The sequence below is a fragment of the Haloarcula terrestris genome, assembly GCF_031624315.1.
Classification (GTDB): domain Archaea; phylum Halobacteriota; class Halobacteria; order Halobacteriales; family Haloarculaceae; genus Haloarcula; species Haloarcula terrestris.
On record NZ_JAMQOM010000002.1, the window covers coordinates 331539 to 438484 of the forward strand.

Below are 106946 nucleotides of genomic sequence, written 5' to 3' on the forward strand. Positions count from 1 at the left end.
AAGCGCTTCGGGACCTCCCCGACGCCGTGTTCGCGGACGTGCTCGAATCCGAGGACGAATACCTGCTCGTGCTCGACCTGCCGGGTGTGACCGCGGACACAATCGACGTGACCGTCGAAGGGGGCCGCCTTCGTATCGACGGACAACGGAGCAAAGATGTCCCAGGCGAGTTCACGTTCGTCCGCGAGGACCGCTCCGTGTTCCTCGACGCCGAGCTCCCGCTTCCGCCGGACACGACCGGGCAGGGCGGGGAGGGGACCGTAGAAAACGGCGTCCTCGAACTCCGCCTGCCGAAGGCGACAGCCGCACCGAGCACGACAATTCCAATCGACGGGAACTGACCCAGAGGTGGCAAGCCGGTGAATCTTCGCGCGTACTGGCGGTTCCTCGTCGTCGCTCGCCACTTCCTGCCCCTGTTGGTCGCGTATGCACGAGACCGAAAGCGGTTCTTCGTGATCGGCTCATCGCGCCGTGTCACGCCTGAACAGCGCCGGGAGCGGGCACAGCAGTTGCTTGACTCGTTGCTGACCCTCGGGCCGACGTTCATCAAACTCGGGCAGATCCTCTCGACTCGACCGGATGTCCTGCCACCCGAATACATCGAGGAGTTCTCGAAGCTGCAGGACCGCGTGCCACCCGCGGACTGGGACGAGGCACGGATTGTCATCGAGGACGAACTGGGCTCTGTCGACGACCGCTTCGACGAATTCCAGACAGAGGCGATAAGCGGTGCGTCGCTCGGCCAGGTGTATCTGGCAGAGATCGACGGCGAAAAGGTCGCGGTCAAGATCCGCCGCCCCGGTATCGAAGCACTCGTCGAGGCAGACCTGCGTGTCGTCCGCTGGTCGCTCCCGCTGTTGATGTATTTCATCGACGACTCCCGGTCGTTCTCGCTGGAGACACTGGCCGACGAGTTCTCGAAGACCATCCGCGAGGAGATGGACTACCAGCGGGAGGGTCGGATGCTCACCGAGATCCGGGAGAACTTCAGGGACAACGACCGCATCTGTATCCCCAACGTCAAGGAGTCTCATTCCACGCGGCGCGTCCTCACGATGGAGTACGTCCCCGGCACGAAGATCAACGACATCGACAGCCTTGACGCGGGCGGCATCAATCGAACGGAACTGGCCGAGACGCTCCAGCGGGCGTACCTCAAGATGATTATCGACGATGGCGTGTTCCACGCCGACCCCCATCCCGGAAACCTCGCCGTGCAGGACGACGGGACGCTCGTCTTCTATGACTTCGGGATGTCCGGGCGGGTCGACCCGTTCGTACAGGACAAGATCATCGACTTCTACGCCGCCGTCGCCGAGCAAGACATCGACGCCATCCTCGATGCCCTCATCGAGATGGGGACGCTCTCGCCGGAGGCCGACCGGCAGGTGATGGGCGACGTGATGGAGTTGGCCATCGCCGACGCTCGTGGCGAGGACATCGAGCAGTACCGCGTCCAGCAGATCATCCAGCAGGTCGAGGACACCATCTACGAGTTCCCGCTTCGGCTGCCGGCGAACTTAGCGCTCGTGTTGCGCGTCGCCACGGTCGTCGAAGGTGTCTGTGTCACCCTCGACGAGGACTTCGACTTCATCGGCGTCGCCACTGACTACCTCCGTGAGGAGGGGTACATCGCCGAGGGGGTCCGGAACTTCGTCGAGGACAGAGCGACCGAAGTGTCCGACGCCGCTCGGTCAGCCGTCCGAATCCCGCCGAAACTGGAGTCCGTCCTCGACCGGGTCGAGCGGGAGGACTTCCGCGTCCAGGCCGATATCGAGGATTCGGACGGCCTGCTTGCGACGATGACAAAGCGGCTCATCCTCGGGATGATGCTCGCGAGCACGCTGTTCTCGACGGCGTTCCTGTACACGCAGGCGTCGCTGCCGGCCACCGCTGTCGGCATCGTCGGCACCGTCGGCCTGTCCCTGGCGCTGTGGTGGTCGTTCCGCTCGAAACAGGCCGTCCGCGCCAAGCCGCAGTTCACGCGACAGAGTATGCGCGAACGCGACCGGGAGAGCCCGGGCGGGCTCAACACCTCCTTCGGCGAGGACGGGGACGACGCCTACAGCGGCGACTGAACGCCTCACCACCGACCCCGGAATGGCAGTCAGAGCCGCTTTTCGAAGTGGACGAGTTCGTATTCTCCCTGTCGGGACCGTGCCACCTCGTCGTACCCCTCGTCTTGGTAGAACGCGACTGCGGCCGCCTGACTCTGTGCCGTCGTCGCCAGCAGCAGTTCGTACCCCTGTTCGGCCACCTGCTGTTCGAGTTTGTGCAGCAGTACTCGTCCGTAACCATGCCGCTGCTGAGACGGGGCGACTCGCATCCGGTGGAGTTCAGCCGCGCCCGGAACTGTCCGCTCGTCCTCGTGGCCGACTTCGTTTGGGAGGAACCCGCCCATCGCGGCCAGGCCACCGTCGAACGTCTGCGGAAGGGCATCGTCGGCGTCGGGAACCACACCGACGATGAAATCCCCGCCAGTGGCGAGATACCGCTCCTCGACGTTTTTCAGGTCCGCCAGACCGGGAATGTCACTGGGATCGTTTCCGGTTTCGCGTATCGCCCACTCGTGGAGAGTCCAGACGGCGTCGGCGTCCCGGTCGTCGTAGGGCCGAAACTGGATCGGATCTGTCATCGGGTATGCTCTGTCCATCGTCGAAGAAAGTGCTTAATACTACGACACACGCGTATGCTTCGGTTATACATGGCTGAATTTATCCGGAACGTTCAGTATTCAGTGTCTAGTATAGAGGGTATGAGAGAATCAGGTGGCACTCGCTGGGTGCAAACCCCGGCTCGCGGACGCGATACGTCGATACCATTACCGTCTCGGGGGAGTGTGGGTCGATAATGACAGCCCCCGCGACAGAGAACGTGGTGCTGGTCACGGTGGATTCGCTGCGTGCGGACGCACTGGGTGGGGATGACAGTGTTTCGCCGGTCATGGACTCGCTTGCCGATTCGGGCGTCGTCTTCGAGAACGCCGTCGCACAGGGGAACTGGACGCCGTTTTCCTTCCCCAGCATCCACGGGTCACGGCCGGTGTTCGCGGAGAGCGACGACATCGGCCTGGCGTCGACGCCGACGCTGGCCGAACAGGTATCGGACGCGGGTCTCGAAACGGCGGGATTCAACGCTGCCAACGGCTTCCTCACGGACCACTGGGGCTATGACCGCGGATTCGACGAGTTCGAACCGTTCGTCGACAGCGGCGGCTACAGTAAGTACTTGGCCGCCCACCCGACGATCCAGGCGTGGGTCCAGTTGGGGACCTCACCGTTCCGGCGCGCCGCGACAGTCCTCAGCGGCGGCTCCGACGAGCGACCCTTCGCTGATGTCTCGCGGATGGGCGACCTCGAAGACCGCGCCACCGAGTTTCTGGAGACGACTGACGGGCCGTTCTTCCTGTGGGTCCACTACATGGACACGCACACGCCGTACGTGCCGGCCCCGCGCTACATCCGCGAGGTGTCGGACAACCACTTCGGCGTCCTGCGGATGCTTGGCTCTCACCTCCGCACCGGGCTGGGCTGGGAAGTCGACGACCGGACGCTTGAGACGCTCCGGACGCTGTACGAGGCGACGGTCCGGCAGGTCGACGCCAGTATCGGTCGGCTGCTGGACACGCTCGAAACCGAAGGCCACCGCGACGAGACGGCCGTCGTCGTCGCCGGCGACCACGGCGAGGAGTTCCTCGAACACGGCCACCTCGCCCACTATCCCAAGCTCTACCGGGAACTCATCGACGTGCCCTACATCGTCTCGACACCGGGGGGCGAGAGCCAGTCGGTCGAGACGCCAGTCGGCCTCGAAACCATCGCGCCGACGGTGTGTGACCTGCTGTCGCTCACGCCGGCGTCCGAGTGGGACGGGGCGTCCGTCGCCCCGGCGGTCCACGGGGAGACCATCGAGGACCGCGGTCCCGTCGTTTCCGCGGCGGTTCGCGGCGAGAGCGTGACCAGCCAGCCGATTCCGCGGAGCCGCGCGGACGGCGAGCTCCTCCTCAGCGCGCGCGACGAGCGCTACACCTACATCGAGTTCATGGAGTCCGGCAAACGGGAGCTGTACGACCGGAGGAGCGACCCCGAGGAGCAGGTGGACCTCTGTGCGGACTCGACAGATGCCGACCCGCCGGCGACGGTGCTGGACCGGCTGTCGGAGGCCGTCGCCGACCACCTCGCTGCCCTCGACAGCGACGGAACCGGCACCGGCGACACCGAGGCGTCCGAGGAGATAACAGCACGACTAAAAGCGCTCGGTTACCAGTAAGACTGTATGGCGTCCGCTGTCGTCACACCGGCCCGGCGACAGCAACTCATCCGGTTTTTCCTCGTCGGCGCGTTCGCGGCCTCGGTACAGCAAGCGCTGCTGTGGTTGTTCACCGATGTCAACGGTCTGAATTATATCCTTGCGGCCGCAATCGCCATCGAATGTACGATCCTGCTCCAGTACGTTCTCAACAACGCCTGGACGTTTCACCGGTCACAACATTCGACCCTGCGGGAGTACATGCTGGGGCTTGGGAAGACAAATCTCGTCCGCGGGACGGCGATCCCGCTTCAGTTAGGCCTCCTCTACGCCTTTGTCACCTGGGGTGGCGTCGTGCCGCTGGTCGGTAACGGCGCGGCTATCGTCATCACGGGCGTGTACCGGTACGCGCTGGACGCCCGCTGGACCTGGGGTTAGACAGTCGGGACGGGGACCTCGTCGAGCACGCTCTGGATGACCGTTCTCTTGTCGACTTGCTCGACGCGTGCGTCGGGAGTCAACACGAGTCTGTGGGCCAGCACCGGCTGTGCGACCCGCTTGATGTCGTCCGGGGCGACGTAGTCGCGGCCGGCGATAGTCGCCATCGCCCGCGTCGCTTCGAACAGCCGCTGGGTCCCGCGCGGCGAGACGCCGACATCCACGCGGTAGTCGTCTCTGGTCGCCCGCACGAGGTCGGCCATGTACTGCAGCAAGTCGTCGTCGACGGTGACCGTCTCCGGGACGCTCCGGAGGTCCTCGACCGACGCCGCATCGAGTACCGGCTCGACGGTCGGGCTCTGCGTGTCCCGACCGGCGCGCCGCCGGAGCAGTTCGACCTCGCCCTCACCGTCGGGATAGCCAAGCGAGGTCTTGGCGAGGAACCGGTCGACCTGCGCCTCCGGCAGCTCGAAGGTCCCCTCCATGTCGACGGGGTTCTGCGTAGCGATGACGAAAAACGGCGACGGCAAGTCGTAGGTGTCGCCGTCGACGGTGACCTGTCCCTCTTCCATCGCTTCGAGCAGGGCGGACTGGGTCTTTGGTGGCGCGCGGTTGATCTCGTCGGCCAGCACGACGTTGGCAAATATCGGTCCCTCGGAGAACTCGAAGCTCCGGGACTGCTCGTTGAAGATGTGTGTCCCCGTGATATCAGCCGGTAGGAGGTCCGGCGTGAACTGGATGCGGGAGAAGGACAATCCAAGGGCGGTCGCGAACGATTGGGCGGTCAGCGTCTTGCCTGTGCCGGGAACGTCTTCGAGCAGGACGTGGCCTTTTGCGACGACTCCCAGCAATACGGTCTCGAAGAATCCGCGGTCGGCGATGACGGCGCTTCCGATCTCATCGAGTATCTGACTCGACGCGTCACTTGCCTCAGTAGCGTCCATAGCCTGTCATGTTACGGGTCCGGTAAAGGAATGTCGAGACCGAAATCGAAACCCCTAAAGAGCAAACAGCGGAACTATCGGGTGAGCCGAGGTAGCCTAGCCTGGCCAAGGCGGTTGCTTCGAGAGCAACTGTCCTCACGGACTCAGGAGTTCAAATCTCCTCCTCGGCGTTCTCTGCACCGTCACCGACGAGCGACAGCGACCGATTCCAGACGGCTGCGCTCAGGTCAACAGGAAAATCAGGACGCTGACAGTCATCACGACGAGGATGAACGCCGCGGCCAGCGCGCCGCCCATCGAGACCATGGCATTGGCGGTCGAGGCCAGCGTCTCGGTCCGGTCGTTGCCAAACACCGTCACGGTCGCCTGCTCGCTCGCCATTCCGGCCTCGACGGGTTCGAGGTCGGCGACGGCTCGGTCGACGAGGTCCCCGATGAGGGCGATGACTTCCTTCTCGGGGATGGCCTGTCCCACCTGATTCTCGGCCTCGACGGTGTTGACGATGTGCGTGTCGCTGGTCATCACTTCCATCGTGTCGACGCCCTCGACGGCGTCGATGATTTCCTCCCTGAGTCCAGGTTCCATGTTGTTGCCGTCGATGAGGACGTACGCCGTCCGGTGGCCGTCAACCTCGAAGACACAGACCCGAATCCCTAGCGGGCCGACGCCATCTTCGGGCTCCCAGGGGGTCTTGTCCCAGGCGACCCCACAGCGAAGCTGATCGGTCTTCGCGTCGGTAAGCAGACCGCCGAGTTTGCCAGCCCCGTGAAGCATGTCGAACGAGCGCTCGCTCCCCGGGACGACGTGGCCGAGATCATCCCCTTCCAGCCCGTCGTTGCAGTTGTGGGCGTCGACCAGCAACACGTCGTCGAGTCCGTCGACCCGCGCTTCAGACATGGCCGAGAGGCCCACAGCGTACTCAACGTCGTCTGCACAGCCCGGCGCGTACGTGTTCACGACGAGCGCGTCGTCGCCGAAGGCCTGGCCGGTCAGGGTGGCTTCCCCCTCGGTGACGCGATGGCCCGGCGTCGCCTGGTCGTCGTATTCAAGGTTCTGGTAGGCTGTCTCGGCCGTCGACAGGATAGTGTCGACCTCCCGCTCGGTGACGAGGTTGAAGTCGTGGCCGGCGGTCGCATGCGGCGGGAAGGCCAGGCCGTCGGCGGACTCGGCGACGCGTTTGGGGAGGTTGCCGCCGCCGATTTCACCCATCGGACCGGGATGGATCATCGGCAGGACGAACCGGGCTTTCTCCTCGCCGCCCGGCCGGCGGACCGACAGCACGGTGACTGGGACGACGGCTTGCTCGCCGATGTCCTCGAAGAACTCCTCCAGTTCGCGCGTGCCCTCGGCGATGTGGCCGATGAACCCCCGGAGGAAATCGAGCGCGGAGACGCCCAGCGAGGAGCGCCACGGCTGGTCGATAACGACCAGAAACAGCCAGACCGCCAGCGCATAGATGACACAGATGACCGCGAGAATGATGAAGTCCTGTGGGATGAACCCCTGTACCTGCGGCGGGACCTCTTCCGGGCGAGAGAGGTACTCCCGCAGCATCGGGTCTTCGAGGATGAACGCGGTCGCCCCGCTGTATATCGCCAGGAGGACGGCGGCGGCGACCGTCTGGATACTCGCCGGGATCGCCGCTTTCGGCAGCGAATGGCGCGAGACGGCCATCAGTATCAGCAGTCGGAAGGCGAATATCGACGCCAGCGCGACCAGCAGCACGTCGAAGACGAAGTTCTGCCCGAGCCGAACGGTAACGAGGGCGATAACGCCGGCGACGGTCAGCATCGCTATCGTGATGAGCTCACAGATGACCGCGAGCAGGGTGGCCCGGTTCGGGGTTAGCTGGCCGCCCAACCGCCGGTCGACCCACGGCGTCACGGCACTGGCGATTGATGTCGGCAGGCCGATGAGGAACACGCCCTGCCAGGCATCGTCGAGGATGAACCGCGAATCGAAGGCAGCGATGCCCGTCATTGCGGCGATGATCAGCGCGAACGCTAGGCTCGTGTACCAGGTCGGCGCCCGGAATATAAACCGCGAAAGGCTAGCGAGATTGCCCTGTGTCGCCGTCATTTATCTATCACACCCCACGAGCGAATATAAAACCAGTCACATCCGCCCTGTGGCGGTTTACTGGCGGGCGACGGACTGGCGGTCACAGACGGACAGGAAGTTCTCGAACACTGCCTCGCCCTCTTCGGTGTGGGCGACTTCCGGATGCCACTGGACGCCGAATATCGCCTCGTCCGTGTTGCTCATCGCCTCGACGCCACAGACATCGGAGGTCGCGGTTCGCTCGAATCCGGGCGGGACCTCCTTCACTTCGTCGGCGTGACTGGCCCACACGCGCGTCTCGGGGTACAGCGATCCGAGGAGCGGGTCCTCGTCGTCAAGGATCTCGACTGTCACGTCGGCGTAGCCGCCGTACTCGCCGCCGCCGACCCGGCCGCCGAGCTCGGCGGCGATGAGTTGCATCCCCAGACAGATGCCCAGCACCGGAACGTCGAGGTCGAGATACGCGGCGGAGTTGCCGATGTCGTCCATGTCCGGGCCGCCGGAGAGAACGATACCGTCGGCGTCGATCTCGTCCGGCGGCGTCGTGTTGTCCCTGAGCGAGACATCGACGCCCATGTCCCGGAGCGCGCGCTGCTCCAGGTGGGTGAACTGGCCGTGATTGTCGATAACGTCGATTCGGGTCATTATCGGCGAAAGGCTACGAAGGCGTATATATCTCCTGATGCGGCCGGACAGTCCCGCACGCGTCCGGGTTCAGGGCCACTCTCGGAGGGTCTCGCGGATCTCGTCGAGGACTGTCGGCCCGCGAAACTCCAGGGTCACGGTGTTGCCGTCGTCTGTCGTCGTGAGGTGTACCGCCCCGCCGTAACTCTCGACAATCCACGTCGTCAGCCACAGCCCGACGCCCTTGGAGTGCTTGAGCGGCGTTTCAGTTCCACTGCCGAGAACGTCCCGCTCGTGCTGTGGAATCGACGGGCAATTGTCGCCGACGTGGACGAACACCGACCTGTCGTGTTCCTCAACGGTGATATACAGCGTCGGGCTCTCCTCGCAGTGAATGACCGCGTTCTCGATGACGTTCTGTAACACGGTGTCGAGCATCCAGTCGGCGTACACCCGCGACTGCTCCGGCAGGTCGAGTTCGACGGTCGTCTCCGGGTGCGCCTCCGTGATCGTCCGCACGTGGTCCCTGACGTACGGGACGAGATCGATGGGCTGCTGTGCGCGTCGGTCCGCGTCGAAGGCGAACTCTATCTGTCTCGCTTTCTCCGTCGTGGTGATGATATCGTCGATGCTGTCGTTGAGGCGCTCGACGCGTGCCTTCGATTCTGGGCTCATCTCGCCCCGTTCCGCAGCCGACCGCTGTAGTTCGCCGATGTGTCCGAGCGCGACGTTGAGGTCGTTCCGGAGGTCGTGGCGCAACACCCGAAACAGCACTTCGTTGCTCTGGGTGAGCCGGCGTCGAGACCGCCGGAGTTCAAGCAGCCACCCGAACAGGATGCCGCCGAAGCCGCCGACTGCAACCCCGCTTGCGAGTATCGACGGGACCATTGAGGACTGCGGGACCGGAACCAGCAACACGAGGAGTTTGATAACAGTAAACAGTGCGACGCCGAACCCGCACCACTCCGCGGCGGTCCAGATCTGGTCACCCGAGAGCCCGCTTATCGGGATCCAGTAGTTCGCCGCTACCAGGGCTAACGCCGGTGTCAACCCGACGCTGAGGATGACCACATCAATCGGGGACGGCTGGACGATAGACAGACCGTGCGCAAGCAACGCCACGGAAAGCACGACGCCGGTTGCGACGACATATCCCGTCCCCAACGACTGTTTCGTGATCGCCGGAGAGGTCACTATAATAATTGATTACTGTGAGCCTACTTATCGACCGACCATTGATTCTCAAATTTGATAGTAGAGATGGTTACGAATCGTCGTATCGGTCGGCGGCTGACTCGAAGCCGAGTTCAGACTGCTCTCTGGAGCGGCGCTGTTCGCGTTGAGCGATGGCCTCGGGGTCCGGGTTCGCGTCGTCGTCGAGTCTCGCCCACGACTGGTGGATCTTCGCGTGACACCATCGACAGAGAAACACCGTGATCTCGTGTGACAGCTCGTCGCCGCCCTCGCGGTACGAGAGGTGGTGTTCCTCCAGTAGCGGTCGTTCCTCGGAGTGGGCCATCCGCCGCTCTTCGAGTCCGCAGCGAACGCACTCCCGGTCGTGGTTCCGGGAGCGGAAATGCGGACAGTCGGCCCAGTCCCACTCCGGCGACGCGTCTGCGTCCGCGTCTTCCGGCGCGATTGCCGCCGGACAGCGGAAGTCCTCGGCGCTCCGGGCGTTTGCGAACTCGGGGTCGTGACGGCCGTGTTCGCGGGCCCAGCGGCACTTCCCCTCATCGGTGACGAAGTCACACCGCGTCACGTGGTCGTACGGGTCATCGACGCCGACGGACGTGCCCCCGGGAGCCTTCTCCATACATCTCGGTGTGGGCCTGTGACCTCTCAAACCCTCCGTTTCGACAGAACGCTTTTCCCTACCCCTGACTTCCGCGGTGGTATGCACCTCGTCCACGACCCTGACGGCGCGGCTCGCCCCCTCGCGACGGAGGTAGAGTACGCTGAGTCGATACTCGAACAGGGCCGGGGGCTGATGTTCCGGTCGTCGATTCCGGACGACTACGCGCTCGTGTTCCCATTTGATCGCGCCAGCCGACAGTTCATTCACATGCTGTTTGTCCGGTTTCCGCTCGATGTACTCTGGCTCGTTGACGAGGAGGTCCAGAAGATCAAAACCTTACAGCCTTGGCGGTCGGTCGGCTACGCGAACGCGGACACCGTTGTCGAACTCCCCGGCGGCGCGGCTTCAGGTGTTTCAGCGGGTGATACGGTCCGTCTTGAACGCTGAGGGCGACCAGTCGGGGGCCGTCGTGGTCGGTTTCGTCACCTTTTAGACCATGAGGGTTAGAGTACTCACCACTATGTCGGAACACCCGACGGAGGATAGAGGAAGTCGCCACGAGGCGGCTGGCCGCGAAATTCGTGGCGCGTGATGGAGCATCTTCTGTGAGTCAGAACACACTATTTGGGGGGCACCCAGCCATGCGTGCCCTCTCAGATGTCGGTGAAGTACAGTTTCTCGACACGACGCTGCGTGACGGCGAGCAGGCCCCCGGCGTCTCGCTGACGCCGGACGACAAGGCCGACATCGCCCGTTCGCTCGATGCGGCGGGTATCGATGTTATCGAGGCCGGGAGCGCCTGTACCGGTCCCGGCGAGCGCGAAACGATTTCCCGCGTCGCGGGACTGGACCTCGACGGCACGGTCACCAGCTTCTGTCGCGGTATCCGGAACGACATCGACCTCGCACTGGAGTGTGACGTTGACGGGGTCAACCTCGTCGTCCCGGCAAGCGACAAGCACGTCGAGCAGAAGGTCGGCACGTCGAAAGCCGACAACGTCGACACCACAGTCGAACTGGTGGAGTACGCCACCGACCACGGGCTGTGGGTCGAGGTCATCGGCGAGGACGGCTCGCGGGCCGACCTCGACTATCTCGAAGAGTTACTCGGGGCCGCAGTCGAGGCCGGCGCGGACCGCATTTGCTGGGCCGACACCGTCGGCCACGCGACGCCGGACCGCGCGCTCGAATGCGTCTCCCGGCTCTCGGACCTGGGGCCGGTCAGCACCCATACCCACGACGACCTGGGGCTCGCGGTGACGAATGCCCTGGTCTCTATCGCGGCGGGCGCGGACCTCGTCCACGGGACGATAAACGGCATCGGCGAACGCGCCGGCAACGTCGCCCTCGAAGAGGTCGCCATCGCGCTCGATCACGGCTACGGCGTCGAGTCAATGGATCTCACCGAGGTGTACGACCTCGCACAGCTTATCGCCAACCGGACCGGGATCCCGCTGGCCCCCAACAAGGCGGTGGTCGGCGAGAACGCCTTCACCCACGAGTCCGGGATCCACACCGACGGCACGCTCAAGGACGATTCGATGTACGAGCCGTACCCGCCGGAGAAGGTGGGGCGCGAGCGGCGGCTCGCGCTCGGCAAGCACGCGGGTCGGGCCGGCGTGCAGGCCGCGCTCGACGAGCACGATGTCGAGGTCACCGAAGACCAGCTTTCGGCCATCGTCAGCCGCGTCAAGGAGATCGGCGACCGCGGCAAGCGCGTCACGGACGCCGACCTGCTGACAATCGCCGACGAGGTGACCGGCGACGCACGGGACCGCCGGGTTGAACTGCTCGGGCTGACTGCCGTCTCCGGATCGGATACGCCGACGGCGAGTGTTCGGCTCACCGTCGACGGCGAGGAGCGCAAAGAAGCGGCAGTCGGCTCCGGGCCGGTCGATGCCGCAATGAACGCCGCCGAGGCGGCGCTGTCTCACACTGCCGACGCGACGCTCGAAGACTACCACGTCGACGCCATTACGGGCGGAACGGATGCGCTCGTGACCGTCGAAATCGAGATGTCACGCGGCGATGACCACGTCGTTGTCTCCGCCAGCGACTCCGATATCACTCGGGCGTCCGTGCGTGCGATGGTCGACGCGATGGACCGCCTCGTCGCCGACGACGACGATCCGCTCGTCGCCGACGACTGACGACACAGCGGCTACCCGTTTTAATTTATATTCCGTAGAAGTAGATGTCAGCGCTGCCCGTGGACCACGTGGGTCGATCCCCTAACGTTACTTGTAGCCGCGGCTGGCTTCGTGGTACTGGAACACCGTCTCCATCCCCCGCACCAGCGCGTCGAGGTCGACGCTCTCTGTGTCGAACTCGCGGTCGCGGACGGACTGGTAGATCTCGGCCCACCGGTCCCGGAACTTCGCCTCGAACTGTTCGGCTTTGATCTTGTCGATGAGTTCGTCCTTCCCGTCGGGGTTTTCCAGTTCCTCGGGGGTAACGAACCCTTCCTGGAGCGCCAGCACGACGATGCCCGCGGTGTAATCCCCTTCTTTGACCTCCCGCTCCCAGGTCGTGAGCCAGTTACCGATGCGGGCCATCTCCTGGAGATCCCAGATGAGGTCCCGAACCGTGCCGTAGTCGGCGAGGTCGAATTCCGGCGAGTACATCAGGTCTACCGCCGCGTAGGGGAACATTACCATGTTGTGTGCCCCGTAGGTTTCGGCCCCGCTGAGGTTCGCGATCCGTGGGTTCTCGTTGACGACCGCGCTGTAGTCCATTGCGTTCAGCGTCTGTCGCATATCGTAGGTGAACACGTCATAGAACTCGTCGACCCGCGGCGCGTCAGTCAGGCCGCTCTCGAACTCCCGCCAGACACGCTGGATGAAGGAGAAGTATTCCTCACTTACCGCCGCACGGCTCGGGTCCACGCCCGACGGGTTCTGGACGAGCCGCCGGGCCTCTGCGAAGGTATCACGGTCTCCGTCGTTCTCGACGATGTCGTCCAGGATCGTGACGTACATCGTGAGAATCGTCTTCTGTGTCCGGACGTGGTCGGCGTGGTCCGTGTCGACCGACGAGAGCGTGAACTCGGGGAACAGCGAGTAGATCCACTGCCAGAGGAACCGGTCGCGCTCGCCACAGACGAGCTCGTACTCGTCTGCCAGTTCTTCGACACGGTCCGGGAGAGTCGTCGTCCGAACCTCTTCGAGGAGGTCCTGTGCCTCCGCGGGGGACTCAACGCTCATTGTTTCAGTCCTCCGATGCTTGCACCCTGAATCCCGGCACAGCCGGTGGAATAATGTCCGGCTAACTGAATTTTGGCGGTCTCTACTGTTTCCGGTCGGTCGGTCATCCGCTCGGAGATCGTGTCGGTTTCGGTCGGTCGGTGTCCGCGGTCCATACAATCGAGAGGTGAAGTTGCGCTTATAGTGGTACTGACGCGTAGGATGTTAGTAAGATCTTATTAACAGCATGTTTTGACCGGTTTTATTCTGAGTTACGTACCAGTTCTTCAGTTCTCACCGTGGAATAAATATTGGCTTACTGAAATCTCCGAACCATACCCTCGAAAGAAGAGAAAATAAGGGAACAATACTACTGCTGCTATCTGATCTACGCTTGTTAAATAAGGTCACCGCTGGGGGCAGTGAGAGTCAGAACAACCGCGAACCGCTACGCTTCTAATCTAGCAGCCGTCGAACCGTCGCGTGACGGCGTCACCAGCACCGACCGGTTCCCTTCGACTTCGATGCGACAGCCGGCCATGCTGAACACGACGAGCCCGTTGGGACTCGGCGTGTCGCCCCTGTTGGGGTGGAACAGTCGGTCCAGCGCGTCGGGGTCGATGCAATCACTGATTCGGTCGTCGAGGTCGACGGGATTGACACCCAGCGTGTCGGCCACTGCGTGGACGATCGTTTCGCTCAGCGGTTCGTTGGGTGACGGTCTGTAGACCAGTTTTGCTTGGGACATGCTTCGTCGCTGTTTCTCCCTACCCCAGTAGTACAAAAGGTGATTGTGGCTATACAGATACGACCGGCCAAACTGGGCCACTAACAGTATAGCACCGGCTCAGCTATCGCCGAACACGAGTTCGAGGAGTTTCCGCTCGCTGACGCGGAGATGCCGGTTGACCGTCGGCTGTGATACGTCCAGGCTGGACGCGACCTCTTGCCCGGTCGTCTCACGGGGCCAATCGAAAAAGCCGCTCAGATACGCCGTCTGGAGCACTTCGAGCTGTCTGTCGGTGAGTTGCTCTTCAAGTGCCGACCGGACCGTTCCGTCGCGTTGCCCGTCGGACTGCGAGCCGTCACGGCGCGCGATCAGCGTGACGCCCGCGTACCGCTCGCCGAGTTGCTCGACGAACTGTCGGACATCGGTCTCTCCCGAGACGACGACCGTCACCGTGAGTCCGTCCGGAGCGGTTCGTAGCGATTTCAACCGCCCGCCCTGTTCAAGCAGCGTTTCCGCGACAGTCTGGCCGGTCACGACGACTTCGTAGAGCCCATCCAGCTGGTCAGTCGAGATCGCCCGCATCGCGTCGACGCGAGCCATCGATGTCACCTGCTCCTCGACGACGGCCGGGTCACAGTCCGAGATAGCGAGGAAAAGACGGATCGCCCCGTCGCTGCGCTGGACGGCGCCCTCACAGACGACCTGCACGCCGATCTGATCAGCGAGTTGCGTCAGGAACGACTGGGGGGCCGACAGCGACAGTTCGAGTTCGACGGTGCCGTCGCCGGCCCGCCGCTGTCTGGACTCGACCTCCCGTATCGCGTTCGCGATAGTCTCGCCGAGTTCGGCAAACACTGCCTGGAGCATCTCGTCGAACCCGTCTTCCTGCTCGGCGTACACCGTCAGGACGCCGTAGACGAAATCGTCGTATTCCAGCGGGATGCTGAGCGCCGACTGGAACTCGCGGGAGAGTGCCTCTGTCCGCCAGTGATCGCCACGGAGGTTGTCAGCGACAGACGGAACAACAGTCATCGCTTCGGACTGTGCAGTCTGGACCGCCGGTGGCCCGCCCTCGCGTTCCAGCGACAGCGAGACGGCGTCCAGATAGCTGGCGGTGTCGCCGGCCCACGCTCTGGGGACGAGTTCCGTCGCGTCCTGCCGGCCGAGCCAGGCGAAGGAGAACCACTGGGAGTCGGCCAACTGGTCACACACCGCCTGCTCGATCTCCTCGGTGGTGTCCGCGTCGACGAGCACCTGATCGATCCGCCGGATGATCGCGTTGACCTGCTTGAGCCGCCGCAGTTCGCGGTTCTGCTCGCGGCGCTCGGCCTCCCGTTCGCGGAGCGTCGTCTCGCGGTCGACGCGCGCGAGCGCGGCTTCCGCGCTGGCGGCAAGCAGGTCCACCATCTCGCGGGTCCTGGCGTCAGCGTGTTGTTCGCCCAGTTCGATGTAGAATACGCCGTGGTCTTCCAGTGGGAGACAGAGCCGCTTCGCGTCCGCCGTAATCGGCCCTTTTCCGAGGTCGATGCTCTCGCCGGGGCCGACTTCGACGGCGCTGTCCCGCACGAACACGTCCCACACTGTGCTTTCGCCCGGTCCAATCGAGTCGCTCCGATCCGCTTCGGTGTCGCCGACGCTGCGGAGGGTGTTGTCGCTTCGGTCGAACAAGTAAATCTCCACGTCGGGTAACGCCAGCACGTCGACAGCCGTCTCGAGTATTTGCTCGGCCACGGCCGTCTTGGTTTCCGTGTGGAGTAGCTTTCTGGTTGACTCGTGTAGCGCCGCGAGCGTTTCCTCGAAGCGCTTCCGGTCTGAAATGTCCCGAACGACACCGACCTGTCGGTAACTTCCGTCTTTGCGGTCGTACGTCGTGAACTTGGTCTCGATCGGGAGCGTGTCCCCGTCAGCGGTTCTGAGGTCCGTCGTCAGCGTCCCCACGTCGCGCTCGCCCTCGATGAACTGCCGCGACATCTCCGCGGCCTCCTCGATGACGGATTCGTCCGCCAGCAGCGTCGCGTTCGACCCGACCAGCGTGTCCTTGCCGTAGCCGGTCATCGACTCGACGGCGCTGTTGACCGTCTGCATCGTGAACGACTCATCGAGCGTGTAAATGCCGTCCTCGATGGTTTCGACGATGCGCTCGTACTGTTCGAGCATCTCCGTCCGCTCGTGACGCTCGGTGATATCGTGGACGATACCCAGGTACAACTCCTCGTCGTCCCACTGCTGGGGTTCGAAGGCGATCTCGACCCACCGCTCTGTGTCCCCGACGGAACACGACGATGTCAGCGGCGAGCCCGGCGACTGATTACAGTGGGTTCCGAGGTCGACATCAGTTAAGTCCGGGAAGAAATCAGCTATCTGACGCCCGAAAACATCCGACGGGTCCGAGTCGAGGAGGTCACAGAGGTGGTCGTTCCCGATCTGGATCTCCCCGTCCGCAGCAGTGACGACCACTGGCTCTGGCATTCGCGCGGCGAGTGTCTCCAACAGCACAGGCGGGGACTGCTGTGCCGGTGTGTCACGTGCCGCTTGTTCGTTCTCGTCCGTTCCACCGACCGGCTTCTCCATACCGTTTTACGGCACTTGCCATGGGAAAGGTTGCTTTCAGTATACGTACCAGAACGACATGACTGCGTGCCCTTTAGCGACGGGTACGGCCCAACCCACGCGTGACTCAGCCGGCGATCCGGACCACGTCTTCGAGCCCGCTCACGTCGTAGTCCGGGGTCACGTCGAGTCGGGTGTCGACCCGGTGTGGCCGCCGGATGAACGCCGAGTCGATTCCGGCCCGGTGTGCCGCCTCGATGTCGGACTCGTTGTCGCCGACGAACAGGGCGTCACTGACGCCGAGGTCCGCCATCGCCCGCTCGATGTAGTACGGCCGTGGCTTCTTCCGTCGGAGGCTCTCGACCGTCGGTTCCCGAGCCCAGACGCTGTCGAAGTAGTGGCCGATGTCGAAATGCTCGAACGCGAAGGCGACGGTGTCCCGCTGGTTCGATGAGACCACGCCCAGCGGACAGTTCAGTCGGTCGAGTACGGAGATGTCGGCGTAGGGCTGTTTCTCGCCGGCCCGGATAAGCGCCCGCTGTACCGCGGTCAGTGCCTCGTCGCGGGCTCTGAAGAACCGATCGGGGTCGATACCGTACTGGGTACAGATCTCGGTGAGTTCGGGCACTGTCACGCCGATACTCATCGCCTCGACGTGAGCCGTCGACGGCGACACCACGCCGAGTTCCTCGAAGGCCCGGCGCGCACCGACGTAGTGTGCGTCCATGTCTGTCAGCGTCAGCAACACGCCGTCGTTGTCGAAGATGACCGATTCGTACCCCATCAACACCAGCAAGGGCGGACAGACGCAGAAAGGTTTCGCGTTCTCACAGCCCCAGGTCCTCACCGCTGCCTCCTTCCTGGTCGAACTGCTCCGGTGGTCGTCCGGCCTCGTCGATGACCTCGTCGGTGACGATGACCGGACAGTCCACCCGGAGGGCGATTGCAATAGCATCCGAGGGGCGGGCGTCGAACACCATGTCCTTGCGCCGGTCCTCGGTGTACTGCTCCGCGTCGATCTTTCCGTAAAAGGTCCCGTCGGCAAGGTCGTCGATGCGGACTCGGTCGATGGCGCCCCCGAACTCCGTCACCATCTCGACCAGCAGGTCGTGTGTGAGCGGGCGCTCGAACGGTTCGCCGGCGATTGCCAACTGCATCGACTGGGCCTGGTCCTTGCTGACGAAGATCGGGACGATCTCCTCGCGCGCACGGAGCAGAACGACTGGTGTGCCGCCACCCTCCTCGCTGACGCCCACGCCGACCCCTTCGACCGTGGCATCGTGTTCCATGGGACAGTGTTGGGTTCGCGGGTATGAAAAGCTACCCCGCCGGTGGTTTCAGGGGTCTGTTCCGTGCGCTGTCGTGTGCCCGATCCCGACGATGTTCTTGTCGACCGGACTGGCCGTGCGACGCGCCCGCCAGCCGTCCCACCCACCAGCCCAGTCTGGGCGCGACGGCGTGACGAGTGTACGCTGAAGCGGAATTAAACCGAATTAAAACGGACGATATGAGCGCTAATTCGAATGAATTCGGCTTAATTCGCGTTTTCGGCTTGCCCCCTTCATATGCCACTGGACCAGAGAGTCAAGCGGAGGCAACGACCACAATGCAACTCACAAAGATTGCCGGCGCGCTGCTGGCCGTGCTCGTCATCACGGGCTCGGCGGCGGCGCTGCCCGGCGCAGCAGGCGCACAGGTCGACGACCACGCGGACAACGCACAGGCAGGCAACGCAGCCGAGCAGGCAGCGAACGACACAGCGGACACTGAGAACGAGTCGGGCGGCGCTGCCGAGGCGGCCGACCGCCGCGGTCCGCCCGCTGACGCCGGTAACGCAGGCGACCAGCGCGGCCCGCCGTCGGCTCTCCCCGGACAGGTTCCTGACTTCGTCAGCGAGATTCACACCCTCATCGGACAGAAGCAGGCCGGCGACCTCACTGGCGACCTGGGCGCACAGATCAGCGAACTGACGCCGGGCGACGAGAGCGACGAGGCCGAGAACGAAACCGAATCAGTGTCTGAGGACGCTGACGACGAACAATCGACCGATGACGCGGCCACAGATGACGACGCGGCCACTGACGACGCCACTGCGGACGACGACGCCGACGGCGACGCGTAACCCCTGACCTGACGGCTCTCCCCAGACCGACTGACCAAGCGCGGTTTTTTTGCTTGCTGAACCCCGAGAGGGTTGTATGGAAGACACCGCCGAGTCCAGCGTCCACGCTGACGACGGAACCGGGGACCGCACGACGGCGGACTTACTCGCGGGCGACGAGGACTCGTCGGGAGCGGAGTCGTCGGACGGAATGAACCGGAAGCGCGCCCTCCTGTTCGTCTCGCCGTTTCTCGCTATCGGCCTGCTCGACCTGGCGCTGTTACTTGGCTGGGGACTGGACCCGCTGTGGGGGTTCATGATTCTCCCGCCGATCCTGTTCGTCTCAGTGCTGGGCTGGATTGCGTTCCGAACCGGATTCGCCAGCGACCGGACCGGCGACCCGGCCGTCGACAGCCACGACTGACGGTCCAGTCGCGGCAGCCGTAAAATACCGAGTGATTGCCCGTGCCGGTACGGGTCCCTATTCTTCGAACAGGTCGTCGACGGCGGCCCGTGCGGCGAGGGCGGCGTCGTCCGCGACCCGTGCTTCGTCCTGCCGGCTGTCGGGCGCGTTGACGTACACGTCGACATCTAGGACGCCGTCTTCGAAGGTGACAGTCACGTCGAGGTCCTCGACCGCACCGACATCGTATCGAGAGAACACAACGTCTTCGGCCGCGGTCGAGGCTGTCTCGACGACCTCATCGTCTGTCGGCATCGCCTTATGCGCCGCCAGCGCCGGGACCGCCGGCCGGACCCGCGCCGCCCGCGCCGCCGAGCATCTGCTGGAGCTCGCTCTGGAGCTCTTCGAACTGCTCCTGGACACGCTCTTCCTGCTTTTCGAGCGTCTCGACGCGGACTTCGAGGCTGTTGACCTTCTCTTCGAGGTCGTCCTTGGCCTCGGCGAACTCGGTCTTCACGAGTAGTTCACCGACCTCGCGGTACATGGTCGAGTCCTCGTCGATGTCGTCGAGCTCGTCCAGAGCCGTCTGGGACTCCTGGAGCTCTGTCTCGGCCTGCTGTTTCTGTGCGGCGACCTGCTGTGCTGTCTGCTGAAGGTCCTGCAGTTCCTCGAGCTTCTCCTGTGCTTCAGGCGGAAGATTACCCTGCATATCTCCAGAGTTGGGGGCCGCACTGTTAAACCCACGCTTTCAACCTCAGCAGCGGGACGGGCGGCGGCTGGTGCATGCGCTGTTCTGCCGAAACCTCGACGATGAAATCCGTTACCGTATTATCTACGACAGAGCTACGCGACCTCGCCGACTGCCCGCTCTCGCAATTCCCCGGTCAGATGCATCCCATGCTGATCGATGCGCCTGACGATTCGCTTTGCCTGGGTCGGTTTGAGGTACTTGTCCTCGATGGCGGCCCGGACCACGACGCCGAAGCTGCTCGTCACTTCGGCCCCGAGTCCTTGCGCCATCCGGCGGACGGTGCGGTCCTCGGAGACGACAGCCACGGCGGCGCGGTCGTCGCTGTCGCGGTGGGCCAGCACGCCGGCGAGCACCGTCACTGCGGCACCGAGGTCAGCGTCGCCGAGCAGGGACTCGGCCTGGTCGATGCGGTCCTCGTCGACGGCGGTGTCGATGTCGTTTTCGCGGTACTCTGCCAGATTGGTCGCAGTCGGTTCGACCTGGACCTCGTCGATGACGGGCTCGGGAATGACGATGTCGCCGTCGAACGAGTCCAGCAGCGATAGCTCACCCACCTGGCCCAGCGAGTACAATGCTGTCGGCCCGACGTAGATGCGGGTCATAGCTCCGCGGCCGTGTCGGCGTCGAGCTCCAGGTCGGACAGTTCGAGCTGTGTTGTCAGGTTTCGCTCGCGGGCCACGTCGAGCCACTCCGCGATGGAGAGGTCCGCGAGCTGTGCGGCTTCGGCCGCCGATACGTCGCCAGACTGGTACTGCTCGACGGCGACGCGGAGCCGGAGCGTCTCCAGTCCCTCCCGGAGGGCCTTCCGAATCGTCGTCGACCGGTCCTCGGAAAGCAACTCGGCAACGTCGTCCAGTTCGTCTTTCTCTTCGCTCGGGAGCCGCGCGCTGATTGTCGGCATGTTTGCACAGTCATCCGCCGTAAACGCACATCAAACTACGGGTCGGAGAACTGCCTGTCGGTCTTTTGAAACTCTGAGCGGAGAGAGCGTCTGCCAGTCACGGGAGACGAAAGCACAAGGCGACCACCAATCCTTAACGCCACTGAGTCCCACGGGGAGGCAATGAGCGACGAAGCACACGCGTTCGTGCCCGGCCACGTCACGGGCTTTTTTACCGTCGACCGGGGCGATGACCCGGTCGAGACCGGCTCTCGCGGGGGCGGACTGGCCCTGTCCGACGGCGTTTCCGTCACCGTTAGCCGCGGGACTGAGACCGAGATCACACTGAACGGCGAGGAAATCGAGATGGAGGCTGTCGAGCGCGTGCTGGATGGGTTGCGGACGCCGGCGACCGTTACCGCCGAGACGCCGCTCCCACTCGGGTCGGGCTTTGGCGTCTCCGGCGGGCTGGCGCTGGGCACCGCGCTGGCGGCAAACGCCGTCTTCGGCCACGGGCTCTCGTACAACGAACTGGTGACCATTGCCCACGGCGCGGAAGTCCAGGCCGGCTCGGGCCTCGGCGATGTTGTCGCGCAGGCACGCGGCGGTGTCCCGCTCCGACTCGAACCCGGCGGGCCGCAGTTCAACTACCTCGATGCCATCCCGGCCCGCAGCCGCGTCGAGTACGTGACGCTCGGCGAACTGTCGACCGCGGACGTGGTCAGCGGCGACACGGAGACCTTGACGGCTGCCGGCGAGCGCGCGCTCTCGACTGTCGTGAAGGAGCCGACGCTGTCGACGTTCGTGCAAGCCTCGCGGCAGTTCTCCCGCGAGGCGGAGCTGCTGACACCGGATGTCAAAGGCGTCATCGACGACGTGGCCGAAGCTGGCGGGGACGCGGCGATGGCGATGCTCGGCGAGACGGTGTTCGCGCTTGGGACTGGCCTCACCGATGCGGGCTACGATGCCAACGTATGTGCCATCTACCCGCCCGGCGCAACCATCGAGGACGAGGGCTGATCCTGTTGCTGAGGTCGGAGTTGGGGTAGTTAGTCGAAGATTGGCGGCTACGACAAGCTCTCTCAAGCAGGTCAGACATTCCAGGCTGGGCGGGACTGAAAGGGGCGGCTTGCTGGCCGTTCGAATTGGTGTCCTTCCGATTGACCACGACTAGTCGACGAACCGGCTTCCTTATCAGCGCGGACCCGTAGCCACTGCTATGGACTGTCGGCAGTGTGCCACGCCGCTTGACCGCCCGGGCGACTACTGCCTGGTCTGTCACACTGCCAACACGGACGCTGTCGTCCTCGAACTCGACCGTGATCGGGCGACGGTGACATCGCTGCTGGACGGGTCGGTCGTTGGCCAGCGCACGGTGACGACGACGCCGGAGGGCGAGGGGAGCGACGAAACCGTCGTCGTCGAACTCCGGAATTTTGCTGGTCTGGTCGCCGACGAGGTCCGACGGAAACGACCGGAGGAGGTGTACGTCACGGGCGACCGCGACGTTATCGCCGCCGTCCGCCCGCAACTGCACTACGAGTTCTTCCGCGTCGAGGGCGACGACCCGGTCCAGCGGGTCATCGACCGGCAGGGCGAACCCGCCCTCGAAGTGGTCGACGCCGCGCCGGCGGAGAAACTCGGCGGGAGCCACTCGACGCTCATCGGCGGCCGGTCGGGCCAGCGGGTCATCCAGACCGTCGCCGGCCACCCCCACGTCAAGAAGGTCATTCCCGGCCCCATCGACGCCGGCGGCGCGAGCTCGCCGACAGGCGTTCGAGCGAAGGCGACCCGCGCCGACGCCAACGGCAACGTCCGGGTTCTCATCCGCGACGGCTCCAGCGTCCAGGAGAACCGCGTCGTCACGACGGCCGGCGACCGTGAACTCGGCGAACACGTCCGGGCCGACCTGAACGAGGCGCTGCAAGAGGCCGACCTGCAGGAGTAGCGCCTGCGTCACACCGGTCAGGCCACAATGACGCCGAGAACAACAGCGGCGGTCACCGCGACACCGACGACACCAGTCCGATGAATCGCCGGCAGCGCCGTCCGCACGTCGAGGACCATGGGAGTTGCGTGGAGCGCGGCGAGTGCCAGATAGCCTGTTGGAGCAACCAGTGAGAACGACGCCGCCCCGACAAACAGCAGACCGAGACCGACGACACCAGCACCCAGATAGCCCCGTCCGCGAACGGGTTGACCAGCCCCTTCGAGGACGCCGCCGGTCCAGCAGTAGCCGACGGCTAACGCGGCGACCCAGGCGTGCCAGAACGCGAGTTGTTCGGGAACGACACCGAGGAGGCCGCCGACGGTTAGCGCCGTCGCGACGGTGTTGACCGTCCCCCAGGCGAGCATCGCGTCGGAGAAGCGGACGGACTCGGGCGCATGAAGGACCGTCAGGCCGACGAAGCCGCCGATAAGGACGACCCACAGCGCCGTAGCGAGCAACGCCCCGGTGGCGCGGCTCGACCACGCGAATATCTGTGTGCCGCCCCAGCCGAGCAGGCCGGCCGCCGCGCCCGACAGCAGGAACTCAGAGGCCGTGAGCCGCCCGCTCGTGGCCGGCGCAACCCGCCAGAGGCGACTGCGGACCGCGTCGAACGCTGCCATCGAACGGCGGTTCGCCCGTCTCCCCCTTGGAGTTTCCTAGGCTAGCTCCGCGGCTAACAGGAGGATGCTGGGGGCGACGAGCAGGACCAGGCCGACGAGTATCAACACCGCTGGCACGACGAGCAGTCCCATATCCGTGAGCAGCCACAGCCCGAGGCCGCCAAGTAGCGCGACGAGACCGACGAGTCGCACGAGCCACGTGACGATCCCCTCGAAGCCGGAATCCGCGACGAGGTCAACGATGTCGAGTATCTCGTCCATGTCGGTCGGCGGTTGCTGACGGACTCTGTTAATTCCTGTGGCTCCCAGACGCAGTCGGTCGACCGGACCGCATCTCGAAGGCCTTATGTGGCCGCTCGGCGGACAACAGACCACTATGGCTAGCAAGAGCGGAAAGACCGGCAGCTCGGGCCGTTTCGGCGCTCGCTACGGGCGCGTGTCCCGACGCCGCGTCGCGGAGATCGAATCGGAGATGAACGAGGATCACACCTGCCCGAACTGCGGCGAGGACCGTGTCGACCGCCAGGGCACGGGCATCTGGCAGTGCAGCTACTGTGACTACAAGTACACCGGCGGCAGCTACAAGCCGGAGACGCCCGGCGGCAAGACCGTCCGACGCTCCATTCGTGCCGCACTGGCCGAAGACGAGGAGTAAAGGACCTTCATCCCTATCTTTCAGTTATGAGCTACAAGTGTTCACGCTGTAAGCGCGACGTGACGCTGGACGAGTACGGCGGCGTTCGCTGCCCGTACTGCGGACACCGCGTCCTGCTGAAGGAGCGGTCCCCCGACGTGAAAGAGATCAACGTCAACTGACTGCCGGCGGCACAGTCGCCGACGCCGATTCTCCCGACTATTGCCGTATCGACGCCCACCACGACGACTTCAGCACAGGATGACGGCCCCACACCAGACCCGTCTCGCTGCCGAGTACGACACCGCCGACCGCGCCCGCGCTATCGAGCGCAGCATCCGCCCCGAAATCGACGACATCGAGGGCGACCGGACGACTGCGAGGCTCAGTCGGGACGGACAGCGGGTCGAGATCATTGTCGAGGCGGCCGACCTCGTTGCCTTGCGGGCTGGCATCAACACGTGGCTGACGCTGCGTGGCGTTGCAGAGACCGTTTCCGGCGGCTGTGACTGAGCGGGTGGCAGTTCGGCAGCGGAGTTACTGCTGGTAACGGTCCGGAACGTACTCCGTAACCGGCTCGGGGACGTTTCCGAACACCTTCGGGGCGAGCGTCGCCAACCGGCGGCGGAGGAGGCCGTACACCGCGCCAGTGACGAGGGCCACAGCGATGACCCACCGGAACGGCCCGTCCAGAACGACGAGTAGCGGCGTACCGACGAGTACCATCAGCGCTACGTCCGCGGGTGCCCCGTCGTACTGTATCCATCGCTTGGGCGTGCGCCACCGGCCGCGAACGTGGTCGTACACGGCGCGCTCGGACGTGGCTTCCCACGGCCGGAGTTCGAGGCCGCCGCCGTACCGGTCCATCCGGCAGTGCAGCGCCGCACCCAGCAGGACGAACGCAAGCGTGACGAGCAGCGGGGTCTGGAGGACGGCAGCCCCGAGGATGGCTGGGACCGCCGCGAGCGTGTACCCAGTCGGGTAGTGCAGTGTCCGCCGGTGGCCCGAATACAGGTCGAGGTCGGGGAGAATCCCACCGACGAGACCGCCGGCCAGCGCGACCGTCGCGTGGCCGGGTGCGAGCACGAGTAGCGGCGCTGCGATGGCGAGCCCCGCTATCGCGTGCGTCGGCAGCATCATATACCTCTAAAGGGGCTGTTCGCGGTATAAATACGTCGCTGGGTTTATTCACCGTCGTATCTCAGTTCGAGGCAATGAGTGACGGTCCCGGTGGTCCCGACAGTGACGGGACACTCGATCTTGAAGACGCGTTCGAGCGCCTCTTCCGAGATGGGCGAACGAATGCGGTGATCGCGTGGGCGTTCGTCTCGATTCTCACGGTCGTGTTCGCCGAAAGCGTCCTCGACGTTGATTACCAGTGGATACTGTTCGTCGGTGTCGTCGGGATCGTCGTCCTCGTTCCGCCGGTGGCCTACCGCGAGTGGCGCGTGATGCTCCCCTGGGAACTACTGGTTCTCGCATTGCTCCCCATCCTCGTCCGCGGACTCGTCGGGGGCACCGTCGGAACCTTCGCCAGCTACCTCTCGCTGGCTGCCCTGGCGTTGCTCGTCATCGTGGAACTGCATATGTTTACGACGCTCGAAGTCACCCACTGGTTCGCCGTCTGTCTCGTCGTCTTGACGACGCTCGCCGCAGTGGCGGCCTGGACGGTGTTCCGGTGGAACGCCGACCGGTACCTCGGCACCACCTACCTCACGACCAATGAAGCGCTGATGACGGAATGGCTGTACGTCACGCTCGCCGGACTCGCGGCGGGTGTGCTGTTCGACGGCTACTTCAGACGGCGGGACCGCCGTCTCTGGCGTGCTATCCGACGGACGGTGAGGCGATGAGGCTGCCGCGGCCGTCGACGCGGAACCAGCGACGGATCACACGCGCGATGCAGCTCGTATTGCTCACGCTGGTCGGCTACGGCATCGTTGCCGGCCAGCCCAAGCCGATCACGAACGGCGGTGTCGGATTGCTGGTCACGTTCCTTCCTGCGGTGGTAAAGCGAAACTACAACCTCGCGCTGGACCCCTGGCTCGCCCTCTGGATCACGACCGCGGTGTTCTTGCACACGCTCGGTTCGGCCGGTCTCTACGAACAGGTCCAGTGGTGGGACCATCTCACCCACGCGATGTCGGCCTCGCTTATCGCGGCGTTCGGGTACACGACTGCTCGGACCATCGACCTCCACAGCGACGAGGTACACATCCCGGGACGTGTCTTCTTCGTGTACATCTTCGTCGTCGTGCTCTCTTTCGGCGTCACCTGGGAACTGTTCGAGTTCGCGCTCGACATCGTCGCCACCGAAACGGGCGTCACGATGCCACTGGCCCAGCACGGGCTCGACGACACGGTCCGGGATACGATGTTCAACTCGCTCGGGGCGCTCCTCGTTGCGGCGTTCGGCCAGGCCCACCTCACCGATGTCGCCGAAACCCTTCGGGAGCGGCTGTTCGTTATTGACTGAGCGGGCGGCGTTCTATTCGTCAGTTTCCTGCTCGTGGCGAACGACGAGCACGGGGCCGACAGACGCCGACGCCACGCGGTCGGCCTCGTCGCCGAAGAACAGCGACCTGAACGACGGCGCTTGCTCTGCCATGACGATGGCGTCGTGTCCGGGCACAGCGTCCATGAGCGCATCGAACGGTGAGCCGTCCATCGCGTGCTCCGTTCGGGCGGTAAGTCCTGCCGCTCGGAGTTCCTCGGCGGCGGCTTTGAGTCGGTCGGCTCCGGTGTCGTCGCTTGCGAGGAATAGCGTCACCGCGATGTCGCGGTCGCCGACCAGTTCCGTCACAAACGGGAGGATACGGTCGTCGTTGAGCGCCCCCGACAGCGAGACGAGCAGGTTGTCGACCGTGCCGGTCATCCCCGAGATTGCGAAGGCGTCTGCACGGATCTCGTCGGCGATTCGTTTGATTGTCTGCTCACGGTCGTGGGTGAACACGAGTCGGTGGTCGGCCGCACCACCGGCTGACTGGAACTCGTCGCTGAGGTCCTCCAGCGCAGCGGTGGCGCGCTCTTCGTACTGGAGGCGGGCCTGATCTGCCGGCGTCTGCTCGGGCAGGACGTGGTAGCCCAGCACAGTCACGTCGACAGTCCCGAGCAACGTCATCAGCCCGGGTGACACAGTCTTTCCGTCGAGAACTTCGACGGGGACGAGCACTCGCGTCATTACAGGGCTCCCCTCAGAGTTACGTCCCGAGCGTAATAGAAGTACCACCCGGCCGTCAGGAAGATGACGACCACACCGGTCCCTATCGAGAGCGGGTCCATGAACGCGATGAGTCCGAAACTCGCAACTGCGCCGATAACGGGAATGACCGGCCCGCCGGGGACGCGAAAGTCCGGGTCGTACCAGTCCGGCTCGTCGCGGCGGATAGCGAGCAACGCCACGCACATCAGACCGTACATGATGAGATGGAGGAAGGAAGCGACTTCCGCGAGCAACTGGACCTGCCGCGTCGCAGCGAGCACGACCACCGGCCCGCCGGCCAGCCCGAGAGCGACGTGTGGCGTGCCGTACTTCAGGTTGATTCGGCTGGCCCACCGCGGGAGCAGCGCGTCTTTCGAGACACCGTAAATAGCCCGAGAGGTGCTGAGAATCGATGCGTTCGCCGAGGACATCGTTGCGAGCAAGCCACCGACAATGATGACCAGCGCGCCACCGGTGCCGAGGAGTGCCCGTCCGACTTCCACCATCGCCGTCTCGCCGGCGGCGGCGAGTGCCTGCTGGTCGAACACGCTGGTGGCAACGAAGATCGTGACAATGTACATGACTGTCACGATAAGCACCGACCCGATCATCGCAAGCGGGAGGTTCCGCCCGGGAGCCTTCATTTCGCCGGCAACGGTTGCCACCTGCGCGAAGCCCAGATAGGAGGTAAACACCAGCGCCGCGACGGACATGATCGGACCGACCGCCCACACGTCCTGGGCCTCGCCGGGTGGCGTGCCAGCGTCGACAATTCCGACTGCATCCAGCAGTCCGAACGCGAGAAAGGCGACTAACATCGACAGCAACAGTGCGACGATACCGTTCTGGAGCTTCGCCGCGTTCTCAGTCCCTGTGATATTCAAGACTGTGAACCCGATTCCAGCGACGACGGCGATAACGGAGACGATGAGTTCCGGACTCGCACCGACGGTGATACCGACCACAGCGAGTCCATCCAGCGCATAGAACCCGAGACCGACGAGATAGAACGCAGTCGCAAACACCAGGCCGAGCCACAGCGAGAGGCCGATAACGGTGCCCGCGAGCGTGCCAAGACCGCGGGAGATGAAGTAGTACCCGCCGCCGCTTTTCGGCATCGCGGTCGCCAGTTCGGAGGTCGGGAGCGCCACCAGCAACGCGATGACGCCACCGACAGCGAACGACGCCGTCGCGGCCGTCCCGACCTCCGCGCCAGCCAACCCCGGGAACACGAAGATTCCCGCTCCGATCATCGTCCCGATACCGATCGCAAGACCGCCGCGCAGTCCCAGTGTCCGTTCGAGTTCGGCGTCGTCCGTGATTGTCGCCTCGTCAGTCTCGACGACGGTTTCGGTGACAGGGGACTCACCCGCAATGTTGGTCCCGCCGGATTCTGGAGGCATGTCTACGGGTACCGCAGGCGGCGTGTTAATTCCCCAGTGTCGTCTATAGTAACAATTGAACCGATTTACACACTGATCGCACCGCCGTCGTGCGATCAGGTGTGCATTGATTTGCAATGGCTACTATAGCTTCACAGCGACTGCATTCGTCGGTCGCGACCGTCACCGCCGAACAATTATTACGCCTCGGGGAAGTGAGTGAAAACCGTGCCACGGCGATGATAGAGAACGATTTCGACGGTCCTGCGGTAGCGGGAACTCGCCAGACCGAGCCGGCCAGCCGCGTGATCGAAGTCGTGTATCTCGACGCCGATGCGACCGCACGCGAGGAGATCCACGAGGTCATGGCTGACCAGAGCGCCGACATCTCGGTGACGAGCGTGGCGACCACGGACGCCGCGCTGGAGGCGGCCGCGTCGACGGCGGTGTCCTGTCTCGTCCTCGACCCGGCTGGGCTGGGCGAGATTCCGGACGCACTGGTGTCGAACGACCGCTATCCGGTCGTGCTCCACACCGACGTTGCCCAGGACAGCGCCGACGGCCTCTTCGACTGTGCAGAGACTGTCGTTCGGAAGCACGACGGGGCCATTCGGTGGGCGTTCCTGGCGGAGAAGATCGTCAGCGTCGTCTCGACAGCGGGCGATAGAACCGAGTCCGCGCTCCAAGAGTCTCTGTCCGATATCGAAAGCCGGGCCGACGCGGACGAAATCGCGGTCCTGCTGACGGATGACGGAGTGATACGCTGGTCGAGCGAATCAGTGACGGCGTTCGTCAGCGGAACCGATACCGAAGAGTGCCAGCACGACACGTTCTACGACTGCATGGCCGCGGTGCTCCCGGACACGGCCAGCGGCCAGCGACAGCTCCGGCGGCTTCGGAACTCACCGACCGACCCGGTCACTGTCCGCGTGACCGGCGGCGAGCGCGACCGGTATCTCCTCCGGCGCGGCTATCGACTGCCGGAGGCCGCGGGCGGGTTCACGCTCGTCCTGCTGGAGGATGTCACCGAAACCGCCCGGCGGGACGCCCGCACGGCGCTGCTTGAGCCGCTTGTCGAGCAGGCACAGGACGGGCTCTACACGCTCGACGAGCGGGGCGTCATCGATTTCTGTAACGCGTCGTTTGCGACGAATCTGGGCTACGAGCCGGCGGAATTACAGGGCGAACATGTCGCAACGATTCTCGCTCCCGGCGAGCTCTCGAAGGGGCAGGAAACCATCGAGCAACTGCTCGAGACGCCCGATGAAAACAGTACGACGGCCGACCTGGTGTTCCGCCGGAAAGACGGGACCGAACGCGACGTGTCGATCAACTACACGCTGGTTCACGACGACGGGGGGACCTACCGCGGACTGATCGGCGTCGCTCGGGACATCACGGAGCGGCGCGAACGCGAGCGGGAGTACCAGCAGATGACTGAACGGCTGAACTTCGCAATCGAGGGCGCGGAACTCGGCGTCTGGGACTGGAACCCCAAAACAAACAACGTCACGTTCGACGAGCGCTGGACCGGGATGTTGGGCTATACCACGGACGAACTGGAACCGAACTACCAGACGTGGGCTGATCTCGTCCATCCGGACGACATCGACCAGGCGGAACAAGCGCTCGGGGAGCTCAAATCGGGGGAAACCGACATGTATCAGCACGAGTTCCGAATGCGGACGAAAGACGGCGAGTGGAAGTGGATTCGGGACATCGGCAAGGTGTTTGAGTGGAACGACGACGGCGAGGCGATCCGGGCGGTCGGGATCCATCAGGACATCACCGAGGAGCGGAAACGCCAGGAAGCGGTCGAACGACAGCGCGACGAACTGGTGACGCTCAACGGGGTCAACATGCTGATTCAGGATCTCATTCACGCCCTGGGCGGGGCGGCGACACGCGACGAGATCGAAGCGATAGTGTGTGACCGTATCGTCGAATCGGACCTCTGTGAGGTCGCGTGGATCGGCGAGCGAGCCGGCGCGAGCGACAGGCTCGTTCCGACAACGATGGCCGGCGACGATGACGGCGCTCTCGACGACATCACTCTTGCTGACGATGCTGGCCGCGGCCCGTGCGAAACGGCACTCGTGACGGGCACGGTCCAGACCATTCAGGACTGTGGCGACGAAGCCGAGTTCGAGCGGTGGGGGACCGCTGCCCGTGCGCGGGGATTCGAATCCGTCGCTGCGATTCCGCTGGTGCAGGGCGATATCGTCCACGGAGTGCTCTGCGTGTGCGCCGACCAACCGGGAGCGTTCAGTCCTCGGATCGTCGAGAGCTTCGCCGTTCTCGGTGAAATGGTCGGGTACGCATTCACTGCCGTCCAGAACAGACGGCTGTTGTCCCACGACACCGTTCTCGAACTGACGTTCGAATCGCAGAGCCCGGACACCCCCCTTATCGCGGTGGCGAACGCGCACGGCTGTCGGCTCGAAGCCACGGGCAGTGTCGATATCGGGACGGCCCATCTCCAGTATCTCTCTGTCAGCGGGGCATCGGCCGAGACGGTCTCGGACAGCCTCCGCTCTCACTCGGAGATTCTCGATACGCGGGTCGTCCGTACGGACGATGACGGGGGCGTCGTCGAGTTGCGGGTCGCGGAAACCATCCAATCGCTCCTGCTGGATGTCGGTGCTCGCCGCCGGGCGATGACCGTCGACGGTGGGACGCTCTCAATAACCGTTGAGGCGCCCCCGGACGCTGATTCCAGAGCGATACGGGAGGCGCTCGCCACCTGTGCATCGGACTTCACACTGACGGCCAAACAGGAATGTGAGCGGGAGTACGCGCCGGCCAATACGGAGACGGACCCGCGTGAGAACCTGACGGATCGCCAGCAGGAAGTCCTTCGTACGGCCTTTTTGACGGGGTACTACGCCTGGCCACGGGACACGAACGCCGAGCAACTCGCGGAGACACTCGGTATCGCCTCACCGACACTCCATCAGCATCTCCGACGGGCGGAGCGAAACCTCATCGACGCCGTGTTTGATGTCAATTGAATTGACTGAACCGGCTGTTGAGGGCGATTATCGTGCCGTTTTCGAACCCTGCCTAGCCATCTAGGCATACGGTTAATACCTCATAGAGATATTAATTTTATATGCATTGATGAGTAACCAAAGGAGCGGAAATCCACGCAGTGACCAGTGGTGTGGGATGACGCCGTCGGACAGAACACTGTCCACGGCGGAGGTCGACGACGTGTTCGAGGTCTTGGCGGACTGGCGACGGCGTGCCGTCTGTCACTACTTCGCGACCGGCGACCAAACGGCAACAGATGTCGAGACGCTGGCAACGGCGGTCTCGAAGAAAGAAGCCAGGAGCACGAATGGTGGGGCAAGTACGTCGCCGTCGACGATCCGGACCCAACTCGAAGAGGAGCACTTGCCGATACTTCACCGGATCGGCCTCATCGACTACGACGAGCGCAGCGGTGCGGTCAAGTACTGGGGATCACCCACCGTCGAAAAGTGGGCTGATCACGCAGAGGCGGTCACGCGACGCACAGACTTCTAACGGGCTGACAGGCCGCATCTGGGGGGATGTGGCCTGTCGGAGATGCTACTGCTTTTTGCGAGGGCGCCGAACCCCGATACATGGATCTCCCACCGGTCGGACTCGGCACGATGGGTATCGAGGACGAGGCCGTCGTCAAAACGGCTCTCGATTGTGGCTACCGCCATCTCGACACCGCACAGATATACGACAACGAGGGCGTCGTGGGCGCGGGCATCGCCGTCGCTGACACCGACCGGGCCAACCTGACTGTCGCGACGAAACTCTGGACCGACGCGCTCGGGGCGTCGGCTGTCCGGCCAGAGACCGAGGACAGCCTGGACCGGCTCGGCCTCGACGCCGTCGACCTCCTGTACGTTCACAGACCGCGGGGCGACTACGACCCCGATACGACGCTGCCCGCTGTCGAGGCCGTCCGCGAGGCGGGACTGACCGAGTACGTCGGGCTCTCGAACTTCGATCCGGACCAGCTAGCGGTCGCCCGGGACCATCTCGACGCGATAGCCGCACACCAGGCCGAGTTCCACCCGCTGTACTGGCGTGAGTCGCTGCTCGCCGACGCACAGGAACGCGGCTATCCACTGGTCGCGTACTCCCCGCTGGCCGGCGGTCGCGTGTTCGAGGAACAGACTATCGTCGACATCGCTGAGGCCCACGAGGCCACGCCGGCCGCGGTCAGCATCGCCTGGGTGACCAGCTACGACAACGTCGTCACGATTCCGAAAGCGTCCTCGCAGGCACATCTCGAAGCGAACCTCGCCGCCGCCGACCTCCAGTTGAGCGACGCCGAGATCCAGCGCATCGAAGCTATCGAGTACGAAGAGGAACTGTTCCCCGAGTAAGGTCGCTCCGGGCAGTGGACTGTTACTCGTTTTTCATGTCACAACCCGTGAGTGAGCGTCGCTTTCTGGAGCCTGAATATAAACCGACTACCGATACCGTTTGGCCATACGGTCTTAAGTGGCCCTTCCCTATATCAGATGTATGACAGCTGCCAGTACCACTGCAACGACAGTACTCCAGGCGACACAGTCTGAAGTGCTCCAAGAGATCCAGTCGAACGTCCTCCTGAACTCATCGCTCTGGGTGAACATCGCGCTGGCAGGCGTCGTGATCCTCCTGTTCGTCGCGATGGGCCGTGAGCTCGAATCGTCCCGGGCGAAACTCATCTGGGTCGCGACGATGCTGGTCCCGCTGGTTTCAATCTCCAGTTACGTCGGCCTGGCGTCCGGACTGACTGTCGGGTTCTTACAGATGCCGCCGGGTCACGCGCTGGCCGGCCAGGAGGTCCTGTCCCCGTGGGGCCGGTATCTGACCTGGACGTTCTCGACGCCGATGATCCTCCTGGCGTTGGGTCTGCTGGCCGACACCGATATGGCGTCGCTGTTCACCGCTATCACGATGGACATCGGGATGTGTATCACTGGCCTCGCGGCCGCGCTCATCACCTCCTCGCACCTGCTGCGCTGGGTGTTTTACGGCATCAGCTGTGCGTTTTTCGTTGCCGTCCTGTACGTTCTGCTCGTCGAGTGGCCGGCCGATGCACAGGCCGCCGGCACGAGCGAGATATTCGGGACGCTCAAGCTGCTGACCGTGGTGCTGTGGCTCGGCTACCCGATTCTGTGGGCGCTGGGCTCTGAGGGGCTTGCGCTCCTGAGCGTCGGCGTCACCTCGTGGGGCTACTCCGGACTGGACATCCTCGCGAAGTACGTCTTCGCGTTCCTGCTCCTGCGCTGGGTCGCCGCCAACGAAGGCACTGTCTCCCAGGCCGGGACGAATATCGGGTCCGGCGGTGCTGCGCCCGCGGACGACTGAGTCGGACGTGGCAATGCGGCCGCTGCGGTGGCCCCACCGCGGGCTCGTTTGGATGCAAAAATCACTTTGAGCTGTCGCCCAATGGACTAGTCTGTATGCCCTCCCCTCTCGAAATCCCGGCTGTTCACTACGGCATCCCACTGGTTAGCGCCGCAGTCGTCGCGGCTGTCGCGTTCCTCTTCCTTGAGGGAACGATACGGTATGTCGCACTCGGTATCGCCGCGCTCGAAGTTGTGGTCACGCCACAGATTCTGAAACAGGCGGCGTCGAACGCATAGCTGGAGCGGCGTCGCACTCCCCCTTTCGTGTCGGCTTGGAACAGTGTGTAGACCTGTGGCTCGCCACTGCTATCGGTTAGTAAACGTGCGCTCGCGTGTCGCTCCGCTTCCGCTCGCAGTTCGAGTTTCTGACCGAAAAAAGAACCTCGCTTCCTACGGACTCAGACGCTGCCGATCTCGCGGGAACAGCACAGCCTCGCGGATGTTCTCTAGCCCGAGCATCGTCATGATGAGGCGCTCGCCGCCGAGTCCCCAGCCGGCGTGTGGCGGCATGCCGTACTTGAACATCTTGGTGTAGTACTCGAAGGCCTCCGGGTCCAGGCCCTGCTGTTCGAACCCTTCGACGAGGTGGTCGAAGCGGTGCTCACGCTGGCCACCAGAGACCAGTTCCATCGACGGGTGCATCATGTCGAAGCCGGTCGAAACCTCTGCATCGTCGTCGTGGTCCTTGATGTAGAACGGCTTGATCTCGCTGGGCCAGTCGGTGATGAAGTAGTGCTCGCCGACTTCCTGGCCGAGGACGTGCTCGGCCTCCGTCGAGAGGTCGTCGCCCCACACCAGCGGCTCGTCGAGTTCGCCGGTGGCGTTGATGCGGTCCAGCGCCTCCTCGTACGTGAGTCGCGGGAAGTCGCCCTCGGGGGCCGCGAACTCGTCTTCGAGGCCGAGCGCTTCGAGTTCGTCCTGGCAGTTCTCGGCGACGCCCTCGTAGGCGGACTGGACGACGTGTTCGCAGGCGTCCATCGCCTCGGTGTGGTCGTAGAAGGCTGACTCGAAGTCGATGGAGGTCGCCTCGTTGAGGTGCCGCGGCGTGTTGTGCTCCTCGGCGCGGAAGATCGGGCCGATCTCGAAGACGCGTTCGAGGCCGGAGCCGACCATCAGCTGCTTGAACAGCTGCGGGCTCTGGTTCATGAACGCTTCCTGCCCGAAGTAGGTGATCGGGAACAGCTCGGTGCCGCCCTCGGTCCCCGTGGCGACGATCTTCGGCGTGTTGATCTCCGTGCAGTCGAGTTCGCGGAACGCCTCGCGGACCGACCGAAGGACTTCCGCGCGGATCTCGAAGATGGCCTTGACCTCGTCTTTGCGGAGGTCGAGGGTCCGGTTGTCGAGGCGGGTCGGCAGTTCGGCGTCGACCTTGCCCGACGGGTCCAGCGGCAGTTCGGGATCAGCCTCGGAAATCACGTCGACCGATTCGGGCGTGACCTCGACGCCGGTCGGTGCGCGTGGCTCTTCCTCCACGTCGCCCGTGACGGAGATGACCGACTCGCGCTGGACGCCTAGACCTGTGTCCACGAGGTCGTCGTCCATCTCGTCTTTCTCGAACTTGACCTGAATCTTCCCGGTAGTGTCCCGGAGAATGAGGAAGGCGATTCCACCGAGGTCTCGGATCTCGTGGACCCAGCCGGCGACGGTGACCGTGTCACCCGGCGCTGCGTCCGCTGTGTAGGTGCGGTTTTCCATGGGTGTCCGTTCTTGTGGCCGTAACTTAAGGACAGTCTTTCGTGGCGAGGTCGTGACCGAAGGGAACGACATCGATATGGCGAGCGGCGAACGAAGTGAGCCGTGAGCAGCTAGGGATGCGAGGGTCACTCACTCTGTTCGTGCCCCCCGAAATAGCGAGTGGGGAGCATCGCGACCCGCGAGCAGCGGAAGGCAAAACTGCAGTGAGAGACCCTCGAAATGACGAACGGTGAACGAAATGAACCGTGAGTAGCTCAGGGGACGCAAGCACAGCGCGCCCGCCGAACACGCGACTCCGAGTTAGCGGTCGGCCGTGGGCGCCGTCGCGTCCTTCGCGCCTTTCACCGTCTCTCGAACCGCATCGACGCCTTCGTCGTGGACGAGGTCGCCGACGACGATAGTATCCGCGTGCTGTGCCATCGTTCGCGCGGACTCGTAGTCGTGGATGCCACCGCCGTAAAACAGCGTGGCGTCGTCGAGGATATCCGCCGCGGCGGCGACGATGTCGGTGTCGCCGAGCATCCCCGAGTACTCGACGTAGACGATCTCCTGGCCGAGGAGGTGTTCGGCGGCTTCGGCGTAGGCGGCCACGTCGTCCGCGTCGAGGTCGCAGTTGGCCTGCGTGTAGGACGCCACCGACGCCTCGGGGTTCAGCACGATGTAGGCCTCGGTGAAGGTCCGGGACCAGTCGATCTCGTCGTCCATGCGTATCCACTCCTTGTGCGCGCCGGTGATCCAGGCCACGTCGCCGGCGTTCATCACGACCGGGATGAGATACCCGTCGTGACGGTCGCTGTGGACGACTGACGCTGGGTTGGACGGTTCGATGTACACGGGAATGTCGTGTTTTCCGCAGGCGTCGACGACCCGCTTCATCTTCTCCTCTGTCATCCCGGTGGTCCCGCCGACCTCAATGGCGTCGGTCCCCGTCGCCGCGACATCTTCGAACGTCTCTCCGTCGACCAGCGTCTTGTCGGGGTCTATCTTCACGATGTGGTCCCAGTCCGCCCAGTCGCTCATACCTGCCAGACTTGCGCGTGGCCGTATAACCGCTTCGGATACACCGATCCCGGTGAGCGTCTCCGACAGCTCCGGTCGGACAGCCCGACAGCACCCGACCGGGACCGTTTCGGTCCCCTCGTCTCCGAAGATTTATGATGACTATGTTACAATCGGGAGACGATGACAACGGACAAGCACCGGTACGTTGTCGCTGCCATCCGGGCCGTCCTCGTTCTCACGGGGGCCGTCGTGACGGTGGCAGTACTGTACTCCTTCTCGACGATGCCGACAGCGTCGTCGTCCGGCGACGGCTTTGTCCGAGGACTCTCGTATCTGTTCGGCAGCGTCTTTTTTATCCTTGCACTGGGCGGTGCCGGGCTCGGCATCGCCTTGCCATCGCTGTTGGGTGCCGAAGACACGCTTGCGTTCGACCACTGGCAGCGCCGCTGTCTCCAGGGCGCTGGCGGCCTCTTCGTCGGCGGGTTCCTCGTCGGGCTGGCGACGGGGCTGCTCACCCAACTGCAGTTCGGCCTCCTCGTCTGGCTCGTCGCAATCGTCTTTGCCGTTCTCGTGGTCAGTTGCGTGCTGGTCTGGCGTCTGTTCGAGGTGTTCGTCACCGCCTTGGTCCGACTTATCGCCGCAGAAACCGGCGAATGAGGCTTGCGTCGGTACTCCATACTCCGTACGACAACGCTGATACCGGCGGCGGCCGAATACGCCGCCCGTGCAGCAACTCACGACAGTCGAGACGGTCCACGAGGACGGGTCGTGGCTGTTCACCGCCGAAGACCCCTACGGCGACCTCGAAGAGGTCGTTCTGGTCCCCTGCGAGGACGGCGTCGAGGCGTGGGTGAACCGATGCACCCACGAGGCACAGCGGTTCGACACCGGGCGGGGCGTCCCGATGCGTGGCGACCAACTCATCTGCCCCCGACACGGCTCGCTGTTCGACGCCTGCAGCGGCGGCTGCGACAACGGCGACGCCGCCGGGACGACGCTCCCCGGCGTGGAAATATCCGAGACTCACGGCGACGTGTTCCTCACAGATGACGCCTACACGTTCGCCCACGAGGGCGGCATCGATGACGACGACGGGCCAAGTTCCACCTCACACCTCCAGTTGTGACCGCCGGCAACAGTATCGACCGGGACCGGCTACGGGCCGGCGTCGTCGAGTGCCCGCTCTGTGAGCGCCAGATTCCCGAACCGGTAACGCACGCCATCGTCTACGGCGCTGTCGATGCGGTGACGGCTGACAACGCTGAGGCCGTCGCCTGCCCGGTGTGTGACGGCGTGTCGTTCGTGATTGATTGAGCAGCGGGGCCCGTCCGCCGGCTCACTATCCGCCGCCTCGGACTTCGTCAGCTCGAATGCGGAGAATAACCCGCTCGGTCTCTATCGGGTTCGGATACTCGTCTTCGCCCATATAGCGCTGTGCCAGCACGTCGATGTGTTCGCGCGCGCCCTCCGTGGTTATCTCCTCGACCTCGCCCGTCACGGAGAGGAACCGATACGGGTTCTCCGGGTCGGTCATGCTCACGGCGACGGTCGGGTCGGCCTCGACGTTGCGCGTCTTCTGCCGGCCGCGCTCGGTGTTTATCAGCAGCATCTCGTCGTCACTGTCGTAGTCGATCCACACCGGGGTGGCGTGTGGCTTGCCGTCCGGCGTCATCGTCGTCACATGTGCGATAGTGGCGGTCTCGAAAAGGTCGTGGAACTCCGAGGGAATAGCTGGCACAGGTTCAGACAGTCGCCCGGGAGACGATTAATGGTACCGCCGGCGTCAGGCTTCGAGTTCGTCCTGCCACTCCTGGACCTGCGTGGCGCTGACGCCCTGCACTTCGGTGGCGATGATGTCGGGATCGGCCTCCCGGAGCGCCGCCAACGAGTCGACGCCGGCGTCGCCGAGCTTTTCCGCCGTCGCGGAGCCGATGCCGCTCAGGTCCTCCAGGTCTTCGACGGCGGTCCGGGCCTGGTACTCCTCGTAGTTGCAGATGGGACAGCCCAGCTCCCACGGGTCGTCGCTGTCGGCGTCGATGACTAGCTCCGGCAGGTCGTGTTCCTCACAGAACGCCTCGGTCACCGAGATGTCGCCGTTGCGGGGCAGCGGCAGCGAGTAGTCGCAGTCGGGGTAGCGCGTACAGCCGACGAGTCGGGAGCCCGAGCGGAGGTGTTTGATGGCCAACTCTCCGCCCTCCGCTTCGGCGGCTTCGCCGCCTTCGCCTCGTTGCTCCTCCGGAGCAACGCCACACTCGGGACACGGTCCGATGACCTCGTCCTCGCTCTCCTCGGCTTTCTCGGCCTCACAGCGGGGACAGCCGTGGACGAAGGTGTCTCGGCCGGCGAGCATCTTCACGTGGTGCATGTCGTGTTCCTCGCAGTGCTCTTCGAGCACTTGCGGCTCGCCCGTCGAGGGCAGCGGGAGCGTGTTGCGACACTCGGGGAAGCCGTCGCAGCCGACGAAGTACGACCCCTGGCGCGAGCGCCGGACCAGCATGTCCTCGCCGCACTTGGGACAGGGGCCGAGCGTCTTGTCGGCCTTCAGTGACTCCTGGAGGTGCTCGCCGATTTCCTCGCGGGAGTCGCGCAGTTCATCGAACACGCGTTTGAGCATCTCGCGGGACTCGTCGGCCACCGTATCGAGCGTTTCCTCGCCGTTGGCGATGGCGGTCATGTCGGCCTCCAACTGGGCGGTCATCTCGTCGCTGACGACGTGGTCAGCGAACTCCTCGGCGGCTTCGACGACGGCCATCGCCAGCGTCGTCGGCCGGGGCGGATCGCCCTCGATGTAGCCGCGGTCGTACAGTTTCTCGATGGAGTTGTGGCGCGTCGAGTTGTGAACTACTGCACCGCCCTCGACGGCGAAGTTTGGCGCGTTCTCGCTGACAGTGAGGTCATACACAGGCCCATCATACTCGCAGCGCTCGACACTTTCGACGGTGACCGACGACGGTTCGCCGCGGAGTGTCGCATACACCGTCTCCTTGAAATCGGCTGCAACATACCGAACAGTTCTGTTCTCGTCCAGACTTCGATTGCTTCCTTCCACCCGTTTTTCGACGTGGCCGCTCTCGCGCAGCTCACGAAGATACTTGTTTACGCTGACCTGGGTGACGCCGAGAGTCTGGGCGAGTACGGCACTCGTCTTCGGTTCCCGCCGAATCGCTTCCAGTAGCTCTGCTTTCCTCGTGGTTACGTCATACGCGGTGAGCGCGTCGAATCCCCGATAGAACTTTTCGTCTGACGCAATGGGTATCCTATCGAGGAACTGTTCGAGGTTCCGCCGTCCCCGAATGTGGAGCTTGTGCTGGTCGGGTGCCAGTTTCGTTTCAATACCCAGCTCCGCGAGCATTTCTCCAACGCCTGTCAGAAGCGTGTGGTCCGTGTTTGAGATGAAGGCTTTCCCTTCTCGGGAAATATGGCCCTCATCATCGAACAGTGCACCAACGAACGCTGGCCGAACTGCGGCCGGAAGAACCGGTGTTCCGTTCTCAGTTACGGCTTCTAACACGCACATGAGGACACGCCCAACCGCTGATGGAATATCGACCTGATACTTTCGCTTGTGATGTGACTCTCGCCCCGGACGGTCGGTGACAGTCGGCTCGATATCGAATAGTCGTTCGATATCCCGAGCGAATCGTTCTATCAATGCCTCATCCGTGTTGTGATACCGCACGTCAACGACGTTCTCGTCGTCGTTGCGGTGTATCGAGCCATCACCCAAGAGACAACCAACGACTCGCGCTAGCTCGGGCGACCACTCTAACGGGAACGGATTCTCGAAGGTCGTTTCGTAATTCAGCCCGTGGATTCTGTCTGACCGGATATCCAACTCGCCGAGCAACCAGACGGGGATATCTTTCTCACCGCGTTCGTATTTTCCGACCGCAGACCCGTAGGAACCGTATCGCTCGGCAAACGCAGCCTGGCTTTCGTTACGCGCCGTTCGCTGTGCCGCGAGCTCTGTTCCGCAATCCACGCCGTAGAGCTTCGAGTTCTTGTCGCAGCCCGTAGCGAACGTTTCCCACGAAAGTACCGTTTCGTCGGATGGTTCGACCATCGTGTCCGGCGGTCTACGAGCCGCGACAAGCTCGGTTCCCGCCTCGATATCCGACGCTGGACGGACCGTGACATCGCCGTCCTGCCGGACGTACATTGGATGGTCGTCAGTAACTGTAATCGTCCCGCGACTGGTTTCGATTGTTCGAACGTTCTCATCGCCACTCAGCGGCCGCTCACTGATAAGCGTTGATTCCTGTTCGGAGACCTTTTCAGCCGCTTCGTCAAGCGAGAGGACCGTCGGCGTCTCATTGCTGACCGCAATATCCGTGTCCCCGTCAGCGAGGACGACCTGTCCGTCGCTAAACAGCGAAGCAACCGTTTGCCGCTCGATATCCCCGTTTGCGGACCTGACAAGCACGTTACTGTCCGCTGTGAGGCATTTCGTCCCGAGCCCCTTGTCCTCCATGGTCTGAATGAGCCGCGACTGGCCGTAGCGGCGCGGCGGCTGTGTCTGTTTGTCCTCCATCCGCACCTCGGAGATCGCCAGTTCCTCGCCCTCCTCCACGTCGGGGACGTGGTTCTCGCTGGCGCTGGAGTAGGGGTACACCGCGTGATAGCCCGGTTCGACAAGGCGCTTGCCGTTGGCCTTCAGCGAGCGGCCGCCGGCGTCGGCGACGACGCGGAGGTGTTCCCACGTCGCGGCCTCGGCGACCGTCGCGAAGAAGCGCCGGACGACCAGTTCGTAAATCTCCCATTCGTCGTCGGAGAGGTCGGCCTTCGGCGGAATCTCGCCCGTTGGGTGGATGGGCGGGTGGTCGGTCGTCTCCTCGTCGCCCTCGGTGGCGGTGATGTCGTCCTGCTCCAGCAGCGCTTCGGCGTCCTCCCCGAAGTGGCCGGCCCCGACGAACTCATCAAGCAGGGCGTCCTCTTCGAGGTCGTCCGGGTAGACCGTGTTGTCGGTACGGGGGTACGTGATGTAGCCGGTGGTGTACAGCTCCTCGGCGATGGACATAGCGCGCTGGGCGGAGTAGCCCAGCGAACTGGCGGCGGAGATGAAGGCGGTGGTGTTGAACGGCGTCGGCGGGCTGTCGGTGCGGGTCCGGCGGCGGACGCTCGTCACCGTCGCCGCGTCGACGCTCGTCAGGTCGGCGTAGGCGGCGTCGGCGTCGTCCTCGACCCAGACCCGCTCGGCCTCTTTGCCGTCGTCGTCGTAGAAGTACTGGGCCTCGAAGGCCGAGCCGTTCTTCTGGAGGTCGGCGAAGATTTCCCAGTAGTCCTCGGGGTCGAAGGCCTGGATCTCGCGCTCGCGGTCGACGATGAGTTTCAGCGTCGGCGACTGGACCCGGCCCACGGAGATGAAGTCGTCGCCCAACTGCCGGGCCGACAGCGAGAGGAAGCGGGTGAGCGCCGCGCCCCACACGAGGTCGATTATCTGGCGGGCCTCGCCCGCGGCCGCCAGGTCGAAGTCGATGTCGTCGGGGTTGGCGAAGGCGTCACGGACCTCCCGTTCGGTAATCGAGGAGAAGCGGACGCGGTCGACGGGCGCGTCGGTCTCCTCGCGGATGAGTTCGTAGGCCTCCTTGCCGATGAGTTCCCCCTCGCGGTCGTAGTCAGTCGCGATGGTGGCCTCGTCGGCCTCGCGCGCCAGTTGCTGCAGCGTCGTGACGATGTTCTCCTGGGTCGGCTCCTTCGTCACGTCGGCGTCGATGAGTTCCACCGGCTCCACGTCGCGCCAGTCGTTGTACTCCTCGGGGAAGTCGACGCCGACGACGTGGCCGGAGAGGCCGACGACGCGGGTGTTTCCCCACCGATAGACGTTGACGCCGTTTTGCCGGCTCGCGGACGCGCTCCCCTCGGAGAGGATCTCCGCGATGCGGCGTGCGGCGTTGTCTTTCTCGGTGATAATCAACCGCATCAGACACCACCTGTCTCTGTCATTACTCGTCGCTACGGAGTCAACTGTTCTAAAGGCTTTCGGGAAATTCAGGCGACAGCGCGGGTGTGCGGGCGCTTGCGGGGCCGCTCGCGCCCGCGTAGAGAATGCCCTTTACCAGTCCGGCGTTCGTCTCTGGGCTGCCACTGGCCGACGGCGACACTCACAACTTCGATGCACTCTTGCCGGTGACACTCCGACTATCGGTATGGACCGCCGGACGACAAAACTCCTCCGCGGAACGGCCGCCGCGCTCGTGTTCGCGACGGCGGCGTTTCACCTCTGGTGGGGACTCCCGCGAAGCATCATCTACGCGCAGGCGATGAGCGGACTGCTGGGCCAGGGCCTGCCGCCGGACCCCCGCCCGTTCCTGTTTGTCGCTTTCGCCGCGGTCTTGCTCGCCGGGCCGTATCTCGTCACTCGCGGTATCGTCGGCCTGCGCAACGCCTACATCGCCGGCACGCTGCTCATGGTCGCCGCCATCGCCGGCTGGGTGTTCTGGCACGCCACCGGCCACGGGGCCTTCCTCGTCGAGGGGTTCTCCGCGCCATCGTCCGGCAGCGGCGGCCACCACGGCGGCGGCAGCACCGTCCTGCTGATACTCGACCACTTCAACACCGAACCGGTCGAGTCCGGCCTCAAGACGCTCGAAGCGATTGCGGCCGCTATCTTCGTGACCTTGCTGTGGAAAGACCCGGCGATTATTCCGGACAACCAGCGTGACAGCACCGAGCCGCCTGCGTCGAGCGAGTCCTGACTGCCGGCCTCAGCTCTCCAGTTCCTCGCGCAGCAACCCGTTCACATCGCCGGGGTCGGCGCTGCCGCCGGTCTTTTGCATGACCTGACCCACGAGGAAGTTGATCGCGCCGCCCTCGCCGTTGTGGTAGTCCTCGACAGCGTCGGGGTTCTCGTCGATGGCGGCCACGACGGCCTGCTGGACCTCGTCGCCGGAGGTCTTGCCCAGCCCCTCGCGGTCGACGACTGCATCGGGGTCCTCGCCCGTGTCGAGCATCTCCCGAAGCACGGTCTCACGGGCGTTTTTCGCGGTGATCTCGTCCTCGGCGACGAGTTCGACGAGGCGAGTCGCCTCGTCGAAGCGGTCGTCGATGTCCGTGATTTCCATGTCGCGGTAGTTCAGTTCGCCCAGCAGATTGTCGGCGACCCAGGTCGCAGCGAGGTCGGCGTCGAAGCGCTCGGCCACGTCCTCGAAGAAGTCCGCGACCTGCTTCGTACTCGTGAGCTTCGAGGCGGCCTCCTCGCTGAGGCCGTACTCGTCGACGAACCGCTCGCGGCGGGCGTCGGGGAGTTCCGGAATCGGGACCTCGTCCTTCCAGTGGCTGACTCGCAGTGGCGGCAGGTCGGCCTCCCGGAAGTAGCGGTAGTCCTTCTCCTCTTCTTTCGAGCGCATCGACACCGTGTTGCCGTGGGTCTCGTTGAAGTGGCGGGTCTCCTGCTCGACGGCGCGGCCCGACTGGATGAGCTTCCGCTGGCGGGAGGCCTCAAAGGAGAGGGCCTGCTCCGCGCCCTTGTGACTGGAGATGTTCTTGACCTCGGTTCGGTTGGCGTCTTCGAGAACAGACTCGTCGATGTCGCCGTCCTCGCCCACTTCGTCGGCATCGACCATCGAGAGGTTCGCGTCGATGCGGAGGCTCCCGTCCCGCGTCGCATCGAACACGCCGAGGTATTCGAGCACCTCTTCGAGCTTTTCGAGGAACGACCGCACCTCGCCCGGCGCGCGGAAGTCCGGCTCGGTGACGATCTCCATCAGCGGCGTGCCGGCGCGGTTGTAGTCGATGAGCGTGTAGTCCGCGCGCTCGATAGAACAGGTCCGGGATTCAAGCGGTCCCGTGCCCTCGCGGACGTGCTTGATGGAGCCGGGGTCCTCTTCGAGGTGTGCCCGGCGGATGTCGACGCTGCGGCGCTCGCTCTCGACGGAAAATTCCAGCTCGCCGTCCTGGCAGATGGGCGAGTCGTACTGGGTTATCTGGAAGTTCTTCGGGAGGTCGGGGTAGTAGTAGTTCTTCCGGTGGAACGTGGTTTCCTCCGGAATATCGGCGTCGATGGCCTTGCCGACCTTGACGGCGGCCTCGACAGCGCCCTCGTTGACAACCGGGAGCGCGCCGGGCAGGCCGAGACACACCGGGCAGGTGTGGGTGTTGGGTTCGGCGTCGGCCACGTCGGTCGAACAGCCACAGAAGATCTTCGTCTCCGTCTCGAGCTGGACGTGGACCTCCAGCCCGATGACGGCCGCGAGCTCGCGGGACTCGGACGCTTGCGCAGTCATTGTCCGGGGTTCGGTGGCGCGTGGCTAAAGGCTAACGACCCGATACAGGCATCACCTCCGGGACCCACCGGAGCGGACGTATCACTCGAACTGCCAATGTCTGACGTAGGTATAAGTGTCCACAATGGATGGGTTTCGGGTATGTGCGGCAACCGAGTCGAGGAACTCGAAACGCGCGTCAGAGAACTGGAAGCGTCGGTCGAGGGACTGACCGACGAACTCGTCGAATGCAAGGTCCGTATCCGCGAACTCGAAGCCAGCGTCGACGAGGACAACGGATTCAGCGCCGACGAGTCCGACTCGGAGGAATCGGCCACCCCGGCTGAGGCCGACACACCTAACACCGAGGATACCAACGAGAGTGATAACAGGGAGGAAGCCGAGGCCGCGTCGGAGGCCGAGACCGAGGAGGACTCGGAGTCCGACATCATCGTCGCGTAGGGCTGTCGGCCACACCACCGCATGCATATCAAAGAGCTCGTCCTCGACAACTTCAAGAGCTTCGGGCGTAAGACCCGAATTCCGTTTTACGAAGACTTCACTACCATCAGCGGCCCGAACGGCTCGGGCAAGTCCAACATTATCGACGCAATTCTGTTCGCGCTCGGACTCGCCCGCACCTCGGGTATCCGAGCCGAGAAACTCACTGACCTCATCTACAACCCCGGCCACGCCGACGAAGACGCCGAGTACGACGGCGAGCGCCAGGCCAGCGTCGAGGTAATTCTGGCAAACGACGACCGAACACTATCGCGGTCACAAGTCGTTAACGCTGCCGGCACGGAGGACGTTGGCGACGTGGACGAAATCGCCATCAAGCGCCGGGTCAAGGAAACCGAGGACAACTACTACTCCTACTACTACATCAACGGCCGCTCGGTCAACCTCTCAGACATTCAGGACCTGCTCGCCCAGGCCGGCGTCACCCCTGAGGGGTACAACGTCGTCATGCAGGGCGACGTGACCGAGATCATCAACATGACCGCCGGCTCCCGTCGGGAGATCATCGACGAGATCGCCGGCGTCGCCCAGTTCGACGCGAAGAAGGCCGACGCCTTCGACGAACTGGAGGTCGTCCAGGAGCGCATCGACGAGGCCGAACTCCGCATCGAGGAGAAACAGGAACGCCTCGACCAGCTTGAAGACGAACGCGAGACGGCACTCAAATATCAGGACCTCCGCAAGGAGAAAGAGGAGTACGAGGGCTACCGCAAGGCCGCGGAACTCGAAGACAAGCGCGAGGAACTGGCTGCCGCCGAGGAAACCATCGACGACCTCGAAAGTGAACTCACAGAGCTCCAGACGGAACTGGACGAGCGCCAGGGCGCGGTCATCCGGCTAGAGGACGAACTCCACGAACTCAATGGGGAAATCGAGCGCAAGGGCGAGGACGAACAGCTCGCCATCAAGCGCGATATCGAGGAGATCAAAGGCGACATCTCCCGGCTGGAAGACAAAATCGAGTCCGCCGAGGAGACCGTCGAGGCCGCCGAAAACGAGCGCCGCCAGGCGTTCGTCCAGATCGACCGCAAGCAGGAGACCATCGACGACCTCGAAAGCGACATCCGCGAGACGAAAGTCGCCAAATCGAACATCAAAGCCGACATCGCCGAGAAAGAGTCCGAACTCGCCGAGGTCCAGCAGCGCATCGACGAGGTCGGCGAGGAGTTCCAGGAGGTCAAGGACGAACTGGAGGAGAAACGCTCGCGGCTGGAGACGCTCAAAAGCGAGAAGAACGACCTCCAGCGCGAGCAGGACCGCCTCCTCGACGAGGCCCGTCGGCGCTCGAACGCCGAAGACGAGAAGCGCGAGGCCATCGAGGAGGCCGAAGCCGAGATTCCGGACCTCGAAGCCGACATCGAGGACTTGGAGACGGAACTGGAGAAGGCAAAGCAGAACAAGGCGACCATCGGCGAGGTCGTCGACGACCTGCGGTCCGAGAAGCGGGAACTCCAGTCGGATCTGGACGACCTCGAAGACGAAATCAGTGCGAAACAGCAGGAGTACGCCCAGCTAGAGGCCAAGGCCGGCGAGGACGGCGACTCCTCGTACGGCCGCGCGGTGACGGCGATACTCAACGCCGGTCAGGACGGCGTCCATGGCACTGTCGGCCAACTCGGTGGCGTCGACCCCGAGTACGCCACAGCCTGTGAGACGGCTGCCGGCGGACGACTCGCCCACGTCGTCGTCGACGACGACAGCGTCGGGCAGCGCTGTATCGAGTACCTCAAGTCCCGCAGCGCCGGCCGGGCGACGTTCCTGCCGATCACGCAGATGCAGAACCGCTCGCTTGGGTCGCTGCCCAGCGCCGACGGCGTTATCGACTTCGCGTACAACCTCGTCGACTTCGACCGCGAGTACGCGGGCATCTTCTCGTACGTCCTCGGCGACACCGTCGTCGTCGACAGTATGGACACCGCCCGCGACCTCATGGGTGACTACCGGATGGTCACACTTGAGGGTGACCTCGTCGAGAAGTCCGGCGCGATGACCGGGGGCTCCTCCTCGGGCACGCGCTACTCCTTCTCGGGCGGCGCTGGGAAGCTCGAACGGGTCGCCACGCGCATCAACGAACTCGAAGAGGAACGCGCCGACGTGCGTGAAGACCTCCGTGATGTTGAAGAGCGCCTCGACGACGCCCGCGACCGCGAATCCGACGCGACCGAACAGGTCCGGGACATCGAGACGAGCATCGAGCGCAAGCAGGGCGCTCTCGAAGACACCCGCGACCGCATCGACCAGCTGGAAGCAGATCTCGAAGAGATCGCCGACGAGCGTGAGGACGTGGCCGACCAGATGGATGAACTGGAGGCCGACATCGAATCGAAGACGGAAGAAATCGACGCGCTCCAGGCCGACATCGATGCGCTCGAAAGCGAGGTCGAGGACTCGGAGCTGCCTGATTTGACCGATCAACGGGAGTCCATCACGGACGACATCGACGCGCTGGAAGACCGCCAGAGCGAACTCGACGCGGAACTCAACGAGTACGAACTCGAAAAGCAGTACGCCGAGGACGCCATCGAGGACCTCCACGACGACATCGAGGCGGCACAGAACCGCAAGGCCGAACACGAGGAGCGTATCGACGACCTCGAAGCGACGGTTGACGACAAGGAGGAACTGAAAGCCGAGAAGGAACAGGCCGTCGCCGACCTCGAAGAGGAATTGGCCGAACTCAAATCCGAACGCGAGGACCTGAAAGACGACCTGCAGGAGGCCAAAGAGGCCCGCGACGAGCAACAGGCTGCCGTCTCCGAAGTCGAACGGGACCTCGAATCCGAGCAGGAAACGCAGGAGCGCCTGGACTGGGAAATCGACGAACTCGAAGCGCAGGTCGGCGACTACGACCCCGAGGACGTGCCCGACCACGAGACCGTCGAGCAGGAGATCGACCGGCTGGAAACTGAGATGGAGAAACTGGAGCCGGTCAACATGCGCGCCATCGAGGAGTACGACCGGGTCAACGACGACCTGCAGGAACTCGAAGACAAGAAGGCGACGCTGGTCGAGGAAGCCGACGGCATCCGCGACCGCATCGACACCTACGAGGCCCGCAAGAAAGAGACGTTCATGGAGTCGTTCACTGAGATCAACGACCAGTTCCAGGACATCTTCGAGCGGCTTTCGAACGGTACCGGCCATCTGCACCTCGAAGACGAGGACGACCCCTTCGAGGGCGGGCTGACGATGAAGGCCCAGCCGGGCGACAAGCCGATTCAGCGGCTGAACGCGATGTCCGGCGGCGAGAAGTCACTGACGGCGCTGGCCTTTATTTTCGCCATCCAGCGGCACAACCCCGCACCGTTCTACGCACTGGACGAAGTGGATGCGTTCCTCGACGCGGCCAACGCCGACCTCGTCGGCGAACTGGTCGACGAACTCGCCGGCGACGCCCAGTTCGTCGTCGTCTCGCACCGCTCGGCTATGCTGGAGCGGTCCGAGCGGGCTATCGGCGTGATGATGCAGGGCGACAACGTGAGCGCGGTTACCGGGATTGACCTCAGCGGTGAGGGTGATGGTGATGAGGAGGTGCCGGCGGATGACTAGCGAGGAGAGCGAGGCGCGCCCGGAGGAAGCGCCTCGGGGTAGCGAGCGGGGAACGGATGTGACCCGCGAGCCGGAGGAGCAACGCGACGGAGGGCCCTCGGAATCGCGAACGGGGAGCGAAGCGACCCGTGAGCCGGAAGACGATGACGAGGATATCCCGCTCGATATCACCGGCCACGAGGACCGCGACCCACCCGGTGAATCAGGTGATGCGGCCGAACTGTTGGGCGAATCAACCGATTCGAACACCGAGACGGCTTCTCAGAACGGCCCCGAGAGCGACCCCGACGACAGCGAGGACGAAGATGTCGAACCGGTCGAGGTGCTGGTCCAGCTAGCCGATGACGGCGAAATCGACCCCTGGGACATCGACGTGGTGCGGGTCACCGACAAGTTCCTCCAGCGTATCGACGACGCGGACCTGCGCACGTCGGGCCGGGCGCTGTTCTACGCGAGCGTCCTGATTCGGATGAAAAGCGACGCGATGCTCGGCGAGGGCGAGACGGAGGAAGAGCCGGCCGAGCCGTGGGAGCAGGCGATGCACGAGGACGCCCCCATCGAAGAGCCGGACCCCTTCGCCGCCTTGGAGTCGGAGATGGACCGCCGGCTCGAACGCCGCCGCGCCCGCGGGATGCCACAGACGCTCGACGAACTGGTCCGGGACCTCCGGGACGCCGAGCGCGAATCGTGGTGGAAGGAGTCCCGGGAGTACGACACCAGCGACTCCCCGAGCGGATTCGACCGCGGGACCCAAGAACTGGACTACCGCGGGGCCGACGACATGCGACTGGACGAGGAGCCGTCGGCGGCGGACGTGACTGGGACGGCCCACGCCGAGAACATCGACGACATCATCGCCGACGTACACGACGCCGTCCGCGAGCAGTACGACCAGGGCCGGGAAGAGGTGCTGTATCGAGAGGTCGACACCGCCGGCGGGACTCGTGTCGAGACGTTCCTCGGGCTGCTCTTTTTAGCCCACCGCGGCCAAGTCCGCCTCCAGCAGGACGACCTTTTCGGCGACCTCTGGATTCAGGACCCCAGCGCCACGACCGGGTCGGACGAGGCTGTCGCGGACTGAGATGCCGTCCCCGGCGAGGGGCAAAGCAGCAAGCAGCGACGCGGCAAACAGGTTCAAACGGGTCGAACCCTAAGCGTCGATAATGGCGACCCAGTCCTCGCCGCCGGAGTTGCCGGACCCGGAGTCGCTCGCTGACACCTTCCGGGTGTACGAAGTGGACGCGACGGCCGACGACGGCGTCCGGTACTACGGCGAGCCGGTGACCGAGTCCGAACAGGTCATCCACCGCATCGCGCCGGCGTTCCGGCAGCGCGGATACCGCGTGGCGCTCAAAAAAGAGATGGGCGAGTGGGTCCTGGTTGTGCGGGAGCGCTCGCTCGGCGTCGACGGGATTCCGTGGCTGAACGTCGGCCTCGCCGTCCTGACGCTCGCATCGACGCTGTACGCCGGCACCCGCTGGTACGGGCTGTCCGTTCTCGAAGACCCGACGGCACTGCTACAGGCATGGCCCTTCGCTGCGGCGGCACTGGGCATCCTGACCATCCACGAGTTCGGCCACTACGTCATGAGCCGGTACCACGAGGTGGAGGCGAGCCTGCCGTACTTTCTGCCGTTTCCGAACGTGCTCGGGACGCTGGGTGCGGTCATCAGCATGAACGACCACATCCCCGACCGGCGGGCACTGTTCGACATCGGCGTCGCCGGGCCGCTGGCGGGCCTCGTTGCGACGGTTATCGTGACCGCCATCGGCGTGACCCTGCCACCGGTGGAGGTGACCCGCGGCATCGTCACGAACATCGAACTCGGCTACCCGCTCCTGTTGCGGGGCATCGCCGCACTGATGGGCGAACAACTGGAGTACGCCGACCCCCGACTGCTGCCGAACCCGGTCGTCATCGGCGGTTGGGTGGGGGCGTTCGTGACGTTCCTGAACCTCCTGCCAGTGGGGCAACTCGACGGCGCACACGTCGCTCGGTCGCTGTTTGGCGACCGCCTGTCGCTGGTCCAGCTAGCCGTCCCCATCGCTCTGTTCGTGCTGGCCGGCTACCTCGTTGCTTTCGAAGGCGGCCGCGCGGCCGGCCTGTGGGCGTTCTGGGGGCTGCTGGCGCTGGTGTTCGGTCGGCTCGGCTCGGCGACGCCGCTGGATGAGACACCGATTGGGACTGGCCGATGGGCTGTCGGCCTGGTGACGTTCGTTCTTGGCATGCTCTGTTTCGTTCCGGTGCCCCTCGTCATCACAATGTAGCGACTCATCGCAGCCGCCTTCTCGGTCAGTGGTTCACAACCCGTACGGGTCGTACTCGGGTCTATTGTCGGTGTCAGCAGGGAGGTCGTAGCGCTCCCGGAACTCGGTCAGAAGCTCGTCAGCCTCGGCGGTGAACAGCACAGCAACGCCGTAGGGTCGGGAGTATCCATCCGCGTCCGGCGCGTCGGGGTCGATAAAGATGGCGTCAGTCGGTGGGTCGCCGATGGCGGGGAGTTCAGTCAACAGTGATTCCATCGGCAGGAGGCCGGTGAGTACGCTCGGGACGAACGCGCCGCCGGGCAGCGGCGCGCGCGGCTGGACGAAACACTCCGCGACCGGCTCGCCGTCCTCTTCGAGCGTCGCACTCGCCGGGTGTTCGAGGCCCGGTTCCCAGAGATCGGCCGCCACTTCCGGGACTTCAGCGTCCACGGCGAAGTCCATCGCCACGCTGTCCAGCCGCTCGAAGGAGAGCAGCGACCACGCCTCCTCCTGGTCGTCGGGGTCGCCGCCGAGCGTTGCCTCCACGAGGTCGCCCGTCCGGAGATCGTCGACCGCCGGCTGGCGCTCGCCGTAGCCGGACTGATACACCGTGTAGAGCCGCGTCGCGTCGGTGTCGAACAGATTGATATGCGGGACCGCTTCGACGACGCGGTAGACCCGGAACACGCCCGTGCGCTCGTCCATATCTTCCCGACGGGTTCCATCGTCAAGACTCCGCGGACTCGTCGCGGGACAACACCGAGGTAGCTCCGGTTCCAAGTCACAGCCATGAGCCGATCCACAGACCTCCCGGAGCCGGACCCGGAACAGCTCCGCCTGGCCGTCGAACGACTCCTTGACGAAACGGTCGACCGCGACGAGGCACTCCACATCGATGCTGACGACGTGGCGATCTCTGTTCCGATGCGGTTCGGTTCGGACGCCCCGCAGGCGACGTGGCGGTTCGACGGCGACGTGACGGTATCTGTCGATGGCATCAGAGGACCGCTCAGAGAGTGGGTCGACCTCCTCGAAGAGTAACTGCGGGCATCGGAGCCGAGCCGATCAAAACGCCTCGACGTGGGGACGGAGGTCCAGTTCCAGCGTCCACGCCGAGCGGTCCTGCTCGACCAGATGCCAGTACGACTGCGCGATCTCGTCGGGGTCCAGATGCGATTCTGTGTCGTGATCGGGCGTCTCAGCCCCGTTCGGCGGGAGAATCTGGCCGTCGATGACGACGTGGGCGACGTGGATGCCCTCGGGTCCCAGTTCCCGTGCCATTGATTCGGCCATCCCGCGGACGGCGAACTTGGCGGCGCTGAATCCGATCGCGCCGTCGCGGCCGCGAACGGCGGATGTCGCGCCGGTGAAGATGATCGTCCCGCCGTCGCCGGCCAGCATGTCGTCGATCGCTTCCTGCGAACAGGCCAGCCCGCCCGCCGGGCCGACAGCGAGCGCGCGTCGGAACTCCTCGTGTGTGATCTCCCGTGTCCCCTTCCACGCGCCGCCGCTGGCGTGATTGACCAGAACGTCGACGGGACCGAAGGCCTCGCGAACCTGCTCGAAGCCCGCCGCGACTTCGTCCGGATCGGTAATATCGGTCTGTACTGCGAGCGTGTCCTCGCCGAGGTCCGACGAGAGTGACTGGAGAAACGATTGCGACCGGGCGAACAGGCCGACCTGACAGCCCTCGTCGATGAACGTTCGAGCCAGCGATTCGCCCAGTCCGGGGCCGACACCAGCGATGACTGCTGTCCGTGACATACACACAGGAACGGCTGGCAGATGGATGAAAGTATGTCATGGCCGGCGACACGTGGACTGGAGGGCCACAATACTGTCGTCGGTTCTGGTTCTCAATCGCCCCGATTCACTCGCTCCCGCGGTGTGAATGGCCGACGAGCAGTGCCACGGCGTTGCAAACGACGAGCGCGACGAACGCGACCCGCGTCGCCCCGGAGTTCAGGCCGGTAATCAGCAGCGGCAAATAGAGAAACGGGAGTGCAATCGCTGTCCAGAACGCAATACCTCGGACGGCGGAGACGAGCGGCTCGTCGAATGCCGGGAGGGACTCATCAAACTGGGCGAGTAATTCGTATGCGGACGAACTTGACATTGAAGGGACCTACCCACGGCTTCTACTGGAGATATCTTATAACCGCTAGAGGTTTCCACCCGTTTCGCCTCGTTTCACGCGCAACCGGTTCCTACTCGTCCATTTTATTACTGGTTCAGTAGGCCTTAGACGTTTTATAAGCCGTTCAGGTCCCGCCTGTGGTAGCACGCTATTACTGGGCCAAATCGCAGTTGTCCCTGAGTCAGTCGGACGACTACGGCCCAAGTAGAGACACGGTTACGTCATGGCCTCTGTCTCCCAGTTTCGTGCTATCGACGACGTGGGCCGGAACGGACGCCCGCCACTCGTCGAGTCGCTGCTCGTGGTAGCTTCGATGGCGGTCCACCGAGTACGTCTCGTCGTCTGCGTCCCGGAGCTCGTCGGCGGTGTCGTCGGGTGTCGGATACGCCGGTGCGTTCGCAGTCAGGAGCGAGGCGGGGTCGATGTGAAGCGTTTCGTCGTCGCTGTCGTCGGGCTGGACGACGTGCAGACGCGCTCGCATCCGACCGCTGAACGGCGGCGTGACGCGTAACACGGTTTCTGATCCGTCCGCAGTCGCCTCGATGGCAGCGACGAGGTCAGTGGCGCTTATCGCGATTGCGTTGATGTCGGTCGGGTCTGTGTCCATTGTGGGTTCCATTGGTTCAGGCTGTTACATCCGGTCGCTGTAGTCCCAGGTGTGGAGCCGGTCCGGTGTGATCGTGATCTGTATCTCGCGGCGGTCGGGAGCGAGCAACTGTTCGGCCAGCGGCGAGTCGGTCCCGCCGAGATAGCGCTGTAGCAACTCGGTGAGCACCGTCTTCTCCTCGTCCGGTGTCATCGTTGCCGTCCCGTTGCCCCTGACACCGCAGTATGGCGGCTCGTTCGTCGAGACTTCGAACGAGACGGTGGCATCGTGGTCGAGATAGTCGACAACCGCCGCGTCAGCCCCTGTCGCACACTGGAAGGCTCCGTCAACGAATCGGTACCACAGCGAGAGCATCCAGGGTTTGTCAGCGGGCGTCCGGCATCCCAGGCGGAGTGGGACAGTTTCAGCGTCGAGAAACCGTTCCATCTCCTCGCGGCTCCACGGTCCGGAGACGGTCACCATACCGACACCGTACGGTCGCCGCTGTGTTAACATCTCTGGGATGAATCACTATCGAGTAATAGATCTGTGCTTGCGTGAAACTATCAATTAATATACCACAACATTATCAGAACCGATAATACGCCGCCTAGATTTATCTTGATGTTCAGGAAAGTCACCGAGAGAGCAGTAGCTGGGCCAACAGGAGGGACTACAAGTGCAAGAGAGCGACGAGACAGAGGGGGCAACGGTTCTCGTAGTGGACGATGAACAAGACATCGCGGACCTGTATTCGGCGTGGCTGGTGACCGCACACGACGTTCGGACCGCACACAGCGGAACGGAGGCGCTCCAAGTAGTCGACGGATCCGTGGATGTCGTCTTTCTGGACCGGCAAATGCCCGACATGAGCGGTGACGAGGTTCTCGATACCATCGCGGAACAGGGTATCGACCCCGCAGTAGTGATGGTAACGGCCGTCGATCCGGACTTCGACATCATCGAGATGCCCTTCGATGAGTACCTGACCAAGCCGGTCAGCCGCGAGGACCTCCTCGAAACCGTCTCGGAGATGCTCGTCCGGACCACATACGACGACCAGATCCAGGAATACTTCGCAGTGGCGTCGAAGAAAGCGACCCTGGAATCACAGAAGAACACCTCGCAACTGGAAGCCAGCGACGAGTACCGGACTGTCAGCGAGCGACTCGAAGAACTCCGCCAGACAGCCGATTCCACGGCTGCGGAGATCGATGACTTCGAAGCCATGTTCCAGCAGTTCCCCGGCAGCGGCCTCTCGTCGGGCTGACTGTGGTTTTGTGCCAAGCGTGAGCTATTGGAGATATCGAGGAGATGGAAACTGGCGCAATAGTTCGTGATTCCGTCGTCGTAACTATGTATCCTCGTACTACAGTAGAAGGATCATAACGACTTCGTAGAAGACGTATAACAGTACCAGCAGAATCAGAAGCTTCACCATATTACCAACAGATTGTTCGGCAACTCATCCCAGACTTCAGCTAATCCCTGTCTGCGCTGTGCGGTCCTGTTATTACGCATAGGCCCACTGGATTTGTTGTGCTATTTCCGAAAATATCGCTTCCAAACATTACCTCAAGCTCTTCATCTTGCCGGTCCATCATGTACTCCATCTCGTTGTAATTATCAAATCTATTTTTGACTTGACTTACATACGACGCGGAGCAGTCACACATCTCAGAAATCTCTGTATTGGTTGCATTCGGGTTTTCGTACCATGTGAGGAGGATCTGACGTTGCAGGTCTGTTTTCGCATCGTTACTCATGCATTTTTATTTTAGATAATACTACAAAAGAGTGTATTTAGTCATAAATTAATTTAAATATCTTGTGAGCAACCCTCAGCCTGTGCTGTTCCTACTGTCGCTCGTCAATTTAGTCGATAAATAAGGTATGCCCGGGGAGTGCAACCAACCGAAGGTTTTCATGCCCAGGAATAAAACGGGGGTGTGAATGGCTAACGACTACCGACCCTCGATCAACCGGCTTCGAGAGCGTCTCCGCGAGTCGGACGACATCGCTGAGGCCGACGCCGAGGCGCTGCTCGAATACAGCCGCGAACTCGACGCCCTCGGGCAGGCCGAAATCGGCGACGCAAGCCACGAGAAGTATCTCATGCGCCTCGTCAAGATGGCCGAAGAGACCGGCGGCCTCGCCGACGCCCTGGAGTCGACAGACGCCGCGAAGGACCTGAATAGCTGGATCGAAGATACGTACCAGAACCCCGAGTCCAACAAGACCGCCCGCGACTCGCTGCGCTCGTTCGGTGAGCACGCGACCGAGGACGAGGGCAAGCCCGACAGCATCGAGTGGATCCCGACGGGCTATCCCAGCAACTTCGACCGAAGCCCCGACCCGTCGAAGATGTACCGCTGGGAGGACCACGTCGTCCCGATGCTCGACGCCTGCCGGAACTTCCGCGACGAGGCGCTCATCGCCCTCGCATTCGACATCGGCCCGCGGAGCGGGGAGCTGCAGGATCTCACCATCGGCGACCTCTCCGACCACGATTACGGCCTGCAGGTCACCGTCGATGGAAAGGTCGGCCGGCGCTCGCCGGTCCTGTTGATCGCGCCGAACCGCGTCCAGCAATGGCTCCAGACCCACCCGGCCCCGGACGACCCGACCGCCCCGCTGTGGTCGAAGCTCAACAGCCCCGAGTCGATCTCCCCGGAGATGATCCGGAAGATCTTCCGCCAGGCCGTCGACCGCGTCGACATCACGCCGCCGTCGACGCCGACGCCGACCCGCTTCCGGAAGTCCTCGGCGTCGCACCTCGCCCGTCGTGGCGTCTCCCAGACCGCACTCGAAAACAGATACGGCTGGGTGCGCGGAAGCGACGAGGCCGCACGCTATATCGCCGTCTTCGGCGAGGAAAGCGAGCGCGAAATCGCGATGGCGCTGGGCGTCGACGTCGGTGACGACGAACCCGAACCCCTGGGCCCGATCACCTGCACCCGCTGCGATCAGGAGACGCCCCGCGACAAAGACCGGTGCGTCTGGTGTGGGCAGCCGCTGTCGCTCGAAGCCGCCAACGAAGCCAAGGCCACGCAGAAGGCGGGCCTCCAGGCGCTCGCCCAGCTCGTCGCCGAGGATGACGTCCCCGAGGACGACGCCGTCGAAGTCATCGACGGGCTGATCGACTCCCGGGTGCAGGCCGCGCTCGACGAGGACGGTCACGACTGACCACCGTCCTCGAGGATCTCTAGGGCCCGCTGGGCGTCCTCGCTCAGATCGGTGTCGAGATCGGCCAGCAGCTCCAGCAGGTCGCGGTGGTCGCCAAGTGATTCCTCAACGTGATCTCGTAACTCGTCGGTGTCGGCGGTCGTCATGAACTGGTCACATCCTCAAAGGTATCGTCAGGGTGGCCACACTCACAGGCGAGGGATATCTCCTCGTAGCCCGCGGAGAGGTCGGGGCTGGCCCGTCTCCAGGCCGGCTTGCCGTCGCTTGGGTCTGGAATCACCCTCTCCAGCGGCAAGTCTGGCCTGTCAGTGGGCTGGTCAGCGGACTGTTCGGGTTGCTCGGCGTCTGATTTAGATTTCTGGGCGCTCATGGTCTCGGAGCTCTCGGCTGCCCCGAGCCCGACGAAAAGACTTTGCCGTCGGAGACCGAATCTCCGGGTGAGTCACCGTCGTAGTGGTCGTCGTGGCTCGGTCCTTCGGCACTGGTCGCTCTTGGACGGGGAGGCCAGTGCCGTACTGTTCTTGATCTGGTAGAATCATCGCTGGTTTTCTTCGTAGATGTCCGCCAGCTCGGCCAACCACTCATCCCAGGTCAGACTGTCGTAGGGTTTCATCTCCTCGAGTCTGCCTGCGAGGTCTTTGCTGACCCACAGAGTCGTGTGTGTTTGCTGGTCGGCTTCTGCTGACATCGCTCTATTATTTCTATTGCGCCCCATAGTGTTAAGTGAAATGGAGAGGATTGTCAAGTGAAATGGTTTCAACAGACCGTGGCCGTGGGATATTCACTGAATCGAACCGCGAATACCTCACAGGGAATAAATCCGGCATCAGCCGGCAAGCACAGCAACAACAAGAGAGAGATATCAAAGACCGGCTGCGAAACGCAATCCTTGATTTTAGATTTGTTTTTGAGCACATGGACCCGGACAGCCGGGCTGAAGTATATGAGGATTTGAACATCGAGGGGGTAGATCTGATGGGGGAGCGGGAAGATGAGGGCGTCGAGGCACTCTTGGCGATGGCTGCTATTCTGTACGAAGCAGTCCTTGAGACAGGTGTCCCACGCAACCTTGTCTTTTCTAAGGGACCCAGCCTGTTGGAAGAACAAAGATTCTTACCAGAAGGCTCGAAGCGCCAAATCCAGGTGAGCGCGGACTTCGACCGAGAAATTAAAGAGCCGGAAGAGGGCTCTCTCACACAGATTGATGAGGTCCTCAAACAACTCCGCTTTGGTCGTGATATCGATGATTTGAATTCAGGTGAACTAAAGACGCTTATCCGGTACGCTAACATGTCAGATGGGGCAGATTTCTCTCCGCTTCTAAAAGCCGCTGAAGAAGAAAGAAACCAAGAAAGGGAAGATGTCTTCGAGGATTCAGACCCCACCGACGGCGACACAGACTGATTGGATGTAGACATCCCTCACCCCTCCGCGAGCACGTACACTCGACTCCGGGCGTCCTCGGCTGGCCGCGTCTCAACCAGCCCGATCTCTTCGAGCGGGTCAAGCGCAGATCGGAGCGTGGTGCTGGATAGTGCCGTCCGCGACCGGAGCTGGGCGTGCGTCATCGGGGCGTCCTCGCTCAACACGAGATAGACGAGTTTCGCGCTGGGCGAGCAGTCCGCGACCGTCGGCGCGACCTGGAGGCCTGGCATGGGTCAGTCCTCCGGCAGCTCGTGTCCGCAGTGGCGGCAGAACTGGTCATCAGCGTCGACGCCGTCGCCACACTGGGGGCAGTAAGACGCTTGCCCTTGCGAGTCGTTAGTGTAGAAATCGGGAGTGTCGGGTTGTTTCTCGGCCGGGATTCCAAGTGCGTTTCGAGCGTGGGTCGCAATGGGATACTTTTCAGCATCTAGCGAGGCGACCACTCGGAGCAACTCCTCATTAGTCATCTCTTCAGGTGGTTTAGACCCCATCTTCACCCTCTTGATCCTCGCAGACAACTTCACGGAGTTCTTCGAAGAGTTCTGGGTGGTGTTCTTTGAGTAGCTCTATATCCTTGGTGAGTTCGTCCCTCACCCGGCCCCGAACCCTCGACACAGCCTCGTACCGCCGCTGTTCAGATTCTTCGCTCGCGATCAACTCTCGCTCAGTCTCCGTCATCAACGCTCGGGTTCGCGCCATGGCGAACTCTGTGCGCGTGGACATGGTAGTATTTGCCCACCCCAGGCTACTAAAACATTGGTACAAATTCCAACGTTGGCACAAACACCAACCTATAAGTGGTTGGCAAATGTACCAAGGTAGTAGAGACAGACCAGTCCCTCGGGGCGTTCCGTTCTGAGAATGCCCGCGTGCTGACACACGCGGGCTGGTGGGTCTCTGGACTGAGTACCCATGTCCATCAAGGACACCGCGGCACGTAAGACTGCCGCCACGGCGGAGAGTATCGACCCCCGAACGCGCAAAGCTCTGGAACAGTACCTGACCGTCACCCCAGACGTCGGCCGCGCTCGTGGCGCAGAAGACCTGGTCCTGGTGACCAGCGAGAGCGGGAGCTCGTACCTCGTTGATGTCCGCGAAGATTCCTGTGAGTGTCCCGACGCCGAATACCGAGACATCGAGTGCAAGCATGTCAAGCGTGCAAGATTTTCCCTTGCCCTTGATGCGATCCCCGCCGACGCCGCCGCGGCCTGTGACGTCGACCCCGACCTGGGCCAGCACTGTGACGCCGACCTCCGATTCGCGGCGGCTGACGGCGGCATCATCGTGGCCGACGACGACGGCGAGATTCTCGACGAGGATGACGACGAGCCCGACCAGCAGCGCCTCGACGAGGCCGTCGACCTCAGTGAGGAATACGGCGAGGCCCCACTTGCCGGGACGTGCATCGCTGGCTACGAGCGGTGTTGTGGCATCAGCGGGATGTACTTCGGCGAGTTCCCCTGTGCCCACTGCTGGCTGTACGCACCGGCGAGCGCCCATGTCCACTTCCACGACGTCGGAGGGGCCGACGAATGACGCGCCTGAACGATGTCGACGCGACGGTCGGGATCGCCGACGGGCGTGTCGCGATGAACGCCGACATCGAGACGCCGCTGCGACTGGAGACGCCCGACCGACGCCCACTCTCCAGCGCCGAGCCCCATGCCACGCTCCGGCTGGCCGGCGACGACGTCCGCGTCGCGGTCGAACTTGACGGCGAAGCGCTCGATGCCCTCGCTGACGCGCTACACCAGCAGCGGGGTGACCGATGACGGTCGCGATGGACGACGACCTCCCCGACGAGGTCGTCACGTTCGGCGGGGAGTCCTCGATCTATCACCGGCAAGACCCCCACGCCGAGGAACCCACGGCTGTCTGTCGCCAGCACGATGGGAACGTGTTCCGCAAACAGCGCCGGCTCGTCGAGTCCCACTACGACCCCTGTCGGGTCTGCTTCCCTGGGGTCAGGGAGGGAGACCGGTGACGCTGGTTATCGAGGACGCCGGCGACGACGATTACACCCTGCTGGTCACCGATGACGGCGCGGTCGAAGCCCGCAAGCGCGTGCCCTACGACGGCGTCCGCGTCTACACGACGGCGACGCGCGACCTGCCGACCGGGCGACGAACGCAGTCCCAGTACGGACTGAGTGTCGACGAGGTGATCGGCCGGTATCTGGCCCGCGCCGACACGGCGACGCCCCGACCAGATCTCGCCGAGAGCGTGGCCCAAGCGCTTCGCGAAGTCCGCCAGGAGGGCGACGATGCCTGCTGACCGCCGCGCGTTCCTCGAGGCCGCCGCGGTCGTCGCGACGATGCCGGCCGACGCACTCGCCGGTGTCGCGCCCGCCGAACCGGCCACCGAGGAGTGCGACATCTGTGGCGCGGCCAAGCCCGCGGGCATGGTCGAGCGGACGACGGTCCCGCCCATCGCGCCGCTGGAGGCTGACATCTGCGCGGTGTGTCAGTTCACCCAGGAACATACGCAGCCCGACGGCGTCTGTATGGAGTGCGGTGAGCCCGTCGACCCCGGGTTTAGTATCGAACTGGAGTACGCGCTCGGGGAGGCAGACCTCCCAGCGCTGAAGACCGGGCAGTTGTGTGGCGACTGCAGCAGCTGGGTCGCCTCGGATATCAGCCATCGCGGCCTCATGAATGACGACGAGGCCAGGGAGACGTACCGGGAGCTGGTCGACGCCGAGCACGAACGCATGGCGGCACTGGAGGGATCACGGTGAGCCTGCCCGCCCGTCCGGGCCCCGCCGTCGACGCCGAAGAGTGGTCGATTCACCACCGACTGTTCTACCGGCTGGTCGTTGGCGCGCCGGGCAGTCGCACCGCCGACCTGCAGCTGCTGTACGACGCCGTCGCGCCGGTGGCCTATCGCGGGACGACGATCTCGAAGTGTGACTCCCGACGCTGGCGGCGCAAGCTCCTGAACGACCTGCAGGACGCCGGTGTTGTCGTGAGCGACGAGACACCGCGGGGGTGGATCTGGCGGCCAACGGTCGACGCCGTCGACGAGGCGCTGCTCGCGAGAGCTCCGGACACAGTGGAGGCCGAACAGTGAGCCTCAAAGAGCCGACGCTCACGATCGCCCCGCCACAGGATCACTGGGAGACTGTCGACCATCTTCGTGATATGTTCCAGGGCGCCTACCCCTACGGCAACGTCGTCGCGTTCCACGGCCTTCGGCTGGAGTGCCAGGATGGCGACATCGGGCCCGGTGTCTGGGAGGTCTACACCGCCGAGTGCGCGTACGTCGAGACGCTGAACCTGGCGGCGTTCCGGACCGCGACCGAGCTCCATGACGTCCTGCTCGATATCGTCGCCTGTGACCCCGACGACCGCGAGGACTGGGTGGCGTGGTCGCGATGAGTTCCACGCCCAGGCCGTCCAGCAGCCGTGTCTCGGCGACGGGCTACACGCCGATCGGCGTCGACCTCGGGGAGAAGCGTCTGGTCGCTGCTGCGCCGGCCGACGCCGATCCCGATGAGGCGTTCGTCATCGACGGTGAGCCGTTGCGAGAGCGCTACGACATCCTCGTCGAGGCGACGGAAGCGCTCCAGGGCGCGTGGTTCGACACGACGAGGGGCGAGGCCCAGGTCTTCGCGGCGATGCACCAGCAGCTGCGGCCGCAGTTGTTCGACGCCGCCCACCGGCTGGTTCGCTACGCCGGCGAGTTCGCGACGCCGCTGCTGGTGCTCGAAGATCTGTCCTTCCGTGGGGCGCCGCTATGGGAGCGCCGGACAGTCGAGAAGTTGGGCGCGTGGCTTCTGCCGGCGCTCCAGGGGGCGATCACCGAGGTCGCGCTCGACGCTGGCCTGCCGATCTCCTACGTCGACGCGGAGTACACCAGCCAGGCCTGTCATGGCTGTGCGAAGCTCGGGCGCCTCGAGGACGACGTCGTCGTGTGTACGACCGACGACTGCCCCGTCGGCGCGGTCTGTCGCGATCGGAGCGCCGCGCTGACGATCGCCGGTCGCGCTGCCGACTGACTAGACGGGGATCTTCCATATCCACCGGCTTGCAGCCTGCAAGCCTTGCAGAGCGGAGAATTACTACACTCGACTTCGAGACCAAACCTGTACCATGCGTGTCACCTGTGACCGATGCGAAAGCGAGTTCGATACCGACCGCGACGCAGTTGCCGTCGGGCAGGATACAACCCGCTGCCCGAAATGTGGCAACCAGGCCGATGTCGGGACTGGCGTTGAGAGCGATGGCGGCGACGGTGTAGTCGTGGCGTCGGATGGCGAGGAGATACACATCCACATTCACGTCCACAAACACGGCGGCTGACGAACCGAAACACCCTTTTCATCGTGCGGTTTCGTCGGTAACGCGGACACTCCTGAATTCCATCCGTGGTGTCCGCCACCCCCCTAACCCCATCCCATGGGATTTTCAGAACGAGACACCGGCCAGCCCGTCGCTTACCGGGTGACTTGCCGCAGGAGGTCGCGCTCGAGCTCCTGTCTGACGGCTTGGATCAGCGCCTGTTCGTCCATGTCGCTGCTGCCGTCGACGTTGATCTCCTCGATGACGATGCTGTCACCGCCGCCGCCACTCATCGCTTTCTCGGCAACATCGCGGAGGACACGCTCCATCGTCGAGGCTGGCGTGACGAACTCGTCCTCGCCGCCCTCGCCGATGAATGCGTTCGTGGGGCCAGTGACAATCCCGCCCTTGGCCATGCCCGGGATGGTGCCGCCGCCTTCCGTCTCGTTGACTGGTCCCAGACCCTGATCGTCGCCAGCGTCCGGGCCGCCCGGCCCGAGGTTGTTGGGCACGCTGCTGCCGGGCCGGGTGCCACCGGTGCTGTCGTCACCGCTGCCGGGCGAGACGTTGCCGCCCGAGGAGCCGCTGCTGTCGTCATCATCGTCGTCATCGCTACTACTTTCGCTGTCACTGCTCCCGGTGTCAACTGACATCCCCGTTGCTTCTGTGATCTTGCTGATGGCCTCGGCGGCTTTGTCGATCACGCCCTGCAGCGTGGACTTGACGCCACTGACATCGATACTGCCCAGCGTGCTCTCGATGCCGCTGACGAGCGTGCCGACCAAGCCACCGCTGCCGCTTTCGCCGACAATGGCTGTCTTGAAGTTCTCGAAGAACGTCTGTATGGTGCTTACGACGGCGTCAAACGCGCCCGTGATAGCCGAGAAGCCACTGCCACCGTCGCCGATATAACCGGCAATCGAACTCACGATCCCGCCGATGAGCCCGCCCTGTCCACTCTCACCGACGAGGAACGTCTTGTAGCCTTCCCATAGCGTCTCGACCGCGCCGATAATCGCATCGAACGCGCCTGTCACGAGTGACTTGCCCGTCGATTCGAGCCAGCCGGCGACGGCGTTGATGAGGTCGGGGAAGAAGGAGTTGCCGATGAGCCAGTTCCAGAACGTATTGAAGATCCCTTTCACCGCGTCGATGATGATATTCACCGCGCCCGATAGGAGTTGCTTGCCGTCGCTCTTGGCCCACGAGACGATGCGGTTCCAGGTGCGCTGGAAGAGGTTTTTGATGTTGGTCCAGGCCCCTTCCCAGTCGCCGCTGATGAGGTCGAGGATGACGTTGATCGTCGTCAGCAGCGCATCCAGGCCCGTCTGGCCGATGACCTGGATTGTGCCGAGGACGCCGTCGAAGATACGGATGATGTCGTCGCCGAACAGCTGCCAGCCAGCCTGAATCGTGTCGAGTGCCGGCTTGATGATGTTGTTCCAGAGGCTGTTGAACGCCGTGCGGGCGTTGGCGAGGATCCCATCCGAGCCCGAGAGGTTGGCCTTCCAGATCCGCTTGAGAGCGCGGGCCTGTTCGCGGACGTTCGTCAGAATCGTCGACATGACGCGACTGACGATGTCGCGGATCATGGCGAACGTCTGCCGGCCCTCCGTCAGCATCTGGTTGATGTTGGTGCGGAACTCCGATTCGGTGTTACGGACCGGGGTCACAATCTGCTTTTTGAACGACTGCATCGTCGTCCGGGCGATCGTCGCGATGCTGTTGAACGCCGTTCGGACGGTCCGCTTGACCTCGTTCCAGTTGTCGCGGAACGCCTGGACAATCGTCCCGAGTGGGCCGGGGACGATCACCGTCGCCAGCGTCGTGAGTGTCTTTTTCGGGTGGGACTTGGCGAAGTTGAACGCGTCACGGATGGTGCTTTTCACCTTGCCACCGTGCTTGTCCCAGGTAGTTTCCATCTTCCCAGTGACCCGGCCGACGGTGGTTTGCACCTTCCCGAGCGCCTTCGACACAATCGGCTGGAGGGTCCCGAACGCGTTGTCGAGTTGCTGTTTGAATCCCTTCGCCGTGTCCGTTGCTTTGGTGACTGCCGCTTGGAAGCCAGCGCGGAGCGTGCCAACGAACGTTCGGATCTTCAGCGCAGTCTTGTCCGTTGCATCGCCGACGCCCAGCAGCGCCGCTGCCACGTCGTTGAACCCTTTCAGCGCGCCGCCGAGGATTTCAACAAGTGGGGTGAACGCCGGCAGCAACCGGCCGCCGATCTTCGTCCCCGCGATGACCGCGAGCTTGGCGAGACGCTGAATCTGGTCGACGACCGGCGCGACCGCCGCACGCAGGTCGTCTGTTCGCTTCCAGAACTGCTCCAGCGGGCCGCTGACATCGGCGAACCCGGACCGCAGGTCGGACAGCTCCCCGCTCAAGAACTGGATTGCTGGAGCCAGGCCGTTGAGGATCGCCTTCGTCACCCCGGTGAAAATCGGGAGTGTCTGACGGGCGAAATCGACGAACGCGGCCGTTGCCTCGGGGATGGCAGTCATCGCTGTCTGCCCGATCTCCTGCAGGGCGTCACGGAACGGGCGCAAGTCGCCCGTCGTCGCGACGATCCGCTTCGCGAGCGTGGGGAGTGCCTCGACGCCCTGGAGCAACACCGGACCGAACAGTTCGCCGATGGGTTTGATCGCGGCCTTCACCTCCGTTTTCGCCGTCTTGACCGCCGCCTTCAACTCCTCCATGTGCGTGACCGCGCCGGCGAGCAGACCGCCACCGAGGACGCCCGCGACGGACGCAAACCCGCCGGCGACGCCAGCAAGGCCGGTGATGACGGGCGCGCTGGCCGTCCCGATAGCAGCGAAGGCCCCTGCAAGCCCCGTTGCTGCCGGGACGACCGTCGTGAGGCTGCCGGACAGGCCGAACATCGACGCCCGGAGCCCCGTCACACCGGCGCTGGCAGTGGTTGCTTTCGCGCCCGCCTCTGTCATCTCGTCGCCGACACTGTCGAGACGGTTCGCAGCGAGCGCCGCGCCGGTCGCCGTGTCGGTCAGCTCCTCGCCGAGGTTATCGAGATTCGACTCTGCGGCCATCGCCTCGCCGGCTGACTGTACCGCTTCGTCGCCGACATCGCTCAGTCCACTCGCAGCGCTGGAAGTCGATGCCGAGAGCGTCGCTATCGCGTTCTTGAGGCCCGAGGATGCCGATTCCATCCGGTCGACACCAGAGGTGAAACCTTTGCTGCTGATCTTTGCGCCAACTTCGAGTTCATCGAATACCATTGTCAGGGAACTCCGTGTTTCCGTGCGTTGTCGACGACGTCGTCGAATAGCGGCGACGTGTCGGCGACGCGCTCGAGGAGGGCAGCGTCGTCCAGCTCGCCAGCCTGTTGGGCACAGGCCCACTCGCACCGGAGCAGCCACACGAGCGGGACCGGTTCACCGGGCAGGTGACAGACCCCGCGGAGGATCTCTGGCGCCGTGCCCTTCGAAGCCAGGGCGGCCAGCGCATGCACAGCGCTGCCGAGACACTCTGCGTGAGCAGTGCCGACCATCGGCTGTGGGAGGCCGTAGACCACCGTGACGATGTCGCTATCGCCGTACACCGATTCGGCCGTCGTGGGTGAGCCGCCCCAGCGCCTGGCGAGCGCCCGCCGGACGGCCGCCGATTCCCGGGAGCCAGGGCGGGGCATCGTTACTCGCCTCCAGACCCGCGGTACCGCCAACTGTCCGCACTCTCTCCAGATTCGACACCGGGGAGTTCCGGCAGGCAGTCGGCGAGGACTTCGTCGACGAACGCCTCGGCGGACTCGTACCCGACATCGCTTGCGTCGACGCGACTGACGAGCGCTGACCGTGACACCGAGCCTTCGTCACGAACGAGCTTGTACGCCTGCTCGATCACTTCGCGCCGGCGGTCGGCCCACGCGCCGCGGCCGGGGATCGAGAGTGCCGCGAGCGCTGCGTCGACACCGTCGTCGTCCGTGGTGTCGACCTGGAGCGCCGCCTCCTCGACGCCGATGAATCGCCACGGCTCGCCGACCACTCTTGGCGGATCGATCCCTGGTAGCGAGGCGAGGATCGGGCGACCGACAGCCCGGAACCACGCGCCGGCAGTCTGGTAGTGCCCCTGCTCGGGCTTGTCGTGTCGGGACGTGCTGTAGTGATCTTTCAGCTCCGCGGTCGTCGCGCTTCCCTGCTCGATCTGACGGTACATCCGACGAAGCGGGACCGTCGACCGGCCACGGTCACGGCCGATGTCACCCGGGACGTCGACAGCGTCGAGTGCTGCCGAGAGCTGCTCGTCTGTGAGCGTCGCGGGATCCGCATCCTGATCGGGACGGGATTGCCCGCCCTCGTCGAACGCCCACTGCCCGGTCGGGGTCGAGGGACGGACCAGGTCCGGGAGCACCTGGAGGTAGCGACGCCACGGCGTCGCGTCACCAGGCGGGGAGACGTTCGGGAGGAGCGCGAGGTACTGCTTCCCGGTCGACGTCCACCAGTCGTTTTGCGTGCCGTGAATCCGTCGTAGCTTCTCGGAGGCGTCCCACCCGGCGTCCTTGAGGTCGGCCTCGGTCACCGTGCCGTGAACGCGAAGGTGGTACCACATTTCTCGGAGCGCGATCACGTCGCCGGCATCGGTGGGGAGTTCGTCGCTGACCGCGCTGATGTAGTCCATGACACCGTCTGGATCGGCGTCGTCAGCAGGACGGACGAGATCACCCGACATCAGCCGTCCTCCCGGAGCTCGGCGAGGCGATCAGTCGCGGTCTGTTCCGCACCCGCACTCTCGTCGTCGCCGCGCGCGGCAGCGAGGCGTTCCTGGAGGTCGGTCACGCCGTCGGCTGCCTCGGCGTCGATGCCGTACGCAGCGGCCAGGTGTTCGCGAGCAGTGCGGCCCTCGCGCCGCATCGCGAGCACGTCGTCAGCCGCCATGACTTCGCGGGCCATCTGTTCGGTCTCGTCATCGGGCTCGTCCCCGCCGCCGAGAGCGTCGACTGCGTCCTCGAGCCGGGAAAGCCGGTCGGCGAGCTCCTCCGCCGTCGAGGTCAGGTCATCGAGCGTGCGATTCGCCATCGAGAGACGCCGTCGGAGCGTCTCGGTGCTGTCGTCAGTTGCCATTGGTAGAAGTGCTGTGTGCCGGGGAGCCGCCGGCGCCGTTGGGAGCCGGTGCCCACGTCAGTGTCTCGAAAGCGGGCGGGGTCGCCTGCCGGAGTTCGCCGTCGACGCGGACGAGTCGGCGCTCGGGATCCACGAGTTCGACAGTCCCGCCGTTGTAGGACGTCGAGACCAGCGTGATCAGGCCGGCGGCGGGCGGGGTGGTCCCGTCAGTGGAGAGGGTATCGACCGCGTTCTCCAGCTCGCGCTTCGAGCGGCGCGTCACTCGGATCCCCCACGGCGTTCCATGGCCCGCTCGAAGGCCTCGGCCAGCACCTCGATGCGCTCCTCACGCTGGAGATGCTCCTCCCGAGACGTGTCGCCCTGCTCCCCCGTTCCGTACGCCTCGAGCTCCTCACGCACGTCGTCGGCGTCGACGCTGTCTCCGGACTCATCCGCAGCCCGGGCCGCCAGTTCGGCGACGGTTTCCTCACCATCCGCTGCTGTGCCGGTCGGCTCGAAATGAGTGGCGTCCGTCCCGTGCTGCACGCCGGTCCCGTACTCCTCGACATCGTCCCCTTCGCGCCGCTTCTGGGCCGCTTCGGCATGGAGCTGTTCGGCCTGGGGGGACATGCTGGCGAACCCTGCACCGAGCGCCTCCTCGCGGTCTTCGTCGACGCCAGTGCCGTACGCCTCGAGGCGCTCGTCGTCCTCGGGCGTGGCATCACCGGCGGCAGTGCCGGTGAGTTCACCTTCGAGATCGTCTTCGTGGATGAGTCCCAGTTCGTCGGCGAGTTCGTCGATAAACTCGTCGAGAGTCATGTCGTCGATACTTCTGTCGGATTGCGTAGCTGGAGTCATGTGTTCGTACTGAAAACCGCAACTGCTCGCTGCTCGGTGTTCGCTGGGCAATACTGATGACGACACGCGGGAGGGGGAGACCGCCTCCCGGCGTCGACTATGGACCGAGACTCGTCCATCGACACGGACGTCTGTTGAGCGTCCGAGGCCCGGATATTTCTGAGGCCCCTCCGCGGTAGGGGCCACTCGCTGCGCAGTGACCGCCGCGTCATCGTCGATCACCGTCTTGGGGCGACCGGAGTCGTGCGAGGCGGCGTCGCCCTTGCTCCGAGAGGTGCTGTCTCGGCTCGTCGAGGAGGCGCTGCTCGTACGCCGAGAGCTCGGCGTCACGCTCGCGTTTCAGACTCGCGATCCACAACTGCTGCAGCGTCGACTCGCCTGGCACCGGGCCCAGGTCATCAAGCGCCCGGTCGATCTCCCGTTTCGAGCGGCGCGTCATCGGTCCCTCTCCCAGTCGGTCGGGACAACGATATCGTTCCAGACCAGCTCTCGCCCCCCGCTGCCGTCGATGTCGCACTCCGTCACGTTAACGCATTCGACAGGGTCGCCGGTTTCGTCAGCGCGCCACTCGCGAAACGTCACGCTGGAGACACCGCCCTTCGGGGAGTCGTCGAGGTCGTCAACCGCCCGCTCCAGTTCCCGTTTCGAGCGACGGGTCATCGGTCCCCCTCCAGGTCGGCCGGGGCGTCGATGCCGTCGACGTCCAGGTCTCGCGACGCGCCGGTCTCGATGTCGTGCTCGGTCGCCTGGTAGCACTCGGCAGGCTCGCCCGTGTCGGGATCGGAGCGCCATTTACGGATGATGACGGTGTCGATACCGTCGTCTGGCGAATCGCCGAGGTCATCGAGCGCCCGCTCCAGTTCACGCTTCGAGCGGCGGGTCATGCGTCTCCAGCCTCCATATTCTCGAATTCCAGTGTCTCAGCGTGGGTTTTCGCAGCTGGCGAGAGCTGTTCTTCCGGGGCTTTGAGCAGTCGCCGCTCGCCGGGGGTGAGCGAGCCATCGTAGTAGTCCTTCAGACTCGCCCAGAACAGGTCTTGGAGCCCGTACGAGCCGTCCTCGCCGTCCAGGTCGTCAACCGCCCGCTCCAACTCGCGCTTCGAGCGCCGGGTCATGATCGTACCCCGCTGGGGGCGACTCCGTCACCGTCGGCGCGTTCTTCGAGCTGCTCGATGCGCTCGGTCAGCTCCTGGAGGTCGCGGTCAGCCATGACCTTCCGTTTCTCCGCGATGACGTCCTTCGCGATGCGGATCCACTTGATGCGTACCCGCTCGTTCTCGGCGTCGTACACGCGGCCGTTCTCGACTTTCCGGAGGGCCTCGGTCTCCAGCATGTCGAGCGTCGCGAGCAGGTCGTCGTAGCTGCCGGCGTCGTCCTCTTCGCGTGCGTGGGCGCTCGCGTCCTCGGTCACGGGCGGTCACCTCGGTTTTTTCCCAGGATATTCGGCCGGACCCGGGGTGTGCGGCCGCTCAGCATGTGATCCGCCCGCTCTTGGCTACGCCTTGCGCTCGGCTTCCCACCGGCGTCGTGACGGGTAGTCATTGCTCCGTGGCGGCGTACAGTCGCCGCCGGTGATCGGCCGGATGGTCACGCGCTTCGACGAGTCCGAGGTCGCGGAGTTCGGCGAGGGCGCTGTTGACGGTGCGCCGGGCGATGCCCGTCTCGTCGATCAGAGCCTCCTTCTCCAGGGGGCCGTTGACGTCGAGGGCAGTGTAGACCAGTCGGGCGCTGGCGGGGGTTTCCTTGACCCGCTTCGGGACGAGTGTGCTCATAGTTCTCTTCGGCAGGAAATACAGGCTACACCTGCATAGTTCGGGGACGGTTTTTTGCGAGATGTGGCGAGCGCTCCTCTCGCCCTTTCTCAGCCCGTGAAATCCTCGTCGACACGGTCGAGATGGAGCGGACAGTAGGCGACGCCGGCCAGCGCATCGCGTTCGCAGCGCTGACTCGTCGAGACGGCGATGGCCTGGCACTCGACGGTGTCGGTCTCGCGGGAGTCCTGCGGCTCATCGTCGGGGGCCGAGTGCCCCCGCGAGCCGGAGTCAGTCTGACTCATTCGGTCCGAGTCAGCCCCCAGTTGGTGGTGGATCGCGGTCGGGGCCGATGCCTTGGAGCGTGAACACTTCGCGAGCCCGATCCAGCCACCCGAGGCCAGAGTCCGATTCCTCGAGAATCCGGCGGAAGCGCCGGACTGCGGCTACTTTGAAACCGCCGTTATTGGATAGTACTGATAGCGCCGATTTCAAAGTAGCAGTATCGACCGCGTAGGACACGCCAGCCCGCTGTTCGTAGCTTTCGGGCTGGAGCAAGCCGACCCCTTCCAGCGCACTCACCCAGTTGTAGACCGTGCGCTCGCTCACCTCCAGGCCGGCCATCTGCGCGAGGCGATGGTAGCCGCTGACCTTGTTCGCAACACCGTCGCCGCGGGTCTCGACGAGCTGCCCGGCACGGAAGCCATCCGGGCCCTCGCCGGCGACGACGTCATGGACCGTCTCCAGGAGCGTGATCGCACCATCAGGGACCGGCAGCATCGCTTCGAGCGGGTCAGCGAGTTCTTCGAACGTGGCGAGGGCGTCGACGGGCGTCGCCGTCGGTACGTTGGTCAGCAGGTAGGCGTGCTTCGTGTCGTCGGCCAGCAGCGGGCGGATCCGGTGGAGCGCCTGGACGAGTTCCTTCTCCCGGGTCTCGCGGAACAGCGTGCCGACCAGCCCGGTGTAGTGTTTCGTCGGGACAGCCCGCCCCCGCCCGCCGTCATCCTCGTAGTCGAGTTTTCGATAGACCGGTGGGTTCGACGCATCCTGTCGCGTCGAGTGCTCCGCCCCGCCGGCGGCGAGGTCCTCACGCCCCATCGTGAGCAGGCCGGCGTTCCGCCGGAGGTCGTCGACGTTCGGGTGGGGCGCGCCGATGCACAAGACGGCGTCGCAGTCGTTCCGATTCAGCCCACGCGTAGCATGGTAGTGCAACACCTCACCGTGATCGGGAAAGTCGAACTCGGGGATGAGCCCCGCCTTCACGACGTACAGCGGGGCGTCATGCACCTCGGCAGCGGTATCGATCGACCGCTGGATCCGCGTCGCAAGCGTTCTGTCCTCCTCGAGGGCACGCCGGATCGTATTCGCGTGGTACTGCCCATCCAGGACCTGCGTCGTATGGAGGTTCGGAATTGCCAGCGGCTCGTCACCCGTGACGGCGACGGCGTCGCGGTCGACCCCGAACAGCGTCGCGACCTTGTCGGGGGTCGCCGTCGCGTCGAGGACTAGCGTGTCCGTCGGCGCGGGAAGGTCCGACGGCAGCGGGAGCTCGCGGTAGCGAAGTGATGCGGTCTCGCCGGCCGGGTCAGCAAGCCACGCGGTCGCCCGTCCCGTATCGGCGTTTTGGGCAATGAACCCATGCTCGCGCTCGTCCCAGTCACAGTCCTCGGAAGCACAACACCGAGCGCCGTCGTGGTGCCCGACCTCGGACCCACACCAGGGACAGCTATCGACGACCGGCGAGAGTGCGACCGCCTGCATCACGGGCTGCTCGTCGAGCCCCGCCTCGACAGCGGCGGCCAACAGCGGATCAATCGAGATGGGCGTCCCTCCCCACTCGTCGTTTTGCATCCGCGTGAGGACGGTCTCCCCGTGGGCGATCTTCGCCCTCGCGAGTGCCTCGGCGAGTTGCCAGCCCTCTTCGGGGCTGTCGCGAGCGACGTGCCCGCCGGCGACGTCGTCGTAGGACTCGTAGGCGTTCCACGTCACAGACGGGGCATCGAGATCAGCGAGACCGTCGGCGGCCGCGACATCCGTGATGACGTCGACGACGTCGCGGGCAAACCGAGCGAGTTCCCGCGCCGTGTGGGCCACTGGGTCGTCCCGGGAGCGGAGGTCAGCGACGCGCTCGAGCGTGTTCGCCGCCCGCGTCAGCTCGGTCGGGCCTGCGGACTGTTCGCGAGCGTGCAGGTCTGGCGTCTCGTCGATGATATTGAGCCCGGTCTCGCGAACGGTCTTCTGCGTGACGTAGGGATGGACGGCGACGACGAACCGCTCGCTCTCGACGGCGGCGTACTGGGCCTGCCAGGCACATTCCTGGCCGTGCCACTCGTGCTGCCCCTCGTCGTGGAGTCCGAGGATCTGATGCGCCCGGTTCGGGCCGACCTCCGGGACCAGCGCGTCGTAGGCCTGCCGTGTCTCGTGGTCGGGATCGAGTTCGTAAATCGGACACATCGGCGGGCAGTTCTGGGTATCACCGTGTTCAGGGCAGTTCGCGTCAGCGTGATCGGCGTCCATACAGCCCCCCTCGCGCTTCTGGGCCCCGCCTTTGAGGTGGAAGTACTCGATGTCCGCGTCGCCGGCGGCGGCCTGGATCGCGTCGTCGGTGACGAACTCGCGGGCCTTCTCGTGCTTGTCGAAATAGATGACGTGCGCTTCGTCGCGATCGAGCGCGCCGAGGGCGGCGTTGGTCGTCTTCCCAGCGCCAGCCTCGTCGGCCCAGACATCGATCCCGGCGTGGCCGACCGCCTCGTCGAACCGTTCGCCCTGGAGGTCTGCCCATCGCTGCTCGCGGTCGAACGCCTCGGCATCACGGGCCGGGGGCTCACATTCTTCGATAGCCCACTGGCCGGCGGTGACCGTGTCGGGGCCGCCATCTCGCCCCGTGGGAGCGCCGTGGTACTCTATCGGGCAGTCCTCGCAGTGCTCGCCCTCGTCGAGGATGCCGTAGTCCCGTAGCGTCGACTCCGCGGGCGGGGAGTACCCCCCGTCATCGATGTGCTGAACCTGATACTCCGTCGTCTCTTTGTCGGTGAGGTCAGTGTCGCCATCACGCGGGGCCCAGTCACCGCAGAAGTGAGCGGCGACCTCTTCGGGGTCGTAGCCAGCTGCCAAGCCGCAGGCAGCCGTGAGGACGTTGACCTTGTGAGAGTTCGGGTGGTCGTCTGGGGCCGCCTTCCGGAGCTCGAGGCCGGCGTGGTAGCACGTCGGCATCTCCGCGGGCGGCTCGTCTGGAACGTCGAAGTCGTAGCTGTCGACGCCACCGTCGGGGTCGAACTCAAGTAGGGGCTCGCCGTCGAAGGTGATCCGCTCGGCGGCCGCCCCCGGTTCGAAGACGGGGCGGACCTGGCTGTCGTTGACGACGTCGTAGGCTCCGCCGACGCCGGGGATGTCCGCCGGCGCGACGACGTGGTGTGAGACGACCGAGCCGCGGATGTCGACATCGAACCCGGGGTCCGCGGTCATCTGGAAGTCCGACTCCTGGAGGTCGCCGCGCCGGTAGCCAGAGAGCTTGAAATAGACGTGGAAGCCGCCGTTCTGGGACCGCGTCACCAGCGTATCGGCCGGAACGTTGACCCGGTCGGGGTCGAAGCCGTCCGGCGATTTGTGGATGTCGACGTCGAAGATCAGCAGCGCCTGGGACATGCGCCCACCACTCTCGACGTCGACGATCCCCCAGTTCTCCGCGGGATGCATGTCGACGGCGTCGTGGCGGTGGACGTGGGCGGCGTCATCGAAGTCCTGGTCGTAGCCGCCCCAGGTCTTCGCGGGGAGCTTCGAGCCGTCGCCACGGAGCTGGATGTACCGCAGGCTCTCGTAGTCGAAAGCAGGGCCGGAGTCGTCGGTCGGGCTGGCCGTCGCGTCACTCACATCGGCATCGCCCGCCTGCTCAAGCGTCTCGGCGACGGCCGCCGGCGACTCGCCGAGTGCACCGGCGATGGCGGGGACCCCAGCATCGGGGTGTCGCTCGCGATAGCGCTCGACACGCTCTCGCAAGGAACGGCCGCCGTCGGTGGCCGCCCGGCACTCGCAGGGAGACGTGTCGTCGATGAGGTGGTAGAGGCGATGCTGACGCTCGTTGACCGCGTCGATATCGCCAGCCAGACAGACCAGTATCGGAACGAAGCCGTCGTTGACGGCGTACCCGTGGAGGTCGGCGTACTGGACGTCGTCATCCAGTTCGGCGAGGGCGACATCGTATTCGAACGCGAACAGACCAGCGCTCTCGGCGTCCGTACGGCGAAGGTGCTGGTTGCGCCCGAGTTCTTCGTGTTCGGCGGCCTCGCCGACGGTGCGGATGAGTGCCGAATTAAGCCGGTCGAACTCGGCACGGGACACCGGCTCGTGGTCGACAGTCCACTCGGCGATCGCCTCGGTGACCGCGTCGGGGATGTCGGCGGTCACGCCACCACCTCCTGTATGCCGCCAGACCTATCACTCAGGAGAGTGGATTTCTCAGAACAGTCGGATACTTTGCCCTGAACGCTCCTGTCGTCACTCTGGGCATGACAAGTTTTAGTAAAGTGCCCGGGGAGGGCTCCGAACCCTCGATCTCCGCATGGCCCAGGTCTGGGGCGTGACGAGCGCCCCGGGGTCATGACGGGTGCACTGCCGCATGAGTCAAGAGACCCTATGAGTGCGGCGCTATGTCCAGCTAAGCCACCCGGGCGCGGGTGCATTCAGCCGTTGGCCGTTAGCCGTCTTGAAGGTTCTCATCTCTGCCGGGGCTGTGGGGTAGTCCCACGCTGTGGCCGCCTGATCGGCGCTGATAATCGACCCGCGGATTTAAGCCACCACGCAGGTATGCAGGCAGTATGGAGATACCAGACCTCGTCCAGCAGGAACTCGGGGACGAGGAGATCCGGGGCGGTGTCAACCTCGGCGACGAAGACGCGGCTTGTTTCACACCGACCCGGACGCTCGTCTACCGTGGCGAGGGCCTTCTCAGCGACGAGAAGGTCGCCAGCTACCCGCACGATTTCGAACGGCTCACGGTCTCGGAAGGCCGGCGAAAGACCAAGTTCTCGCTCATCTACACCAGCGAGAAGCTCGAACTCTCTGTCCCTGGTAGCCGCGGTGACGCCGTCCTCGAACGGCTCTTGGAGGGCAAGCTCACGGCCTCTGGGGGTATCGCCGCCGATGAGACCATCGCCGGCGTGTTCCGGTTCAGCGAACTCACGCTGGTCGTCACCGACCGCCAGCTGCTCAAGCACATCGGCAACGTCACCTGGGACGCCGACTACGAGGCGTTCTCCTTCGACGAGGTGACCGGCCTGGAGTTCGAGGAGGGCAGCGTCGCCACCGCCGTCGTGCTATCCTTTAACGACCGCCCGGAGCGCATCAAAGCGCCGTCGGAGCAGGCCCCGATGGTCCGGAAAACACTCGAAGAGGCCCTGTTTGCGTACCACGAGGTCGGGTCGCTCGCCGACCTCAACGCCAAGGTCGGGGCGGACCCGGAGGACGGCCCAGAGGATGCCGGCAGCGGCCTCGGCCTCGAATCCGGCATCGACCCGCTCGTCAGCAACGACGACGAGGAAGGCGAAGACGGAGACGACCACAGCGCCGAGCGCGAGTCCGCAGCCCCCAGCAAGCAGACTGCGACCGCATCGGCCGGTGAGCAGGGGACAGCCACCGAAGCCACGGCGGAAACGCAATCTGATGGCTCGGTCGGCGTGCAGTCAGACTCTGGCTCCGTCGAACCGGACACCGCTTCCGATCCCGACATCGCCGAACTCGAAGCCCAGGTCGCCGAACTGACCGCCGCCGTAGAGGCCCAGAACGAACAGCTCCAGAAGCAAGAGCGCACGATCAAACAGCTCATCAAGGAACTCCGCCAGGGTCGCTAAGTCGGCCGGCTGACTTTGTTCGCTCGCTCTTGGGAAGCCACGTTATTGATTTCAAAGAACAGCATCGGGAGCATATTTGAGTGCTTCATCGCCTGAGTTTCTGTAGCGTTCGCAGCGAAGCTGCAAGGCTCTGAGATACGGTGTGAGCTTGTCTTTTGAGACACTTTGGTGGCTCTCGCAGCCGTTGACGTGTACCTCGCCATCAGCGTATTCTCCGTCGCCGCGGACGACGAATTCTCGGATGAATGAATTGTCGTCCTCTAACGGATCGTATGCGGGAAATCCCAACTGTATACAACGGTTACCGATACCGAGTCGGCTACCGGATCAAAGCAGTTGCATCCTCCGATGGAGCGGCGTATGGGGTTTCCGACTTCTTCGAGCCCCTATCGAGGGTGTCATAGAACGGTTGGCATGGTTTTTTGATATCGGTTGAGAGGACAGCTATTGCTGTTTCTGAATAGCGGTTATAATACCCCTCTCTCAGACACCAGTTTTCAGGAAGCTACTGAGGTGTGTGAATCGTTTTATGACACCCTGGCCCCTATCAACAAAATCCCCAGCAAAAGGCCCACCGGCCGGATTCCTCGATGGTAATAACCTCAGTCTTTCATCGCCATCGTTGAACCCCATGGACAGCGTTTTGTCACTTCCGGTAATACTCCAGATATGACTGATTCGGGGCATAGGCCTGCATTTACTTCGCGATTGCTTGCTGGCGTCTCTTTAGGTATCCTCTGGTACTCAATCGTCTCAATCTTGGTCGTTGGTGTCTTTTTATTATCACAGCGTTTAGGTCCGCTTCCCGGAATCGAGACGAGTGCAGCTATCGGATTCTCGCTGACGGTGGCTGCCTTCGCTATCGGCTACTATCGGAGTCGTAGAATTGATTCGCATACTGAAGAGACAAGGGTTCGCGTGTGGACCATTGCTTTTGTCCTCTCATTCGGAGGGGTGTTCGCCATCGCATCAATAGTCGCGACCATGACAGTTCCACCCGACTTCTATCAGCTGACGGTGGCTTATGGCGGGGTACACCTCGTTGCGGTGACCGTTGCAGTCATCACTGCACAGTGGCGTTCTCAGAGTCAGAGTACAGACGAATGAATGGCTCAAATGGGCCACTGGTGTTTATACCCGGGCTACTTGGATGCGGCACACCATCTTGGCCCCTCACTTGGTTCGGCCTCTCGCTCCTCGCGGCTCACTTCGTTCGCCGTCGTCGGGCGGCGATACCGCCCGACTGCCTGCGGGACCTTCGGTCCCGCTCCGCTCGCATACCCGAGGCCGTGGCCGCTGGTACGACCACAACCTCCCTACTCCCGCCCCAACACCTTCCGAATACACGTCGACCCGAACGGTCCCAGTTCGCCGCCGTCGAACTGAACGAAGTGGCCTGTCGTGATATTCGCCCCACAGCGCTGACACGAGAACTCCCCCTCGCGGACGACCACGTCGCTGTCGAAGTTCACGTACGACCCCTGGGACCGCGGTCGAACCACGCCGTTCTCGCGTTCGATGAGCCCGCGCATCACCGCGGTGTCGAGAATTTCGCGCTGGACCTGGGGATTTGTCGTCACCGTCTCGATGCGGTCGAGCGCGTCGGCGACGGACAGCTCCCCGTGTTCCAGGTGGGCGAGCAGTTCGACGCCGAGTTCGACCGGATCACCGTCCCTCTCAGACACAATCGCCGTTTCAACCCCGAGCAAACTAAAAGATACCACAAAGCGTTTGTCGACTGCTACCACTCAATTGAGTAGATGGACCGCCTCGCGAAGCGACAGCTGGTCGGGACGGCCGGGCTGGTGGCAGTCGTCGCTATCGCGACGACGCTGCTCACGCCCGAGCGGGTGGTGGCCCAGACCATGCGACTCGCCGACCACCCGATCTACCTCGCCGGCGTCATCGTCGGGCTGTATCTCGTCCGTCCGTTCTTCGCGTGGCCGACGATGCCCCTGTCCGCGTTCGTCGGGTTCACGCTCGGCATCAAATACGGCTTCCCCGTCGCGCTGATGGGCGCGCTCGTCACCTGCCTCATCCCCTACCGGTTCGCGCTGCGGGCCGGGGAGCAGGGTGGGATGTTCGGCTGGCTGGGGGACTCCGGCCGGCGGATCATCGAGGTAACCGGCGAGACGCGCGGTGTCCTCGCGGCGCGGCTCTCGCCAGTGCCGGCAGACCCCGTCTCCTACGGGGCCGGGTTCGCCCGCGTCTCCCCGCGCTCGTTCGCCGTCGGGACCTTCCTCGGTGAGATTCCGTGGGTCGCCGTCGAGGTGACAGCCGGCGCGTCGCTGCGATCGCTGACGCTCACTGGGCTCAGTATCGACGCGCTCCCACACGTCCTGTTGTTCTCGGCGGCGCTGGCCGTGCTGGTGCTTGCTGGCCCGGCCTACCGCCACGTCAGCGCTCCGGAGTCGTCGTGAATTCGAAGCGCGCGCCGCCGCTCTCGCTGTCGGTCACGCTGACCTCCCACCCGTGGGCCTGTGCGACTTCAGCGACGATTGCCAGCCCAAACCCGGTTCCCGCGTCGCTCGTCGTGTAGCCGCGCTCGAACACGTCAGCTTGCTCTTCGGGCGGGATACCGACCCCGTCGTCGGCGATATAAAACCCGCTGTCCGTTGTCCCGACGGAGACCGTGATTGGGGCGCTGTCCCCGCGTTCCACGCTGTCGTCGGCTCCTGGCCGACTGTTTGTGGAACCGTGTTCCACACTGTCGCCGGACCCCGTCCGACTGCCCGTGGAGCCATGCTCCACACTGTTCCGGAACAGGTTCTCGAACACTGCACGGAGCCGTGCCGCGTCGGCTTCGACCGTTGCTGTCCCGTGTTTTTCGAGCGTGGCATCGCCGGTTTCGACATCGGCCCAGGCCTGCCCTGCGAGGGCAGCGAGGTCAACCATCGCCGTCTCGCCAACCGTATCGCCCTGCCTGGCGAGTGTCAACAGATCGTTGATGAGTTCGTCCATCCGGTCGGCCGCGGACTCTGCCGCATCGAGGTGTGATACGTCGCCCGATGTTCGGGCGACCGATATGCGCCCTTTGACCACGTTCAGCGGGTTTCGGAGGTCGTGGCTAACGACGGATGCGAACTCCGCGAGCTGTCGCTCCTTTTCTTTCTGGTCGCTGATATCGCGGATGACGCCTGCTGTGCCGTTGAACTCCCCGTCCGCTGCCGGAAGCAACGCGATATGGATCTCGATGGGCGTGTGCTCCCCGGTCTGATCGACGATATCCGTTTCGAAGGTTACGTTCTGCCGGGTCGGGTCGGATAGCATGGTCTGGATGAGTTCGTTGCCGCGGTTGATGTCCTCGCCGGCCATGACCGTGGAGATGTGATCGCCGATGAGCTCATCCGGTTCGAACCCCGCCAGTTGCGCTATCGCCTCGTTCACGTAGGTGAACACGCCCTCGTCGTCGAGGGTGTACACCGGATCGCCGACAGCCTCGATGATGGTCTCGTAGCGTTCGAGTTCCCGTTCGCGTTGCTTGCGCGCCGTCGTCTCCCGAATCACACCGACCGACCCGTCGAAGGCCCCATCGTCGTCGAACAGCGGTGCGACTTTGTCCTCGTTGATTCGGACTGTCCCGTCAGCGGATACCGTCCGCATCTCGAAGGTGGCCCAGGTTCGCTCGTCGTCGTCAAGCAGGTCACGGATGTGTGCTGTCGCCTTTTCCACGTCTTCCTCGGGCATGAACCGGGTCGGCTTCGAACCGATAATCTCCGAGCGCTCGTACCCCAGATGGGCGCTCATCGCCTCGTTTACCATCTCTATCGTCCCGTCAGTATCGAGGATGTACATCGGGTCTCCGATGTTTTCGACCAGCGTCCGGTACTCTTTGAGTTCCCGCTCTCGGTGTCTCCGTTCCGTGATATCACGACCGATGCCGGCAATCCCGAACAGGTCGCCACGCTCGTCTTCGATGCGCGACCCCCTGAACTCGTATTGAAGCCGCTCGCCGCCGGCCGTCTCGATTCCTACCTCGACGGTTCCGTACCCCGTCTCCAGCGTCTCCTCGAATACACACCATAATTTCTCGTGGTCGGACTCCACGATGAGTTCCTCGATACCGATTGACGCCAACTTCTCGTCGGTGTAACCGGTCACTGCCGAGACGGTGTCGTTCCACCGGACCAGGCTGCCGTCGGCACCGACGACGTAGAACATGTCGTCGACTGAGTCGATGAGCTTCTCGGTGAACGCCCGTTGATTCGCGAGTTCACGCTCGCGTTCCTCCCGAGCAGTTATATCGGTGATGAACCCCTCGAGTATCTCGACGCCGTCGTCATTGGTCCCGACGACGCGCCCGCGCTCCCACATCCAGCGGGTCTCCCCGTCGGCCGTCTCGATCTGGTAGGTGACTTCAAACGGTTCATTGGCGGCGATACAGGTCTGGACGGTCTCCCAGAGTCGCTCCGTCTCGGCGTCCTTGATGAGGTTGCCCCAGGAAACCTCGCCGCGCTCGATGGCTTCCGAGCGGTAGCCCACCAGATCCATCGCTCCGTCACTGACGAACGTCATCGGCCAGTCGGTTTCGTTCCGGGCGCGATACACCAGCCCCGGCAGGTTCGAGATGAGCGTCGACAGCATCCGCTCGGACTCTTCGAGCGCGGTCTTCGCCCGTCGCTCTCCCACTGCCCGTTCGATACGGTTGGCGAGCACTGCGTACTGGTCCGTTCCGACCCCCTTCTGGAGGTATTCCGTGACACCGGCAGAGATCGCATCACTCGCGATTTCCTCGTTTCCTTTGCCGGTAAAGAGAATAAACGGTAGCTCCTCGTACTCCTCGCGGACGACCTTCAGAAATTCGAGCCCGTCCATGCCCGGCATGTCGTGATCGCTGACGACACAGTCGAACGCACGGTCGGACAATCGCTCTAACCCATCGGCCGCATTTCGCTCGGTACAAACAGAAATCCCATCGTGCGTTTGCTCCAGATGAACCGCAACGAGATCGCCAAGGTCCGGGTCGTCGTCGACGTGCAGCACCGAAATCTCTTCCCCGTGACCACTCATATCACCTCTTTCGTTGGTCCAGGCTATTAAACCCGTGAGCGTCCGTCAGTAGAACGTGTCAGCGCAGTCATACACGACGCCATGCTCCGGACAGACGTACTTGCAGTGTCGGTGGTACATCGCCCGCTCACAGAGCGGACAGGGGCGACCGCCCGGCTGCTCGTCCATGATTCCGTAGACCAACTCCGTTCGCTTGTGTCTTCCGGAGTTTTGGAGGGGAATCCGGGCGAATTTGGAACAACCCCTTTTGCCAGGGAGACCGTCAATACAGTCATGCCCGACGACCTCCTTGACTCGCCCGGCGGTCGGCTGCTGGTCAGCGTCGCCGCGGCCGTCGCGGGCCTGGCCGGCTCCTACGCGGTGACCGGCTACGCACCCGCGTTCATCGCCTCGCCGATCGAGCGGGCGCTTGCCCGGTCGATGCCCGGCATCGTCGTCTCGACCGCCATCTCGACGCTCGGAAGCCTCGGCCAGCAGCTCAATCTCTTGCTCGCCATCGGGCTCGCGGGGCTGTTCCTCGCGTTGGCGGCCCGAGCGGCCGTCCTCACCGGCCAGCTGGCGAACAACCGCGCCCTTCCGGTCGTCGGAACGGCCGTCGTGACCTGGATCATCGGCGTCGTTCTCACCGGCGAAATCGTCCTCGCCGCCGGTCCAGCGGTTCCCGCCGCCGCCGTCGTCGGACTCGCGCAGGCCCTCGACAGATTTGGTGGCCCAATGTCACCGATCTCCTCCAAACGGCGGCGGGCGCTCTCGACGGTCGGCGCGGCCGTCGGCGCGGCGACGATCGGCTACGCGGTCGGCAACCGCCGAACGGCCGCCGCGACTGGTGCTGACGCGCTCCCGCTGGATGCCCCCGGAGCGGACCCCGCTGATGTCGAAGCAAAGCTCGCCGTCGCAGCGGACTACTCCCTGGATCTCGGTAATCTCGACCCGCTGGTCAGTGAGAACTTCTACGAGGTCGACATCAACTCCATCGACCCGGAACTCTCGGCCCCGGACTGGTCGCTTTCCATCACCGGCGCTGTCGAGGAAGAGGTCACGCTCGACTACGAAGACATTCAGGAGATGACGGCCGAAAACCGGTTCGTCACGCTGCGCTGTGTCGGCGAGAGCCTCAACGGCTACAAGACGGACACCGCGCTGTGGACCGGCGTTCCCGTCGATAGCCTCCTCGAAGAAGCCGGCGTCCAGAGCGGCTGTGAGTGCGTCATGCTCCGGGCCGAGGACGACTACTACGAGGAGTTCCCCATCGACGCGCTTCGGGGTGGGATGCTCGCCTACGGCATGAACGGGAAGGTCCTCCCCCGCGGCCACGGCTACCCCGTCCGGGCGCTGGTCCCCGGTCACTGGGGCGAAGTCAACGTCAAGTGGCTCTCCGAGATCGAGGTGCTGGACGAGGAGGCCGACGGTTACTGGGAGAAACGCGGCTGGCAGGGCACCGGCCCCGTCAATCCGGTTGCCAAGCTCCACCACGAATCCATGCTCTCGGACGGCCGCCGCCGCATCGGCGGCCACGCCTACGCCGGCCTTCGGGGCGTCCAGCGCGTCGAAGTCTCCACTGACGGCGGCGAGACCTGGGCGGACGCAACGCTCTCGGACCAACTGCCCGCAGCCAGCGGCGACGGCCCCGCCGAGGACGCCTGGCGACAGTGGGAGTACACCTACGACCCGCCGTCCGGCAGCCACACCGTCGTCGTTCGGATGGTCGACCAGCGCGGCGAGGTCCAGCCCGAAGAAGAAACTGACTCCTACCCCAGCGGTCCCTCGGGGTGGGTGTCAAAGCAGTACGCATAGTGGAAAGCGAGCGGCACATACCGCTCTGGCCCCTATCGCGGGTATGGCCGAGACGATTGCCGGCGAGGTCATCCACGTTGTGGAGCCAGCCGAGCACGAGGACTACGACTTCGAGCCGGAGATGGCGTCGCTGGCGGACTCGCGCTACGTCATCGTCTGTCGCAAGGGCGGCAAGCCGTCGTGGCTTGAACGCATCGCGGCCTTTCTGCGCCGCCACCCCATCGAGCCGGTGACGCTCGTCGCTGACTCGGCGGCTGAAGAAGGAGCGGAAATCACCGTGGCTGTCGAGGAGACGACGATTGCCGGCGTGTACGACGTTACCGAATTCCGATAACATCCGCTCGACGGAGCTGCGACAGGAGAAAAGAAACGGCGTCAATCGCGGCGAACGCCGACTCCGTGTGTCACACGCCTACGTCAGCACTCGGACCAGCCACAGGACTCGCAGGTCTTGCACCCTTCCGAGTAGTATAGCGACAGCGAGCCACAGTCAGGACACTCCGGGCTCTCGCCGGCGTCGATGATGTCCTGCTGGTCGCCACCTGCGTCAGCTGCGGCGGCGGCCGCGCCGCCGTCGGTCTGGGTCTGTGTGGCGGCCTCGTGTTCGGCTTCGTCGTCGGCCTTCTCCGCGGTCTCCTCCAGCGTAGTCTGGTCGGGGTAGGCCTTGTCGACATCGCCGTCGAGGTAGCGACGCAGGGCCGTGCCGATGGCGTCCGGGATGGACTGGATCTGCTCGCCCTTGTCCCAGGCGACCTTCGGCGACCGGATGCCCTGCAGTTCGTCGGCGATCTCCTCGGGGTCGACGCCCGAACGCAGCGCCGTCGAGATGGTCTTGGCCAGTGCCTCGGTGAAGGAGGCGGTGAAGCCACCGGAGTTGCCGATGTTGGCGAACAGCTCGAACGGCCGGTCGGTTTCGGGGTCCTCGTTGATGTTGACGTACAGCTTCCCGTAGCCGGTGTCGATGCGTTGGGTCACGCCGTGGAGCACGTCCGGTCGGGACTGCTTCTCGGCGTACTCGGCGTCCCCGTCGGCGACGCCCAGCACCTGCTCGATAGACTCGTCGATGGCAGCCTGAACGGCCTCGTCTTCGAGGAAGCCCTCGATGCCGCCGAAGACCTCCTCGATCTGGGCGACGATCTCGTCGGCGTCCATGTCCGAGAACTCGGTGTTCTGGGCGCGCGTGGTCAGCACCTGCTTGCTGCGGGTGCCGTCGCGGTAGTAGGTGACGCCCTTGCCGCCGTGGTCGTAGATGTACTCGAACACTTCGGCGGCGTCTTCGGTGGTGGAGTCGTTCGGGGCGTTCACAGTTTTGGAGATGGCGGAGTCGACGCCCTCCTGACAGGCCACCTGGATGCCCGCGTGCTGCTTCGCCGAGAGGCTCCCCGTGGTGACGAACAGCTCGCCGATAGCGTCCGGGACTGTGGTCAGCCCGTCCACGCCGTCGAACTCGTTGTTGGCCATCTGCTCCTGGGCCTCCTGTTTGACGGCCTCGACATCGATGTCGTTGTCCTCTAGCGCTCGGAGGAAGTAGTCGTCGAACTCCACGAGCATCTCGTCGCCCTGCACGTCGTCGGAGACGTTCTTGTAGTAGGCGACGTTGTAGATCGGTTCACACCCGCCGGTGGTATTGCCGATCATTGAGGTCGTCCCAGTCGGGGCGATGGTTGTCGTGTTGTGGTTGCGGATCGGATAGCCGTCCGCCCAGTCCTCGGCGTTCTCGCCGGTCTGCTTCTCGAACCATTCGGGGTAGTCCGTCGGGTTCGCGTACTTGGAGTTCTCCCACTCGGAGAAGACGCCACGGTCCTCGGCGAGTTCGTGGCTCGTGGCCTTGGACCCGTGGTTGATGTGTCGCATCGTCTGCCGGGCGATCTCGTTGGCCTCGTCAGTCCCGTAGGCGACGCCCAGTTGGATGTACAGCTGGGCGAGACCCATGATACCGAGGCCGATCTTGCGCATCTCCCGGACCTTCTGTTCGATCTTTTCGACCGGGAAGTCCGACATCGTGACGACGTTTTCGAGGAAGCGGGTGCCGAGTTCGATGCGGCGGTCGAACTCGTCCCAGTCGATGGCGTCCTCGAGGAACGCGTCGATAGCGGCTTCCATCGAGTCGTACTCGTCGGCGTGGGCCTCCGACCAGACGCGCCAGTCCGGCGCATCCGTGGCAGCCAGCGTCGAGAGGTTGATGTGTCCGAGGTTGCAGGCCTCGTACTCTTCGAGAGGCTGTTCGCCACATGGGTTCGTCGCGAGAATCTCGTGGTCGGGGTGTTCCTCCACGTCGAAGGAGTGCTGCTTGTTCACCCGTTCGAGGTAGATGACGCCGGGTTCGCCGTTCTCGTGTGCGCCCTCGACGATGTCGTCCCAGAGTTCCTCGGCCGGGATCGAGAGTTCCTCGCCGACCTCGACGTGCTCGCCGAGACCGAACATGTCGTACAGTTCCTTCGTTTCCTCGGTGACGATGTGGGGCTCCTCGGTGCGGGGGTTCGTGAACGTGAACTCCTCGCCGGCCTTCAGCGCCTCCATGAAGTCGTCGGTGACGCCGACGGAGATGTTGAAATTCGAGAGGTGGCCCTCGACGGCGTTGCGGAGGTGCTTGGGGACCTTTCCGTCGTCGTCGATGAGTTCGCGGGCCTCCTCCAGTGCTTCGGCGAAGGAGTTGTGCGTGAAGTCGTCCGGGTCGTTCAGGCGCAGCGTCTCGGCCAGTGAGACATCCTTGTTCTTGGCGTGGATGAACTGGATGACATCCGGATGAGAAACACGCATGACGCCCATCTGAGCCCCGCGGCGGGCCCCACCCTGGGCGATGGTCTCGCACATCTGATCGTAGGTCCGCATGAACGTGATCGGCCCGGAGGCGATGCCGCCGGTCGAGCCGACGGGGTCGCCGTACGGGCGGAGCTTCCAGAAGGCATAGCCCATGCCACCGCCGGACTGGAAGACCTGCGCGGCCTCCTTGGCGGTCTGGTGGATGTCGTCGATGTCGTCACCCGGTGAGTCGACGAAACAGGCAGAGAGCTGCTGCAGTTCGTCGCCGGCGTTCATCAGCGTCGGCGAGTTCGGCATAAAGGAGAGTTGCTCCATCTGCTCCTGGAAGGCGTCGGCGGTCGATTCGACGTGTTCGCGGACACCTTCGGGCAGTTCCGGCACGACCGTCTCGTAGGCGAACTTGTTGACGTTGTAGACAGAGAGGTCGGTCTCGACATCGTCGTCGACCGACGTTCCCTTGCCGAACACTTCATCGGCGAGTTCGTCGCGGCGCGGGTGGTCGGGCTTCAGCTGGTCAGGCGAGACGGTCACGTCGACGCCCTGCTTGTCGGCCTCGAAGACGGCCTCGGCGAGGGCGATGTTCTTCGCAACGCGGTCGAAGAGGTCCTCGGGCTCCTCAATAAGGTCGCCGTTGGCGTCCTTCCGGAGATAGCGAGCCGGGAGGATGTTGTGGTAGGCGTTCCCTGTGAGCCGCTCTTCGATAGTGTCACCGTCGGTACGTTTGATCGGCAGCGTGATCTCGTCGGCGGAAAGGTCGCTGTTACTCATCGCCCGCTCCTCCTCCCGACAGCGGCCGTCTGTCGGTCGATACCCCTCGTCGTAGCTACCCGTGATCCTGTCATTTCTGGCGGCGAATACGTATTCATCGATAGCGTTTAATCCTTCTTGTCTGCGATTCCGCGGCGGCCGTAGCGATCTCGAGAGTCGCGGCTACGGTGCTCGTCGATCTGTGCTGGCGACGCGTGAAACGATAGTCGCGTACAACGGAATAGACGTGCTGGATTCTTCTTAATACTGTCCAGACCGGGGTGAAAGTGAAATCGGGACCCCGTGAACCGACAGACGTGGGTTGGATATCCAGTGGAAACTAGTGGGGGTTTTCGAGTGGAAATATACACTCACTAACAGTGTGTAGGGAGTCAGTATCGCTCCGTCAGACGCAACGCTGTCCCGCGGTTTTGACAGAACGGGTCCGTCAGCCCGTGCGGTGTCGATACAGTGCATCCTTCCGCCGGTCGCATCCACAGTCCGGTTGGGCTTGGTGCGAGTCGAGGAACACTGACGCCGGACCGGGCGAAGCCGAGAGGCGGGACGCTTACAGGTCTGTGGACCGAAGGAAACTACGTGCAGTACGACGGGCTCACCAAGGGAATCGCAGCGGTGTTCGGAGTCCTGACAGTCGTCCTGACAGCGGTGGGGATCCTGGGCAATCCCGCGGTGCTCTTCCTGGCGCTGATGTTCGGCGCGTCGACGTATTTTATGTACTACCACATCAGCGGAAAGATGGCCGCGCGTCTCTACGAGCGGGTGGAACGACAGGCGGCGCAAAACACTGGTACCGCCCGCCGGGGTGGGTTCGGGGCCGGCCCGCGGGAGGAGTGGGAGCCGCCACGGGACGGTCGCCGAGCGCGTCGCTCACGAGCAACCAACGGCGGCCAACGTCGCCGTCAGGGACGACAACGACAGCGCCGCCAGACATCCGGCGGCCGGCAGCGCCGACAGCGCGTTCAGGGGTCGTCAGGACCGACCTCGGCGGAGGCGTACAAGCGCCTCGGTCTTGACCCGAGCGCGGACCAGAGCACCATCAAAGCCGCCTATCGGGAGAAGGTCAAGGAGGTCCACCCCGACACCGACAGCGGGAGCGAGGCGGAGTTCAAGCAGGTACAAGCGGCCTACGAGACGCTGACCGACGACTGACCACAACCGACATATCCGCCGCTCCGAATCCGGACGTATGGACAGCGACACGCCGCCCCTTATCGTCGACATCGACGGGACGCTGACCGACGAGAACCGCGCAATCGACCCCCGCGTCATGCCGGTCCTCCGCGAGTGGCCGGCACGCGTCGTCATCGCGACCGGGAAGGCGATGCCGTTCCCGATTGCGCTCTGTGAGTTTCTCGGTATCGAGCGGACGGTCGTCGCTGAGAACGGCGGGGTGGTGTTCGTCGAAGCTACCGACGAACTCAGGCTGGAAGGCGACCACGAGGCGGCGCTGGCGGTCGGCGAGGCCTACCGCGACCTGGGCCATGACTTCGGCTTCGGACAGATCGACTTGGCGAATCGGTGGCGCGAGACCGAACTCGTCGTGTCGCTCGACCAGCCCCTCGAACCGCTGGAGGAGCTGGCCACGGAGCGGGGACTCGTCGTCCTCGACACCGGCTTCGCCTACCACGTGACGGACCCGGTCGTCGACAAGGGGACGGGCCTCGAAGCCGTGTGTGCGGAACTGGGTCTGGAGCCGGAGGCGTTCCTGGCGGTCGGTGACTCGGTGAACGACGCACAGATGTTTGATTTAGCTGGGGAGGCCGTGGCCGTCGCCAACGCCGACGAGACGGCACGCGAACGGGCTGACCGGGTGACCGACGAGACCTATGGCGACGGCTTTCTCGAAGCGGTCGCGCCGTACCGGGAGTGACGGTCGTGTGACCGTCGTTCAGACCAGTCGCTAACGGATAGGTGAACAGGTGACACCATCGACAATAGTCATCACACGGCGCGGCGTCACACAATCGCAAACGCCGTGTGGCGGCTCAGTCCACGGACCGTGGTGGCCGCGTTTTCGCGTATAAATATCCATCCGAGCGCTACTGTGAGAGACACACTCAGTCACCGACTTCAGGAGGGCTCTGGAGGGCGAAATCCGGGGAAGGCTTATGTCTACCCCACGGTAACGGAGGGATATGAGCCCCGACCGGGCTGTCCTCCGGCGCGCGCTTGACCGCGGCGAGCGGGAGGGCGGCAGCGTCGAGTTCAAAGAACGGCTCACCGAGAACCTCCACCTGTCCGAGGGGCGACTCGAATCCCTCGCGGCACAGCTGCGCCACCGCGTTCTCTCCGGGGATGGGGAGGCGACGTACGTCGTCGGCGTCACCGACGACGGCGGTCTCGCCGGCATCTCGCCGGCGGAGTTCTCCGAGTCGATGGACGTACTCAGCCTGCTAGCAGAGGAAGCCGGCGCACACATCGAGGAGGTGAAAACGTGGGGCGTCGACGGCGTCTCTGAGAACGGTGCGGCAGACACAGACGGTATCGTGGGCGTTGCAACGGTTTCTGAGGGATCGGTCCTCGCGGACGACGACCATATCGTCGTCGGAACCGCCGGTCACGTCGACCACGGCAAGTCCACGCTCGTGGGATCGCTGGTCACCGGCGACGCCGATGACGGCGAAGGCGGGACCCGTGGCTTTCTCGATGTCCAGCCACACGAGGTCGAGCGGGGGCTGTCCGCGGACCTCTCGTATGGCGTGTATGGCTTCGATGACGACGGCGAGCCGATCCGCATGGACAATCCACACCGGAAAGACGACCGTGCGAGGGTCGTCGAGGAGTCGGATCGACTCGTCTCCTTCGTCGATACCGTGGGCCACGAGCCGTGGCTCCGGACGACGATCCGCGGCCTCGTCGGCCAGAAGCTCGACTACGGCCTCCTGACCGTCGCGGCCGATGACGGCGTGACCGACACGACGCGGGAACACCTCGGCATCCTGCTGGCGACCGATCTCCCGACAATCGTCGCCATTACGAAACGCGACCTCGTTGACGAGACACGGGCCGCTGAGGTCGAGCGCAACGTCGAGCAGGCGCTGCGGGAGGTCGACAAGACGCCGCTCCGGGTCGAACGCCACGGCGTCGACACGGCCATCGACGAGATCTCCGAGACCGTCGTCCCCGTCGTCACCACCAGCGCCGTCACGAAGGCGGGCCTGGACGACCTCGATGAGATGTTCGAGGCGCTGCCCAAGACCGCCGGCGAAGTGGGCGAGTTCCGCATGTACGTCGACCGGACGTACAACGTTCAGGGCGTCGGCGCGGTCGCGTCGGGCACAATCAAATCCGGCGAGGTCGAGGCCGGCGACGAACTGCTCCTCGGGCCGATGCAGGACGGGAGCTTCCGCGAGGTCGAGGTCCGGTCCATCGAGATGCACTACCACCGGGTCGACGAGGCCAAGGCCGGCCGCATCGTCGGAATCGCGCTGAAAGGCGTCCGCGAACCGGACATCGAGCGCGGGATGGTCTTGCTGCCGAGCGACGCCGACCCATCGCCGGTTCGGGAGTTCGAGGCCGAGGTGATGGTGTTGAACCATCCCACCCGTATCGGCGACGGCTACGAGCCCGTGGTTCACCTCGAAACGGTCAGCGAGGCCGCGGCCTTCTATCCAGAGGGCGGGCAGTTGCTCCCGGGCGACGCCGGCAAGACCCGCGTCCGGTTCAAGTTCCGCTCGTATCTCGTTGAGGAGGGCCAGAAGTTCGTCTTCCGCGAGGGGAGTTCGAAGGGCGTCGGGACCGTCACCGACATCGACCCGGCGGAGTAGCGGTCCGTCGTCCCCAGTCTGTTGTCTTACCGGTTCTCGGTATCTCCGGTCGGCTGCCTGTAGCCGCTAGCCGGCCTTTCTGCGAGCCCGAATATTGCGGCCCACTCCAGTAGATTCGTGACGCGCGCCCGCCAGACAGCCTCCCAGTCGGCGTGACGTTCGCGCTCCCAGCGGGGAATCTCGTCTCGGACTGCTTCGAATGCGATGTCGGTGTCTACCGGCTCCAAATCGAGAGCGTCGAGGAGTACGTCGGCACCGAAAACCGAGTCCTCGAACGCCGCTGCGAGGGTCGCCCGGTCGAGGTCGTCTCTCGTCCGGTAGTACCCCCGTTCGCTCTCGGCGACCAGTCCAAGCGCCTGCAGGAACACCAGATACTCCCGTGCCGTTTCGCGGTCGGCCACGTCCGTCGCCGTCTGGATCGCGCGACAGCAATCGGCCTCGCTGTCGGGGACCAGCGGAATTGCCTCGCGGGCGGTCCGGAGAAACGCGAGCGAGCGGGCCGGCGGCGCGATCTTGTAGCGCACGGTCCCGATTACAGGCCGAAGCTCTCGGCCAGCACGTCCTCGCTCGTCTCGCCAACCACGTGCGTGTCGCCGCCGACAACGTCGATGGTGACTGCGGCCGGGCCGAACAGTTCGACGGGGAGTTCCGCGAAGTCCCAGTCCACGCCCTCGAAGACGCCCTCGAGGGGTTCGCCGTACTCCTCGGCAGCGACGGACGGCACTTCGTCGAAGCGGTCGAAGGACTCGTCGACGGTGAGGTGGACCTCGCTGCCGTAGGCGAGCGCGTCCGTCGTCCGGGCCATCGCGGTTGCTTCGTCGCCGGCGACCGGCGCAACCGGCGCGCGGCCGCTGGCCGACAGCACCGACACCGGGTCGAAGCCGAGTTCGGCCAGCCGGAAGACGGCCAGTTCGGCGGCCCGGGCCGCGGCGACGACGCTCCCGGTGACACTCGCCGTCGCAAACGACGGCAGGAACACGCCCGTCTCGGGGACGCCGGTGCGTTCGGCGACCTGGCTGGCGACGGCCTCGTCCGGCAGTTCGTCGGTCTCCAGGGCCAGCACGGCGAAGTCGGCGTCCTCGCGGTAGCCGATGCGCTGGAAGGCTTCTTCTTCGGCGACGAGCGCGCGTGCGGGACCGCTTCCCAACGCTTCGAAGTCATCGACGGCCAGTTCCCAGCCGCCCTTCTGTGAGCACAGCAGGGCCAGTGCCGGGTGGTCCGTCGACAGTTCGACGTGGTTCAACGGCGCGCCGTCGATGGTGTCCATCGTGGACTGGACCGTCGCCAGCCCGGCCGTCTGGATCTCCGCGAGCAGCATGCCGGCCTCGACAGCGCCGGGGACCTCGACGCCGAAATCAAGGACTGCGGCGTCGCCCTCAAGGGCGTGTACGTCTATCGTGAGTTCGTCCGCGAAGTCGATGGCCTCGTCGACGAGCTCCGTGGCCATCCGATTGAGACTGTCCATGCGCCGTCTTTGGCAGCCTCCCCTTTAATTTCCGCCTTCGACTGCGCCGCTTCTGGCTTCCCGGCCCAGATGCTCTTCGACGGCGTCGACCTTGTCCCGCGCCTGCTGGTCGACGGTCCGCTTGTCGTCGACTTTCAGGAACGTGCTCACGCGGTCGGTCTGCTCGCCGACGGCCTCGTGGGCGGCGTGCGTGGCCGCAAACAGCTCCTTGCTGTCCTCCGCTTCGATGATGGTCCCCATTGGCGTCGTCTCGTACTCGACATCGAACTCCTCTAGGGCCGCCACAGCGTCGGCGACGTACGACGACATGCTCCCTTCGATGACCGGTGCGACCGAGAGGAACCCTATGCAGGTCATGTCGGGTCGCACGCGTGCCCGAGACTAAACGATTCCCCAGTACGATTCCGATCCGCTCCCAAGCACACTACAGCTTCCGAAAAATACTGTCTCGGTCCGGAACGCCGTTACTCAGCGTCTTCGACGGCAGCCCCGCGGGCGTTCGACTTGACGCTCTGAAGGCCCTGTTTGGCCTTCTGCTTGGAGGAGTAGCCCTGGCCGCAGTCCGCGATGATCTCTCCGTTGTCGTGGCGAAGCCGCCACCGGGCCTTGTCATCGCTGTCTTTGAACAGCTCGAACGTCGCCTTGCTGCCGCCCTCACTGGGCGCTTCCTCGTCCTTGGACTCGTCAACGACGTACGCGCCGGGCGCGTTGTTCTTGACGCTTTCAAGCCCTTGCTTGGCCTTCTGCTTGGAGGCGTAGCCCTCGCCACCGTCGGCAATGATGTTCCCGTTGTCGTGACGGAGCCGCCAGCGGTACTGCTCCGCGCTGTCCTCGTACACCTCGAAGGTCGCCTTGCTCGCGACGACATCGGTCTCGACCTCGCCCTCGGCTTCGTCCCACTGCATGTCGATTTCGAGGCTTACCGTCCCGTCTTCGCGCTCGACCTCGACCTCGAAGTCGGATTCCGCTGGTGGGTCGACCGTCACAGTCTGTTCCTCGTCAGCCGGCGCGGGCTCGCCGCGACTGAGCCTGTCAGCCAATCGCCGGAAATACGACGCGATTCCTCTTCGACTCCGCTTTTCCTGTGACTCGTGGACCGTCTCGTCTGTCATGCAATCGCACTGTCGATGGGATACCAGATAATGGTACTCCCCATCCGTTGGTCGATATTGTCGATTCGGTTCGGATGCGGCAAGAGTTTCTGGCAGGCCAGGTCGTAGACACAGTTTTATTGGTTTTAGTGACAGTATACCCTGGGATTTCGAGCGCGTCAGCACTGCTGGGCCTGTTTGCTACATACTACAGAACCACTACTGATTGAACCAGTCTACTGCCGGAAAATAGTTTCAATGAAAAATAACTTTAAGCGAGGGAGAAAGAATACCCCTGATATGGAATGCTCAGTCTGTAATTCTGCCCCAGGAAAGCAAACACGAATCGAATTCGTAGACTCTGGAAAGAGCGTGTCACTCCCCCTGTGTGACGAATGCTATGCGGATTTTTCTGCGGATGACGGTATCACTGTGACTCGAATCGAGGAGTGAGTTACGGTACAGAACCGAGAACGCGTCACCCTAGGCTCGTCGGGTTGGAATTAGAGAAGTGCGCTGGCTGGGAGTGAGCAATCGCGACGCGATTGCGAGCCACGACGGACTCTGTCCGTCGGTGTTTGAACCGGACCGAGAAATGCTCGCTCACGCTGTTCGCTGCGCGTTCCTCGCAGAGTTCAAATCCAGTTCGATTTCACGACTCACAGATTACAAGCACACGCTACGCGATGCTCGGTGGAATTGTTCGTCGTAGAAATGCGCTGGCTGGGATTTGAACCCAGGTTGTGACCATGGCAAGGTCACGTGATACCAACTACACTACCAGCGCTCACTTCGTTCGCACTGACCTTCGCGACCGTGGGTCGCTCAGTACCAGCGCAGGTAGCGTCTCGTTGCAATCAAATCTGGCGGGGGTGAGAGTAAAAAGCCTTCCGTTTTCCGGGGAAAACCGTGGGAAGTGAGGGCAATCGCCGTCCCGGTTGACCGCGAATCGTGTGATGCCGTCACGGGACACGGGCTTTCGGAAGCGGCAATCTAGCCAACGGTTGCATCGGTTCCGAACCGGCATGACGGACCATGTGAACGCGACTCACCGCGATCACGAAACGGGGTCTTTTTAAGTCCGGGAAGGGGAGATATCGGCACAGTCTAGTGGCGCGACGTGGAAGCGTCACGGCATGACGACCAGCGTACTCGTGCCGTCTTCCCTCGCACGGGAAGCCGAAGACAGACGCGAGGCAACTCGCAAGCTCGGCTACGTGGCCCGCGCGGCCACGATCTACCGGGTTGATCGGCTGACAGTGTACCCCGACCCTGACGGGGCGGGCAAGTGGGAAGACGGGTTCGTCGAAACCGTGCTGCGGTACGCCGCGACGCCCCCGCACCTCCGAAAGGAGATGTGGGGTAAGCGGGACGAACTGGAGTACGTCGGCGTCCTGCCGCCGCTCCGCGTGCGTTCACAGACCGGCTCCGGATCTGAGGGTTCGGGGTCGTTAAGACAGGGAATCGTGACCGAGGTCGGAGCTGATGGGCGCGTCCGGGTCAATTGCGGCATGCAACACCCGATCTCCCTTCCCGTCCCAGCGGATATGGACGTGGAACAGGGGGAGCGCGTGACCGTCAGGGTCTCTTCGCGACGGCCGGTCCGGGCGAAACTCGTCGACGCCCCCACAACGGGATTCGACGTTATCGCCGCGGACCTCGATGCGGCACTCTCGCGCGACGATGCCGGGCTCACTATCGCGTCATCGCGGTACGGCGAGCCGGTAACGTCGACCCGTCTCGGCCAGTTGGCCGAGCGGCGCGACGCCGAGGGCGGCATGACCGTCGCCTTCGGGGCACCCGAGCGCGGGTTACCGTCGATACTCGACGTTGCCCCGGACGCCGTCGGGGGAGACCAGACGAGCGACGAACCAGAAGGGTTCGACCTCTGGCTGAATACGGTTCCGAACCAGGGCAGTGAGGTCGTGCGAACGGAGGAAGCTCTGTTCGCCTCCCTCACCTGTCTAACCCTCACGGAGTAAACGAATGCCACAACCAAGCAGACCACGCAAAGGCTCGCTGGGCTTCGGCCCGCGCAAGCGCTCGACGAGCGAGACGCCTCGCTTCAACAGCTGGCCGTCTGACGACGGCCAGCCGGGCGTCCAAGGGTTCGCCGGCTACAAGGCTGGCATGACACACGTCGTGCTCGTCAACGACGAACCTAACTCCCCCCGCGAGGGGATGGAGGAGACTGTCCCGGTGACAGTCATCGAGACGCCGCCGATGCGCGCCGTTGCCCTGCGAGCGTACGAAGACACGCCGTACGGTCAGCGTCCGCTGACGGAAGTCTGGACCGACGAGTTCCACTCGGAGCTCGACCGGACCCTGGACGTTCCGGAGGACCACGACCCGGACGCTGCTGAGGAACAGGTACGTGACGCACTCGAGGCCGGTGACCTCGGGGACGTGCGACTCATTACGCACACCGTCCCCGACGCCGTCCCGAGCGTCCCGAAGAAAAAGCCCGACGTGATGGAGACTCGCGTCGGCGGCGGCTCCGTTTCCGACCGCCTCGACCACGCCCTCGACCTCGTCGAGGACGGTGGCGAGCACGCCATGAACGACATCTTCCGCGCCGGCGAGTACGCCGACGTGGCCGGTGTCACGAAAGGCAAAGGGACGCAGGGTCCCGTCAAGCGATGGGGCGTCCAGAAGCGGAAAGGCAAGCACGCCCGCCAGGGATGGCGCCGACGGATCGGCAACCTCGGTCCGTGGAACCCGTCCCGTGTGCGCTCGACGGTCCCCCAGCAGGGGCAGACCGGCTACCACCAGCGCACCGAGCTCAACAAGCGCCTCATCGACATCGCCGACGGCGACGACGCTACCGTCGACGGTGGCTTCGTCAACTACGGCGAAGTCGATGGGCCGTACACGCTCGTGAAGGGCTCCGTGCCAGGTCCGGACAAGCGCCTGGTGCGCTTCCGGCCCGCGGTGCGTCCGAACGACCAACCGCGCCTCGACCCCGAGGTGCGCTACGTCTCCAACGAATCGAATCAGGGATAACCTATGCAGGCAACAATCCACGACCTGAACGGCAACGCAGACGGCGAGGTCGACCTTCCGGATGTCTTCGAGACGCCGGTTCGGTCCGACCTCATCGGTAAAGCTGTACGCGCCGCTCAGGCCAACCGAAAGCAGGACTACGGGTCCGACGAGTACGCCGGCCTTCGAACGCCGGCCGAGTCCTTCGGTAGCGGCCGCGGGCAGGCACACGTCCCGAAGCAGGACGGCCGTGCCCGCCGCGTCCCGCAGGCGGTCAAGGGGCGACGCGCCCACCCGCCGAAAGCCGAGAAGGACCGCTCGCTCGACCTCAACGACAAGGAACGGCAACTGGCCGTTCGCTCGGCGCTGGCCGCGACGGCTGACGCCGACCTCGTCGCCGACCGCGGCCACGAGTTCGACCGTGGCGAAGTGCCCGTCGTCGTCTCCGACGACTTCGAGGACCTCGTCAAGACGCAGGAAGTCGTCTCGCTGCTGGAGGCGCTCGATGTCCACGCGGACATCGAGCGCGCCGACGACACGAAGATCAAGGCAGGCCAGGGGTCGGCCCGCGGACGGAAGTACCGCCGCCCCGCCTCCATCCTCTTCGTGACCAGCGACGAGCCGTCGACGGCCGCCCGCAACCTCGCGGGGGCCGACGTGGCGACCGCCAGCGAGGTCAACACGGAAGACCTCGCACCCGGTGGCTCGCCCGGTCGACTCACCGTCTTTACGGAATCCGCACTCGCGGAGGTGGCCGAGCGATGAGCTGGGATGTCATCAAACACCCACACGTCACTGAGAAGGCCATGAACGACATGGACTTCCAGAACAAGCTCCAGTTCGCCGTCGACGACCGCGCCTCCAAGGGCGAGGTCTCCGACGCCGTCGAGGAGCAGTACGACGTGACTGTCGTACAGGTCAACACGCAGAACACGATGGACGGCGAAAAGAAGGCCGTCGTTCGCCTCTCCGAGGACGACGACGCCCAGGAAGTCGCCTCCAGAATTGGGGTGTTCTAACCATGGGACGACGAATCCAAGGACAACGGCGCGGCCGCGGGACCTCCACCTTCCGTGCTCCGTCGCACCGTTACAAGGCGAATCTGGAGCACCGCAAGGTCGAGGACGGCGACGTTATCGCCGGCACGGTCGTCGACATCGAGCACGACCCGGCCCGCTCGGCTCCGGTCGCCGCCGTCGAGTTCGAAGACGGCGACCGCCGACTCATCCTCGCGCCGGAAGGCGTCGGGGTGGGCGACGAGCTACAGGTCGGCGTCAGTGCCGAGATCGCACCCGGGAACACGCTCCCGCTGGCGGAGATCCCAGAGGGGGTCCCGGTGTGTAACGTCGAATCCAGCCCCGGTGACGGTGGGAAGTTCGCCCGTGCATCGGGCGTCAACGCCCAGCTACTCACCCACGACCGCAACGTCGCGGTCGTCAAGCTCCCCTCCGGGGAGATGAAGCGGCTTGACCCGCAGTGTCGTGCCACCATCGGCGTCGTCGCCGGTGGCGGCCGAACTGACAAGCCGTTCGTGAAGGCTGGCAACAAGCATCACAAGATGAAAGCGCGCGGGACGAAGTACCCGCGTGTCCGTGGTGTGGCGATGAACGCCGTCGACCACCCGTTCGGTGGCGGTGGCCGCCAGCACCCCGGCAAACCCAAGTCCATTTCGCGGAACGCCCCGCCTGGCCGTAAGGTCGGGGACATCGCCTCGAAGCGGACTGGTCGAGGTGGGAACGAATGAGTTCAGAGTATCAAATCGGCCACGAAGGAGAGTTCTCCTTCCGCGGCCACACGCTCGACGAGCTGCAGGAGATGGAGCTCGAGGAAGTCGCGGAACTGCTCCCCGCTCGACAGCGGCGAAGTATCGAACGCGGCCTGACCGAGGAGAAACACAAGCTCCTCGAAAAGGCTCGCGAGGCCGGCGAAGAGGAGACAGCCAACGACCCCATCCGGACCCACCTGCGCGACATGCCGGTGGTCCCGGAGATGGTCGGGCTGACCTTCGCCGTCCACGACGGCCAGAACTTCGAGCGTGTCAACGTCGAGCCCGAGATGCTCGGCCACTACCTCGGTGAGTTCCAGCTCACACGGAGTAGCGTCGAACACGGTCAGGCCGGTATCGGAGCGACACGCTCCTCGAAGTTCGTACCGCTCAAATAATCATGGGAATCAGCTACTCAGTCGAAGCCGACCCGGACACGACGGCCAAAGCGATGCTCCGGGAGCGGCAGATGAGCTTCAAGCACAGCAAGGCCATCGCCCGCGAGATCAAGGGCAAGACGGCCGGCGAGGCTGTCGACTACCTCGAAGCGGTTATCGAGGGCGACCAGCCCGTTCCGTTCAAACAGCACAACTCGGGCGTCGGCCACAAAAGCAAGGTCGACGGCTGGGACGCCGGACGCTACCCGGAGAAGGCCAGCAAGGCCTTCCTCGACCTGCTCGAGAACGCGGTCGGCAACGCCGACCACCAGGGCTTCGACGGTGAGGCCATGACGATCACGCACGTCGCCGCCCACAAGGTCGGCGAGCAGCAGGGTCGCAAGCCCCGCGCGATGGGGCGTGCCTCGGCGTGGAACAGCCCGCAGGTCGATGTCGAACTCATCCTCGAAGAACAGGAGGACGACGACTAATGGCCGACGAACAACAGTTCATCGAGGACGGCCTCCAGCGGACCCAGATCGACGAGTTCTTCGCAGAGGAACTCGGTCGCGCCGGCTACGGCGGCATGGATGTCGCCAAGACGCCGATGGGGACCCAGATCGTGCTCAAAGCCGAGAAGCCAGGGATGGTCATCGGCAAGGGCGGGAAGAACATCCGGAAGATCACGACGGAACTCGAGGACCGGTTCAACCTCGACGACCCGCAGGTCGACGTGCAGGAAGTCGACGAGCCGGACCTCAATGCCCGCATCGTCGCGGACCGACTGGCCAACGCCCTCGAGCGTGGCTGGTACTTCCGCAAAGCGGGCCACACCACCATCGACCGGATCATGGAGTCGGGCGCACTCGGCGCAGAGATCGTCCTCTCCGGGAAGGTCACGGGTGCACGCTCACGCGTGGAGAAGTTCAACCGCGGCTACGTCAAGCACAACGGCGAGCCCGCGGAAGAGATCGTCGACAGCGGCGTCGGCGTGGCCGTGATGAAGCTCGGGACCATCGGGGTCCGAGTCAAGATCATCCCGCCGGACGCGGAGCTCCCCGACGACTTCGAGATCTACGAGGATGTCGATGTCGAGGACTACGTGGCCGACACCGACGGCGAGTCTGTCGAGGAACTCCTCGAAGGCGAGCCCGACGACAGCGAGACGGCCGAGGAACTCGACGAGGACGTGGCCGCCGGGGCCGACGACGACTCCGAGGACGACGAGGAGTTCGTCGACGAGGAGATCGTCGAGGAAGACGTTGAGGTCCCGACTGACGATGATGTCGAGGATGTCGATGTCGACGAACTCGAAGAAGCCGTCGATGAGGAACTCGACGAGGATGTCGAGGCGGAAGCCGAAGAACTCATGGACGAAATGGACGACGAGGAGGGTGACGACGAATGACCGTCCTCCACGTCCAGGAGATTCGAGACATGACGCCCGCCGAACGCGAGGCGGAACTCGGCGACCTGAAGACCGAACTGCTGAACGCCCGGGCCGTCCAGGCCGCGGGTGGTGCGCCGGAGAACCCCGGTCGCATCAAGGAGCTGCGCAAGGCCATCGCCCGCATCAAGACGGTGCAGGGCGAAGAAGGCGACCTGCAGGAGAACGAATAATGCCACTAACACCCGAGACGCTCCCACGACACGAACTCGTCGGCCTCGACTGTGAGGTCGTTTCGGCGTCCAACCCGGACGCCGTGGGTATCAGCGGCACTGTCGTCACCGAGACGACACAGATGCTGACAATCGAGGGAGCCGACCGGGTGTGGCACGTGCCGAAGGACAGCGCGACCTTTTCGTTCGCCGTCGACGGACAGCGAGTCCGGGTCGACGGCGACCGACTCGTCGCGCGTCCCGCTCGTCGCACAGAGAACACAGGAGATTCACTATGGCGCTAGGACTGAACGTACAGGAACCGGAGGAAACCTGTGCCGATCAGAACTGCCCGTTCCACGGAGAGCTCTCCGTGCGCGGACAGACACTGAACGGCGAGGTAGCCTCCACTGACATGGAGAAGACCGTTGTCGTCGAGCGCGAGTACGACGTGAAGGTGCCGAAATACGACCGCTTCATGAAGCGGCGGAGCCGCGTTCCGGCTCACGCACCCGACTGTCTCGACCTCGCGGTCGGTGACACGGTCACGATAGCAGAGTGTCGACCGCTCTCGAAAACGAAAAGCCACGTCGTCGTTGGCGTGGTCGCCGACGAACAGGACGGTGATGCCTGATGGAAGCACTCGGTGCTGACGTCACGCAAGGCCTGGAGAAGGGCTCGCTCATCACGTGTGCGGACAACACGGGAGCGCGCCAGCTCAAGGTCATTTCCGTCCACGGCTACTCGGGAACGAAGAACCGCCACCCCAAAGCTGGGCTGGGCGACAAGATCACGGTTTCGGTCACCAAGGGGACGCCCGAAATGCGTCGCCAAGTGCTCGAAGCCGTCGTCGTCCGCCAGCGAAAGCCGATCCGTCGACCCGACGGCACCCGCGTCAAGTTCGAAGACAACGCGGCCGTCATCGTCGACGAGAACGAGGACCCGCGCGGGACCGAGCTGAAAGGTCCCATCGCACGGGAAGTCGCACAGCGATTCGGCAGTGTGGCATCAGCAGCGACGATGATCGTATAGAACCATGAGCAAGCAACCAGACAAACAACGCAAGAGCCAACGACGTGCCCCGCTTCACGAGCGGCACAAGCAGGTCCGGGCGACGCTTTCGGCCGACCTCCGCGAGGAGTACGGCCAGCGCAACGTCCGCGTCAACACTGGTGACACCGTCGAGGTGCTCCGTGGCGACTTCGCCGGCGAAGACGGCGAAGTCATCAAGGTGGACCTCGACAAGGCCGTCATCCACGTCGAAGACGTGACACTCGAAAAGACGGACGGCGAGGAAGTCCCGCGACCGCTTGACACCTCGAACGTCCGCGTGACGGACCTGGACCTCGAAGACGAGAAGCGCGAGGCCCGTCTCGAATCGGAGGATGATTCCGCATGAGTAACCACCAGAAGCGACTCTCGGTGCCAAACAGTTGGCCCGTAGAGCGCAAGACCGCGACGTTTACGGTGAAAGCCGGCGCCGGCCCGCACGGTGAGGATGGGGTTCCCCTCCTCATCGTCCTTCGGGACGTGCTCGGCTACGCCGACAACCGCAAAGAAGCCCGCTACGCCCTCAACGAGGACAACGTCCTCATCAACGGGAAGGCCATCGCCGACGAGGAGCGCCCCGTCGGGATGTTCGACATCCTGGCCTTCACCGAGCGCGAGGAGTACTACCGCGTGTTCCCCGGCGAGGGTGGTCGGCTGGCGCTGACCGCAATCGACCCGGACGCGGCCCAGTCCAAGCTCGGCAAGATCGTCACCAAGACCCACGTCTCCGGTGGCGATGTCCAGCTGGGTCTCCACGACGGCGAGACGCTCATCGTCGAGGACGACCAGACCTACGACGCTGGCGACTCCATCGTCGTCGGCAACGAGGACGGCGACATCGTGGCCCACTTCGAGTATGAAGAGGGCGCACTCGTCACCGCCGTCGACGGCGCCCACGCGGGCGAAGTCGGCGAGATCGAGGAGATCCAGGTGACGCCAGGCTCGGCCCAGAACAACGTCATCGTCTCCCAAGATGGCGACGAAGGCTTCGAGACGGTCGAAGAGTACGTCGTCGTTATCGACGAGAACTTCACGGGCGATTCGGACGACGAATCGGACACTGTGACGGGTGATGACGAATGAGCTCCGAGAGTGAGTCCGGTGGCGACTTCCACGAGATGCGCGAACCGCGCATCGAGAAGGTCGTCGTTCACATGGGTATCGGCCACGGTGGCCGCGACCTCGCCAACGCAGAGGACATCCTCGGGGAGATCACCGGGCAGACGCCGGTGCGAACGAAGGCCAAGCGGACTGTCGGCGAGTTCGACATCCGCGAGGGCGACCCCATCGGTGCGAAGGTCACCCTCCGTGCCGAGATGGCCGAGGAGTTCCTCCAGACGGCGCTGCCGCTTGCCGAACTGGCGACGAGTCAGTTCGACGACACCGGCAACTTCAGCTTCGGCGTCGAGGAACACACCGAGTTCCCGAGCCAGGAGTACGACCCGAGCATCGGAATCTACGGGCTGGACGTGACGGTTAACCTCGTCCGCCCCGGCTACCGCGTTGCCAAGCGCGACAAGGCGTCGCGCTCGATTCCGACAAAGCATCGACTCAACCCGGCGGATGCGGTCGCCTTCATCGAGTCGACCTACGACGTGGAGGTGAGCGAATGAGCGAAAGTGAAACCACAGACGAGCCCGAGGCCGAGACGGCATCCAGCGAGCGAACTGGCCAGCTCGAGTCCTGTCAGCGCTGCGGGCGCGAACAGGGACTCGTTGGCAAGTACGACATCTGGCTGTGCCGCCAGTGCTTCCGCGAGATTTCGCGGGGCATGGGCTTCAGGAAGTACAGCTAACAATGACAGGGAACGACCCATTTGCCAACGCACTGTCGGCGCTTAACAACGCCGAAAGCGTCGGGCACTTAGAGCAGACAGTATCGCCCGCTTCGAACGAGATCGGCAGCGTCCTCGAGGTCTTCTACGACCGCGGGTACATCGACGGATTCAGTTTCGTCGACGACGGCAAAGCCGGCGAGTTCGAAGTCGAACTGAAAGGAGCCATCAACGAGTGTGGCCCGGTCAAGCCCCGCTACTCAGCGGGTGCCGACGAGTTCGAAAAGTGGGAGAAGCGGTTCCTCCCCGCCCGTGACTACGGGACCCTCGTCGTCACGACCAGCCACGGCATCATGAGCCACTACGAGGCTCGTGAGCAGGGCGTTGGTGGCCAAGTCATCGCGTACGTATACTAACAATGCCACGAGTAGAACTGGAGATTCCGGAGGACGTGGACGCCGAGCAGGACCACCTTGACATCACCGTCGAGGGGGACAACGGCAGCGTCACACGTCGGCTCTGGTACCCTGACATCGACGTGTCCGTCGACGGCGACACGGTCGTCATCGAATCCGATGAGGACAACGCCAAGACGATGTCGACGATCGGTACCTTCCAGAGCCACATCGAGAACATGTTCCACGGCGTGACCGAGGGCTGGGAGTACGGGATGGAAGTCTTTTACTCTCACTTCCCCATGCAGGTCGACGTTGAGGGTGACGAAGTCGTCATCGAGAACTTCCTCGGCGAGAAGGCCCCCCGCCGCACGACGATCCACGGCGACACGGATGTCGAGATCGACGGCGAGGAGCTGACCATCAGCGGCCCCGACATCGAGGCCGTCGGCCAGACTGCCGCGGACATCGAACAGCTCACGCGCATCAACGACAAGGACGTGCGCGTGTTCCAGGACGGGGTGTACATCACCCGCAAACCGAACCGAGGTGACGCCTGATGGCGGACAATCCTGACAACACGAGCAGTGACGCCGACGCCAACGAGGAAGGGCTTCCGCAGGGCGACGCGCCCGAGGAAGACATCGAGTCCGAGCAGCCCCACGGCGGCGAGCCCGCCGAGGACCCCGATCAGGTGGCCGAGGACGCCGAAGAAGCCGAAGACGAGTACACCGAACTGACTGACATCAGCGGTGTCGGCCCGTCCAAGGCGGAGTCGCTCCGCGAGGCCGGTTTCGAGGATATCGACGCCGTCCGCGGCGCCGACCAGTCCGCGCTCGCCGATGTCAGCGGTATCGGGAACGCGCTGGCGGCCCGCATCAAGGCCGATGTCGGCGGACTCGAAGTCGAGTCCGAGACCGAGGCCGAAGTCGAAGAGGAAGGTAGCGAAGAAGCGCCCGACGAGGACGTGGAGACGGAACTCCAGGCCCGCGGGCTCACCGACAAGACGCCGGACCTCTCCGACGAGGACGCGCGGCTGCTGACCCAGCGACACCGGGTCGGCAAGCCGCAGTTCAACCGCCAGGACCACCACAAGAAAAAGCGCGTCTCGACCTCGTGGCGCCGCCCCCGTGGCCAGCTCTCGAAGCAGCGCCGCGGCATGAAGGGCAAGGGCGACACGGTCGAGGCGGGCTTCCGCTCGCCGAAAGCGGTGCGGGGCAAGCACCCCTCGGGCTTCGAGGAGGTCCGCGTGCACAACGTGGACGACCTGGACGGCATCGACGGGGATACGGAAGCCGCCCGCATCGCCTCGAAGGTCGGCGCTCGCAAGCGCGAGCGTATCGAAGAGGCAGCCGAGGACGCGGGTATCCGCGTGCTCAACCCCACCTATGTCGAAGTCGAGGTGAGTGAGTGATGACTGATCTCTCCGCACAGAAGCGACTCGCGGCTGACGTTCTCGATGTCGGCAAGAACCGCGTCTGGTTCAACCCTGAGCGACAGGGCGACATCGCCGACGCGATCACCCGCGACGACGTTCGCGAACTGGTCGATGAGGGCGCCATTCAGGCGAAAGACAAGAAAGGCAACTCCCGCGGACGCGCCCGGGAGCGCCAGAAGAAGCGTGCGTACGGCCACCAGAAGGGAGCCGGTTCCCGGAAGGGCAAGGCGGGCGCACGGCAGAACTCCAAGGAGGACTGGGAGTCACGCATCCGCGCACAGCGGACGAAGCTGCGCGAACTGCGTGACGAGGGAACGCTTTCGAGTTCGCAGTACCGCGACCTGTACGACAAGGCCGGCGGTGGCGAGTTCGACAGCGTTGCCGATCTCGAACGTTACATCGACGCAAACCACGGTGACGCATAATGGCGACAGGACCACGATACAAAGTACCGATGCGGCGACGCCGCGAGGCCAGAACCGATTACCATCAGCGGTTGCGCCTGTTGAAATCCGGTAAGCCACGTCTCGTTGCTCGAAAGAGCAATAAACACGTCAGGGCGCAGCTGGTGACGCTTGGCCCCAACGGCGACGACACTCTCGCGTCCGCTCACTCGAGCGACCTCGCCGAGTACGGCTGGGAGGCCCCGACGGGCAACATGCCCTCGGCGTACCTCACCGGTCTGCTCGCCGGGCTTCGCGCGAAGGAAGCGGGCATCGAGGAAGCAGTGCTCGACATCGGACTCAACAGCCCGACACCCGGAAGCAAAGTATTCGCAATACAGGAAGGCGCAATCGACGCCGGCCTGGACATTCCGCACAACGACGACGTACTCGCCGACTGGCAGCGCACGCGCGGTGCCCATATCGCCGAGTACGACGAGCAGCTCGAGGAGCCGCTGTACAGCGGCGACTTCGACGCTGCAGACCTCCCGGAGCACTTCGACGAGCTCCGAGAGACCCTACTGGACGGTGACATCGAACTATGAGTGCTAACAACGGATGGGAGCCACGGACACGCCTCGGCAAGCAGGTCGTCGAGGGCGAAATCGACTCCATGCAGGAGGCGCTGAACTCCGGGCTCCCGCTGAAAGAATCGGAAATCGTCGACCAGCTCGTTCCCGACCTGGAAGACGAGGTGCTGGACATCAACATGGTCCAGCGAATGACAGACTCCGGCCGCCGCGTGAAGTTCCGCTGCGTGGTCGCCGTTGGCAACCGCGACGGCCTCATCGGCTACGCAGAGGGGCGTGACGACCAGGTCGGCGGTGCCATCCAGAAAGCGATCGACATCGCGAAGCTGAACATCATCGATGTCTCCCGTGGCTGCGGTTCCTGGGAGTGTGGCTGTGGCCGTCCGCACACGGTCGCGCTGCGCACCGAGGGCAAGGCCGGGAGCGTCGAGGTCGAGCTCCAGCCGGCCCCGCGCGGGCTGGGACTGGCGGGCGGAGAGACCGTCCGCAAGGTGCTCGAACTCGCCGGTATCGAAGACATCTGGACACGCAGTAGCGGGAACACGCGCACCACGGTCAACTTCGCGAAGGCGACGTTCAACGCCCTCGAGAACACGGCCCAGGCGCGTGTCCCCGAACGGACCTTCGAAAAACGAGAGGTGATCGAGTGATGCACGCGCTCGTCCAGCTCCGTGGCGAAGTCAACATGCACGGCGACATCCAGGACACCCTGGAGATGCTCAACATCCACCACGTGAACCACTGCACGCTCGTCCCCGAGACGGACGCCTACCGTGGCATGGTGACGAAGGTCAACGACTTCGTCGCCTTCGGCGAGCCGAGCCAGGAGACCCTCGAGACGGTTCTGTCGACGCGCGCCGAGCCCGTTGAGGGCGACGCCGACGTGGACGACGAGTGGGTCGCCGAGAATACGGATTACGACGACATCTCCGGGCTCGCGTTCGCGCTCCTCTCCGAGGAGACGACGCTGCGCGAGCAGGGACTGTCCCCGACGCTCCGTCTGCACCCGCCCCGTGGCGGCCACGACGGCGTCAAACACCCCGTCAAGGAGGGCGGGCAGCTCGGGAAACACGACACCGAGGGTATCGACGACCTCCTGGAGGCGATGCGATAATGACGAGTAAAAAGAAACGACAGCGCGGCTCGCGCACGCACGGCGGCGGCTCGCACAAGAACCGACGTGGTGCTGGCCACCGCGGTGGTCGCGGTGCTGCAGGCCGTGACAAACACGAGTTCCACAACTACGAACCGCTCGGCAAGAGCGGCTTCAAGCGCCCGCAGAAGGTGCAGGAAGAAGCCGCAACCATCGACGTTCGCGAGATCGACGAGGATGTCACGCTGCTGGCCGCCGAGGACGTTGCCGAAGTCGAAGACGGTGGCTTCCGCGTCGATGTCCGTGATATCGTCGACGACGCTGACGACGCCGACTACGTGAAGGTACTCGGTGCCGGACAGGTTCGCCACGAACTCACGCTCGTCGCCGACGACTTCTCCGAGACCGCTCGCGAGAAGGTCGAAGCCGCAGGCGGGAGCGTCGAACTGACCGACCTCGGCCAGGAGCGCCAGGCCGAGGCCGAGACAGACGACGACGCGGACGAGGAATAACGACCAATGAGCTGGAAGGACACCGCCGAACCACTGCTTGTCCGGATGCCCGCAGTCCGGCGTCCGGAGGGACACGT

The 106946-nt window shown here is 64.2% G+C and carries 133 protein-coding genes, 3 tRNA genes and 1 pseudogene (2 of these 137 cut by a window edge); 75 read left to right on the forward strand and 62 right to left on the reverse strand.

What is annotated here, in order from left to right; translation table 11 throughout:
* On the forward strand, positions 1-341 hold the 3' portion of the coding sequence (locus NDI54_RS05525; RefSeq protein WP_310895474.1) for an Hsp20/alpha crystallin family protein. It extends 16 nt beyond the left edge of the window; the window shows 341 of its 357 coding nt (coding positions 17-357); its start codon lies beyond the left edge, outside the window; its stop codon occupies positions 339-341.
* An 18-nt stretch (positions 342-359) separates the two neighbouring features.
* Entirely contained in the window at positions 360-2078 is a 1719-nt protein-coding gene (locus NDI54_RS05530) for an ABC1 kinase family protein (protein WP_310895475.1), read from the forward strand.
* A gap of 29 nt (positions 2079-2107) precedes the next feature.
* Here NDI54_RS05530 and NDI54_RS05535 read toward each other — a convergent pair whose 3' ends face one another.
* Complete coding sequence (locus NDI54_RS05535; protein ID WP_310895476.1) at positions 2108-2635, reverse strand: GNAT family N-acetyltransferase; 528 nt, start codon at positions 2633-2635, stop codon at positions 2108-2110.
* Between the two features lie 215 nt (positions 2636-2850).
* On the opposite strand from NDI54_RS05535, the gene NDI54_RS05540 reads away from it, so the two are divergent.
* On the forward strand, positions 2851-4269 hold the full coding sequence (locus tag NDI54_RS05540) for a sulfatase-like hydrolase/transferase (protein WP_310895477.1): 1419 nt from the start codon (positions 2851-2853) through the stop codon (positions 4267-4269).
* Positions 4270-4275: 6 nt separating this feature from the next.
* The gene (locus tag NDI54_RS05545; protein ID WP_310895478.1) at positions 4276-4686 is read left to right on the forward strand and encodes a GtrA family protein; all 411 of its coding nucleotides are present in this window, start codon (positions 4276-4278) and stop codon (positions 4684-4686) included.
* Here the strand turns inward: NDI54_RS05545 and NDI54_RS05550 are convergent.
* Positions 4683-5630, reverse strand: a complete 948-nt coding sequence (locus NDI54_RS05550) for an AAA family ATPase (protein WP_310895479.1) — start codon at positions 5628-5630, stop codon at positions 4683-4685. The genes NDI54_RS05545 and NDI54_RS05550 overlap by 4 nt on opposite strands.
* Positions 5631-5715: 85 nt before the next feature.
* Between NDI54_RS05550 and NDI54_RS05555 the strand changes: the two genes are divergently transcribed.
* Positions 5716-5800, forward strand: a tRNA-Ser gene (locus NDI54_RS05555).
* Positions 5801-5852: 52 nt separating this feature from the next.
* On the opposite strand, the gene NDI54_RS05560 is transcribed toward NDI54_RS05555, so the two are convergent.
* The 4 genes from NDI54_RS05560 to NDI54_RS05575 form a co-directional block, all read right to left on the reverse strand.
* A complete protein-coding gene (locus NDI54_RS05560; protein ID WP_310895480.1) occupies positions 5853-7709 on the reverse strand; it encodes a DUF2070 family protein in 1857 nt (618 codons plus the stop codon).
* Between the two features lie 57 nt (positions 7710-7766).
* Positions 7767-8336, reverse strand: a complete 570-nt coding sequence (locus tag NDI54_RS05565) for a GMP synthase subunit A (protein WP_310895481.1) — start codon at positions 8334-8336, stop codon at positions 7767-7769.
* Positions 8337-8405: 69 nt separating this feature from the next.
* Complete coding sequence (locus NDI54_RS05570; RefSeq protein ID WP_310895482.1) at positions 8406-9509, reverse strand: ATP-binding protein; 1104 nt, start codon at positions 9507-9509, stop codon at positions 8406-8408.
* A gap of 70 nt (positions 9510-9579) precedes the next feature.
* Positions 9580-10128 (reverse strand): DUF7097 family protein, encoded by a 549-nt coding sequence (locus NDI54_RS05575; RefSeq protein ID WP_310895483.1) that lies wholly within the window; start codon positions 10126-10128, stop codon positions 9580-9582.
* An 81-nt stretch (positions 10129-10209) separates the two neighbouring features.
* Here NDI54_RS05575 and NDI54_RS05580 point away from each other — a divergent pair, with 81 nt between their 5' ends.
* Both NDI54_RS05580 and NDI54_RS05585 read left to right on the forward strand, forming a co-directional pair.
* Complete coding sequence (locus NDI54_RS05580; protein ID WP_310895484.1) at positions 10210-10557, forward strand: DUF192 domain-containing protein; 348 nt, start codon at positions 10210-10212, stop codon at positions 10555-10557.
* Between the two features lie 194 nt (positions 10558-10751).
* Positions 10752-12260 carry a (R)-citramalate synthase gene (locus NDI54_RS05585; protein WP_310895485.1) on the forward strand — a complete coding sequence of 503 codons (1509 nt, stop codon included), beginning with the start codon at positions 10752-10754 and terminating at the stop codon, positions 12258-12260.
* Between the two features lie 87 nt (positions 12261-12347).
* On the opposite strand, the gene NDI54_RS05590 is transcribed toward NDI54_RS05585, so the two are convergent.
* From NDI54_RS05590 to NDI54_RS05610, 5 genes are all read right to left on the reverse strand, one after another.
* Positions 12348-13313, reverse strand: a complete 966-nt coding sequence (locus NDI54_RS05590) for a terpene synthase family protein (protein WP_310895486.1) — start codon at positions 13311-13313, stop codon at positions 12348-12350.
* A 427-nt stretch (positions 13314-13740) separates the two neighbouring features.
* The gene (locus tag NDI54_RS05595; RefSeq protein WP_310895487.1) at positions 13741-14040 is read right to left on the reverse strand and encodes a HalOD1 output domain-containing protein; all 300 of its coding nucleotides are present in this window, start codon (positions 14038-14040) and stop codon (positions 13741-13743) included.
* Between the two features lie 99 nt (positions 14041-14139).
* Positions 14140-16593 carry a bacterio-opsin activator domain-containing protein gene (locus NDI54_RS05600; RefSeq protein ID WP_310895488.1) on the reverse strand — a complete coding sequence of 818 codons (2454 nt, stop codon included), beginning with the start codon at positions 16591-16593 and terminating at the stop codon, positions 14140-14142.
* Positions 16594-16699: 106 nt separating this feature from the next.
* Positions 16700-17356 carry an HAD family hydrolase gene (locus NDI54_RS05605; protein ID WP_310895489.1) on the reverse strand — a complete coding sequence of 219 codons (657 nt, stop codon included), beginning with the start codon at positions 17354-17356 and terminating at the stop codon, positions 16700-16702.
* A gap of 43 nt (positions 17357-17399) precedes the next feature.
* Positions 17400-17861, reverse strand: a complete 462-nt coding sequence (locus NDI54_RS05610) for a bifunctional nuclease family protein (RefSeq protein WP_310895490.1) — start codon at positions 17859-17861, stop codon at positions 17400-17402.
* 317 nt (positions 17862-18178) lie between these two features.
* Between NDI54_RS05610 and NDI54_RS05615 the strand changes: the two genes are divergently transcribed.
* Together NDI54_RS05615 and NDI54_RS05620 are read left to right on the forward strand one after the other, a co-directional pair.
* Positions 18179-18694, forward strand: a complete 516-nt coding sequence (locus tag NDI54_RS05615; protein WP_310895491.1) for a hypothetical protein — start codon at positions 18179-18181, stop codon at positions 18692-18694.
* A 76-nt stretch (positions 18695-18770) separates the two neighbouring features.
* On the forward strand, positions 18771-19097 hold the full coding sequence (locus NDI54_RS05620) for a hypothetical protein (protein WP_310895492.1): 327 nt from the start codon (positions 18771-18773) through the stop codon (positions 19095-19097).
* A gap of 57 nt (positions 19098-19154) precedes the next feature.
* Here NDI54_RS05620 and NDI54_RS05625 read toward each other — a convergent pair whose 3' ends face one another.
* From NDI54_RS05625 to NDI54_RS05640, 4 genes are all read right to left on the reverse strand, one after another.
* Positions 19155-19391: a DUF3194 domain-containing protein gene (locus tag NDI54_RS05625; RefSeq protein ID WP_310895493.1), complete on the reverse strand. Its 237-nt coding sequence runs from the start codon at positions 19389-19391 to the stop codon at positions 19155-19157.
* 4 nt (positions 19392-19395) lie between these two features.
* Positions 19396-19785, reverse strand: coding sequence for a prefoldin subunit beta (locus NDI54_RS05630; RefSeq protein ID WP_310895494.1), 390 nt, complete (start codon positions 19783-19785; stop codon positions 19396-19398).
* A gap of 134 nt (positions 19786-19919) precedes the next feature.
* Positions 19920-20429 carry a hypothetical protein gene (locus NDI54_RS05635; protein ID WP_310895495.1) on the reverse strand — a complete coding sequence of 170 codons (510 nt, stop codon included), beginning with the start codon at positions 20427-20429 and terminating at the stop codon, positions 19920-19922.
* Complete coding sequence (locus NDI54_RS05640) at positions 20426-20728, reverse strand: UPF0175 family protein (RefSeq protein WP_004517029.1); 303 nt, start codon at positions 20726-20728, stop codon at positions 20426-20428. The genes NDI54_RS05635 and NDI54_RS05640 overlap by 4 nt, the downstream gene beginning before the upstream one ends.
* A 162-nt stretch (positions 20729-20890) precedes the next feature.
* Between NDI54_RS05640 and NDI54_RS05645 the strand changes: the two genes are divergently transcribed.
* Both NDI54_RS05645 and NDI54_RS05650 read left to right on the forward strand, forming a co-directional pair.
* Positions 20891-21727 (forward strand): pantoate kinase, encoded by an 837-nt coding sequence (locus NDI54_RS05645; protein ID WP_310895496.1) that lies wholly within the window; start codon positions 20891-20893, stop codon positions 21725-21727.
* Positions 21728-21926: 199 nt separating this feature from the next.
* Positions 21927-22655 (forward strand): DUF2103 domain-containing protein, encoded by a 729-nt coding sequence (locus NDI54_RS05650; RefSeq protein WP_310895497.1) that lies wholly within the window; start codon positions 21927-21929, stop codon positions 22653-22655.
* A gap of 17 nt (positions 22656-22672) precedes the next feature.
* Here the strand turns inward: NDI54_RS05650 and NDI54_RS05655 are convergent, their stop codons facing one another.
* A complete protein-coding gene (locus NDI54_RS05655) occupies positions 22673-23317 on the reverse strand; it encodes a hypothetical protein (RefSeq protein ID WP_310895498.1) in 645 nt (214 codons plus the stop codon).
* A 36-nt stretch (positions 23318-23353) separates the two neighbouring features.
* Positions 23354-23578, reverse strand: coding sequence for a hypothetical protein (locus NDI54_RS05660; protein WP_310895499.1), 225 nt, complete (start codon positions 23576-23578; stop codon positions 23354-23356).
* Between the two features lie 85 nt (positions 23579-23663).
* Between NDI54_RS05660 and NDI54_RS05665 the strand changes: the two genes are divergently transcribed.
* The 3 genes from NDI54_RS05665 to NDI54_RS05675 all read left to right on the forward strand — a co-directional run bounded on the left by NDI54_RS05665 (position 23664) and on the right by NDI54_RS05675 (position 24464).
* Complete coding sequence (locus tag NDI54_RS05665; RefSeq protein ID WP_310895500.1) at positions 23664-23972, forward strand: 50S ribosomal protein L37ae; 309 nt, start codon at positions 23664-23666, stop codon at positions 23970-23972.
* 26 nt (positions 23973-23998) lie between these two features.
* Positions 23999-24133: a DNA-directed RNA polymerase subunit P gene (locus NDI54_RS05670; RefSeq protein WP_004517024.1), complete on the forward strand. Its 135-nt coding sequence runs from the start codon at positions 23999-24001 to the stop codon at positions 24131-24133.
* A gap of 79 nt (positions 24134-24212) precedes the next feature.
* A complete protein-coding gene (locus NDI54_RS05675) occupies positions 24213-24464 on the forward strand; it encodes a KEOPS complex subunit Pcc1 (RefSeq protein WP_310895501.1) in 252 nt (83 codons plus the stop codon).
* A 24-nt stretch (positions 24465-24488) separates the two neighbouring features.
* On the opposite strand, the gene NDI54_RS05680 is transcribed toward NDI54_RS05675, so the two are convergent.
* A complete protein-coding gene (locus tag NDI54_RS05680; RefSeq protein ID WP_310895502.1) occupies positions 24489-25091 on the reverse strand; it encodes a metal-dependent hydrolase in 603 nt (200 codons plus the stop codon).
* Positions 25092-25165: 74 nt separating this feature from the next.
* Here NDI54_RS05680 and NDI54_RS05685 point away from each other — a divergent pair, with 74 nt between their 5' ends.
* Both NDI54_RS05685 and NDI54_RS05690 read left to right on the forward strand, forming a co-directional pair.
* Positions 25166-25804 (forward strand): hypothetical protein, encoded by a 639-nt coding sequence (locus tag NDI54_RS05685; protein WP_310895503.1) that lies wholly within the window; start codon positions 25166-25168, stop codon positions 25802-25804.
* Positions 25801-26427 (forward strand): hypothetical protein, encoded by a 627-nt coding sequence (locus NDI54_RS05690; protein ID WP_310895504.1) that lies wholly within the window; start codon positions 25801-25803, stop codon positions 26425-26427. Before NDI54_RS05685 ends, NDI54_RS05690 begins: the two co-directional genes overlap by 4 nt.
* A 12-nt stretch (positions 26428-26439) precedes the next feature.
* On the opposite strand, the gene NDI54_RS05695 is transcribed toward NDI54_RS05690, so the two are convergent.
* Both NDI54_RS05695 and NDI54_RS05700 read right to left on the reverse strand, forming a co-directional pair.
* The gene (locus NDI54_RS05695) at positions 26440-27132 is read right to left on the reverse strand and encodes a universal stress protein (RefSeq protein WP_310895505.1); all 693 of its coding nucleotides are present in this window, start codon (positions 27130-27132) and stop codon (positions 26440-26442) included.
* Complete coding sequence (locus tag NDI54_RS05700) at positions 27132-28556, reverse strand: APC family permease (protein ID WP_310895506.1); 1425 nt, start codon at positions 28554-28556, stop codon at positions 27132-27134. The genes NDI54_RS05695 and NDI54_RS05700 overlap by 1 nt, the downstream gene beginning before the upstream one ends.
* Before the next feature lie 218 nt (positions 28557-28774).
* Here NDI54_RS05700 and NDI54_RS05705 point away from each other — a divergent pair, with 218 nt between their 5' ends.
* From NDI54_RS05705 to NDI54_RS05725, 5 genes are all read left to right on the forward strand, one after another.
* Positions 28775-31546 (forward strand): PAS domain S-box protein, encoded by a 2772-nt coding sequence (locus tag NDI54_RS05705; protein ID WP_310895507.1) that lies wholly within the window; start codon positions 28775-28777, stop codon positions 31544-31546.
* A 109-nt stretch (positions 31547-31655) separates the two neighbouring features.
* A complete protein-coding gene (locus NDI54_RS05710; RefSeq protein WP_310895508.1) occupies positions 31656-32063 on the forward strand; it encodes a DUF7344 domain-containing protein in 408 nt (135 codons plus the stop codon).
* 80 nt (positions 32064-32143) lie between these two features.
* Positions 32144-32905, forward strand: a complete 762-nt coding sequence (locus tag NDI54_RS05715) for an aldo/keto reductase (protein ID WP_310895509.1) — start codon at positions 32144-32146, stop codon at positions 32903-32905.
* A gap of 142 nt (positions 32906-33047) precedes the next feature.
* On the forward strand, positions 33048-33878 hold the full coding sequence (choP3, locus tag NDI54_RS05720; RefSeq protein WP_310895510.1) for a cruxhalorhodopsin Chop3: 831 nt from the start codon (positions 33048-33050) through the stop codon (positions 33876-33878).
* Between the two features lie 95 nt (positions 33879-33973).
* Complete coding sequence (locus tag NDI54_RS05725; RefSeq protein WP_310895511.1) at positions 33974-34156, forward strand: hypothetical protein; 183 nt, start codon at positions 33974-33976, stop codon at positions 34154-34156.
* Positions 34157-34309: 153 nt separating this feature from the next.
* Here the strand turns inward: NDI54_RS05725 and aspS are convergent, their stop codons facing one another.
* Positions 34310-35614 (reverse strand): aspartate--tRNA(Asn) ligase, encoded by a 1305-nt coding sequence (gene aspS, locus NDI54_RS05730; protein ID WP_310895512.1) that lies wholly within the window; start codon positions 35612-35614, stop codon positions 34310-34312.
* Positions 35615-35914: 300 nt separating this feature from the next.
* The gene (locus NDI54_RS05735; RefSeq protein ID WP_310895513.1) at positions 35915-36634 is read right to left on the reverse strand and encodes a phosphoglycerol geranylgeranyltransferase; all 720 of its coding nucleotides are present in this window, start codon (positions 36632-36634) and stop codon (positions 35915-35917) included.
* A 162-nt stretch (positions 36635-36796) separates the two neighbouring features.
* Here NDI54_RS05735 and NDI54_RS05740 point away from each other — a divergent pair, with 162 nt between their 5' ends.
* The 3 genes from NDI54_RS05740 to NDI54_RS05750 all read left to right on the forward strand — a co-directional run bounded on the left by NDI54_RS05740 (position 36797) and on the right by NDI54_RS05750 (position 37930).
* Entirely contained in the window at positions 36797-37273 is a 477-nt protein-coding gene (locus tag NDI54_RS05740) for a hypothetical protein (protein WP_310895514.1), read from the forward strand.
* A gap of 67 nt (positions 37274-37340) precedes the next feature.
* Positions 37341-37742, forward strand: a complete 402-nt coding sequence (locus tag NDI54_RS05745) for a Rieske (2Fe-2S) protein (RefSeq protein ID WP_310895515.1) — start codon at positions 37341-37343, stop codon at positions 37740-37742.
* Positions 37739-37930: a hypothetical protein gene (locus tag NDI54_RS05750; protein ID WP_310895516.1), complete on the forward strand. Its 192-nt coding sequence runs from the start codon at positions 37739-37741 to the stop codon at positions 37928-37930. The genes NDI54_RS05745 and NDI54_RS05750 overlap by 4 nt, the downstream gene beginning before the upstream one ends.
* Before the next feature lie 25 nt (positions 37931-37955).
* On the opposite strand, the gene NDI54_RS05755 is transcribed toward NDI54_RS05750, so the two are convergent.
* The gene (locus tag NDI54_RS05755) at positions 37956-38354 is read right to left on the reverse strand and encodes a PPOX class F420-dependent oxidoreductase (RefSeq protein ID WP_310895517.1); all 399 of its coding nucleotides are present in this window, start codon (positions 38352-38354) and stop codon (positions 37956-37958) included.
* Between the two features lie 45 nt (positions 38355-38399).
* Positions 38400-42536 carry a DNA topoisomerase I gene (locus tag NDI54_RS05760; protein WP_310895518.1) on the reverse strand — a complete coding sequence of 1379 codons (4137 nt, stop codon included), beginning with the start codon at positions 42534-42536 and terminating at the stop codon, positions 38400-38402.
* 226 nt (positions 42537-42762) lie between these two features.
* Between NDI54_RS05760 and NDI54_RS05765 the strand changes: the two genes are divergently transcribed.
* Complete coding sequence (locus NDI54_RS05765) at positions 42763-43311, forward strand: hypothetical protein (RefSeq protein ID WP_310895519.1); 549 nt, start codon at positions 42763-42765, stop codon at positions 43309-43311.
* A gap of 9 nt (positions 43312-43320) precedes the next feature.
* Here NDI54_RS05765 and gatB read toward each other — a convergent pair whose 3' ends face one another.
* On the reverse strand, positions 43321-44838 hold the full coding sequence (gatB, locus tag NDI54_RS05770; protein WP_310895520.1) for an Asp-tRNA(Asn)/Glu-tRNA(Gln) amidotransferase subunit GatB: 1518 nt from the start codon (positions 44836-44838) through the stop codon (positions 43321-43323).
* Positions 44839-44979: 141 nt separating this feature from the next.
* Here gatB and NDI54_RS05775 point away from each other — a divergent pair, with 141 nt between their 5' ends.
* From NDI54_RS05775 to NDI54_RS05790, 4 genes are all read left to right on the forward strand, one after another.
* Positions 44980-45279 carry a DUF7518 family protein gene (locus NDI54_RS05775; RefSeq protein WP_310895521.1) on the forward strand — a complete coding sequence of 100 codons (300 nt, stop codon included), beginning with the start codon at positions 44980-44982 and terminating at the stop codon, positions 45277-45279.
* 21 nt (positions 45280-45300) lie between these two features.
* Entirely contained in the window at positions 45301-48888 is a 3588-nt protein-coding gene (gene smc / locus NDI54_RS05780) for a chromosome segregation protein SMC (RefSeq protein WP_310895522.1), read from the forward strand.
* Positions 48881-49969: a segregation/condensation protein A gene (locus NDI54_RS05785; RefSeq protein ID WP_310895523.1), complete on the forward strand. Its 1089-nt coding sequence runs from the start codon at positions 48881-48883 to the stop codon at positions 49967-49969. Before smc ends, NDI54_RS05785 begins: the two co-directional genes overlap by 8 nt.
* A gap of 82 nt (positions 49970-50051) precedes the next feature.
* Positions 50052-51155, forward strand: coding sequence for a site-2 protease family protein (locus tag NDI54_RS05790; protein WP_310895524.1), 1104 nt, complete (start codon positions 50052-50054; stop codon positions 51153-51155).
* Positions 51156-51188: 33 nt separating this feature from the next.
* Here NDI54_RS05790 and NDI54_RS05795 read toward each other — a convergent pair whose 3' ends face one another.
* Positions 51189-51839, reverse strand: coding sequence for a hypothetical protein (locus NDI54_RS05795; RefSeq protein ID WP_310895525.1), 651 nt, complete (start codon positions 51837-51839; stop codon positions 51189-51191).
* Positions 51840-51923: 84 nt separating this feature from the next.
* Between NDI54_RS05795 and NDI54_RS05800 the strand changes: the two genes are divergently transcribed.
* Positions 51924-52175: a hypothetical protein gene (locus NDI54_RS05800; RefSeq protein WP_310895526.1), complete on the forward strand. Its 252-nt coding sequence runs from the start codon at positions 51924-51926 to the stop codon at positions 52173-52175.
* Positions 52176-52199: 24 nt separating this feature from the next.
* Here NDI54_RS05800 and NDI54_RS05805 read toward each other — a convergent pair whose 3' ends face one another.
* The 4 genes from NDI54_RS05805 to NDI54_RS05820 all read right to left on the reverse strand — a co-directional run bounded on the left by NDI54_RS05805 (position 52200) and on the right by NDI54_RS05820 (position 54340).
* Positions 52200-52898, reverse strand: a complete 699-nt coding sequence (locus NDI54_RS05805) for an SDR family NAD(P)-dependent oxidoreductase (RefSeq protein WP_310895527.1) — start codon at positions 52896-52898, stop codon at positions 52200-52202.
* A 106-nt stretch (positions 52899-53004) separates the two neighbouring features.
* Complete coding sequence (locus NDI54_RS05810; RefSeq protein WP_310895528.1) at positions 53005-53250, reverse strand: hypothetical protein; 246 nt, start codon at positions 53248-53250, stop codon at positions 53005-53007.
* Between the two features lie 214 nt (positions 53251-53464).
* Complete coding sequence (locus tag NDI54_RS05815; protein ID WP_310895529.1) at positions 53465-53878, reverse strand: hypothetical protein; 414 nt, start codon at positions 53876-53878, stop codon at positions 53465-53467.
* A gap of 24 nt (positions 53879-53902) precedes the next feature.
* The gene (locus NDI54_RS05820) at positions 53903-54340 is read right to left on the reverse strand and encodes a pyridoxamine 5'-phosphate oxidase family protein (protein WP_310895756.1); all 438 of its coding nucleotides are present in this window, start codon (positions 54338-54340) and stop codon (positions 53903-53905) included.
* Between the two features lie 196 nt (positions 54341-54536).
* Between NDI54_RS05820 and NDI54_RS05825 the strand changes: the two genes are divergently transcribed.
* Entirely contained in the window at positions 54537-55127 is a 591-nt protein-coding gene (locus NDI54_RS05825) for a HalX domain-containing protein (RefSeq protein ID WP_310895530.1), read from the forward strand.
* A 211-nt stretch (positions 55128-55338) separates the two neighbouring features.
* Here the strand turns inward: NDI54_RS05825 and NDI54_RS05830 are convergent, their stop codons facing one another.
* Positions 55339-55623: a hypothetical protein gene (locus NDI54_RS05830; RefSeq protein ID WP_310895531.1), complete on the reverse strand. Its 285-nt coding sequence runs from the start codon at positions 55621-55623 to the stop codon at positions 55339-55341.
* Positions 55624-55810: 187 nt separating this feature from the next.
* Between NDI54_RS05830 and NDI54_RS05835 the strand changes: the two genes are divergently transcribed.
* On the forward strand, positions 55811-57043 hold the full coding sequence (locus NDI54_RS05835; RefSeq protein WP_310895532.1) for a tyrosine-type recombinase/integrase: 1233 nt from the start codon (positions 55811-55813) through the stop codon (positions 57041-57043).
* Here the strand turns inward: NDI54_RS05835 and NDI54_RS05840 are convergent.
* From NDI54_RS05840 to NDI54_RS05850, 3 genes are all read right to left on the reverse strand, one after another.
* Entirely contained in the window at positions 57034-57189 is a 156-nt protein-coding gene (locus NDI54_RS05840; RefSeq protein WP_310895533.1) for a hypothetical protein, read from the reverse strand. The two genes, NDI54_RS05835 and NDI54_RS05840, sit on opposite strands and share 10 nt — an antisense overlap.
* Positions 57186-57413: a hypothetical protein gene (locus NDI54_RS05845; RefSeq protein WP_310895534.1), complete on the reverse strand. Its 228-nt coding sequence runs from the start codon at positions 57411-57413 to the stop codon at positions 57186-57188. The genes NDI54_RS05840 and NDI54_RS05845 overlap by 4 nt, the downstream gene beginning before the upstream one ends.
* Positions 57414-57578: 165 nt before the next feature.
* Positions 57579-57731 carry a hypothetical protein gene (locus NDI54_RS05850; protein ID WP_310895535.1) on the reverse strand — a complete coding sequence of 51 codons (153 nt, stop codon included), beginning with the start codon at positions 57729-57731 and terminating at the stop codon, positions 57579-57581.
* A gap of 62 nt (positions 57732-57793) precedes the next feature.
* Here NDI54_RS05850 and NDI54_RS05855 point away from each other — a divergent pair, with 62 nt between their 5' ends.
* Positions 57794-58447: a hypothetical protein gene (locus tag NDI54_RS05855; protein ID WP_310895536.1), complete on the forward strand. Its 654-nt coding sequence runs from the start codon at positions 57794-57796 to the stop codon at positions 58445-58447.
* Positions 58448-58464: 17 nt separating this feature from the next.
* On the opposite strand, the gene NDI54_RS05860 is transcribed toward NDI54_RS05855, so the two are convergent.
* From NDI54_RS05860 to NDI54_RS05870, 3 genes are read right to left on the reverse strand one after another with little or no spacing between them, the layout of a single operon-like run.
* Positions 58465-58698, reverse strand: a complete 234-nt coding sequence (locus tag NDI54_RS05860; protein ID WP_310895537.1) for a MarR family winged helix-turn-helix transcriptional regulator — start codon at positions 58696-58698, stop codon at positions 58465-58467.
* A gap of 3 nt (positions 58699-58701) precedes the next feature.
* Entirely contained in the window at positions 58702-58935 is a 234-nt protein-coding gene (locus NDI54_RS05865; RefSeq protein WP_310895538.1) for a zinc ribbon domain-containing protein, read from the reverse strand.
* Positions 58936-58948: 13 nt separating this feature from the next.
* Entirely contained in the window at positions 58949-59167 is a 219-nt protein-coding gene (locus tag NDI54_RS05870; RefSeq protein WP_406600170.1) for a hypothetical protein, read from the reverse strand.
* Between the two features lie 213 nt (positions 59168-59380).
* Here NDI54_RS05870 and NDI54_RS05875 point away from each other — a divergent pair, with 213 nt between their 5' ends.
* The 9 genes from NDI54_RS05875 to NDI54_RS05915 all read left to right on the forward strand — a co-directional run bounded on the left by NDI54_RS05875 (position 59381) and on the right by NDI54_RS05915 (position 62769).
* On the forward strand, positions 59381-60004 hold the full coding sequence (locus NDI54_RS05875) for a hypothetical protein (protein WP_310895540.1): 624 nt from the start codon (positions 59381-59383) through the stop codon (positions 60002-60004).
* Positions 60001-60240 (forward strand): hypothetical protein, encoded by a 240-nt coding sequence (locus NDI54_RS05880; RefSeq protein WP_310895541.1) that lies wholly within the window; start codon positions 60001-60003, stop codon positions 60238-60240. The genes NDI54_RS05875 and NDI54_RS05880 overlap by 4 nt, the downstream gene beginning before the upstream one ends.
* Positions 60237-60452, forward strand: a complete 216-nt coding sequence (locus tag NDI54_RS05885) for a hypothetical protein (RefSeq protein ID WP_310895542.1) — start codon at positions 60237-60239, stop codon at positions 60450-60452. Before NDI54_RS05880 ends, NDI54_RS05885 begins: the two co-directional genes overlap by 4 nt.
* On the forward strand, positions 60449-60742 hold the full coding sequence (locus tag NDI54_RS05890; RefSeq protein WP_310895543.1) for a hypothetical protein: 294 nt from the start codon (positions 60449-60451) through the stop codon (positions 60740-60742). The genes NDI54_RS05885 and NDI54_RS05890 overlap by 4 nt, the downstream gene beginning before the upstream one ends.
* The gene (locus tag NDI54_RS05895) at positions 60732-61205 is read left to right on the forward strand and encodes a hypothetical protein (protein WP_310895544.1); all 474 of its coding nucleotides are present in this window, start codon (positions 60732-60734) and stop codon (positions 61203-61205) included. The genes NDI54_RS05890 and NDI54_RS05895 overlap by 11 nt, the downstream gene beginning before the upstream one ends.
* A complete protein-coding gene (locus NDI54_RS05900; protein ID WP_310895545.1) occupies positions 61202-61537 on the forward strand; it encodes a hypothetical protein in 336 nt (111 codons plus the stop codon). Before NDI54_RS05895 ends, NDI54_RS05900 begins: the two co-directional genes overlap by 4 nt.
* A complete protein-coding gene (locus NDI54_RS05905) occupies positions 61534-61845 on the forward strand; it encodes a hypothetical protein (RefSeq protein WP_310895546.1) in 312 nt (103 codons plus the stop codon). The genes NDI54_RS05900 and NDI54_RS05905 overlap by 4 nt, the downstream gene beginning before the upstream one ends.
* Positions 61842-62465 carry a zinc ribbon domain-containing protein gene (locus NDI54_RS05910; RefSeq protein ID WP_310895547.1) on the forward strand — a complete coding sequence of 208 codons (624 nt, stop codon included), beginning with the start codon at positions 61842-61844 and terminating at the stop codon, positions 62463-62465. The genes NDI54_RS05905 and NDI54_RS05910 overlap by 4 nt, the downstream gene beginning before the upstream one ends.
* 94 nt (positions 62466-62559) lie before the next feature.
* Positions 62560-62769, forward strand: coding sequence for an MJ0042-type zinc finger domain-containing protein (locus tag NDI54_RS05915; protein WP_310895548.1), 210 nt, complete (start codon positions 62560-62562; stop codon positions 62767-62769).
* Positions 62770-62903: 134 nt separating this feature from the next.
* On the opposite strand, the gene NDI54_RS05920 is transcribed toward NDI54_RS05915, so the two are convergent.
* The 15 genes from NDI54_RS05920 to NDI54_RS05990 all read right to left on the reverse strand — a co-directional run bounded on the left by NDI54_RS05920 (position 62904) and on the right by NDI54_RS05990 (position 75076).
* Positions 62904-65981 carry a phage tail protein gene (locus NDI54_RS05920; protein WP_310895549.1) on the reverse strand — a complete coding sequence of 1026 codons (3078 nt, stop codon included), beginning with the start codon at positions 65979-65981 and terminating at the stop codon, positions 62904-62906.
* A 2-nt stretch (positions 65982-65983) separates the two neighbouring features.
* Positions 65984-66391, reverse strand: a complete 408-nt coding sequence (locus tag NDI54_RS05925; protein WP_310895550.1) for a hypothetical protein — start codon at positions 66389-66391, stop codon at positions 65984-65986.
* 2 nt (positions 66392-66393) lie between these two features.
* The gene (locus tag NDI54_RS05930) at positions 66394-67428 is read right to left on the reverse strand and encodes a hypothetical protein (protein ID WP_310895551.1); all 1035 of its coding nucleotides are present in this window, start codon (positions 67426-67428) and stop codon (positions 66394-66396) included.
* Positions 67428-67820 carry a hypothetical protein gene (locus tag NDI54_RS05935; protein ID WP_310895552.1) on the reverse strand — a complete coding sequence of 131 codons (393 nt, stop codon included), beginning with the start codon at positions 67818-67820 and terminating at the stop codon, positions 67428-67430. The genes NDI54_RS05930 and NDI54_RS05935 overlap by 1 nt, the downstream gene beginning before the upstream one ends.
* Positions 67810-68082, reverse strand: a complete 273-nt coding sequence (locus tag NDI54_RS05940; RefSeq protein ID WP_310895553.1) for a hypothetical protein — start codon at positions 68080-68082, stop codon at positions 67810-67812. Before NDI54_RS05940 ends, NDI54_RS05935 begins: the two co-directional genes overlap by 11 nt.
* On the reverse strand, positions 68079-68618 hold the full coding sequence (locus NDI54_RS05945) for a hypothetical protein (RefSeq protein WP_310895554.1): 540 nt from the start codon (positions 68616-68618) through the stop codon (positions 68079-68081). The genes NDI54_RS05940 and NDI54_RS05945 overlap by 4 nt, the downstream gene beginning before the upstream one ends.
* Positions 68619-68865: 247 nt before the next feature.
* Positions 68866-69096 carry a hypothetical protein gene (locus NDI54_RS05950; RefSeq protein WP_310895555.1) on the reverse strand — a complete coding sequence of 77 codons (231 nt, stop codon included), beginning with the start codon at positions 69094-69096 and terminating at the stop codon, positions 68866-68868.
* A complete protein-coding gene (locus NDI54_RS05955) occupies positions 69093-69317 on the reverse strand; it encodes a hypothetical protein (RefSeq protein ID WP_310895556.1) in 225 nt (74 codons plus the stop codon). The genes NDI54_RS05950 and NDI54_RS05955 overlap by 4 nt, the downstream gene beginning before the upstream one ends.
* Positions 69314-69541: a hypothetical protein gene (locus tag NDI54_RS05960; protein WP_310895557.1), complete on the reverse strand. Its 228-nt coding sequence runs from the start codon at positions 69539-69541 to the stop codon at positions 69314-69316. The genes NDI54_RS05955 and NDI54_RS05960 overlap by 4 nt, the downstream gene beginning before the upstream one ends.
* The gene (locus NDI54_RS05965; protein ID WP_310895558.1) at positions 69538-69771 is read right to left on the reverse strand and encodes a hypothetical protein; all 234 of its coding nucleotides are present in this window, start codon (positions 69769-69771) and stop codon (positions 69538-69540) included. The genes NDI54_RS05960 and NDI54_RS05965 overlap by 4 nt, the downstream gene beginning before the upstream one ends.
* Positions 69768-70067, reverse strand: coding sequence for a hypothetical protein (locus tag NDI54_RS05970; protein ID WP_310895559.1), 300 nt, complete (start codon positions 70065-70067; stop codon positions 69768-69770). The genes NDI54_RS05965 and NDI54_RS05970 overlap by 4 nt, the downstream gene beginning before the upstream one ends.
* A gap of 127 nt (positions 70068-70194) precedes the next feature.
* Positions 70195-70428 carry a MarR family transcriptional regulator gene (locus NDI54_RS05975; protein WP_310895560.1) on the reverse strand — a complete coding sequence of 78 codons (234 nt, stop codon included), beginning with the start codon at positions 70426-70428 and terminating at the stop codon, positions 70195-70197.
* An 89-nt stretch (positions 70429-70517) separates the two neighbouring features.
* Positions 70518-70712, reverse strand: coding sequence for a hypothetical protein (locus NDI54_RS05980; RefSeq protein WP_310895561.1), 195 nt, complete (start codon positions 70710-70712; stop codon positions 70518-70520).
* Positions 70713-70722: 10 nt separating this feature from the next.
* Positions 70723-74811 (reverse strand): bifunctional DNA primase/polymerase, encoded by a 4089-nt coding sequence (locus NDI54_RS05985; protein ID WP_310895562.1) that lies wholly within the window; start codon positions 74809-74811, stop codon positions 70723-70725.
* A 120-nt stretch (positions 74812-74931) separates the two neighbouring features.
* Positions 74932-75076, reverse strand: a tRNA-Met gene (locus tag NDI54_RS05990).
* Positions 75077-75221: 145 nt separating this feature from the next.
* Here NDI54_RS05990 and NDI54_RS05995 point away from each other — a divergent pair.
* The gene (locus tag NDI54_RS05995) at positions 75222-76253 is read left to right on the forward strand and encodes a DUF7115 domain-containing protein (RefSeq protein WP_310895563.1); all 1032 of its coding nucleotides are present in this window, start codon (positions 75222-75224) and stop codon (positions 76251-76253) included.
* Between the two features lie 51 nt (positions 76254-76304).
* Here NDI54_RS05995 and NDI54_RS06000 read toward each other — a convergent pair.
* A pseudogene (locus NDI54_RS06000) lies at positions 76305-76538 on the reverse strand (IS1595 family transposase); the annotation flags it as partial.
* Positions 76539-76922: 384 nt separating this feature from the next.
* On the opposite strand from NDI54_RS06000, the gene NDI54_RS06005 reads away from it, so the two are divergent.
* Positions 76923-77360 (forward strand): hypothetical protein, encoded by a 438-nt coding sequence (locus NDI54_RS06005; RefSeq protein WP_310895564.1) that lies wholly within the window; start codon positions 76923-76925, stop codon positions 77358-77360.
* 209 nt (positions 77361-77569) lie between these two features.
* Here NDI54_RS06005 and NDI54_RS06010 read toward each other — a convergent pair whose 3' ends face one another.
* Positions 77570-77962 (reverse strand): DUF5830 family protein, encoded by a 393-nt coding sequence (locus NDI54_RS06010; protein ID WP_310895757.1) that lies wholly within the window; start codon positions 77960-77962, stop codon positions 77570-77572.
* 51 nt (positions 77963-78013) lie between these two features.
* On the opposite strand from NDI54_RS06010, the gene NDI54_RS06015 reads away from it, so the two are divergent.
* Positions 78014-78673 (forward strand): TVP38/TMEM64 family protein, encoded by a 660-nt coding sequence (locus NDI54_RS06015; RefSeq protein WP_310895565.1) that lies wholly within the window; start codon positions 78014-78016, stop codon positions 78671-78673.
* Here NDI54_RS06015 and NDI54_RS06020 read toward each other — a convergent pair.
* Together NDI54_RS06020 and NDI54_RS06025 are read right to left on the reverse strand one after the other, a co-directional pair.
* Positions 78651-81263: a PAS domain S-box protein gene (locus NDI54_RS06020; RefSeq protein ID WP_310895566.1), complete on the reverse strand. Its 2613-nt coding sequence runs from the start codon at positions 81261-81263 to the stop codon at positions 78651-78653. The genes NDI54_RS06015 and NDI54_RS06020 overlap by 23 nt on opposite strands.
* Before the next feature lie 45 nt (positions 81264-81308).
* Positions 81309-81431, reverse strand: coding sequence for an HVO_2523 family zinc finger protein (locus tag NDI54_RS06025; protein ID WP_004591539.1), 123 nt, complete (start codon positions 81429-81431; stop codon positions 81309-81311).
* A gap of 105 nt (positions 81432-81536) precedes the next feature.
* Between NDI54_RS06025 and NDI54_RS06030 the strand changes: the two genes are divergently transcribed.
* Both NDI54_RS06030 and NDI54_RS06035 read left to right on the forward strand, forming a co-directional pair.
* On the forward strand, positions 81537-83057 hold the full coding sequence (locus NDI54_RS06030; RefSeq protein WP_310895567.1) for a sulfite oxidase: 1521 nt from the start codon (positions 81537-81539) through the stop codon (positions 83055-83057).
* A 43-nt stretch (positions 83058-83100) separates the two neighbouring features.
* Positions 83101-83391, forward strand: a complete 291-nt coding sequence (locus NDI54_RS06035) for a DUF7526 family protein (protein ID WP_310895568.1) — start codon at positions 83101-83103, stop codon at positions 83389-83391.
* 83 nt (positions 83392-83474) lie between these two features.
* Here NDI54_RS06035 and NDI54_RS06040 read toward each other — a convergent pair whose 3' ends face one another.
* A complete protein-coding gene (locus NDI54_RS06040) occupies positions 83475-86588 on the reverse strand; it encodes an adenosylcobalamin-dependent ribonucleoside-diphosphate reductase (RefSeq protein ID WP_310895569.1) in 3114 nt (1037 codons plus the stop codon).
* Positions 86589-87164: 576 nt separating this feature from the next.
* On the opposite strand from NDI54_RS06040, the gene NDI54_RS06045 reads away from it, so the two are divergent.
* From NDI54_RS06045 to NDI54_RS06055, 3 genes are all read left to right on the forward strand, one after another.
* Positions 87165-87737: a J domain-containing protein gene (locus NDI54_RS06045; protein WP_310895570.1), complete on the forward strand. Its 573-nt coding sequence runs from the start codon at positions 87165-87167 to the stop codon at positions 87735-87737.
* A 37-nt stretch (positions 87738-87774) separates the two neighbouring features.
* Positions 87775-88458: a phosphoglycolate phosphatase gene (locus tag NDI54_RS06050; RefSeq protein ID WP_310895571.1), complete on the forward strand. Its 684-nt coding sequence runs from the start codon at positions 87775-87777 to the stop codon at positions 88456-88458.
* 265 nt (positions 88459-88723) lie between these two features.
* On the forward strand, positions 88724-90355 hold the full coding sequence (locus tag NDI54_RS06055; protein ID WP_310895572.1) for a GTPBP1 family GTP-binding protein: 1632 nt from the start codon (positions 88724-88726) through the stop codon (positions 90353-90355).
* A 26-nt stretch (positions 90356-90381) separates the two neighbouring features.
* Here NDI54_RS06055 and NDI54_RS06060 read toward each other — a convergent pair whose 3' ends face one another.
* From NDI54_RS06060 to NDI54_RS06080, 5 genes are all read right to left on the reverse strand, one after another.
* Entirely contained in the window at positions 90382-90879 is a 498-nt protein-coding gene (locus NDI54_RS06060; RefSeq protein ID WP_310895573.1) for a hypothetical protein, read from the reverse strand.
* 8 nt (positions 90880-90887) lie between these two features.
* Positions 90888-91820, reverse strand: coding sequence for a methenyltetrahydromethanopterin cyclohydrolase (gene mch, locus NDI54_RS06065; protein WP_310895574.1), 933 nt, complete (start codon positions 91818-91820; stop codon positions 90888-90890).
* Positions 91821-91844: 24 nt separating this feature from the next.
* Positions 91845-92177, reverse strand: a complete 333-nt coding sequence (locus NDI54_RS06070; protein ID WP_310895575.1) for an MTH1187 family thiamine-binding protein — start codon at positions 92175-92177, stop codon at positions 91845-91847.
* A 107-nt stretch (positions 92178-92284) separates the two neighbouring features.
* A complete protein-coding gene (locus NDI54_RS06075; RefSeq protein ID WP_310895576.1) occupies positions 92285-92932 on the reverse strand; it encodes an HVO_2922 family protein in 648 nt (215 codons plus the stop codon).
* Between the two features lie 694 nt (positions 92933-93626).
* Positions 93627-93698: transfer RNA gene (locus NDI54_RS06080), tRNA-Gly, on the reverse strand.
* Between the two features lie 349 nt (positions 93699-94047).
* On the opposite strand from NDI54_RS06080, the gene NDI54_RS06085 reads away from it, so the two are divergent.
* The 25 genes in view from NDI54_RS06085 to secY are tightly spaced (at most 6 nt apart) and all read left to right on the forward strand, a layout consistent with a single transcriptional unit that may run on beyond the window.
* Entirely contained in the window at positions 94048-94893 is an 846-nt protein-coding gene (locus NDI54_RS06085) for an RNA methyltransferase (protein WP_310895577.1), read from the forward strand.
* 4 nt (positions 94894-94897) lie between these two features.
* Positions 94898-95914, forward strand: a complete 1017-nt coding sequence (gene rpl3p / locus NDI54_RS06090; RefSeq protein ID WP_310895578.1) for a 50S ribosomal protein L3 — start codon at positions 94898-94900, stop codon at positions 95912-95914.
* Positions 95915-95917: 3 nt separating this feature from the next.
* Positions 95918-96658 carry a 50S ribosomal protein L4 gene (gene rpl4p / locus NDI54_RS06095; RefSeq protein ID WP_310895579.1) on the forward strand — a complete coding sequence of 247 codons (741 nt, stop codon included), beginning with the start codon at positions 95918-95920 and terminating at the stop codon, positions 96656-96658.
* On the forward strand, positions 96655-96912 hold the full coding sequence (locus NDI54_RS06100) for a 50S ribosomal protein L23 (protein WP_137684366.1): 258 nt from the start codon (positions 96655-96657) through the stop codon (positions 96910-96912). The genes rpl4p and NDI54_RS06100 overlap by 4 nt, the downstream gene beginning before the upstream one ends.
* A 2-nt stretch (positions 96913-96914) precedes the next feature.
* Positions 96915-97637, forward strand: a complete 723-nt coding sequence (locus NDI54_RS06105) for a 50S ribosomal protein L2 (protein WP_310895580.1) — start codon at positions 96915-96917, stop codon at positions 97635-97637.
* On the forward strand, positions 97634-98056 hold the full coding sequence (locus NDI54_RS06110; RefSeq protein WP_310895581.1) for a 30S ribosomal protein S19: 423 nt from the start codon (positions 97634-97636) through the stop codon (positions 98054-98056). The genes NDI54_RS06105 and NDI54_RS06110 overlap by 4 nt, the downstream gene beginning before the upstream one ends.
* Positions 98057-98058: 2 nt before the next feature.
* The gene (locus tag NDI54_RS06115) at positions 98059-98526 is read left to right on the forward strand and encodes a 50S ribosomal protein L22 (RefSeq protein ID WP_310895582.1); all 468 of its coding nucleotides are present in this window, start codon (positions 98059-98061) and stop codon (positions 98524-98526) included.
* Entirely contained in the window at positions 98526-99443 is a 918-nt protein-coding gene (locus tag NDI54_RS06120; RefSeq protein WP_310895583.1) for a 30S ribosomal protein S3, read from the forward strand. Before NDI54_RS06115 ends, NDI54_RS06120 begins: the two co-directional genes overlap by 1 nt.
* Positions 99440-99655, forward strand: a complete 216-nt coding sequence (gene rpmC, locus NDI54_RS06125) for a 50S ribosomal protein L29 (RefSeq protein WP_310895584.1) — start codon at positions 99440-99442, stop codon at positions 99653-99655. The genes NDI54_RS06120 and rpmC overlap by 4 nt, the downstream gene beginning before the upstream one ends.
* Positions 99655-99939, forward strand: a complete 285-nt coding sequence (locus NDI54_RS06130; RefSeq protein ID WP_310895585.1) for a ribonuclease P protein component 1 — start codon at positions 99655-99657, stop codon at positions 99937-99939. Before rpmC ends, NDI54_RS06130 begins: the two co-directional genes overlap by 1 nt.
* Complete coding sequence (locus tag NDI54_RS06135; protein WP_004591559.1) at positions 99930-100268, forward strand: 30S ribosomal protein S17; 339 nt, start codon at positions 99930-99932, stop codon at positions 100266-100268. Before NDI54_RS06130 ends, NDI54_RS06135 begins: the two co-directional genes overlap by 10 nt.
* A complete protein-coding gene (locus NDI54_RS06140) occupies positions 100268-100666 on the forward strand; it encodes a 50S ribosomal protein L14 (protein WP_310895586.1) in 399 nt (132 codons plus the stop codon). The genes NDI54_RS06135 and NDI54_RS06140 overlap by 1 nt, the downstream gene beginning before the upstream one ends.
* 4 nt (positions 100667-100670) lie before the next feature.
* Positions 100671-101033: a 50S ribosomal protein L24 gene (rplX, locus tag NDI54_RS06145; protein ID WP_310895587.1), complete on the forward strand. Its 363-nt coding sequence runs from the start codon at positions 100671-100673 to the stop codon at positions 101031-101033.
* A complete protein-coding gene (locus NDI54_RS06150) occupies positions 101030-101767 on the forward strand; it encodes a 30S ribosomal protein S4e (protein WP_310895588.1) in 738 nt (245 codons plus the stop codon). The genes rplX and NDI54_RS06150 overlap by 4 nt, the downstream gene beginning before the upstream one ends.
* The gene (locus NDI54_RS06155; RefSeq protein ID WP_310895589.1) at positions 101764-102297 is read left to right on the forward strand and encodes a 50S ribosomal protein L5; all 534 of its coding nucleotides are present in this window, start codon (positions 101764-101766) and stop codon (positions 102295-102297) included. The genes NDI54_RS06150 and NDI54_RS06155 overlap by 4 nt, the downstream gene beginning before the upstream one ends.
* Complete coding sequence (locus tag NDI54_RS06160; protein WP_310895590.1) at positions 102294-102479, forward strand: 30S ribosomal protein S14; 186 nt, start codon at positions 102294-102296, stop codon at positions 102477-102479. The genes NDI54_RS06155 and NDI54_RS06160 overlap by 4 nt, the downstream gene beginning before the upstream one ends.
* A 2-nt stretch (positions 102480-102481) precedes the next feature.
* Positions 102482-102874: a 30S ribosomal protein S8 gene (locus NDI54_RS06165; protein ID WP_004516956.1), complete on the forward strand. Its 393-nt coding sequence runs from the start codon at positions 102482-102484 to the stop codon at positions 102872-102874.
* A 2-nt stretch (positions 102875-102876) separates the two neighbouring features.
* Positions 102877-103413 carry a 50S ribosomal protein L6 gene (locus NDI54_RS06170; protein ID WP_004591564.1) on the forward strand — a complete coding sequence of 179 codons (537 nt, stop codon included), beginning with the start codon at positions 102877-102879 and terminating at the stop codon, positions 103411-103413.
* The gene (locus NDI54_RS06175) at positions 103413-104267 is read left to right on the forward strand and encodes a 50S ribosomal protein L32e (protein ID WP_406600168.1); all 855 of its coding nucleotides are present in this window, start codon (positions 103413-103415) and stop codon (positions 104265-104267) included. The genes NDI54_RS06170 and NDI54_RS06175 overlap by 1 nt, the downstream gene beginning before the upstream one ends.
* The gene (locus tag NDI54_RS06180; protein ID WP_310895591.1) at positions 104267-104716 is read left to right on the forward strand and encodes a 50S ribosomal protein L19e; all 450 of its coding nucleotides are present in this window, start codon (positions 104267-104269) and stop codon (positions 104714-104716) included. The genes NDI54_RS06175 and NDI54_RS06180 overlap by 1 nt, the downstream gene beginning before the upstream one ends.
* A complete protein-coding gene (locus NDI54_RS06185) occupies positions 104716-105279 on the forward strand; it encodes a 50S ribosomal protein L18 (RefSeq protein WP_049909163.1) in 564 nt (187 codons plus the stop codon). The genes NDI54_RS06180 and NDI54_RS06185 overlap by 1 nt, the downstream gene beginning before the upstream one ends.
* Complete coding sequence (locus tag NDI54_RS06190) at positions 105276-105914, forward strand: 30S ribosomal protein S5 (protein ID WP_310895592.1); 639 nt, start codon at positions 105276-105278, stop codon at positions 105912-105914. Before NDI54_RS06185 ends, NDI54_RS06190 begins: the two co-directional genes overlap by 4 nt.
* Complete coding sequence (rpmD, locus tag NDI54_RS06195) at positions 105914-106378, forward strand: 50S ribosomal protein L30 (RefSeq protein ID WP_310895593.1); 465 nt, start codon at positions 105914-105916, stop codon at positions 106376-106378. The genes NDI54_RS06190 and rpmD overlap by 1 nt, the downstream gene beginning before the upstream one ends.
* Positions 106378-106869 (forward strand): uL15m family ribosomal protein, encoded by a 492-nt coding sequence (locus tag NDI54_RS06200; RefSeq protein WP_310895594.1) that lies wholly within the window; start codon positions 106378-106380, stop codon positions 106867-106869. The genes rpmD and NDI54_RS06200 overlap by 1 nt, the downstream gene beginning before the upstream one ends.
* Before the next feature lie 6 nt (positions 106870-106875).
* Positions 106876-106946 carry the beginning of a preprotein translocase subunit SecY gene (gene secY / locus NDI54_RS06205; protein ID WP_310895595.1) on the forward strand. Its footprint extends 1393 nt past the window's final position, so 71 of the gene's 1464 nt are visible here — the first part of the coding sequence; it begins with the start codon at positions 106876-106878; the stop codon falls past the right edge of the window.

Bases quoted from the DNA above. Each gene is read 5' to 3' on its own strand.
- NDI54_RS05535 (WP_310895476.1), bottom strand. From the start codon at position 2,635: ATGACAGATCCGATCCAGTTTCGGCCCTACGACGACCGGGACGCCGAC.
- NDI54_RS05540 (WP_310895477.1), top strand. From the start codon at position 2,851: ATGACAGCCCCCGCGACAGAGAACGTGGTGCTGGTCACGGTGGATTCG.
- NDI54_RS05545 (WP_310895478.1), top strand. From the start codon at position 4,276: ATGGCGTCCGCTGTCGTCACACCGGCCCGGCGACAGCAACTCATCCGG.
- NDI54_RS05550 (WP_310895479.1), bottom strand. From the start codon at position 5,630: ATGGACGCTACTGAGGCAAGTGACGCGTCGAGTCAGATACTCGATGAG.
- NDI54_RS05560 (WP_310895480.1), bottom strand. From the start codon at position 7,709: ATGACGGCGACACAGGGCAATCTCGCTAGCCTTTCGCGGTTTATATTC.
- NDI54_RS05565 (WP_310895481.1), bottom strand. From the start codon at position 8,336: ATGACCCGAATCGACGTTATCGACAATCACGGCCAGTTCACCCACCTG.
- NDI54_RS05575 (WP_310895483.1), bottom strand. From the start codon at position 10,128: ATGGAGAAGGCTCCCGGGGGCACGTCCGTCGGCGTCGATGACCCGTAC.
- NDI54_RS05580 (WP_310895484.1), top strand. From the start codon at position 10,210: ATGCACCTCGTCCACGACCCTGACGGCGCGGCTCGCCCCCTCGCGACG.
- NDI54_RS05585 (WP_310895485.1), top strand. From the start codon at position 10,752: ATGCGTGCCCTCTCAGATGTCGGTGAAGTACAGTTTCTCGACACGACG.
- NDI54_RS05590 (WP_310895486.1), bottom strand. From the start codon at position 13,313: ATGAGCGTTGAGTCCCCCGCGGAGGCACAGGACCTCCTCGAAGAGGTT.
- NDI54_RS05595 (WP_310895487.1), bottom strand. From the start codon at position 14,040: ATGTCCCAAGCAAAACTGGTCTACAGACCGTCACCCAACGAACCGCTG.
- NDI54_RS05600 (WP_310895488.1), bottom strand. From the start codon at position 16,593: ATGGAGAAGCCGGTCGGTGGAACGGACGAGAACGAACAAGCGGCACGT.
- NDI54_RS05605 (WP_310895489.1), bottom strand. From the start codon at position 17,356: ATGGGGTACGAATCGGTCATCTTCGACAACGACGGCGTGTTGCTGACG.
- NDI54_RS05610 (WP_310895490.1), bottom strand. From the start codon at position 17,861: ATGGAACACGATGCCACGGTCGAAGGGGTCGGCGTGGGCGTCAGCGAG.
- NDI54_RS05615 (WP_310895491.1), top strand. From the start codon at position 18,179: ATGCAACTCACAAAGATTGCCGGCGCGCTGCTGGCCGTGCTCGTCATC.
- NDI54_RS05620 (WP_310895492.1), top strand. From the start codon at position 18,771: ATGGAAGACACCGCCGAGTCCAGCGTCCACGCTGACGACGGAACCGGG.
- NDI54_RS05625 (WP_310895493.1), bottom strand. From the start codon at position 19,391: ATGCCGACAGACGATGAGGTCGTCGAGACAGCCTCGACCGCGGCCGAA.
- NDI54_RS05630 (WP_310895494.1), bottom strand. From the start codon at position 19,785: ATGCAGGGTAATCTTCCGCCTGAAGCACAGGAGAAGCTCGAGGAACTG.
- NDI54_RS05635 (WP_310895495.1), bottom strand. From the start codon at position 20,429: ATGACCCGCATCTACGTCGGGCCGACAGCATTGTACTCGCTGGGCCAG.
- NDI54_RS05640 (WP_004517029.1), bottom strand. From the start codon at position 20,728: ATGCCGACAATCAGCGCGCGGCTCCCGAGCGAAGAGAAAGACGAACTG.
- NDI54_RS05645 (WP_310895496.1), top strand. From the start codon at position 20,891: ATGAGCGACGAAGCACACGCGTTCGTGCCCGGCCACGTCACGGGCTTT.
- NDI54_RS05650 (WP_310895497.1), top strand. From the start codon at position 21,927: ATGGACTGTCGGCAGTGTGCCACGCCGCTTGACCGCCCGGGCGACTAC.
- NDI54_RS05655 (WP_310895498.1), bottom strand. From the start codon at position 23,317: ATGGCAGCGTTCGACGCGGTCCGCAGTCGCCTCTGGCGGGTTGCGCCG.
- NDI54_RS05660 (WP_310895499.1), bottom strand. From the start codon at position 23,578: ATGGACGAGATACTCGACATCGTTGACCTCGTCGCGGATTCCGGCTTC.
- NDI54_RS05665 (WP_310895500.1), top strand. From the start codon at position 23,664: ATGTGGCCGCTCGGCGGACAACAGACCACTATGGCTAGCAAGAGCGGA.
- NDI54_RS05670 (WP_004517024.1), top strand. From the start codon at position 23,999: ATGAGCTACAAGTGTTCACGCTGTAAGCGCGACGTGACGCTGGACGAG.
- NDI54_RS05675 (WP_310895501.1), top strand. From the start codon at position 24,213: ATGACGGCCCCACACCAGACCCGTCTCGCTGCCGAGTACGACACCGCC.
- NDI54_RS05680 (WP_310895502.1), bottom strand. From the start codon at position 25,091: ATGATGCTGCCGACGCACGCGATAGCGGGGCTCGCCATCGCAGCGCCG.
- NDI54_RS05685 (WP_310895503.1), top strand. From the start codon at position 25,166: ATGAGTGACGGTCCCGGTGGTCCCGACAGTGACGGGACACTCGATCTT.
- NDI54_RS05690 (WP_310895504.1), top strand. From the start codon at position 25,801: ATGAGGCTGCCGCGGCCGTCGACGCGGAACCAGCGACGGATCACACGC.
- NDI54_RS05695 (WP_310895505.1), bottom strand. From the start codon at position 27,132: ATGACGCGAGTGCTCGTCCCCGTCGAAGTTCTCGACGGAAAGACTGTG.
- NDI54_RS05700 (WP_310895506.1), bottom strand. From the start codon at position 28,556: ATGCCTCCAGAATCCGGCGGGACCAACATTGCGGGTGAGTCCCCTGTC.
- NDI54_RS05705 (WP_310895507.1), top strand. From the start codon at position 28,775: ATGATAGAGAACGATTTCGACGGTCCTGCGGTAGCGGGAACTCGCCAG.
- NDI54_RS05710 (WP_310895508.1), top strand. From the start codon at position 31,656: ATGAGTAACCAAAGGAGCGGAAATCCACGCAGTGACCAGTGGTGTGGG.
- NDI54_RS05715 (WP_310895509.1), top strand. From the start codon at position 32,144: ATGGATCTCCCACCGGTCGGACTCGGCACGATGGGTATCGAGGACGAG.
- choP3 (WP_310895510.1), top strand. From the start codon at position 33,048: ATGACAGCTGCCAGTACCACTGCAACGACAGTACTCCAGGCGACACAG.
- NDI54_RS05725 (WP_310895511.1), top strand. From the start codon at position 33,974: ATGCCCTCCCCTCTCGAAATCCCGGCTGTTCACTACGGCATCCCACTG.
- aspS (WP_310895512.1), bottom strand. From the start codon at position 35,614: ATGGAAAACCGCACCTACACAGCGGACGCAGCGCCGGGTGACACGGTC.
- NDI54_RS05735 (WP_310895513.1), bottom strand. From the start codon at position 36,634: ATGAGCGACTGGGCGGACTGGGACCACATCGTGAAGATAGACCCCGAC.
- NDI54_RS05740 (WP_310895514.1), top strand. From the start codon at position 36,797: ATGACAACGGACAAGCACCGGTACGTTGTCGCTGCCATCCGGGCCGTC.
- NDI54_RS05760 (WP_310895518.1), bottom strand. From the start codon at position 42,536: ATGCGGTTGATTATCACCGAGAAAGACAACGCCGCACGCCGCATCGCG.
- NDI54_RS05765 (WP_310895519.1), top strand. From the start codon at position 42,763: ATGGACCGCCGGACGACAAAACTCCTCCGCGGAACGGCCGCCGCGCTC.
- gatB (WP_310895520.1), bottom strand. From the start codon at position 44,838: ATGACTGCGCAAGCGTCCGAGTCCCGCGAGCTCGCGGCCGTCATCGGG.
- NDI54_RS05775 (WP_310895521.1), top strand. From the start codon at position 44,980: ATGTGCGGCAACCGAGTCGAGGAACTCGAAACGCGCGTCAGAGAACTG.
- smc (WP_310895522.1), top strand. From the start codon at position 45,301: ATGCATATCAAAGAGCTCGTCCTCGACAACTTCAAGAGCTTCGGGCGT.
- NDI54_RS05785 (WP_310895523.1), top strand. From the start codon at position 48,881: ATGACTAGCGAGGAGAGCGAGGCGCGCCCGGAGGAAGCGCCTCGGGGT.
- NDI54_RS05790 (WP_310895524.1), top strand. From the start codon at position 50,052: ATGGCGACCCAGTCCTCGCCGCCGGAGTTGCCGGACCCGGAGTCGCTC.
- NDI54_RS05795 (WP_310895525.1), bottom strand. From the start codon at position 51,839: ATGGACGAGCGCACGGGCGTGTTCCGGGTCTACCGCGTCGTCGAAGCG.
- NDI54_RS05800 (WP_310895526.1), top strand. From the start codon at position 51,924: ATGAGCCGATCCACAGACCTCCCGGAGCCGGACCCGGAACAGCTCCGC.
- NDI54_RS05805 (WP_310895527.1), bottom strand. From the start codon at position 52,898: ATGTCACGGACAGCAGTCATCGCTGGTGTCGGCCCCGGACTGGGCGAA.
- NDI54_RS05810 (WP_310895528.1), bottom strand. From the start codon at position 53,250: ATGTCAAGTTCGTCCGCATACGAATTACTCGCCCAGTTTGATGAGTCC.
- NDI54_RS05815 (WP_310895529.1), bottom strand. From the start codon at position 53,878: ATGGACACAGACCCGACCGACATCAACGCAATCGCGATAAGCGCCACT.
- NDI54_RS05820 (WP_310895756.1), bottom strand. From the start codon at position 54,340: ATGGTGACCGTCTCCGGACCGTGGAGCCGCGAGGAGATGGAACGGTTT.
- NDI54_RS05830 (WP_310895531.1), bottom strand. From the start codon at position 55,623: ATGAGTAACGATGCGAAAACAGACCTGCAACGTCAGATCCTCCTCACA.
- NDI54_RS05835 (WP_310895532.1), top strand. From the start codon at position 55,811: ATGGCTAACGACTACCGACCCTCGATCAACCGGCTTCGAGAGCGTCTC.
- NDI54_RS05840 (WP_310895533.1), bottom strand. From the start codon at position 57,189: ATGACGACCGCCGACACCGACGAGTTACGAGATCACGTTGAGGAATCA.
- NDI54_RS05845 (WP_310895534.1), bottom strand. From the start codon at position 57,413: ATGAGCGCCCAGAAATCTAAATCAGACGCCGAGCAACCCGAACAGTCC.
- NDI54_RS05850 (WP_310895535.1), bottom strand. From the start codon at position 57,731: ATGTCAGCAGAAGCCGACCAGCAAACACACACGACTCTGTGGGTCAGC.
- NDI54_RS05855 (WP_310895536.1), top strand. From the start codon at position 57,794: ATGGTTTCAACAGACCGTGGCCGTGGGATATTCACTGAATCGAACCGC.
- NDI54_RS05860 (WP_310895537.1), bottom strand. From the start codon at position 58,698: ATGCCAGGCCTCCAGGTCGCGCCGACGGTCGCGGACTGCTCGCCCAGC.
- NDI54_RS05865 (WP_310895538.1), bottom strand. From the start codon at position 58,935: ATGACTAATGAGGAGTTGCTCCGAGTGGTCGCCTCGCTAGATGCTGAA.
- NDI54_RS05870 (WP_406600170.1), bottom strand. From the start codon at position 59,167: ATGGCGCGAACCCGAGCGTTGATGACGGAGACTGAGCGAGAGTTGATC.
- NDI54_RS05875 (WP_310895540.1), top strand. From the start codon at position 59,381: ATGTCCATCAAGGACACCGCGGCACGTAAGACTGCCGCCACGGCGGAG.
- NDI54_RS05880 (WP_310895541.1), top strand. From the start codon at position 60,001: ATGACGCGCCTGAACGATGTCGACGCGACGGTCGGGATCGCCGACGGG.
- NDI54_RS05885 (WP_310895542.1), top strand. From the start codon at position 60,237: ATGACGGTCGCGATGGACGACGACCTCCCCGACGAGGTCGTCACGTTC.
- NDI54_RS05895 (WP_310895544.1), top strand. From the start codon at position 60,732: ATGCCTGCTGACCGCCGCGCGTTCCTCGAGGCCGCCGCGGTCGTCGCG.
- NDI54_RS05910 (WP_310895547.1), top strand. From the start codon at position 61,842: ATGAGTTCCACGCCCAGGCCGTCCAGCAGCCGTGTCTCGGCGACGGGC.
- NDI54_RS05915 (WP_310895548.1), top strand. From the start codon at position 62,560: ATGCGTGTCACCTGTGACCGATGCGAAAGCGAGTTCGATACCGACCGC.
- NDI54_RS05920 (WP_310895549.1), bottom strand. From the start codon at position 65,981: ATGGTATTCGATGAACTCGAAGTTGGCGCAAAGATCAGCAGCAAAGGT.
- NDI54_RS05925 (WP_310895550.1), bottom strand. From the start codon at position 66,391: ATGCCCCGCCCTGGCTCCCGGGAATCGGCGGCCGTCCGGCGGGCGCTC.
- NDI54_RS05930 (WP_310895551.1), bottom strand. From the start codon at position 67,428: ATGTCGGGTGATCTCGTCCGTCCTGCTGACGACGCCGATCCAGACGGT.
- NDI54_RS05935 (WP_310895552.1), bottom strand. From the start codon at position 67,820: ATGGCAACTGACGACAGCACCGAGACGCTCCGACGGCGTCTCTCGATG.
- NDI54_RS05945 (WP_310895554.1), bottom strand. From the start codon at position 68,618: ATGACTCTCGACGAGTTTATCGACGAACTCGCCGACGAACTGGGACTC.
- NDI54_RS05950 (WP_310895555.1), bottom strand. From the start codon at position 69,096: ATGACGCGCCGCTCGAAACGGGAGATCGACCGGGCGCTTGATGACCTG.
- NDI54_RS05955 (WP_310895556.1), bottom strand. From the start codon at position 69,317: ATGACCCGTCGCTCGAAACGGGAACTGGAGCGGGCGGTTGACGACCTC.
- NDI54_RS05960 (WP_310895557.1), bottom strand. From the start codon at position 69,541: ATGACCCGCCGCTCGAAGCGTGAACTGGAGCGGGCGCTCGATGACCTC.
- NDI54_RS05965 (WP_310895558.1), bottom strand. From the start codon at position 69,771: ATGACCCGGCGCTCGAAGCGCGAGTTGGAGCGGGCGGTTGACGACCTG.
- NDI54_RS05975 (WP_310895560.1), bottom strand. From the start codon at position 70,428: ATGAGCACACTCGTCCCGAAGCGGGTCAAGGAAACCCCCGCCAGCGCC.
- NDI54_RS05980 (WP_310895561.1), bottom strand. From the start codon at position 70,712: ATGAGTCAGACTGACTCCGGCTCGCGGGGGCACTCGGCCCCCGACGAT.
- NDI54_RS05995 (WP_310895563.1), top strand. From the start codon at position 75,222: ATGGAGATACCAGACCTCGTCCAGCAGGAACTCGGGGACGAGGAGATC.
- NDI54_RS06005 (WP_310895564.1), top strand. From the start codon at position 76,923: ATGACTGATTCGGGGCATAGGCCTGCATTTACTTCGCGATTGCTTGCT.
- NDI54_RS06015 (WP_310895565.1), top strand. From the start codon at position 78,014: ATGGACCGCCTCGCGAAGCGACAGCTGGTCGGGACGGCCGGGCTGGTG.
- NDI54_RS06020 (WP_310895566.1), bottom strand. From the start codon at position 81,263: ATGAGTGGTCACGGGGAAGAGATTTCGGTGCTGCACGTCGACGACGAC.
- NDI54_RS06025 (WP_004591539.1), bottom strand. From the start codon at position 81,431: ATGGACGAGCAGCCGGGCGGTCGCCCCTGTCCGCTCTGTGAGCGGGCG.
- NDI54_RS06030 (WP_310895567.1), top strand. From the start codon at position 81,537: ATGCCCGACGACCTCCTTGACTCGCCCGGCGGTCGGCTGCTGGTCAGC.
- NDI54_RS06035 (WP_310895568.1), top strand. From the start codon at position 83,101: ATGGCCGAGACGATTGCCGGCGAGGTCATCCACGTTGTGGAGCCAGCC.
- NDI54_RS06040 (WP_310895569.1), bottom strand. From the start codon at position 86,588: ATGAGTAACAGCGACCTTTCCGCCGACGAGATCACGCTGCCGATCAAA.
- NDI54_RS06050 (WP_310895571.1), top strand. From the start codon at position 87,775: ATGGACAGCGACACGCCGCCCCTTATCGTCGACATCGACGGGACGCTG.
- NDI54_RS06055 (WP_310895572.1), top strand. From the start codon at position 88,724: ATGAGCCCCGACCGGGCTGTCCTCCGGCGCGCGCTTGACCGCGGCGAG.
- mch (WP_310895574.1), bottom strand. From the start codon at position 91,820: ATGGACAGTCTCAATCGGATGGCCACGGAGCTCGTCGACGAGGCCATC.
- NDI54_RS06070 (WP_310895575.1), bottom strand. From the start codon at position 92,177: ATGACCTGCATAGGGTTCCTCTCGGTCGCACCGGTCATCGAAGGGAGC.
- NDI54_RS06075 (WP_310895576.1), bottom strand. From the start codon at position 92,932: ATGACAGACGAGACGGTCCACGAGTCACAGGAAAAGCGGAGTCGAAGA.
- NDI54_RS06085 (WP_310895577.1), top strand. From the start codon at position 94,048: ATGACGACCAGCGTACTCGTGCCGTCTTCCCTCGCACGGGAAGCCGAA.
- rpl3p (WP_310895578.1), top strand. From the start codon at position 94,898: ATGCCACAACCAAGCAGACCACGCAAAGGCTCGCTGGGCTTCGGCCCG.
- rpl4p (WP_310895579.1), top strand. From the start codon at position 95,918: ATGCAGGCAACAATCCACGACCTGAACGGCAACGCAGACGGCGAGGTC.
- NDI54_RS06100 (WP_137684366.1), top strand. From the start codon at position 96,655: ATGAGCTGGGATGTCATCAAACACCCACACGTCACTGAGAAGGCCATG.
- NDI54_RS06105 (WP_310895580.1), top strand. From the start codon at position 96,915: ATGGGACGACGAATCCAAGGACAACGGCGCGGCCGCGGGACCTCCACC.
- NDI54_RS06110 (WP_310895581.1), top strand. From the start codon at position 97,634: ATGAGTTCAGAGTATCAAATCGGCCACGAAGGAGAGTTCTCCTTCCGC.
- NDI54_RS06115 (WP_310895582.1), top strand. From the start codon at position 98,059: ATGGGAATCAGCTACTCAGTCGAAGCCGACCCGGACACGACGGCCAAA.
- NDI54_RS06120 (WP_310895583.1), top strand. From the start codon at position 98,526: ATGGCCGACGAACAACAGTTCATCGAGGACGGCCTCCAGCGGACCCAG.
- rpmC (WP_310895584.1), top strand. From the start codon at position 99,440: ATGACCGTCCTCCACGTCCAGGAGATTCGAGACATGACGCCCGCCGAA.
- NDI54_RS06130 (WP_310895585.1), top strand. From the start codon at position 99,655: ATGCCACTAACACCCGAGACGCTCCCACGACACGAACTCGTCGGCCTC.
- NDI54_RS06135 (WP_004591559.1), top strand. From the start codon at position 99,930: ATGGCGCTAGGACTGAACGTACAGGAACCGGAGGAAACCTGTGCCGAT.
- NDI54_RS06140 (WP_310895586.1), top strand. From the start codon at position 100,268: ATGGAAGCACTCGGTGCTGACGTCACGCAAGGCCTGGAGAAGGGCTCG.
- rplX (WP_310895587.1), top strand. From the start codon at position 100,671: ATGAGCAAGCAACCAGACAAACAACGCAAGAGCCAACGACGTGCCCCG.
- NDI54_RS06150 (WP_310895588.1), top strand. From the start codon at position 101,030: ATGAGTAACCACCAGAAGCGACTCTCGGTGCCAAACAGTTGGCCCGTA.
- NDI54_RS06155 (WP_310895589.1), top strand. From the start codon at position 101,764: ATGAGCTCCGAGAGTGAGTCCGGTGGCGACTTCCACGAGATGCGCGAA.
- NDI54_RS06160 (WP_310895590.1), top strand. From the start codon at position 102,294: ATGAGCGAAAGTGAAACCACAGACGAGCCCGAGGCCGAGACGGCATCC.
- NDI54_RS06165 (WP_004516956.1), top strand. From the start codon at position 102,482: ATGACAGGGAACGACCCATTTGCCAACGCACTGTCGGCGCTTAACAAC.
- NDI54_RS06170 (WP_004591564.1), top strand. From the start codon at position 102,877: ATGCCACGAGTAGAACTGGAGATTCCGGAGGACGTGGACGCCGAGCAG.
- NDI54_RS06175 (WP_406600168.1), top strand. From the start codon at position 103,413: ATGGCGGACAATCCTGACAACACGAGCAGTGACGCCGACGCCAACGAG.
- NDI54_RS06180 (WP_310895591.1), top strand. From the start codon at position 104,267: ATGACTGATCTCTCCGCACAGAAGCGACTCGCGGCTGACGTTCTCGAT.
- NDI54_RS06185 (WP_049909163.1), top strand. From the start codon at position 104,716: ATGGCGACAGGACCACGATACAAAGTACCGATGCGGCGACGCCGCGAG.
- NDI54_RS06190 (WP_310895592.1), top strand. From the start codon at position 105,276: ATGAGTGCTAACAACGGATGGGAGCCACGGACACGCCTCGGCAAGCAG.
- rpmD (WP_310895593.1), top strand. From the start codon at position 105,914: ATGCACGCGCTCGTCCAGCTCCGTGGCGAAGTCAACATGCACGGCGAC.
- NDI54_RS06200 (WP_310895594.1), top strand. From the start codon at position 106,378: ATGACGAGTAAAAAGAAACGACAGCGCGGCTCGCGCACGCACGGCGGC.